The sequence below is a fragment of the Fusobacterium ulcerans genome, from assembly GCF_003019675.1.
Taxonomy (GTDB): Bacteria; Fusobacteriota; Fusobacteriia; order Fusobacteriales; family Fusobacteriaceae; genus Fusobacterium_A; species Fusobacterium_A ulcerans.
In genome coordinates, this window is sequence record NZ_CP028105.1 from 2941248 (window position 1) to 3056590 (window position 115343).

Annotated in this window: 110 protein-coding genes, 2 tRNA genes and 1 pseudogene (2 of these 113 cut by a window edge); 69 read left to right on the forward strand and 44 right to left on the reverse strand. The window is 29.4% G+C overall.

Annotated features, from left to right (window positions below):
* Nucleotides 1-3218: the 3' portion of an autotransporter outer membrane beta-barrel domain-containing protein gene (locus C4N20_RS13545; protein ID WP_005977714.1), read on the forward strand. 379 nt of this gene lie to the left of the window's left edge; the window shows 3218 of its 3597 coding nt (coding positions 380-3597); its start codon lies off the left edge, out of view; the stop codon is at nucleotides 3216-3218.
* A gap of 406 nt (nucleotides 3219-3624) precedes the next feature.
* Entirely contained in the window at nucleotides 3625-4086 is a 462-nt protein-coding gene (gene tnpA, locus C4N20_RS13550; RefSeq protein ID WP_005981031.1) for an IS200/IS605 family transposase, read from the forward strand.
* Between the two features lie 132 nt (nucleotides 4087-4218).
* Here tnpA and C4N20_RS13555 read toward each other — a convergent pair whose 3' ends face one another.
* The 5 genes from C4N20_RS13555 to C4N20_RS13575 all read right to left on the reverse strand — a co-directional run bounded on the left by C4N20_RS13555 (nucleotide 4219) and on the right by C4N20_RS13575 (nucleotide 10017).
* Complete coding sequence (locus C4N20_RS13555; protein WP_005977705.1) at nucleotides 4219-4989, reverse strand: MipA/OmpV family protein; 771 nt, start codon at nucleotides 4987-4989, stop codon at nucleotides 4219-4221.
* 22 nt (nucleotides 4990-5011) lie between these two features.
* Nucleotides 5012-6814 carry a bifunctional glycosyltransferase family 4 protein/polysaccharide deacetylase gene (locus C4N20_RS13560; RefSeq protein ID WP_005977701.1) on the reverse strand — a complete coding sequence of 601 codons (1803 nt, stop codon included), beginning with the start codon at nucleotides 6812-6814 and terminating at the stop codon, nucleotides 5012-5014.
* A gap of 16 nt (nucleotides 6815-6830) precedes the next feature.
* Nucleotides 6831-7946: an aminopeptidase gene (locus tag C4N20_RS13565; protein WP_005977699.1), complete on the reverse strand. Its 1116-nt coding sequence runs from the start codon at nucleotides 7944-7946 to the stop codon at nucleotides 6831-6833.
* A 256-nt stretch (nucleotides 7947-8202) separates the two neighbouring features.
* Entirely contained in the window at nucleotides 8203-9147 is a 945-nt protein-coding gene (locus tag C4N20_RS13570; protein WP_005977698.1) for a TDT family transporter, read from the reverse strand.
* Nucleotides 9148-9303: 156 nt separating this feature from the next.
* The gene (locus C4N20_RS13575; protein WP_005977696.1) at nucleotides 9304-10017 is read right to left on the reverse strand and encodes a complement resistance protein TraT; all 714 of its coding nucleotides are present in this window, start codon (nucleotides 10015-10017) and stop codon (nucleotides 9304-9306) included.
* Nucleotides 10018-10331: 314 nt separating this feature from the next.
* On the opposite strand from C4N20_RS13575, the gene C4N20_RS13580 reads away from it, so the two are divergent.
* Nucleotides 10332-11696, forward strand: coding sequence for a GGDEF domain-containing protein (locus C4N20_RS13580; protein ID WP_005977693.1), 1365 nt, complete (start codon nucleotides 10332-10334; stop codon nucleotides 11694-11696).
* A 264-nt stretch (nucleotides 11697-11960) separates the two neighbouring features.
* Here the strand turns inward: C4N20_RS13580 and C4N20_RS13585 are convergent.
* Together C4N20_RS13585 and C4N20_RS13590 are read right to left on the reverse strand one after the other, a co-directional pair.
* Nucleotides 11961-12035 (reverse strand) — tRNA-Gln (locus C4N20_RS13585).
* 5 nt (nucleotides 12036-12040) lie between these two features.
* Nucleotides 12041-12117: transfer RNA gene (locus C4N20_RS13590), tRNA-Pro, on the reverse strand.
* A gap of 176 nt (nucleotides 12118-12293) precedes the next feature.
* On the opposite strand from C4N20_RS13590, the gene C4N20_RS13595 reads away from it, so the two are divergent.
* The 4 genes from C4N20_RS13595 (at nucleotide 12294) to C4N20_RS13610 (ending at nucleotide 15002) form a co-directional block, all read left to right on the forward strand.
* On the forward strand, nucleotides 12294-13094 hold the full coding sequence (locus C4N20_RS13595; protein ID WP_005977690.1) for a Cof-type HAD-IIB family hydrolase: 801 nt from the start codon (nucleotides 12294-12296) through the stop codon (nucleotides 13092-13094).
* A gap of 53 nt (nucleotides 13095-13147) precedes the next feature.
* Nucleotides 13148-13858, forward strand: a complete 711-nt coding sequence (locus C4N20_RS13600; protein ID WP_005977687.1) for an AzlC family ABC transporter permease — start codon at nucleotides 13148-13150, stop codon at nucleotides 13856-13858.
* A gap of 1 nt (nucleotide 13859) precedes the next feature.
* Entirely contained in the window at nucleotides 13860-14195 is a 336-nt protein-coding gene (locus tag C4N20_RS13605; protein ID WP_005977684.1) for a branched-chain amino acid transporter permease, read from the forward strand.
* Nucleotides 14196-14279: 84 nt separating this feature from the next.
* The gene (locus C4N20_RS13610) at nucleotides 14280-15002 is read left to right on the forward strand and encodes an ATP-binding protein (RefSeq protein ID WP_005977681.1); all 723 of its coding nucleotides are present in this window, start codon (nucleotides 14280-14282) and stop codon (nucleotides 15000-15002) included.
* A gap of 129 nt (nucleotides 15003-15131) precedes the next feature.
* On the opposite strand, the gene C4N20_RS13615 is transcribed toward C4N20_RS13610, so the two are convergent.
* Together C4N20_RS13615 and C4N20_RS13620 are read right to left on the reverse strand one after the other, a co-directional pair.
* Nucleotides 15132-16496 carry an MATE family efflux transporter gene (locus C4N20_RS13615; protein WP_005977677.1) on the reverse strand — a complete coding sequence of 455 codons (1365 nt, stop codon included), beginning with the start codon at nucleotides 16494-16496 and terminating at the stop codon, nucleotides 15132-15134.
* Entirely contained in the window at nucleotides 16493-16939 is a 447-nt protein-coding gene (locus C4N20_RS13620) for a YaiI/YqxD family protein (protein ID WP_005977675.1), read from the reverse strand. The genes C4N20_RS13615 and C4N20_RS13620 overlap by 4 nt, the downstream gene beginning before the upstream one ends.
* 140 nt (nucleotides 16940-17079) lie before the next feature.
* Here C4N20_RS13620 and C4N20_RS13625 point away from each other — a divergent pair, with 140 nt between their 5' ends.
* Nucleotides 17080-17739 carry a YbjQ family protein gene (locus tag C4N20_RS13625; RefSeq protein ID WP_005977672.1) on the forward strand — a complete coding sequence of 220 codons (660 nt, stop codon included), beginning with the start codon at nucleotides 17080-17082 and terminating at the stop codon, nucleotides 17737-17739.
* Between the two features lie 357 nt (nucleotides 17740-18096).
* On the opposite strand, the gene C4N20_RS13630 is transcribed toward C4N20_RS13625, so the two are convergent.
* Nucleotides 18097-18378 (reverse strand): hypothetical protein, encoded by a 282-nt coding sequence (locus C4N20_RS13630; RefSeq protein ID WP_005977669.1) that lies wholly within the window; start codon nucleotides 18376-18378, stop codon nucleotides 18097-18099.
* A 630-nt stretch (nucleotides 18379-19008) separates the two neighbouring features.
* Between C4N20_RS13630 and C4N20_RS13635 the strand changes: the two genes are divergently transcribed.
* A complete protein-coding gene (locus C4N20_RS13635; protein WP_005977666.1) occupies nucleotides 19009-19353 on the forward strand; it encodes a hypothetical protein in 345 nt (114 codons plus the stop codon).
* A gap of 160 nt (nucleotides 19354-19513) precedes the next feature.
* Here C4N20_RS13635 and C4N20_RS13640 read toward each other — a convergent pair whose 3' ends face one another.
* Genes C4N20_RS13640 through C4N20_RS13655 form a run of 4 tightly spaced genes read right to left on the reverse strand, consistent with a single transcriptional unit; the run spans nucleotide 19514 to nucleotide 23183 of the window.
* Nucleotides 19514-19915, reverse strand: a complete 402-nt coding sequence (locus tag C4N20_RS13640; protein ID WP_005977663.1) for a MaoC family dehydratase — start codon at nucleotides 19913-19915, stop codon at nucleotides 19514-19516.
* 12 nt (nucleotides 19916-19927) lie between these two features.
* Nucleotides 19928-20776, reverse strand: a complete 849-nt coding sequence (locus tag C4N20_RS13645) for a beta-keto acid cleavage family enzyme (protein ID WP_005977660.1) — start codon at nucleotides 20774-20776, stop codon at nucleotides 19928-19930.
* 20 nt (nucleotides 20777-20796) lie between these two features.
* Nucleotides 20797-22119, reverse strand: a complete 1323-nt coding sequence (locus C4N20_RS13650) for a GntP family permease (RefSeq protein ID WP_005977658.1) — start codon at nucleotides 22117-22119, stop codon at nucleotides 20797-20799.
* A 14-nt stretch (nucleotides 22120-22133) separates the two neighbouring features.
* Entirely contained in the window at nucleotides 22134-23183 is a 1050-nt protein-coding gene (locus tag C4N20_RS13655; protein WP_005977655.1) for a ketopantoate reductase family protein, read from the reverse strand.
* Nucleotides 23184-23305: 122 nt separating this feature from the next.
* On the opposite strand from C4N20_RS13655, the gene C4N20_RS13660 reads away from it, so the two are divergent.
* The 29 genes from C4N20_RS13660 (at nucleotide 23306) to C4N20_RS13790 (ending at nucleotide 57176) form a co-directional block, all read left to right on the forward strand.
* Complete coding sequence (locus C4N20_RS13660; RefSeq protein WP_005977652.1) at nucleotides 23306-24706, forward strand: sigma-54 interaction domain-containing protein; 1401 nt, start codon at nucleotides 23306-23308, stop codon at nucleotides 24704-24706.
* A 90-nt stretch (nucleotides 24707-24796) separates the two neighbouring features.
* A complete protein-coding gene (locus C4N20_RS13665) occupies nucleotides 24797-25249 on the forward strand; it encodes a GNAT family N-acetyltransferase (RefSeq protein ID WP_005977649.1) in 453 nt (150 codons plus the stop codon).
* Nucleotides 25250-25385: 136 nt separating this feature from the next.
* Nucleotides 25386-26270: a radical SAM protein gene (locus C4N20_RS13670; protein WP_106878597.1), complete on the forward strand. Its 885-nt coding sequence runs from the start codon at nucleotides 25386-25388 to the stop codon at nucleotides 26268-26270.
* 315 nt (nucleotides 26271-26585) lie between these two features.
* Nucleotides 26586-28832, forward strand: a complete 2247-nt coding sequence (nrdD, locus tag C4N20_RS13675; RefSeq protein WP_005977646.1) for an anaerobic ribonucleoside-triphosphate reductase — start codon at nucleotides 26586-26588, stop codon at nucleotides 28830-28832.
* Nucleotide 28833: 1 nt separating this feature from the next.
* Nucleotides 28834-29292, forward strand: a complete 459-nt coding sequence (gene nrdG / locus C4N20_RS13680) for an anaerobic ribonucleoside-triphosphate reductase activating protein (RefSeq protein WP_005977644.1) — start codon at nucleotides 28834-28836, stop codon at nucleotides 29290-29292.
* Nucleotides 29293-29780: 488 nt separating this feature from the next.
* The gene (locus tag C4N20_RS13685) at nucleotides 29781-31931 is read left to right on the forward strand and encodes a hypothetical protein (protein ID WP_005977641.1); all 2151 of its coding nucleotides are present in this window, start codon (nucleotides 29781-29783) and stop codon (nucleotides 31929-31931) included.
* A gap of 37 nt (nucleotides 31932-31968) precedes the next feature.
* A complete protein-coding gene (locus C4N20_RS13690; RefSeq protein WP_005977638.1) occupies nucleotides 31969-32403 on the forward strand; it encodes a hypothetical protein in 435 nt (144 codons plus the stop codon).
* Between the two features lie 111 nt (nucleotides 32404-32514).
* The gene (locus C4N20_RS13695; RefSeq protein ID WP_005977634.1) at nucleotides 32515-33294 is read left to right on the forward strand and encodes a hypothetical protein; all 780 of its coding nucleotides are present in this window, start codon (nucleotides 32515-32517) and stop codon (nucleotides 33292-33294) included.
* Nucleotides 33295-33298: 4 nt separating this feature from the next.
* A complete protein-coding gene (locus tag C4N20_RS13700; RefSeq protein WP_005977631.1) occupies nucleotides 33299-33745 on the forward strand; it encodes a J domain-containing protein in 447 nt (148 codons plus the stop codon).
* Complete coding sequence (locus C4N20_RS13705) at nucleotides 33742-34404, forward strand: FHA domain-containing protein (RefSeq protein WP_005977628.1); 663 nt, start codon at nucleotides 33742-33744, stop codon at nucleotides 34402-34404. Before C4N20_RS13700 ends, C4N20_RS13705 begins: the two co-directional genes overlap by 4 nt.
* Before the next feature lie 73 nt (nucleotides 34405-34477).
* Nucleotides 34478-35008, forward strand: a complete 531-nt coding sequence (locus C4N20_RS13710) for an FHA domain-containing protein (protein WP_005977625.1) — start codon at nucleotides 34478-34480, stop codon at nucleotides 35006-35008.
* Between the two features lie 9 nt (nucleotides 35009-35017).
* A complete protein-coding gene (locus C4N20_RS13715; RefSeq protein WP_005977622.1) occupies nucleotides 35018-37282 on the forward strand; it encodes a hypothetical protein in 2265 nt (754 codons plus the stop codon).
* Nucleotides 37249-37956, forward strand: a complete 708-nt coding sequence (locus C4N20_RS13720; protein WP_005977619.1) for a protein kinase domain-containing protein — start codon at nucleotides 37249-37251, stop codon at nucleotides 37954-37956. Before C4N20_RS13715 ends, C4N20_RS13720 begins: the two co-directional genes overlap by 34 nt.
* A complete protein-coding gene (locus tag C4N20_RS13725) occupies nucleotides 37956-40541 on the forward strand; it encodes a hypothetical protein (RefSeq protein WP_005977616.1) in 2586 nt (861 codons plus the stop codon). The genes C4N20_RS13720 and C4N20_RS13725 overlap by 1 nt, the downstream gene beginning before the upstream one ends.
* 24 nt (nucleotides 40542-40565) lie before the next feature.
* Nucleotides 40566-41447: a hypothetical protein gene (locus tag C4N20_RS13730; protein WP_005977613.1), complete on the forward strand. Its 882-nt coding sequence runs from the start codon at nucleotides 40566-40568 to the stop codon at nucleotides 41445-41447.
* Between the two features lie 11 nt (nucleotides 41448-41458).
* A complete protein-coding gene (locus tag C4N20_RS13735) occupies nucleotides 41459-42451 on the forward strand; it encodes a hypothetical protein (RefSeq protein ID WP_005977610.1) in 993 nt (330 codons plus the stop codon).
* Between the two features lie 126 nt (nucleotides 42452-42577).
* The gene (locus C4N20_RS13740) at nucleotides 42578-43846 is read left to right on the forward strand and encodes a hypothetical protein (RefSeq protein ID WP_005977608.1); all 1269 of its coding nucleotides are present in this window, start codon (nucleotides 42578-42580) and stop codon (nucleotides 43844-43846) included.
* Nucleotides 43846-44559, forward strand: a complete 714-nt coding sequence (locus tag C4N20_RS13745) for a hypothetical protein (protein ID WP_005977605.1) — start codon at nucleotides 43846-43848, stop codon at nucleotides 44557-44559. Before C4N20_RS13740 ends, C4N20_RS13745 begins: the two co-directional genes overlap by 1 nt.
* Before the next feature lie 18 nt (nucleotides 44560-44577).
* Nucleotides 44578-44901, forward strand: a complete 324-nt coding sequence (locus tag C4N20_RS13750) for a hypothetical protein (protein ID WP_005977602.1) — start codon at nucleotides 44578-44580, stop codon at nucleotides 44899-44901.
* A 2-nt stretch (nucleotides 44902-44903) separates the two neighbouring features.
* Nucleotides 44904-45890: a hypothetical protein gene (locus C4N20_RS13755; protein ID WP_005977599.1), complete on the forward strand. Its 987-nt coding sequence runs from the start codon at nucleotides 44904-44906 to the stop codon at nucleotides 45888-45890.
* 14 nt (nucleotides 45891-45904) lie between these two features.
* Nucleotides 45905-46045: a hypothetical protein gene (locus tag C4N20_RS16535; protein ID WP_005977596.1), complete on the forward strand. Its 141-nt coding sequence runs from the start codon at nucleotides 45905-45907 to the stop codon at nucleotides 46043-46045.
* A 93-nt stretch (nucleotides 46046-46138) separates the two neighbouring features.
* Nucleotides 46139-47110, forward strand: coding sequence for a hypothetical protein (locus tag C4N20_RS13760; RefSeq protein ID WP_005977593.1), 972 nt, complete (start codon nucleotides 46139-46141; stop codon nucleotides 47108-47110).
* A 1-nt stretch (nucleotide 47111) separates the two neighbouring features.
* The gene (locus tag C4N20_RS16540; protein ID WP_005977591.1) at nucleotides 47112-47282 is read left to right on the forward strand and encodes a hypothetical protein; all 171 of its coding nucleotides are present in this window, start codon (nucleotides 47112-47114) and stop codon (nucleotides 47280-47282) included.
* A 93-nt stretch (nucleotides 47283-47375) separates the two neighbouring features.
* The gene (locus C4N20_RS13765) at nucleotides 47376-48335 is read left to right on the forward strand and encodes a hypothetical protein (RefSeq protein ID WP_005977589.1); all 960 of its coding nucleotides are present in this window, start codon (nucleotides 47376-47378) and stop codon (nucleotides 48333-48335) included.
* A gap of 8 nt (nucleotides 48336-48343) precedes the next feature.
* Entirely contained in the window at nucleotides 48344-52510 is a 4167-nt protein-coding gene (locus C4N20_RS13770; protein WP_005977586.1) for a DUF4280 domain-containing protein, read from the forward strand.
* A gap of 12 nt (nucleotides 52511-52522) precedes the next feature.
* On the forward strand, nucleotides 52523-54109 hold the full coding sequence (locus C4N20_RS13775; RefSeq protein ID WP_005977583.1) for a hypothetical protein: 1587 nt from the start codon (nucleotides 52523-52525) through the stop codon (nucleotides 54107-54109).
* A 19-nt stretch (nucleotides 54110-54128) separates the two neighbouring features.
* Nucleotides 54129-54935 (forward strand): hypothetical protein, encoded by an 807-nt coding sequence (locus C4N20_RS13780; RefSeq protein ID WP_005977580.1) that lies wholly within the window; start codon nucleotides 54129-54131, stop codon nucleotides 54933-54935.
* Between the two features lie 7 nt (nucleotides 54936-54942).
* The gene (locus C4N20_RS13785) at nucleotides 54943-55257 is read left to right on the forward strand and encodes a hypothetical protein (protein ID WP_005977577.1); all 315 of its coding nucleotides are present in this window, start codon (nucleotides 54943-54945) and stop codon (nucleotides 55255-55257) included.
* A gap of 26 nt (nucleotides 55258-55283) precedes the next feature.
* A complete protein-coding gene (locus C4N20_RS13790) occupies nucleotides 55284-57176 on the forward strand; it encodes a PP2C family protein-serine/threonine phosphatase (RefSeq protein ID WP_005977574.1) in 1893 nt (630 codons plus the stop codon).
* Between the two features lie 56 nt (nucleotides 57177-57232).
* Here the strand turns inward: C4N20_RS13790 and eutH are convergent, their stop codons facing one another.
* On the reverse strand, nucleotides 57233-58330 hold the full coding sequence (gene eutH / locus C4N20_RS13795; protein ID WP_005977571.1) for an ethanolamine utilization protein EutH: 1098 nt from the start codon (nucleotides 58328-58330) through the stop codon (nucleotides 57233-57235).
* A gap of 185 nt (nucleotides 58331-58515) precedes the next feature.
* On the opposite strand from eutH, the gene C4N20_RS13800 reads away from it, so the two are divergent.
* Nucleotides 58516-59508, forward strand: coding sequence for an outer membrane beta-barrel protein (locus C4N20_RS13800; protein WP_005977568.1), 993 nt, complete (start codon nucleotides 58516-58518; stop codon nucleotides 59506-59508).
* A 123-nt stretch (nucleotides 59509-59631) separates the two neighbouring features.
* On the opposite strand, the gene C4N20_RS13805 is transcribed toward C4N20_RS13800, so the two are convergent.
* On the reverse strand, nucleotides 59632-60045 hold the full coding sequence (locus tag C4N20_RS13805; RefSeq protein WP_005977565.1) for a septal ring lytic transglycosylase RlpA family protein: 414 nt from the start codon (nucleotides 60043-60045) through the stop codon (nucleotides 59632-59634).
* 176 nt (nucleotides 60046-60221) lie between these two features.
* Complete coding sequence (locus C4N20_RS13810) at nucleotides 60222-60980, reverse strand: transporter substrate-binding domain-containing protein (RefSeq protein ID WP_005977563.1); 759 nt, start codon at nucleotides 60978-60980, stop codon at nucleotides 60222-60224.
* Between the two features lie 384 nt (nucleotides 60981-61364).
* Here C4N20_RS13810 and C4N20_RS13815 point away from each other — a divergent pair, with 384 nt between their 5' ends.
* Complete coding sequence (locus C4N20_RS13815) at nucleotides 61365-62315, forward strand: NAD-dependent epimerase/dehydratase family protein (protein WP_005977560.1); 951 nt, start codon at nucleotides 61365-61367, stop codon at nucleotides 62313-62315.
* 102 nt (nucleotides 62316-62417) lie between these two features.
* Here C4N20_RS13815 and C4N20_RS13820 read toward each other — a convergent pair whose 3' ends face one another.
* Together C4N20_RS13820 and C4N20_RS13825 are read right to left on the reverse strand one after the other, a co-directional pair.
* Nucleotides 62418-63560 carry a M20 metallopeptidase family protein gene (locus C4N20_RS13820; RefSeq protein WP_005977558.1) on the reverse strand — a complete coding sequence of 381 codons (1143 nt, stop codon included), beginning with the start codon at nucleotides 63558-63560 and terminating at the stop codon, nucleotides 62418-62420.
* Nucleotides 63560-64729, reverse strand: a complete 1170-nt coding sequence (locus C4N20_RS13825) for an amidohydrolase (RefSeq protein WP_005977554.1) — start codon at nucleotides 64727-64729, stop codon at nucleotides 63560-63562. The genes C4N20_RS13820 and C4N20_RS13825 overlap by 1 nt, the downstream gene beginning before the upstream one ends.
* A gap of 160 nt (nucleotides 64730-64889) precedes the next feature.
* On the opposite strand from C4N20_RS13825, the gene C4N20_RS13830 reads away from it, so the two are divergent.
* From C4N20_RS13830 to C4N20_RS13855, 6 genes are all read left to right on the forward strand, one after another.
* Nucleotides 64890-65447: a site-specific integrase gene (locus C4N20_RS13830; protein ID WP_005977551.1), complete on the forward strand. Its 558-nt coding sequence runs from the start codon at nucleotides 64890-64892 to the stop codon at nucleotides 65445-65447.
* A 117-nt stretch (nucleotides 65448-65564) separates the two neighbouring features.
* The gene (locus C4N20_RS13835) at nucleotides 65565-65837 is read left to right on the forward strand and encodes an HU family DNA-binding protein (RefSeq protein WP_005977547.1); all 273 of its coding nucleotides are present in this window, start codon (nucleotides 65565-65567) and stop codon (nucleotides 65835-65837) included.
* Between the two features lie 83 nt (nucleotides 65838-65920).
* Nucleotides 65921-67501 (forward strand): NAD(P)/FAD-dependent oxidoreductase, encoded by a 1581-nt coding sequence (locus tag C4N20_RS13840; protein WP_005977544.1) that lies wholly within the window; start codon nucleotides 65921-65923, stop codon nucleotides 67499-67501.
* 20 nt (nucleotides 67502-67521) lie between these two features.
* Nucleotides 67522-68694 carry an iron-containing alcohol dehydrogenase gene (locus tag C4N20_RS13845; protein ID WP_005977542.1) on the forward strand — a complete coding sequence of 391 codons (1173 nt, stop codon included), beginning with the start codon at nucleotides 67522-67524 and terminating at the stop codon, nucleotides 68692-68694.
* 33 nt (nucleotides 68695-68727) lie between these two features.
* Nucleotides 68728-69444 (forward strand): Bax inhibitor-1/YccA family protein, encoded by a 717-nt coding sequence (locus tag C4N20_RS13850; RefSeq protein ID WP_005977540.1) that lies wholly within the window; start codon nucleotides 68728-68730, stop codon nucleotides 69442-69444.
* A 15-nt stretch (nucleotides 69445-69459) separates the two neighbouring features.
* The gene (locus tag C4N20_RS13855) at nucleotides 69460-70404 is read left to right on the forward strand and encodes an autotransporter outer membrane beta-barrel domain-containing protein (protein ID WP_005977538.1); all 945 of its coding nucleotides are present in this window, start codon (nucleotides 69460-69462) and stop codon (nucleotides 70402-70404) included.
* 52 nt (nucleotides 70405-70456) lie between these two features.
* On the opposite strand, the gene C4N20_RS13860 is transcribed toward C4N20_RS13855, so the two are convergent.
* Both C4N20_RS13860 and C4N20_RS13865 read right to left on the reverse strand, forming a co-directional pair.
* Nucleotides 70457-71116 carry a GNAT family N-acetyltransferase gene (locus tag C4N20_RS13860; protein WP_005977536.1) on the reverse strand — a complete coding sequence of 220 codons (660 nt, stop codon included), beginning with the start codon at nucleotides 71114-71116 and terminating at the stop codon, nucleotides 70457-70459.
* Nucleotides 71117-71301: 185 nt separating this feature from the next.
* On the reverse strand, nucleotides 71302-72468 hold the full coding sequence (locus tag C4N20_RS13865; RefSeq protein ID WP_005977534.1) for an ROK family protein: 1167 nt from the start codon (nucleotides 72466-72468) through the stop codon (nucleotides 71302-71304).
* Between the two features lie 358 nt (nucleotides 72469-72826).
* Between C4N20_RS13865 and C4N20_RS13870 the strand changes: the two genes are divergently transcribed.
* Nucleotides 72827-73114: a hypothetical protein gene (locus C4N20_RS13870; RefSeq protein WP_005977532.1), complete on the forward strand. Its 288-nt coding sequence runs from the start codon at nucleotides 72827-72829 to the stop codon at nucleotides 73112-73114.
* A 96-nt stretch (nucleotides 73115-73210) separates the two neighbouring features.
* Here C4N20_RS13870 and C4N20_RS13875 read toward each other — a convergent pair whose 3' ends face one another.
* Nucleotides 73211-73657 (reverse strand): hypothetical protein, encoded by a 447-nt coding sequence (locus tag C4N20_RS13875; protein WP_005977530.1) that lies wholly within the window; start codon nucleotides 73655-73657, stop codon nucleotides 73211-73213.
* Between the two features lie 179 nt (nucleotides 73658-73836).
* Here C4N20_RS13875 and nfo point away from each other — a divergent pair, with 179 nt between their 5' ends.
* From nfo to C4N20_RS13890, 3 genes are all read left to right on the forward strand, one after another.
* The gene (gene nfo, locus C4N20_RS13880; RefSeq protein ID WP_005977528.1) at nucleotides 73837-74709 is read left to right on the forward strand and encodes a deoxyribonuclease IV; all 873 of its coding nucleotides are present in this window, start codon (nucleotides 73837-73839) and stop codon (nucleotides 74707-74709) included.
* A 19-nt stretch (nucleotides 74710-74728) separates the two neighbouring features.
* Nucleotides 74729-75235, forward strand: coding sequence for a nitroreductase family protein (locus C4N20_RS13885; RefSeq protein ID WP_005977526.1), 507 nt, complete (start codon nucleotides 74729-74731; stop codon nucleotides 75233-75235).
* Between the two features lie 120 nt (nucleotides 75236-75355).
* On the forward strand, nucleotides 75356-76039 hold the full coding sequence (locus C4N20_RS13890) for a DinB family protein (protein WP_005977524.1): 684 nt from the start codon (nucleotides 75356-75358) through the stop codon (nucleotides 76037-76039).
* A gap of 86 nt (nucleotides 76040-76125) precedes the next feature.
* Here the strand turns inward: C4N20_RS13890 and C4N20_RS13895 are convergent, their stop codons facing one another.
* Nucleotides 76126-76668 (reverse strand): hypothetical protein, encoded by a 543-nt coding sequence (locus C4N20_RS13895; protein ID WP_005977522.1) that lies wholly within the window; start codon nucleotides 76666-76668, stop codon nucleotides 76126-76128.
* 135 nt (nucleotides 76669-76803) lie between these two features.
* Between C4N20_RS13895 and C4N20_RS13900 the strand changes: the two genes are divergently transcribed.
* Nucleotides 76804-77484 (forward strand): pseudouridine synthase, encoded by a 681-nt coding sequence (locus tag C4N20_RS13900; protein ID WP_005977520.1) that lies wholly within the window; start codon nucleotides 76804-76806, stop codon nucleotides 77482-77484.
* 42 nt (nucleotides 77485-77526) lie between these two features.
* Nucleotides 77527-78528, forward strand: a complete 1002-nt coding sequence (locus C4N20_RS13905) for a tyrosine-type recombinase/integrase (RefSeq protein ID WP_005977518.1) — start codon at nucleotides 77527-77529, stop codon at nucleotides 78526-78528.
* A 634-nt stretch (nucleotides 78529-79162) separates the two neighbouring features.
* Here the strand turns inward: C4N20_RS13905 and C4N20_RS13910 are convergent.
* The 6 genes and pseudogenes from C4N20_RS13910 to mnmL form a co-directional block, all read right to left on the reverse strand.
* On the reverse strand, nucleotides 79163-80071 hold the full coding sequence (locus C4N20_RS13910; RefSeq protein WP_005977516.1) for a PhzF family isomerase: 909 nt from the start codon (nucleotides 80069-80071) through the stop codon (nucleotides 79163-79165).
* A 99-nt stretch (nucleotides 80072-80170) separates the two neighbouring features.
* Complete coding sequence (locus tag C4N20_RS13915) at nucleotides 80171-80956, reverse strand: family 1 encapsulin nanocompartment shell protein (protein ID WP_005977514.1); 786 nt, start codon at nucleotides 80954-80956, stop codon at nucleotides 80171-80173.
* Nucleotides 80957-80972: 16 nt separating this feature from the next.
* Nucleotides 80973-81332, reverse strand: coding sequence for a ferritin-like domain-containing protein (locus C4N20_RS13920; protein ID WP_005977512.1), 360 nt, complete (start codon nucleotides 81330-81332; stop codon nucleotides 80973-80975).
* Nucleotides 81333-81518: 186 nt separating this feature from the next.
* A complete protein-coding gene (nagB, locus tag C4N20_RS13925; protein WP_005977510.1) occupies nucleotides 81519-82343 on the reverse strand; it encodes a glucosamine-6-phosphate deaminase in 825 nt (274 codons plus the stop codon).
* 39 nt (nucleotides 82344-82382) lie between these two features.
* Nucleotides 82383-83084: a MurR/RpiR family transcriptional regulator gene (locus tag C4N20_RS16750; protein WP_425319928.1), complete on the reverse strand. Its 702-nt coding sequence runs from the start codon at nucleotides 83082-83084 to the stop codon at nucleotides 82383-82385.
* 6 nt (nucleotides 83085-83090) lie between these two features.
* A pseudogene (gene mnmL, locus C4N20_RS16755) lies at nucleotides 83091-83999 on the reverse strand (tRNA modification radical SAM protein MnmL/YtqA); the annotation flags it as partial.
* Between the two features lie 308 nt (nucleotides 84000-84307).
* On the opposite strand from mnmL, the gene C4N20_RS13935 reads away from it, so the two are divergent.
* Nucleotides 84308-85153: a DMT family transporter gene (locus C4N20_RS13935; protein WP_005977506.1), complete on the forward strand. Its 846-nt coding sequence runs from the start codon at nucleotides 84308-84310 to the stop codon at nucleotides 85151-85153.
* On the opposite strand, the gene C4N20_RS13940 is transcribed toward C4N20_RS13935, so the two are convergent.
* From C4N20_RS13940 to C4N20_RS13955, 4 genes are all read right to left on the reverse strand, one after another.
* Nucleotides 85146-85856: a 2-phosphosulfolactate phosphatase gene (locus tag C4N20_RS13940; protein WP_005977504.1), complete on the reverse strand. Its 711-nt coding sequence runs from the start codon at nucleotides 85854-85856 to the stop codon at nucleotides 85146-85148. The genes C4N20_RS13935 and C4N20_RS13940 overlap by 8 nt on opposite strands.
* Before the next feature lie 219 nt (nucleotides 85857-86075).
* Nucleotides 86076-86801, reverse strand: a complete 726-nt coding sequence (locus C4N20_RS13945; protein WP_005977502.1) for a basic amino acid ABC transporter substrate-binding protein — start codon at nucleotides 86799-86801, stop codon at nucleotides 86076-86078.
* 42 nt (nucleotides 86802-86843) lie between these two features.
* A complete protein-coding gene (locus C4N20_RS13950; RefSeq protein ID WP_005977500.1) occupies nucleotides 86844-87572 on the reverse strand; it encodes an amino acid ABC transporter ATP-binding protein in 729 nt (242 codons plus the stop codon).
* Entirely contained in the window at nucleotides 87565-88275 is a 711-nt protein-coding gene (locus C4N20_RS13955; RefSeq protein ID WP_005977498.1) for an amino acid ABC transporter permease, read from the reverse strand. The genes C4N20_RS13950 and C4N20_RS13955 overlap by 8 nt, the downstream gene beginning before the upstream one ends.
* Before the next feature lie 494 nt (nucleotides 88276-88769).
* Between C4N20_RS13955 and asnA the strand changes: the two genes are divergently transcribed.
* Nucleotides 88770-89753, forward strand: coding sequence for an aspartate--ammonia ligase (asnA, locus tag C4N20_RS13960; protein WP_005977496.1), 984 nt, complete (start codon nucleotides 88770-88772; stop codon nucleotides 89751-89753).
* A 264-nt stretch (nucleotides 89754-90017) separates the two neighbouring features.
* A complete protein-coding gene (locus C4N20_RS13965) occupies nucleotides 90018-90932 on the forward strand; it encodes an AEC family transporter (protein WP_005977495.1) in 915 nt (304 codons plus the stop codon).
* 214 nt (nucleotides 90933-91146) lie between these two features.
* On the opposite strand, the gene C4N20_RS13970 is transcribed toward C4N20_RS13965, so the two are convergent.
* Entirely contained in the window at nucleotides 91147-92475 is a 1329-nt protein-coding gene (locus tag C4N20_RS13970; protein WP_005977493.1) for an MATE family efflux transporter, read from the reverse strand.
* A 97-nt stretch (nucleotides 92476-92572) separates the two neighbouring features.
* Between C4N20_RS13970 and C4N20_RS13975 the strand changes: the two genes are divergently transcribed.
* The 4 genes from C4N20_RS13975 to C4N20_RS13990 all read left to right on the forward strand — a co-directional run bounded on the left by C4N20_RS13975 (nucleotide 92573) and on the right by C4N20_RS13990 (nucleotide 95721).
* Entirely contained in the window at nucleotides 92573-93409 is an 837-nt protein-coding gene (locus tag C4N20_RS13975) for a MerR family transcriptional regulator (protein ID WP_005977491.1), read from the forward strand.
* Nucleotides 93410-93482: 73 nt separating this feature from the next.
* Entirely contained in the window at nucleotides 93483-94637 is a 1155-nt protein-coding gene (gene iadA / locus C4N20_RS13980) for a beta-aspartyl-peptidase (protein ID WP_005977489.1), read from the forward strand.
* Nucleotides 94638-94655: 18 nt separating this feature from the next.
* Nucleotides 94656-95060, forward strand: a complete 405-nt coding sequence (locus tag C4N20_RS13985; RefSeq protein WP_005977487.1) for a YkvA family protein — start codon at nucleotides 94656-94658, stop codon at nucleotides 95058-95060.
* Nucleotides 95061-95148: 88 nt separating this feature from the next.
* Nucleotides 95149-95721 carry a GNAT family N-acetyltransferase gene (locus C4N20_RS13990; protein ID WP_005977485.1) on the forward strand — a complete coding sequence of 191 codons (573 nt, stop codon included), beginning with the start codon at nucleotides 95149-95151 and terminating at the stop codon, nucleotides 95719-95721.
* Between the two features lie 204 nt (nucleotides 95722-95925).
* On the opposite strand, the gene C4N20_RS13995 is transcribed toward C4N20_RS13990, so the two are convergent.
* The 8 genes from C4N20_RS13995 to C4N20_RS14030 all read right to left on the reverse strand — a co-directional run bounded on the left by C4N20_RS13995 (nucleotide 95926) and on the right by C4N20_RS14030 (nucleotide 102637).
* Nucleotides 95926-96681 carry a class I SAM-dependent methyltransferase gene (locus C4N20_RS13995; RefSeq protein ID WP_005977483.1) on the reverse strand — a complete coding sequence of 252 codons (756 nt, stop codon included), beginning with the start codon at nucleotides 96679-96681 and terminating at the stop codon, nucleotides 95926-95928.
* 24 nt (nucleotides 96682-96705) lie between these two features.
* Nucleotides 96706-97422, reverse strand: a complete 717-nt coding sequence (locus C4N20_RS14000; protein ID WP_005977481.1) for an ABC transporter ATP-binding protein — start codon at nucleotides 97420-97422, stop codon at nucleotides 96706-96708.
* Between the two features lie 6 nt (nucleotides 97423-97428).
* Nucleotides 97429-98223, reverse strand: coding sequence for an ABC transporter ATP-binding protein (locus C4N20_RS14005; RefSeq protein WP_005977479.1), 795 nt, complete (start codon nucleotides 98221-98223; stop codon nucleotides 97429-97431).
* Complete coding sequence (locus tag C4N20_RS14010) at nucleotides 98216-99187, reverse strand: branched-chain amino acid ABC transporter permease (protein WP_005977477.1); 972 nt, start codon at nucleotides 99185-99187, stop codon at nucleotides 98216-98218. Before C4N20_RS14010 ends, C4N20_RS14005 begins: the two co-directional genes overlap by 8 nt.
* A gap of 9 nt (nucleotides 99188-99196) precedes the next feature.
* Nucleotides 99197-100081, reverse strand: a complete 885-nt coding sequence (locus C4N20_RS14015; protein WP_005977475.1) for a branched-chain amino acid ABC transporter permease — start codon at nucleotides 100079-100081, stop codon at nucleotides 99197-99199.
* A 70-nt stretch (nucleotides 100082-100151) separates the two neighbouring features.
* Nucleotides 100152-101312, reverse strand: a complete 1161-nt coding sequence (locus C4N20_RS14020; protein ID WP_005977473.1) for an ABC transporter substrate-binding protein — start codon at nucleotides 101310-101312, stop codon at nucleotides 100152-100154.
* Nucleotides 101313-101854: 542 nt separating this feature from the next.
* On the reverse strand, nucleotides 101855-102139 hold the full coding sequence (locus tag C4N20_RS14025) for a GNAT family N-acetyltransferase (protein WP_005977469.1): 285 nt from the start codon (nucleotides 102137-102139) through the stop codon (nucleotides 101855-101857).
* Nucleotides 102140-102151: 12 nt separating this feature from the next.
* Nucleotides 102152-102637 carry a toxin-antitoxin system YwqK family antitoxin gene (locus tag C4N20_RS14030; protein ID WP_005977467.1) on the reverse strand — a complete coding sequence of 162 codons (486 nt, stop codon included), beginning with the start codon at nucleotides 102635-102637 and terminating at the stop codon, nucleotides 102152-102154.
* Nucleotides 102638-102879: 242 nt separating this feature from the next.
* Between C4N20_RS14030 and C4N20_RS14035 the strand changes: the two genes are divergently transcribed.
* The 10 genes from C4N20_RS14035 (at nucleotide 102880) to C4N20_RS14080 (ending at nucleotide 113344) form a co-directional block, all read left to right on the forward strand.
* Nucleotides 102880-103122 (forward strand): TIGR03905 family TSCPD domain-containing protein, encoded by a 243-nt coding sequence (locus C4N20_RS14035; RefSeq protein ID WP_005977465.1) that lies wholly within the window; start codon nucleotides 102880-102882, stop codon nucleotides 103120-103122.
* A 120-nt stretch (nucleotides 103123-103242) separates the two neighbouring features.
* Nucleotides 103243-103986 carry a putative ABC transporter permease gene (locus tag C4N20_RS14040; protein WP_005977463.1) on the forward strand — a complete coding sequence of 248 codons (744 nt, stop codon included), beginning with the start codon at nucleotides 103243-103245 and terminating at the stop codon, nucleotides 103984-103986.
* Nucleotides 103987-104347: 361 nt separating this feature from the next.
* Nucleotides 104348-105874, forward strand: a complete 1527-nt coding sequence (locus C4N20_RS14045; protein ID WP_005977461.1) for an ABC transporter substrate-binding protein — start codon at nucleotides 104348-104350, stop codon at nucleotides 105872-105874.
* Between the two features lie 36 nt (nucleotides 105875-105910).
* On the forward strand, nucleotides 105911-106939 hold the full coding sequence (locus C4N20_RS14050) for a M42 family metallopeptidase (RefSeq protein WP_005977459.1): 1029 nt from the start codon (nucleotides 105911-105913) through the stop codon (nucleotides 106937-106939).
* A gap of 206 nt (nucleotides 106940-107145) precedes the next feature.
* Entirely contained in the window at nucleotides 107146-107676 is a 531-nt protein-coding gene (locus C4N20_RS14055; RefSeq protein WP_005977457.1) for a GNAT family N-acetyltransferase, read from the forward strand.
* Nucleotides 107677-107776: 100 nt separating this feature from the next.
* Entirely contained in the window at nucleotides 107777-108016 is a 240-nt protein-coding gene (locus tag C4N20_RS14060; protein WP_005977455.1) for a hypothetical protein, read from the forward strand.
* 38 nt (nucleotides 108017-108054) lie between these two features.
* A complete protein-coding gene (locus C4N20_RS14065; protein ID WP_005977453.1) occupies nucleotides 108055-108810 on the forward strand; it encodes a toxin-antitoxin system YwqK family antitoxin in 756 nt (251 codons plus the stop codon).
* A 189-nt stretch (nucleotides 108811-108999) separates the two neighbouring features.
* Nucleotides 109000-110121, forward strand: a complete 1122-nt coding sequence (locus C4N20_RS14070; RefSeq protein ID WP_005977451.1) for a TolC family protein — start codon at nucleotides 109000-109002, stop codon at nucleotides 110119-110121.
* Nucleotides 110093-110278: a hypothetical protein gene (locus tag C4N20_RS14075; protein ID WP_040490708.1), complete on the forward strand. Its 186-nt coding sequence runs from the start codon at nucleotides 110093-110095 to the stop codon at nucleotides 110276-110278. Before C4N20_RS14070 ends, C4N20_RS14075 begins: the two co-directional genes overlap by 29 nt.
* A gap of 12 nt (nucleotides 110279-110290) precedes the next feature.
* Entirely contained in the window at nucleotides 110291-113344 is a 3054-nt protein-coding gene (locus C4N20_RS14080) for an efflux RND transporter permease subunit (protein ID WP_005977449.1), read from the forward strand.
* Between the two features lie 139 nt (nucleotides 113345-113483).
* Here the strand turns inward: C4N20_RS14080 and C4N20_RS14085 are convergent, their stop codons facing one another.
* Both C4N20_RS14085 and C4N20_RS14090 read right to left on the reverse strand, forming a co-directional pair.
* Nucleotides 113484-114566 carry a GDSL-type esterase/lipase family protein gene (locus tag C4N20_RS14085; protein WP_106878598.1) on the reverse strand — a complete coding sequence of 361 codons (1083 nt, stop codon included), beginning with the start codon at nucleotides 114564-114566 and terminating at the stop codon, nucleotides 113484-113486.
* Nucleotides 114567-114781: 215 nt separating this feature from the next.
* Nucleotides 114782-115343, reverse strand: the 3' portion of a protein-coding gene (locus C4N20_RS14090; protein ID WP_005977447.1) for an aspartate-semialdehyde dehydrogenase. 458 nt of this gene lie beyond the right edge of the window; the window shows 562 of its 1020 coding nt (coding positions 459-1020); its start codon lies beyond the right edge, outside the window; the stop codon is at nucleotides 114782-114784.

The following is a 115343-nucleotide window of genomic DNA, read 5'->3' on the forward strand; positions in this document are numbered from 1 at the left end:
GAATGGGAACATTTAAAGTTAATAATATTATAATGAATTTAACAGATACTGGAACAGGAGAACTTTATGGTATTTTAAATGCTAATGGGAGCAATTTTGGTGCTAAAAATATAAAAATAATAGGAAATATAGATGGAAATTTTATTGGAATTACTAATAAATGGGGGAATTCAAAACTTTCTGCTAATGATATTTTTATTGATGGAACGGGAAAATATTATATGGTAGGAATTGAAAATTTGACAGCAAATGAAATAAAAAATTTGAATAATGTTACTATTAATTTAAATAAAAAACAAAATGGTGGCTCAACTATGACTGGATTAGAAAATAGTAATAGTAATTTTAATGCTGATAATATAAATATCATTCTAAATAATTCTAATGGAACATCAAAAACTACAGGAATTAATTTAGGTGGACAACATACGGTTAGTACTATTGGTAATTTAAATTTAGATATCAAAGGCAGTGGAGTTGGAGATTATGCAGTAGGAGTAAATGGCCATACATCAGTAAATGGAAACTTAAACTTAATAATAAAAAATGAAAATAACACACAAAGTGATAAAGTAACAGGAATTACAGGAAAAACTGTAGTAAATGGAGATGTATTTTTAAAACTTGTAAGTGGAGGTCAACATGGATATGGTTTTATGCAAAGAGCAGAGTTAAAAGGTAGAAATAATCTTATTGAAGTTAGTTCTCATAAAGATGAAAGAGTAATTAATGGGTGGCTACATTTATCTACTTTCTATGATGATTCTCTATTTGCAGATGATTCTGTTACAAATATAGTTATGGATGCTAAAACAGTAGGAAATAATAAATTAGTTTATGCTATAAGTAATTATGGAAAAGTTGAATTAGGAAAAAATGCTGTTTTAAATATTAATATTGATGGACAAAATTCTAGTATTGCGAACACTGGAACTACAAAATACCAAGGAGGAATTTTTGCTATTTTATCTAATTCAGGTGTAAGTGATCTTAAAGAAGGTTCTCAAACTAATATAATAGTTAAAGGAGCTGAAGTTAATAATAATGGATATTTAGGTACAGTTGGTATAGGTGGAAGTATTAATGCAGTTGGAGATATTAATGTAAATATATTAAGCAAAAATGGAATTGGACTTAGAGTTGCAGCAAGAAATGAAAAACAAATTTATACTGGAAATACTATTGTTAATAGTAACAATGGTTATGCTCTTGGTTTGGTAGATCTTTTTGAAGGAAAATCAGCTGAAATAAGAATTAATCCTGCTGATGGAAAAAAAGTCCAGTTAGCAGGGGACTTAAAACATTTCACTACTGATGATACTCTTTTGTCTCTTATTGATGTTAATTTTAAAACAGCTGATTCTTTTTTGACTGGAGCTAGTTTAGGTGTTAATAGTATAAATAATAGGAAGACAAAACTTAATTTTGAAAATAATTCTTATTGGAATGTAACATCTGATAGTATTGTAAGTGATTTATCACTTAATAAAGGAATAATTAACATGTCACATAAAAATGATAGACAGAAAATAGATATAGAAAATATATTAGGTAACAGTGGAACTTTCATAATGGATATTTCAACTAATGATATTAATCAGCAAGGTGGTGAAACAGATTTTTTAAGTATTAAAAATGCTGATTACTCCCAAAAACATTTTATAAAAATTGGAAGCAGCTCTATAAATGCATTGAATAATTATGATTTTGATAACAAAAATTCTGATAATGCAATTTGGATATCTGATACAAATACAAATGTTATTTTTGAAGGAGAAGAATTTGAAAGTATAGGAAATATATATAATTATGCTCTAGAACTTGATAAAAATCTAAGGACTGATACAAATAATTCAAGTAATGGAGACAATTGGTATATTACAGGTCTAAAGAAGAAAGAAAATGAAGTTACAGAAACCATTGAAGATGATATGACACTTTACTATATGAATGCAGCTATGGCAAGAATAGAAATGGATACTCTTCATAAACGTTTAGGTGATATTCGTAACTATGATACTGAAGAGGGAGTATGGGCAAGAGTTCTTTCTGGACAAATGGAATACGATAAGTCAGGTTATTTAAAAAACAACTATACTATGGTTCAAGCTGGATACGATAAGAGCAAAGCTTCTGAAAATGGAATATGGTTTACTGGATTTGGCATTCATCACAGAAAAGGAAAAATAGATTTTAGAAATGGTGATGGAGAAAATAGAAGTCTTGGTTTATCTCTATATAAATCATGGGCAGGATATAATGGGCAATATTTTGATATTATAGGAAAATATAGTCATATAGACAATGAGTATAAAAGTTTTAATAAAATAAATGAGAAAATGGAAGCTGATTATAATACTTGGAGTGGAAGTTTAAGTATTGAATATGGAAAGAAAAAATGGAGTGATAATAAAAAATGGTATATTCAGCCTAATACACAATTAAACTATACTTATGTAAATGGACAAAATTATAAAACAAGTTCTGGAGTAAGAGCAGAACAAAAAAATATTAATAGTCTAATAGGAAAAGCTGGAATTTATGCAGGCCATGAATTTGAAAAAAGTAATCACTTTATAAAAGTTGCTATTCTTCATGAATTTATGGGAGATTATGGAGTTGATATAAAAGGAAAGGATGCTGAATTAAGAAAAAGAGCTGATGGCAAAGATAGTTGGTTTGAAATTGGAATAGGTGGAGATTTCAAGGTTGGAAAAACTGATTCTATGAATGTATATTATGAAATTGAAAGAACATATGGAAGCGATTTTGAAACTAATTGGCAGGCAAGCATAGGTATAAGATATAGATTTAATAAATTAAGTGATCTGCTTCCTGCTTCAAGCCCAAAACCAGTTGAAAATCCTGTTATTAAATATACAATGACTGGAAAAAATCATTTTTCATTTGATGAATCATCTTTAACAGAAGATGGAAAAAAAGTAATAAGAAAAATATCTGAAGAAATAGATAAAAATAGTAAAAGAGGAATATTAACAATAGAAGGCCATACAGATTCTATTGGAACAACAGAATATAATCAAAAGCTTTCAGAAAAAAGAGCAGAATCTGTAGAAAAAGAATTTAAAGAAAATTTAAAAACAGAAATAAAATATGAAACAAAAGGATATGGAAAAAGCAGACCAGTAGCAGATAATAAGATAGCAGAGGGTAGAGCTAAAAATAGAAGAGTTGACATTAAATTTAATGAAAATTAAAAAAGTAGTTTTTGTAATTATAAACAAATAAACAAGCAAACATATTTTCTAAAAATTAAATTTATAGAATATAAATATTTTTAAAAAGAAAAAATAATTATAAAAATATGTACAGAAGGAAAGGGGTTAGAAACTAGAGTGGAAAGATTATTTATAGATACTGAAAAAGGATATTTAATGACACATAAATAAACATAATTGTTATTTAAGAAGATGAAAATTTTGAAAAAAGGAAGAGGAAAACAAAAAAGCTGCCAATTAGCAGCTTTTTTTTAATTGTATAAAAAAACCACTTGCTAAGCGAGTGGTACAAAAAAGCCGGAAGGCTATGCTTAGAAAATAAAAGCTCCTTTGATATAATTAATTAGGTTTGCCGGCCGATTAACTAATCAAAGGAGGTCATAAAATGTATGACAATAATAGTCTATCACATACAACATGGAATTGTAAATATCATATCATATTCGCACCAAAATATAGAAGGCAGGTAATATATGGAAAAATCAAAGGAGATATAGGGCAGATATTAAGAAAACTCTGCGAATTTAAAGGAGTAGAAATAATAGAGGCTAATGCCTGTAAAGACCATATACATATGTTGGTAAGTATACCTCCGAAAATAAGCATATCAAGTTTTATGGGATATTTGAAAGGGAAAAGTTCATTGATGATATTTGATAAACATGCAAATTTAAAATATAAATATGGGAATAGACATTTTTGGTGTAGAGGATATTATGTTGATACAGTAGGAAGAAATAAAGAAAGGATCGCAAAATATATAAGAGAACAGTTGCAAGAAGATATAGCGAATGATCAATTGACATTGAAAGAGTATATAGATCCTTTCGGAGAAAAAACAAACTAAAGCACACCAGCTACTTAAGTAGCTGAATGAAGAATTACGCGGTTGGCAAACCATTCAGTAAGGCTTAAGCCTAAGCTAGTACCATACCCTTATAGGGTGGAGCAAACCACCACTTGAAGTGGTGGTTTGTGATTAAAATGAGTATTTCACTCCAGCTCCAACCATGATAAGTTTGTTGCTGTCAATGATAGGTGAATCTCCAATATCTGAAGAGAATCTATCAGCAGACAAGAAAGCTAAAAGCGTAATCTTGTCATTTAGATAATATTCAGCAGCTAAGCTAAGCCCAAGAGAATAAGCTGTATCTGGTGAATAAGTATCAGTAATCTTATCTTTTACCTCGTTGCTATCTATTCCGAAGTAATAATCAACATAATTAGATGAATAAATAGTTGCTCCGAAAGATGGAATTAAAGTAAAGTTGTCAGTAACTCTATAAGGTTTAATTATACGAGTAGTTCCTTTAATACCTCTTTCACCACCAGAAAATGCAACTACAGCAGTCATATCATAAAAATTTAAATTATATGATAACAACATTCCAACTGCTACTTGTGGTTTTCTGTCATCAATAGATCTGTATCCACGATCCAGCTTACTTCCTTTTATAGGAAAACCATCAAAAGGATTTACAAATAATGACAGAGTAAAATCGTCTTCACTATACATATCATATCCCATAGTTACTCCAGCTATATAGAAATCATCATATCTGACATCAAAAACAGGAATAGGATAAGTAAGAGAATCTCCTTTAAAAAAGTGGTTGGTAACACCTACAGCACCACCAATTTGAAACTTATTTTTATTCTGTACCAAAGCTTTAACTTGAAGCTCACTTTGAGCTAAGCTTAGAGACGAACATAAAATAAAAGTCGACAGTAATGTAATCATTTTCTTCATTAAAAAAACCTCCCCAGTAAAATTACGACTTAGATGATTTTTGTTCTCTTCTAAGTTTAATAAAATTATAATTTCCGTGTACCTTTCTCTTGAAACTAAGCATATTGTTTGTTGGGAATATACCAATTCTTCTAATTTGAAATAAATCTTCCGAAAAAGATAAATCTCCTGAATCAGTTGCTACAGCAAAAGAATAACCAGTTTCTTTAACAAACTCTTTTACTTCTTCATTAAGATCGCCGTAAGGATAAGCAAAACATACAAGTTTTTCTCCCAGTTTTCCTTCTAAAAATTCAGTAGATTTAGTTATTTCTTCTTTTGCCTGCTCAAAGGGCATATGAGCAAGTTTTTGGTGAGTCATAGTATGCCCGCCAAATTCTATTCCATACTCCTGCATTTCCTTTATCATATCCCATGTCATAAGCGGGAACTCTTTTTCAGGATTTTCAGGAACTTCAACATCCCATTTATTGTAATTCAAGTGCGATACTAAATATATAATACAATTAAATTGATATTTTTTCAAGATGGGAAATGCAATTTTATAATTATCTTCATAACCATCATCAAAAGTAAGTATTATATATTTTTTACCATTATTAAATCTATTTCTATAATTCAGCTTTAAAAGCTCTTTAAAAGTTATAGGCTCATAATTCTTTTCTTTAAGATATTTCATATGCTCATCAAATTTTTTAGCAGTGATATAAGTTCCATGAACACCGCCTTCACTTTCATCATTAACTACTCTGTGGTACATTATCACAGGAATATCATATTTTCTTTTAAGTACATATGATCTGGCATATATCTTTTCGATTTTATCTGTAATTATATTAAGATCAAATTCATTTTCTACATTCTTTCTTAATTCAATCAATTCTTTTTCATTAAGATTAAAAGCAGAATGAATATCTTTTTTTATTTGGTCCCAGTTAAAGTTTTCAGAATTATTAAATTCTATATCACCGAAATTTGAAGCAAGGGCTTCAGTCAGATTTTTTTCATCAATAAGTCCAATATATTTTGCTTCTCCAATAGCGATAACTGGTTTACCAGAAAGAATTCCTTCAACAGCAACTCTTCCAGCTCCAATGACAATATCAGATTCTTTTATTTTTTCAGGAACATCATTTACATATCCTATAAACTTTATATTTTCATTATTAAAGAATTTTTGGAATTTTTCAGGGATATCTTTTCCGCCAATTAATCTTATTTCCAGATTATCAATATCAGAAAGTATTTCCAATAATTTGTAAGCTACTTCTCCCTTTGGACCAGAAAGCCTTCCAATTATAGAAAGAATTTTTTTTCCTTCATCTTTTTTTTGAGGAATAAAAGGATAGTCCTCAGTGTTGATAGGATTTCTTAATACTACAGCTTTTTGTGGAGAAACTCCAAGTTCATTAATTAAATGAGTCTCAATATTTTCACATACAGGAATAGTCAAATCTCCAAATGCTTTAAATATTTTTCTGCTCAAATGTACTGGCTGTCTTCCATGTGTAGATGTAATAAGAGGTATTCCAGCAATTTTACATGCTATTTCCGAACTCCATGAAGAAGCTCTCGAGTGAGCATGAACTACATGTATATCATTTTCTTTTATTATTTTTAAAAGAGTCTTAACTTGATTTATACGTTCTCCAAGTCCTCTTTTATTAAATTCTAATTTTATGTATTTAGCTTTACTTTCTTTTGTAAGAGTATCTGAAACTATAATTACATTGTTTCCTCTTCTGATAAGCTCATCACTAAGAGTAACACCGTAAACCTCTGCTCCAGTTACTTCTAGTTGAGAAAGTGCCATAAGAATATTCATTATCCCTCCTAGCAGATTATTTTAAGTTTTCTGGGTTTAATACTTTTAACTCATCAATAACGAAGATACCATCCTTTCTGATAAGTACATCATCAAACCAGATTTCTCCTCCACCCCATTCTTCTCTCTGAATTAAAACAAGATCCCAGTGAATACTTGATTTATTACCATTATCAGCAGCCTTGTATGCCTGTCCCGGTGTGAAATGAATACTACCAGCTATTTTTTCATCAAAAAGAGTATCCTTCATAGGTTTTAAAACATATGGATTTACTCCAATAGCAAACTCTCCAATATATCTTGCACCTTCATCAGTATCTAAAATCTGATTGATCTTTTCATTATCGTTGCTTGTAGCTTTTATGATTTTACCATCTTTAAATTCAAAAGTTACATTTTCAAATGTAAATCCTTGGTAATTAGATGGAGTGTTATATGAAATAACTCCATTTACACTGTCTTTGATAGGAGCAGTATATACTTCACCATCAGGAATATTTCTAAGTCCATAACATTTTACATTTGGAATATTTTTGATAGAAAAAGATATATCAGTACCATTTCCTTTTATTCTTACTTTATCAGTCTTATTTAAGAGTACTGATAAAGATTCCATTGCTCTTTCCATTTTAGAATAATCAAGACAGCAAACATCAAAATAAAAATCTTCAAATGCTTCAAGTGATGTGCTGGCAAGCTGAGCCATAGAATTATTTGGATATCTAAGCACTACCCATTTAGTATTATTAACTCTTTCTTTTAAATGAACAGGATTAGTAAAATACTCTGAATAAATTTTCATTTTGTCAGCAGCGACATCTGATAATTCAGTAGAGTTATCAGTTCCTCTGATAGCAATATAAGCGTCCATATCTTTCATTCTTTCAAGTTCATATTTAGCCATCATTTCTATTTGCTCTTTGCTGCATCCTTTTAATAATTCTCTTAGTATAGTTTGATCTTTATTTGTTACAAATGGATATCCTCCAGCTGCATATGTTTCTTTTATTAAAGCTTTCACTAGATTTTTAGAAGCCTCTCCAAAAGATTCTATTAAAACTTTTTCGCCCTTCTGTACTCTGCAAGAATGGCTGATAAGATTTTTTGCTAATTTTTCAATTCTTTGATCCACAATATTCACCTCATAAGTATTTTTGAAATCTTTTTTAAATTATACTATATATATTTAAAGAATACAATATTCACTCTTTCTAAATAATGAAAAAAATATGAAATTCATCACATAATATCATAAAAATAAAAAAAGAGTGATATCAGAGCTTGCAACACTTCAAATGCTGCATCTCAGTAAGTACAGCACTAACTGCTTAATTACTGAAAATTTGCTCTAGCTTTTAATCACTCATTTTCAAAGAAACTATATAAAATTATACTGCATAAATTATAAACTTTTTAACATAATGAATCATTTTAATAAATACAGCAGCAATAATTATAAAGGCAGAAAAAGATAAAAATAATCCAATATTATGCCATAAAATATAATTTTTACTGTTTAAAGAGTAAAGATAATTTGAATATTTTAATACAGCAGTTGCTCCTATTGCCAGTGGAAATGTAAATGAAGCATATGTTGGATTAAATGCTATTCTTAATATTCTGAAAAAAGATACATATACAAGGATAGTCATAAATACAGCAAGGGGTAAAAGTATATATATTATAATTTCAGAAGGATTGCTAAATACTGTAAGATATCCTGCAAGGCATAAACTAGGTGGAGCTGCCATGATTGCAAAAGTTGGAAGTCTTCCTTCATCTATAGGTTCAATAAAAATTATTCTGTACATCATTATTGGAAGCATCACCAGATATAGAATGAAGCCTATATAGAAAATAGTATGAGTAAGTCCGGGAAAATTCATACTGGCACCAGAGACACAAGCTACAACTATTCCAACTGGAGGAATAAACCAGCTGGGAATAACATGATTTAAATCAAAATCTTTTGCTCTGTGGTAAAAAAAGATAAAACAGAATATGACATGGACTGCTATTGCAATTAACCATAAGATTCTTCCAAGAGTTAAATAATAATTAGCAATAAATCCTGCCAAAACCATTAAAGTCATATCCAAGGTAGGAATAAAACTTCCTAGTGTAGGGTGGCTTAATTCTTTTTTTAATTGATCAAAGTGAAGACAGTCTTTAATAAAGATTACAATAACAAGAAAAAACGATATAAGATCTCCTACATAAACCGGGATATCTCCAAGAAACGTGCCAAATGCACCAGATATACCTGATATTCCCAATGCAAGACCTGTAAGAGCTACCGGCATATCTCTGAATTTATGAATCACTTTTTTCATTATAACCTCCATAAAAAATTTCGTTATTTTCAATTTATATTATCATAAAATTTCAATAAAATAAAATTATAAAAAATTATATTTTGATAAGTTAAATTTATAAAATAAAATATGGAGATATTAAAAAAGGGAGATGCAATTATCTCCCTTTAGTTTTTAAAATATATTGCTTATAGTTTTTATAAGCTCATTTTTTAATTGAGGTTCAGCCTCTGGTAATTCAAGATTCATTTTATTAGCAGTACTTACAACTCTAGTTTGATACTTATTCATATTTCCATCATCTTCAGTAGCATATATATTTCTTCCCTGAGTACCTTGTGTAGTTGCATTTACAGAAAGTTTATTAACTTTAGTATTTGATTTTTCACTAACTAGGATATCTGTTATCATAGTATAGTAGCTGTCTTCAACAAGAGCATCTGAAAGAACTCCGATAGCTCCTCCGACTAATCCCCATCCTACAGCAGTATTAACTGATCCAGTATTATATCCTCCAATAGCAGCACCTATTCCAGCACCAGCTATACCACTCAAAGCAGCTTGAGATTCTTTTAAATCCATTTTGCCTAGTTGCAGGATATTAACTTGAAGCCAGTAATTAGCATTTTTAGGAGCAGAAACTATTTTATACCCTTTTGCAATTAAAGTATTTTTAATTTCGCTTTCCATATCCAAGTTACTTGTTGAAGTATTTTTTACCTGTACAAAAACTGTTTTGTCCATTATGTTTTCTGGACTTAACCATATAGTTTCAGAAAGTTTAGTCTCTGTGGCTAAATTTCTTTTTTTAATGGCTGTTTCCAAAGAACTGCACCCTGACAAAAGTAATAACATAAGAGTCATTACAAGTAGAAAATATTTTTTCATTATTTTTCCTCCCTAAAATAAAAATGTCATATAATAAATATTATCATAAAATAATTTCTAAGTAAACTGAAAATATTTAGGTTTTTAAATTTAAAAGAGATTATTACAATAATGAGAAAATAATTTCAGCAGGAAGAAATACATTGTTTAAAAAGTATATATTATTCCTCTTTCAAATATATTCTTTATTTCGAATTTTTTACCATATTTTCATTGATTTATAGTGGATAAAATGGTATCATGATTTAAAGGTAGAGATAATTAGAAATGTTATATACAATAGACAATAAAGTTAAATTGTTAGGGAGAGGTATATGGAAGAATTGTTAAATGAGTTAAATGAAGTAGTTTATGTTGTAGATTTAGAAAACTATGAACTGCTTTATTTAAATAAATATGGATTGAAACTATTTGGTTATGAAAAATTTGATGAAATAAAAGGAATTACTTGTTATGAGGTTTTTTATAAAACAAATTCTCCATGTTCATTTTGTAATGCCAGTCGTCTTACAAATAAAGAGTATCATGAGTGGGAATGTAAAAATATTTTGTTAAATAAATACTTTATTATTAAAGAAAAACTAATAAAATGGAATGGAAAAAATGCTCATATGGCAGTGGCTATGGATATTACTAAAAAAGAAGAAGAAAAAATAACTTTGGAACAGACACTGGAAAACGAAAGAATAGTATTAAACTGTATAAAGATGATGCATTCCTCAGTTAACATAGATGTTTCTATTACTAATACTCTTGAAGTAATGGGAGAATATTTGAATGGTCAACGTACATATATTTTTGAATTAGCTGGAGACACCATTCTTAATAATACATATGAATGGTGCGCTGAGGGAGTAGAAGCAAAAAAAGAAACGCTACAAGATCTATCTATTGAATATGTAATCAGATGGAAATGGATAAGTATTTTTAATAAAGGGTTGCCTATAATAATAGAAAATTTAGAAGATATTAAGGAAGTTAATGAAAATGAATATATGATTCTTCATTCTCAAAATATACATTCTTTAGTAGTCATACCTATAATGGAAAATGGAGTTTTTCATGGATTTTTTGGAGTAGATAATCCTCCTGTTAAGAGAATACAAAATATAATTGATATTTTAAATATTTTATCATATTTCTTTTTAGAGATGCTTCAGCGTAAAAAAATGATAGCAACAATGGAAAAACTTAGTTATTATGATACACTTACTGGAGCTTTGAACAGAAATGCTTATATCAGGGATCTTGAAAGAACATTACATAAAATTAAAAAACTGGGAGTAGTATTTGTAGATGTAAATGGGTTAAAAAGTGTAAATGACCATTTTGGACATACAGCTGGAGATGAACTTATTGTAAGTACTTTTAATGAAATAAAAGATGTGTTTCATGATGCTTTGAAATATAGAACTGGTGGAGATGAGTTTATAATATTTTGTAGGAATGAAACTGAAGAAGTATTTATGGGAAAAATTTCTCAATTGAAGGAAAACTTAAAAAGTTCAAATGGTGGGATGGCAGCAGTAGGAGCTAACTGGACATTTAATGCTAAAGATATAAATCAGTCAATAAAGATAGCTGAAATTAACATGTATAAAGATAAGAAAAAGTTTTATAATTACCAAGAAGAAAATGAAAAAAATATAATTATTAAAAAGCATTATTTTCAAAATTAGATAAAAAGCAATAAGCTGCTTCTAAAATTTCCAATAGAAATATTTTAGATTATAACCTAAAAATTAAAAGTGATATGCTTCTTTTATAATAGAGAGATGAAATAAAAATTTGCCTATTATAAAAGGGGCATTTTTTTTATAGAAAAATTTTAATATTTATTAAAATAGAAATTAAAAAGAGAGAAAAAAGCAAGGAAGTTTTAAAAAAATTTGAAAAATAAAAAACCTCTTAAATTTTCATCTAAGAGGCAATTATTATTAATGTGGCTGGGCTGGCTGGATTCGAACCAGCGCATGACGGAGTCAAAGTCCGTTGCCTTACCGCTTGGCGACAGCCCAATGAATGGTCGGAATAGCAAGATTCGAACTTGCGGCCCTCTGCTCCCAAGGCAGATGCGCTACCGGACTGCGCTATATTCCGACTTTCGTTGACAAAGATTATAATATCATAAAATACACTTTATGTCAATAAAATTCTTAGTAAAATTTCAAAAAATAATAGAACAAAAATTTGATATTTTCTCTTGTTTTTTTTTCGAAAAATGGTATAATTAGAAAGGCTTATACTAAAAAAATAGGAAATAGCAGGAGGAAAGAATGAAATATAAGGCCATTGTGTGTGATTTAGATGGAACATTACTGAACTCTGAACATACAATATCTAAATATACAAGAGATGTAATAAAAGATGTAACCAGTTCAGGGGTAAAATTTTTTATTGCTACAGGAAGACATCATATGGATGCTTTGAAATTTAAAGAAATGCTTGGACTTGATTCTTATTTGATAAGTTCAAACGGGGCCAGAATACATAATGAAAATAATGATATTATATTTAAAGGAGATATTCCTAAAGAATTGAGCAATGAGATATTTGACTTAAATATAAATGAAGAGATCCATAAAAGTATATATAAAGGAGACTTTTGGTATTCTGAAAAACCATTGGATGAGGCTCATGAATATCATAAAGAATCAGGTTTTACTTATAATGTAAGAAAATTTTCTGAATTAAAGAATAGTGAAGTGATAAAGTTTTTTTATATTAATGAAAATGAAAAGCTAATAAGAAATCTTGAAAATGAAATAAAAGAAAAATTTGGAGATAGAATAAATCTTACTCTTTCTCTTCCGATATGTTTAGAGATAATGAATAAAGGAATTTCTAAAGGAAGTGCAATAACAGATATACTTCTTCCAAAATTTGGAATAGAAACTGAAGAAGTTATATCATTTGGTGATGGATTAAATGATTATGAGATGCTTGATGTAGTGGGTGAAGGGCTTCTTATGGGAAATTGTAATCCAAGATTGAAAGAACTTCTTCCTAATAATAAGGTAATTGGAAGAAATGATGAAAATGGAGTGGCCGAATATTTAAAGAAAGTTTTTCTATAGTAATTAACAAAAGGGTAAACAACAGTAATATAATTTAAAAAGTGAGGGAGAATATGAAGAAAGCATTAAAAGCGGCATTCAAAGCAACAATGCCGGTTTTTTTCGGGTACATTTTTGTAGGAATGGCCTTTGGATTACTATGTCAAAGAAATGGATATAATTTTATCTGGGCGTTATTTATAGGGATTGGGGTATATTCTGGGTCTATGCAGTTTGTGCTTTTAAATCTTTTAACAGGTGGAGCAGGGATAGCAGAAGCAGTTATCACCACTTTAATAGTAAATGCAAGATATGCACTTTATGGAATATCATTTACAGATCTCTTTAAGAAAATGAAAAAAGTCAGACCATATATGATACATACCCTTACAGACGAAGTTTATGCAATTATGTGTTCAGTAAAAGTTCCATTGGGAGTGAATAGAAAGCAGCTCTTTTTAGCCATAGCAGGATTGAGTCATTTTTATTGGGTGCTGGGTGGAGTATTGGGAGCAATACTTGGATCTGCTGTACATTTCAACAGTAAAGGAATAGACTTTGCAATGACTGCTTTGTTTATAGTTATATTTGTAGATCAATTCCTTACTTTTCCAACTAGGACTCCTAGTATATTAGGTGTATTAAGCGGACTTGTTTGTTTGATATTTTTAGGATCAAAAAATATGCTGATTCCTTCTATAATGATCATAATTGTTTTCTTAATAGTTTTTAAATCAAGATTAGAAAAAAAGATAGAAATGGCAAAGAAAAGGGGCGTGAGATAATATGAGACCAGGATTTTTATATTCAGTTTCTATAATAGCAGCAGTAGGAGCTACTTCATATTTTCTGAGAGCTTTTCCCTTTCTTGTATTGAATAAAAAAAATAAAGCAGTAGAAAAGTATATGATGTATTTAGGAAAAGTTTTGCCCCCAGCAGTAATTGGAATACTTATTATATTCTGTTTAAAAGATACCAGTATACTTAAAGCTCCTCATGGAATACCTGAAATACTTGCAGTAGCAGTTGTTGTACTGCTTCATGTATGGAGAAGAAATAGTTTGATAAGTATTTTAGGAGGAACAGCCTTCTATATGTATCTTGTCCAGAAAATATTTTAAGTGTAGCATATGTTACCGAATTTATTTTCTCCATATAGTAATATAAGTGTATAAAGATGTAATAAATGGAGAGGTGACATATAAATGATAAGAAAAATAATAAAAATTGATGAAGAAAAATGTAATGGTTGTGGAATATGTGTTTCAGCTTGTCATGAAGGGGCAATTGGAATGGTAAATGGAAAAGCTAAATTGATGAGAGATGACTATTGTGATGGTTTGGGAGATTGTCTTCCAGGTTGTCCAGTAAATGCAATCAGTTTTGAAGAAAGAGAAGCAGCTGAATATGATGAAGCAGCAGTAAAAGCTAATATGGCAGCTAAAAAAAATGGAGCAGCTCCATCTGTTCATTTTGGATGTCCGGGAATGCAGTCTAAAACTATTGAGAGAAAAACTGAAAAACATGAATCAAATGAAATCAAAGAAGCTGGAGAAATGGAATCTCAACTAAACCAATGGCCTGTACAGATAAAGCTTGTTCCAGTAAATGCACCATATTTTAATAATGCCAACTTATTGATAGCAGCAGATTGTACAGCATATTCTTATGGAGATTTTCATAATAAATTTATGAGAAACAAGATAACTCTTATAGGATGTCCTAAACTAGATGAGGGAGATTATGCAGATAAGTTGACTGCAATTCTTGAAAATAATGATATAAAATCTCTTACTGTAGTACGTATGCAGGTGCCATGTTGTGGTGGAATAGTAAATGCAGTGAAGAAAGCATTGCTTCAAAGCGGCAAATTAATTCCTTGGAACATTGTAACAATATCTACAAATGGAGAAATAATAGAAGATTAATAAATAAAAGATAAGCAAATAAGGAATTAATACCAAAAATTAGAATAATATAAAAAAATAATATAAAAAGAGGTTGAATCATATGAGAAATATCATTCTCTGTATCAGCCTCTTTTTTAATATTTTTTATTAACTATAACGTTTTTGTTTTTCAGCTCTTCTAGTAAGGAGCTTAATCTCTTTCCACATAACATAAGCTGCTCCTATACAACAGATAGTATCTGCCACAGGAAAACTTAATAATACTCCATCAGCTCCCCAGAAAACAGGAAGAATATAAGTAAGAGGAATAGACAAGACAGCTAATCTCAATATAATAAATCTTGTAGTTATCATACCTTTTCCTACAGCCTGAAAATAGTTTGTGCAAGAAAGGTAGATTGCAGTACTTATCATCAAGCCAAGATGTATATATGTTCCCCTTATAGTGTAATCTGTAAGTTCAGGGTCATTTTTTACAAAGAAATTAACAACAGTGTGGGCATTTACAATTACTGCAAATAAAAGGAAGAGTGAAATTATAGCAGTCAGAGTTATTGAAGAATAGAATATCTTCTTTACCCTTTCATAATTCTTAGCTCCCCAGTTATATGACAGAAGAGGCTGCCTTCCTTGATTCAATCCCATATATCCAGTATTTATACAAGTTCTCAGGAGTGAAAGTATTCCCATTCCAGCTAGTGCGATATCTCCCCCATATTTTGCAAGCTGTATATTTAACACATAGACATAAGCTCCATTTAGAAACTGATTAAGAAATCCTGAATTTCCTATATAGAAAACTTTTTTCATAAGTTCATGATCATATCTAATATATTTTATTTTCAAAGTAAGAATATCACTTTTTAGAAAATGATATATAAGGATAACTCCGGGAACAACATTGGCAACAGCAGTAGCTATGGCAGCTCCTTTCATTCCCATACCATATCTCATAATAAGAATATAGTCCAAAATTATATTAACTATAGCACTGGCAAGGTTGATAACCATAGATTCCATAGGTCTTCCTTCTAACCTCACAAATGAACAGTAAGTGATATAAATCAGTTGGAAAATAGTAACTGGAAACAGATATTTATTATATTCAACAGCGTAGCCAAAACTATTTTCTGTAGCTCCCATAAAAGAAACTATTTCTTCAAGAAAAAGCATTCCAAATATAGTATATACAGCTCCAATAGCAATTAATGCAAAGAAGCATGTACCAAGAACTTTTCTTGCGTCCTCTATTTTCTCTTCTCCCATTTTTATACCAGCAAGGGCACATCCTCCTATACTAAAAAGGACTCCAGTGGCACTTAAAACAAGTAGTATTGGAAAGGTAACAGCAAGAGCTGAGATTCCATTCCTTCCTACAGCCTGACCTATATAGTATCTGTCTGTAACATTATATATTATTCCTATAAGTATAGCAAAAGTTGCAGGTATAGAAAAACGAATGAGCAGAGATAATATATTTCCATCTCTGAATTCTTTTTCCTGATGCGTCATCTGATCCCCTCCGATTTTTTCAAAAGACTTATGAGACTTTTTTCAAAGTTTTCATCATCGCTTTTTTCTCTTTTTTTAGGACCTTTTGTCCTTCCCCCATTGTTTCTTATTTTCTTTGATATGTGTCTGGTAAAAAGCAGTTGATCAATGTTAAATTGATTGTAGATTAAACCATTTTGATTGAGAGCAGCAGCTTTCTTGGCAAGTATCATTGAGGCCAGTCCAAAATCTTGAGTGACTACTATATCATTTGCCTCTGTACTCCTTAAAAGAACAAAATCCACTGAATCATTTCCTTGAGAAACGTAGATGGTTTCAGCTCCAGCTTTATCTATTTTATGAGCTTCATCACAAAATATAACAGTTTTTATACCAAATTTTTTACCTGTTTCTATAGTTAAATCTACTACAGGACAGGCATCTGCATCTATTAAAATTTTCATTATTTTACTCCTTTGATTGTGTATCAGTCTATATAATATATCATATTTTTCATAATTTTTCTTAGTATTTTTAATTCTTTTTCTTAATAAATTTATGCTATAATAAAGCAAGTGACATTAAATTTTTGCAGGGAGAGAAAATGCTTATAACGACAACAGAAAACTTAATAGGCTATGACATAGAAGAATATATAGGTTATATATCTGAAACTGTAACTTTTGGAATAAATGATTTTAAAGAATTTTTTTTAATTGCAGATTCTATTGGGGGAGAATCAAGTATATATCGGGAAACTTTAGAAAAAGCAAAAGAGATATTAAATAATAGATTAGAAGAAAAAGCAAAATCCTTAGGTGCTAATGCTATAATAGGACTTAGAGTTACTTATTCAGAAATGGCAGGAAGAGGTAAAAGTATGCTTCTTCTTTCTGGAACAGGAACAGCTGTTGCAGTTGAAATAAAAGAAGAATTTATAGAAAAAATGGAAAAAAGAAAAAAACAAATAGAGGAAATAAAAGAAAAAGGAAAAGAATATAAAAAACTTCAAGAAAAAGTCCTTATTAGTAGAGCTTTGTATAAAAAAACTTTTTTTCAATTAAATGTTGAATACTATAATGAAGCATCAGAAGATAAGAAAAGAGAAATTATAGAGGTATTAAATACAAAAGAAGAGGTTATTAGCAAAAGAGAAGAGTATAAAAATAAAGATACCCTTATGCTTATGTTATTAAAAGATGGTAAAGACATTTTTGCAGAAATAGAATTATATAACAGATCCAATAAAACTCTCTATAAATAAAAGTTTATATTAAATTTAAAAAATAAATTTTTAGAAAATTTTACTTTAATATAAGATTTTGATTATTGGTGAATTTTGGAATGAGATGGATAAACAAAATTGGAATGAACTAAGTAAATATTTTTCAGAAGGAGCAGAGATAAATAGTTTCAGATTAAAGTCTATTTTTAGAGTTTTATATATAATAAAAGGAGAATTCAAACTAATGAATTTCTCCTTTTATTATTTTATTAAGATAATTTAAAAATTTTAAATAATATAAAGCAAATAAAAAAGCACTAAGTAAATACAGTGATTTAAGTTTTACTTTTTATTATTGTTTTGAAGTAAAAACCATACGGCTACTAGCTTTCTATACTATAAAGAGAACTCTAAAGTAGTTTTATCTGATGAATGATCATATGTAACAGTATATTTTATATTACAAAGTTCTTCATCATACATTAGGAAAATTTTATCTGCTACTTTATGTTCTGGGATAAGCTGAGGATTAATAACTGTAAATAGTAAATCTTCATTTAATATTTTATATTCATTTTTATTATTTTTTTCAACTTGTAACCCAGCTTTTTTAATATAATTATTTATATTTATACTAGAATAGCCATCATCCATAACAAAACAAGAATATTGCTTCAATAATAATACACCTCCTTTTTATATTTATGTAAAAGTATATTGAGTATACTATTTATAGTGTAGCACAAAAATCAAAAAATCAAAAGAAAGATTATTTTTTATTTAATAAAAAACAAATAATAATGTATTTTTTAAAAAATATTATTTTAATTTTAAAAAACAGAAAAAATATTAAGAAAAATTTCATAGTATCAACTCAATAAATGGAACTATAAAAAAGACAGTAAGATGCTAAGAAAGGACAAATTTATATAAAATAAAAAATCTTTAAGTGTTGTTTTGTTAAAAAATTGCAACTCAATCAATAAATGATATAATAATATTAAAATAATATAGCAACATTAGGAGGGGTATTTTCTATGAAGAAAATAATTGTTGAATTTTGGAATGAAATGGATAAGTAGAAGTGGGGTGAATTAAATAAGTATCTTTAGAAGAAGAAGCGATTTCATTTCATGCAGTTTCATTTTTTGTTTTTGAAAATGGAAAAATAAAAAAATTAGATGAATATTGGGGAGAGTATGGAAAAGTTTCTCGATGGAGAAAAGAAATAAAAATAGGAAGAAAAATAAAATCATAATTTTAAGAAGAATAAATAATTAAGTAAATGAAAATTAAAGGAGGAAAAATGTGAATAAAGATATTCAAAATTATATTATGAAATATACTGATGAGATACAACAACTTTTTTGTGAATTAAGAATACTTATTATTCAAAGTGTTTCCTGTGATATTGAAGAAAAACTATGGGCAAAAATTCCCAGTTATTATGATGGAGATAGATTTATTCGACTAATCCCATTCAAAGATCATATAAATATTGAAGCAGCAGCCATCATAGAGAATAAAGATAAGTTGAAAGAATTTAAAATAACTCCTAAAGGTATGTTACAGATTTATTGTAACCAAACTATACCAGAGAGGGTTTTAAAAATAATATTCAAAGACACACTTTCTGAAGTACCAGATAAATAAAGAGGAGAAAAGAATTAAAGAGGAGAAAAGAATTATGGAGATAAAAAATAAGAATTCTAAATAGGGAAAAAATATAATAGAGAGTCAGCATTCTTATAAGAAATAAACAGCCTCAACTCATTAAATTTAGAGCTTTGGCTGTTTAAAAATAAATTATATGTTATTTCATTACCTTTGCTTCTCCTGTTAAAACGACTTTTCCATCTTGATTAGTACATATTGTTGAAAGAATTATTTTCCTTTGCTCCTCTATAATATCAATGATTTCACACACAGCAGTGATAGTATCTCCTAGATAAACCGGCTGCTTGAATTTCAAAGTTTGTTCCAGATAAATTGTTCCCTCTCCTGGAAGTCTGGTTCCCAGTATAGCAGATATCAATCCAGCTGTAAGCATTCCATGAGCTATTCTTTTTTTAAATCTTGAAGTTTCAGCATATGTTTTATTTAGATGTATTGGATTACAATCTAAACTGATGCCAGAATACAAAATAATATCTGTTTCTGTAATTGTTTTACTAATGCTTTCTTTCATTCCTATTTTTAAGTTTTCAAATTCCATAACAGTCACTCCTTAAAAAACTTTTCTAGTGAGACCATATATCTGACGAGCTTCATCTGGAGTAGCAGCTTCCAGTCCATTCATCTCCAACAATTCTTTAGCTCTTTTTACAAACTGAGCATTTGATTCAGCCAGTACACCCTTCTGCCACATAACATTGTCTTCCATACCTACACGAATATGTCCTCCCATTGCTATTGTAGTCATTAAGATAGGCATGTGACCTGATCCGATTCCACATGCAGCCCATGTTGATCCTGCTGGAATTAAACTTTTAAGAAATACAAGATTTTCAACTGTATTTGTCATTCCCCCTGGACATCCTAAAACTATCTGGAAATGACAAGGAGCTTTTAATATTCCTTTTTTCATGTAGTAGATTGCATTATATATCATACCAGCATCAAAAATTTCTATTTCTGGTTTTATATTACTTTCAATTAAAGCAGTTCCCAGTTTCTCTAAAAAACGAGGATGGTTTTCAAAAATTGTACGATGTTGCCAGTTAAGAGTTCCAGCATCATATGATGCCATCTCTGGAAGTAATTTTTGAAGAGGGTATATTCTCTCCTCATCTCCAAATCCTACACTCCCTGAACTTGTTATATTAATACAGATATCACAATCTTTATAGGCTCTTATTCTTTCAATAGTCTCTTTATATTTTTCAAAATCAGTTGATGGAGTTCCATCATCATTTCTTACATGAATATGAGCTATTGCAGCTCCAGCTTTCCAGCATTCATATACATCTTTTGCTATCTCTTCAGGGGTAATAGATAGATTAGGATTTTGTTCTCTTGTAGGCCATGATCCTGTTATTGCTGCTGTTATTACTCTTTTATTTTTTAAATCTGACATAAATTATTCCTCCTTAATATTTATAAAAACATTACTATTATTATTGTAGAAACTACTGTTACGATAAGTGGAATCATAATGCTGCAAACAAATACATGTTTATAGGCAGTTTTATGATTCAATCCCAGTACTGCAAACATAAGAAACAATCCAGGTGAGTGTGGAAGTGTATCTAATGCTGAAGCTGAAATAGATGACAGCCTATGTAAAACAGGAAGATTTACTGGGACTGCAAGGAAAGTTTTTCCCAATGAATCATACATAATTTTTAAACCACCAGATGAAGATCCTGTAACTGCACAAACTACCATTGTTGCAACGATTGCCTGAACATAAGGATTTAATTGAAGTCCCAGCACCCAGCTCACTATATATTTAAAAGCTATTGAGTTAGATACAACTGTACCAAATCCTACAACTCCTGCCAGTCCTCCTATACTCGCTATTCCTCCTTCCAGACCTGTTGTAAAAATATTCTTCATATTTTTATCTTTAAATCTTGAAATATTTAAAACATATGTAAGAAATGCTCCTACAAGCATTCCTAATACTGCCAGCATAGTTGAGTTTGCTACAAATCTACTTCCTAAAATAATTATAAGTACAAGAGATACAAGGGGAGTGAAAGATACACCCACTGAAGGAAGCTGATTTCTATCTTTTATTTCATAAAGCAGAGGATCTATATTTTCAGGATAAGTCCACTCTTCCCCTTTTTTTCTTGCCAGTCTTTCTGCATATCCCATGTATAAAATCGCCATTGTAAACATTGCTATTGAAGCCAGAATTCCAAATACAGGAGCAGCAGTCAGTGTTGTTCCCAGATATTGAGTTGGAATAACATTTGTTAAAGCTGTAGTTCCCGGAAGAGAAGTCATTGTATATGTTGCAGACCCTGTTATCAAACATGCCATTGTCAAATGTCTTGGAAAATTAGCTTCTTTGAATAGCAAAAACATAATAGGAGCTACAGCATAAACCACAACAAACAGGCTTACACCACCATATGTCAATACACTTATAATCAAAGTAGAAACTAAAAGCACTCTTTTCTTTCCAAACCAATCAATAAACTGATATCCTATGGAAGTTGCACAGCCTGAAATATCCATTAGTTTTGCATATAGTGCAGAACTACAGAACAGTAAGAAATAACTGAAATAAGCACTTGTATATCCATTCATATAGTACTGAGAGAATCCAGTCCAGATAGAAATTCTGCTTGTCAATATAACAACCAGTGAAGCAAGCAGTGTTAATGGCAGAGCTCCAAGTCCCCGATATGCTCCTATTACTAAAACTATAACTGCTAATATTAAACCTATTACAGATAATGTATCCATCTTTCCTCCTAGTTTTATTTTTTCTCTTGATAGTATTTATACTCAAATAATTTATCATTAAAATATTTTAGATTATCCATTGAGAGAGGAAGAAGTTTCTTCTCTATCTTAGTGACTATCTCAACAACAGTGTCATTAAATGGAGTATCAATATTGTATTTATCCCCTGTTGAACTTACATATCCATTTATCATGAGAACCTCTGTTTTCTTTTCTTTTTCTAAATCTTGCAGCATGCTTGCTTTAGCTGTGTACATATCTTTATACATTTCCAAGAACATTCTTTGATTAGTATCAAACATTTCCTGATCTTTTATGTCGCATGAATAAGGCAGCTGCTCATTTAAAAGAATAGGCATTTTATATCCTTCTGCTTCACAACATCTTTTTACTTCTCTTGCCAGATAACTCAGGCAGGCTCTTGATTTTTCATCCTGCAAAATTTCTCCAAAAGTAGCTCCACATGCAGCAGACATTCCACTCATACATGCATTGTTTATCAGTTTACCCCATCTTGATGCCATTAAAGTATCAGTTATTTTTGCTCTTCCCATATATCCAAGTATTTCTGCTGCATTATTTACCCTTTCTCCTATAGTACCATCTATAGCTCCTATTTCAAAAAGATGATCATTTTTTGTTATATCCTGTGTCAGCTCTGATACTCCCGGCTTCACAAAAGTAGCTCCCCACAAAACAGTTCCTCCTAATGTTCTCTCTTCTCCTACATATCCAGCTACAAAATGTTCAGGAACTCCATTTTGTAAAGTACATACAGTACTTTTTTCATTTAAGTGAGGAAGTAGATTTTTTAAAACTGTATCATTTACTGTCTGCTTTGTGAAAAGAAAAATTAAATCATATATCCCTTTCATCTCTTCTGGAGTAACAGCCTTTACTGGAACTATCATATCAACACTTCCAATAATATGAGCTCCATTTTTATTTAATACATCTACATGTTCTTTGTAACTGTCTATCAGCTCTACATCCAGACCATTCTTTGTCATATAAGCTCCCATAACAGTTCCCATTGCTCCACATCCTAAAATTCCTATCTTCATCTTTGACCTCCCTATTAATTTTCTTGCACTGTATAATAAAGCAATATTTATGCCAAATATAATAATTAAGTTTTTAATTTTTTTATGTTATAATTTTAAGTAATTTAGGAGGGGGATGTATAATGATACAAAGAGAACTTTTAGAAAATGCTCTGGATAATCTTCCTTATGGAATCTATATTGTTGATTCCCTTGGAAACTATATTTTTGTTAATACAGTCTATGTCAATATGGTTAAAATACCAAAAGAAAAACTTTTAGCCTACAATGTGTATAATTTGAAAAAGAATAAAGAGATTAATATCTGCATTACAGAAAAAGTCTGTAAATTGAAGAAAAGAATAGTGATGTTCCAAGATGTAGAAATAAAAGGACATGAACATTATAAGCAGATTGTAGCTTCCAGCCCTATTTTAGATATGAATGGGAATATAGCATGTGTAATTGCTCTTTGCATTCCTGTTGAAAATATAAATTATCTATATCAGGAGGCTATTCATAATGAAGTAAGATCCTTTATAAAATTGCCTTCTATTGAGTCTCAGGAGTTGAAGAGTATAATTGCTGAAAGTCCTGTCATGAAAAATATTATTAATCTGGCAGATACTTTAGCTCCTCTTGATACTACTGTAATGATTCTGGGAGAATCTGGAACTGGAAAAGAAGTTTTAGCTAAATATATTCATGAAAAAAGCCAGAGAGCTTCAAAAGAAATGATTATTATAAATTGTGCTTCTCTTCCTGAAAGCCTTCTGGAATCTGAATTGTTTGGTTATGAAAAAGGAGCTTTTACAGGTGCTTCTTCTCAGGGGAAAAAAGGATTGTTTGAGGCAGCTAATGACAGTACACTTTTTTTAGATGAAATTAATTCCTTGCCATTAGCTTTACAGGGAAAAATTTTAAGGGCCATTGAAACAAAAACAATAAGCAGAATTGGTTCTACTGTTACTAGAAAAGTCAATTTTAGATTGATTACTGCTGCCAATGAAGATTTGTTAAAAATGGTTCATGAAAAGAGATTCAGAGAAGATTTATATTATAGATTAAATATTGTTCCAATCTATCTTCCACCTTTATGTGAAAGAAAGGAAGATATTTTACCTTTAGTAGAACATTTTAGAGAATACTACTGCAATAGCTATAATAAAACTAAAATATTTTCTAAAAAAACTCTTAAAGCTATATTAAATTACAACTGGCCTGGAAATATCAGAGAACTTAGAAATTTTGTAGAAAGAAGTTTTATTATGATTACTGGAGAAGTGATTGAACTCTCAAACATAGATCCACTTTTATTTATAGAACAAACACCTCCTTTAGCTTTAAATTCTTCTAATGATCAATTTATATTTCAGGAGGAGACAGAAATTAAAGATCAATCTTTAAATGAATATTTAGAGGAATGTGAGAAGAAGTATATTCAATATGCTTTGGAGAAATATGGAAGTACTTATAAGGCAGCTGAATTTCTAAAAACAAGTCAAACTATGATTGCAAGAAAAAAGAAAAAATACAATCTTTAGAATAAGTTGTTTTTGACTTGTATCTAAGTTGGTTTTAAATTACAAGTTAAAATTGACTTGGTTGAAATTCATAAAGGGGGAAATATAATAGTGAAATATGAACATACAGATGAAAATGATAGAAACTTTCTTTTATTATGTGATGAACTTATACTTTTATTTGATCAAATAATTGGTGATAAAGAAAAAGACATAGATCAAAAAAGATTTACCAAAACTAATAATATTCAAGATGTTATTATTGCCTATGAAGATAATTTGCCGGCAGGGTGTGTAAGCTTTCGTAAATATGATGCTGAGAGTGCAGAAATGAAAAGACTTTATGTTAAAAAAATATATAGAAAAAAAGGAATAGCATATACATTGATAAAGATGATAGAGAAGTCTGCCAAAGATAAAGGATACAAATATATGGTTTTGGAAACTGGAGAAAGTCTGGAAAAAGCAATGTCTCTATATCAGAAAATGGGTTATACAATCATAGATAATTTAGGAACTTATGGTGGAATGGGAAGTTCATTGCTGATGAAAAAGAAACTATGACCTTTTATATTTGCAATTAACAAATTAGAAATGTAATTATTTGATATAGTATCTAAGAATTAAATTTCAACTGAACAGCAATGAAAGAATTATAATAAACTTTATTAAGAATAAAATAAGGGGGATTAAGAAAATAATGATAAATTCAGAAAAAGTATGGATTGGAAATATATATCGTCCGCCCAGTGAAGCCTACAGCATCATACTGCAAGTCACAATTGGGTGTTCTCATAATAAATGTACTTTTTGCAGTATGTATAAAAGTAAAAAGTTTTCTATAAAACCAATAGAAAAAATAAAAAGCGAAATAGAATATTTTAGAAAAAGGGTAAAGTATGCTGAGAGAATCTTTCTTGCTGATGGAGATGCTATGATAATTCCTACAGAAATGCTTTTGGAAATATTAGCATATATAAAGAAAGTATTTCCAGAGTGTAAAAGAATATCTTCTTATGCTACTCCTAAGTCTATAGAATTAAAAACAAATGATGAACTCAGAAAAATAAGAGAGAGTGGAATATCTCTACTATATATAGGACTGGAAAGCGGAGATGATAAAGTTCTGGAAAAGATAAATAAAGGGGTTTCTTCAGATGAACTTACTGCTTTATGTAAAAAAGCAAAAGAAGCAGGATTTTTTCTTTCAGTTACTTTCATAGCTGGAATATTAGGAAAAAAAGACTGGAAAGATCATGCTGTAAACACTGGGAAATTAATAAGCAGGATAGAACCAGATTATGTAGGAATCCTCAGTCTCATGCTGGAAGAAGGAACAGAAATATATACTGAATATCTTAAAGGAGAATTTCAAGAAGCAGAAGGAATTGATATATTAAAAGAAATAGAAAAAATGATAGAAAATATAAATGTAAAAGCCCCTGTTATCTTTAGGGCAAATCATGCTTCTAATTATCTGAACCTTGGAGGTACATTTCCACAGGATAAAGAGAGACTTATTTCTCAAATAAAGGATGCTTTAGATAGATATGATGTAAAAGATAAAAAATATAGAAGGCTTTAAATATTAGAAAATCAGATAATATTTTCTTAAAATTTATTACTTTTCTTTTAAAGAAGAATTATTCATCTAAAATATTTATAAAAAAATATACATATTTGGAATATATGATGAAAGATAAAAAAATATTAAATAAAAACAGAACTTGAAATAAAAAGTCAAGTTCTTTTTTTCGACCTGCTGATAAGCGAGTAAAATCAAGGGTGATAAATGATATACATATTATCAAAGAACAATATATATGGAAAATATTTGAATATAACACAAGATATAGTATAATAGATGAAGAACAATTACAAATATGGGAGGAAAGACACAATGCATAAAATAGAAGTAATTAAGAGGAATGGCTCTATTGTGACTTTTAACAAAGAAAAAATAGAAAAAGTTTTAGAAAAAATAGATAAGGAAGTAAAATTCATTGATAAAGTTACCATTAAACAAATGATGGATGACATTGTAATAAAAATTAATGGACATACAAGAATGTCAGTGGAAGCTATACAAGATATAGTTTTCTATACTTTATGTACTAATGGATTGTTTGAACAGGCTAAAGCTTTCCAAACATATAGGACACAAAGAGCAGAACAAAGATTAAAAGAAGCTAATGGTGTATTTAGACATATGACTGATATAGTAGATGTAGGAGATAGAGAGAACAGCAATAAAAACTCTATGCTTCCTTCAGTACAAAGAGATTTGATTGCTGGAGAATATTTCAGATATATACTTGAAAAGAATATAGATAAGGAATTATGGGCAGCTCATAGAAAAAAAACTATACACTGGCATGATTCAGATGTAGATACTAAGCTTACTAACTGTTGTCTGTTCAATATAGAGGACATGCTTAGAAATGGAACTAGAATAACTAATGCAGATGTTTGCCAGCCAAACTCTGTAGGAACAGCTATGAATATTGCTATGCAGATAATGGCAAGTATTTCAGCCAGTCAATATGGTGGAGTTTCTCTTCCAAACTTCAATGAAGTGTTTGCTGAATATGCAAAGAAAAACTTTAAGAAAAATTTCATGAGAGCTTATAATGATAAATTATCTACTGAAACAAATATCTCAAGGGTAACTGAAGAAGATATAGAGAAAGAGTTTGGAGAAATAAATTCAGGAAATGAAAAACTTGCTGCTGAAAAACATGTTGAATTTCAAATTGCTAAAGAAAGAACAGCAAAGGACATCTATGATGCCTGTCAATTATTTGAATATCAGACTAACAGTATATTAGGAAGTGCAAGTCAGACTCCATTCAGTACAATTACTTTTAATATTCCTACATCTTGGGAATCTGAGCATATAATATTATCTTATCTTAAAGTAAGACAAACAGGACTTGGAGAAAAGCATATACCAGCTATTTTCCCAAAACTTTCTTATATGGTGGTAGATGGCTACAACTTTAAAAAGGGAGATAAATATTTCTATATTACAGAAGAAGTGTCTAAATGTATAGCAAATACTTATTATCCTGATATTTTATTCTACTCTAAAGATGATTATGATGCAGGAAAATATTATGCTAGAATGGGATGTCGTAGCAGAGTAAATCATGAGTATCAAGTTGATGGACAATATCAGCACTATGGAAGATTTAACTATGGAGTGGCAACACTGAATGTACCTCAAATTGCTTTAGATGTATTAAAAGATGAACGTTATGGAGGAGCAGAGGGAAATAGACTGGAAAGATTCCTTGATATTCTTGAAAAAAGAAAAGATCTTATGAAAAAAGCTATACAAACAAGATTTGAAAATGTAAGACACCTTCAGGCTAAAAAAGCTCCTATTTTATTCCAGTATGGAGGAATAGCAAGATTAGAACCAGATGACAGCATTGAGGAATTATTAAAAACTGACAGAGCTTCTGTATCTTATGGATTCCTTGGATTAGATGACGCTGTAAGAATATTATCAGATGATAAGGAAAATATATCTACAGAAAAAGGTCATGAAATGGGTATTGCTATAATGGAAGCTATCAGAAAACAAGCTGATGAAATAAAAGTAGAAACAGGACTACCTGTATCTGTATATGGTACTCCTGCTGAAAGTTCAATAGCAACATTCTTCAGCAAAGATGTTGAGAACTATGGAGATATAATGCCAGAATGGTTGAGAGAAAGAGAGTACTATACAAACTCATTCCATTTCTCATCTGAACTGCCAATAGATTCTTTTGATAAAATAGATGTAGAAGCACCATTTATTAAATACTGCAATGGTGGAAATATTATGTATGTAGAAAATGGTGGAAAAACATATAATAATGAAGCTATAATAGAACTTATTCAATATGCTCATGATGCAGGTATAGAGTACTTTGCAGTAAATACTATTTCAGATGTATGCTATGAATGTGGATATACAGGAGAAATATCATATAATGAAAAAACTGCAAGCTATAAGTGTCCTCATTGTGGAAATGAAGATGGAATGAAAATGAAAATCCAAAGACGTTGCTGCGGATATATTTCAAATTACAATATAACTCATGCTCTGGAAGGAAGAATGAAAGAAATTAAAAACAGAGCTATACACGTGAAGTAATATGAGGATAATATCAATAGTAAATAACGATCCTATAAATAGTATGACTGGATATACAATGACTCTATATTTTGCTGGATGTTCTCATAAATGTCCTGGATGTTTTTCAATGAATACATGGGATTATAACGCAGGAAAAGAATATTCAATGGATGAAATAAAAGATATCATATTAAAATCAAGATGGAAAAATGTAACATTTTTAGGTGGAGATCCCCTATATTATGAAAACAGAGATGAAGTAATAGAGCTTATACACTTTATAAAAGAAAATACTGATAAAAATGTTTATCTATGGACAGGGTATTTAAAAGAAGAAGTAGAAAAATGGATAGATACTTCCCTTATAGACTACCTTATAGATGGAAAATTTGAAATAGACAAAAAAGATTTAAGGCTGAAACTAAGAGGTTCATCAAATCAAAGAGTATTTCACAATGGAAAACTTATAAATATTTAAATAATAATTAAGAGTGGCTTAATAAAAAATAGGTCACTCTTTTTTTGTTGCTGAAATTTTGAAAAAATTTAATGAAATCTAAGTTATATAACTAGGTTCAAAGGAAAGAATACTATTTTTACAAAAAAGAACTTAATAATAAATACTATTGTATTTTTAATGAGTACAGTTTAAAAAATATATGATTTTTATAAAAAAAATATTAGAAGTGGTATGGTTGAAATTAATCTTTTTTTTATTTGAATTGAACGTATTAAATGGAAGTTTTATAAAAATATAAAAAAATTAAAATCATATTAAAAAGACAAATATAAAACAAACAAACTATCTAAAAAGTACCGAGAAAAGAATAGAAATGAAACTAAGAAATTATGAATTGTTTAAATGAAACATGAAATTTGACTGGTATGATATATTATTGCTATAATTAAAACTAAATAGAATTTAAAAATACAAAATATTTAAAATAAAACAAAAAGAGGTGGAATATGTCTAAAAGTATTTTTGAACAAACAAACAGAACGATTCTGTTTGAAGAGATCAACAGTGAAAAACTGGATTTATTGACTCTTGTGGGAAGCAGCAACAACATAACAAGTTTAGATGATGAAAAAATAAGGGAAATCCATGAACATCTTCTAATAAGAAATTTCAGTGAATTTTTAACAAAATTTGAACCTAAGGTATACAGCTTCTTCAATGCTGCTACTCAAAAGGTAAAATACAGTCTGGAAAAACCAAATGGAATTCCAGATAACTGCATAACTGAGATACCAATAAATATGGAAAATACATTTTTTAAAATGTTAATAACATTATTGGACAGTAAAAAAATTAATGGGAGTAAGAATGTAGACTTTAATTTTAAAGAGATTTTAAATATGCTTTCTCCTAAAAAAGTGATGGATGATATCAAGCAGCTGAGAAAAGAGATAGCTTATCTTCATGACAAGTATGAATCTTTAGAAGAAGAAGACCCTACAAAACTTGAATATGCAGATAAACTAAATATAGCCTTTTCAAAAGCAGGGGAAAGTTACAACAATATTCTTGGGATGCTGCCTCTTGCAATAGAAGATATAAAAACAAGAGTATTGATTGGACAAAGTGAAAATGGTGGAAAAGCAGAAGAGATAAAAATAGGAATGCTTACAATGGATGAGCATGGAGAGCTTAAAATCATTGAGGAAAAATCGAAAAAAAGTACAGCTCTTACAGTGGCATCTAATCAACATAATCAACTTTTAGCACAATACTTTGAAGATGATTTCGAAGAGGTAAACGAAGAGCCGAATGATTATGTAAAAAATCTGGTAGTGAGAACTTTTGTTCCTCTTCCAACAGTAATAGAAGAAATAGATGTAGAGAGAGAAGTTAAAAACTACAATCAATATCTAACTTTCTACAAAGAAGCACAGGAAGATTTTATAAAGACTATAAAACCTCTTATGGAAAAACTTTTGGGAGTAAAAGTATTCTTTGAACAGTATGATAAAGATCTTAATGGAATGAAGCCTTCTTTATTAGTAGTAAACAATAAGATTGAAATGCTTTTAAAAGGTGAAAACAAACAGGCATTAGAACTATACTTAAATACTGTAAACCAGAAAAATGATTTTGAAAATACTATTTGGTATGGAATTATTCCAAGTATAAATCTTGATGAAGTGGATAATGCTAAGAATATCAGACAGAGATTTAAAGGAACAACTAAAGTACAGAAAAAGAGCGTCAATACAAATGAAAATCTTCAAGTGCTTATGTCTATCCTTGCTAAATACAAAGTTGCAAGTTTCTTCAGTGTAATAGGAACAGATGAAACTACATTCAATAATCTGGCAACTACTGGAATAGGTAAGTATGTAGAGAAAACTAAAAACCTTCAGTACAGAGACTTCTCTCAATTCCTTATCCCATGTGTACCTAACTTTACTATAATACCAAAAGAAAAATCAAGTGTTATATTGGATTACAAGCTGAAAGCAGAGGAATCTAATCTGGCAGAATTTGATAAAAATGAATTAGTTAAGTTCTGGATAGAGGGAGTATATATAGAAAGTTCTTATGTAGCAGCAGGAATAACAGCAGCTCAGCAATGTCCGGAATATCTAAGAAAAAGATTTAAGAAAACAGATTTGAGAGAACCGGGAGTAAGAATCAATATAGAAGAAAAAGACAATAGCTTTAAAATAGTAACAAGTATGTCTAAAGAGATAACTGGTTATACTATTGCAACTAAAGACAGCATCAACAGAAACAATTTTGGATTTATATTCTCTTCAGACAATGTTCAGCATGGAGGAAAGCTTATAAACAACATAACAGTATATAAAGCAAGAACTTTGGCTACTAATGAAGACGGGGTATTTGAACCTATGTATAAAACAGTGGCAACTACATATATAGAAAGAGTTTTGAGATTTATCACAACAGATTTCAAAGAGGATAAAATTAAAGATTTCTTTAGTAATAAACCAACAAGTCAGAAAAATAAATGGCTTTCTAATCAGGATTGTGTAAACTCTATACTTCAGCCAGGAGATGATATATCTGTAAATATAGAGGGAGACAACTGTCATCTTCATATTAACTTTAACGGAGATGTAAAAAATCTTACACTTGAAATAACTAAAAATTAGGGGAACCTAATCTAAAATAAAAAGGAGATGATTTTATATGGGATTCAATCTAAAAATCAAAGGGAAAAATGAGGAGATTACTTTAGGAATGGACAATATCACTACAGTGAAATACATTTCTGATACTCCAGATGATTCAAACGCAAGAGCTAGTGACTTAGGGGTTATATTAGAAGTAAATGGAAAAATAATAACTCCTGTAAATGGGGAAGAAGCAGATGATACTAAAAAAATGGCTAAATGGTCATTAATACCTGCTGAAAGCTCAGATGCTTACAGAGAACTTACATTAGAAGTTATCTCAGGAAGCGTAGTAGTTAGAAAGATAGATCTTCCTAATGCTTTCATCCTTGATTATACTGAGGACTATAATGACAAAGGTGGAGTAGGAGAATTTAAAGCTGTCTTCAAACAAAAGAAAGAAAAAATCGAAACTGTAACTATTGAAGGTGGTTACGCAGCTGAAGAATAGTATCAGCTATATTGCAGTTGGAGGAAATCTTTTTCTCCAACTCTTTATTCTTCCAATTAATGAGAATTAGTTGGAAGAATAAAGAGAACATGAAATCAAGGGGGAAGAATCTTGGTAACAATAGAAAACAGAATTCCTATATTCAGGCGAGGGAACATACTCGATAAGGAAGTTTTAGACAATATGAAGGAAACTCCATATGAATACTATTCATTGTCATATAATGAGTATTCCAATGGGGTTATTTGTGGTATTGAGACTTATGCAGAAGATGAGTTTCTATATATTACAGCTGGAATTATAAAATATAATAATTTTTACTATAAGATAAAGGAAAAATTAAAAATAGAGATACCAATAGAGGATGGAGACTATATTCTAAAAGTAAAATTTCTTCCTCCTGTGGAAGTGGAGAAAGGAAAATATGAAAAATACTCTATAGAAATATTTTTTTCTATTGATGGAAAATGCCAAAATAATGAAATGGAATTGGTGAGGATAAAACGGAGAGAAGGGGCAGAAATAAGAAATCCTTCTGCTTTCGTAGGAATAGACAAAGAATATAATATTGTGAATGAGATACATAAATTTAAAAGTACAGCCTCTGGGGTATCTTTTCCAAGTAAACTTTTAAAAATATATGCAGGAAGAATATTTGATGAAAAAGAAATGGAAAGCTTAGATGAAGTTTTTTGCAGTACAGCATTGAATGGTTCAGTATCAAGAGAGCTGCTGAATGCATATATCAAAAGAAGAATAAGAGAAGAGTGCCATCAAGCAGACAATCAAAAGATATATGAATATCTTAAACAAATATATAACAGTATGAAAGGGAATAGATTTGTAAGAGGAAGCAATGTTAAAAAGAAAAATCTAATGATGGTGGAGTGATGAAATGAAAAGCTTGTATGAAATACTTGGGGTAAATAGCGATTCTGGAAAAGATGAGATAAAAAAGAAATACAGAGAACTGGCTAAAAAGTATCATCCAGACCGAATGATAAATGCATCAGAAAAAGAAAAAGTAGAAGCTGAAAAAAAGTTCAGAGAAATAAATGATGCATATACTATTCTTAGCGATGATGAAAAAAGAAATGAATATGACAAAATGGCAGAGTCAAAAAATGGATATGGAAAAAATAAGAAAAGCAGGGCAAAAACTGAAAGAGAAGATTATGGAGATATTTATGAAAAATTCACTAAAGAAGGAATGAACAGCATGTTTGGTAAATTTTTCGATCCAGAGAAAAAATCATCAGAAAAAGGGGATAGTAAAATGAAGGAACAAACAAACAATATGTTTGAATCTTTTTTTTCATTTAATGGGAGGAAGAAAAAATGAGATTTTTAAAAAATTGGAAGCTGAGAAGAGAAATCAAAAAATATCAGAAAAAAGAGATGAGAAAAAGCGAAATAAAAGAAAGAAAAGTAAATTATATCTTTTGGGGAATAGTATTGATAGCTTCATTCGCACTGGTTTATTATTTTCATTTCTCAAAGGAGATACTGATAATAATATCAATGATGATAATGGGATTTGTCATAGCTGATCTTTTCTACTACAGCTGGAAATTAAAAAGAGATTTGATTATGTATGAAAAATCACAGTTTGTAAGAGATTCAAGAATAGTAAAAAGTATAGAGGACAAGAGGGAGCAGACAAGAAATAATATAACTCATGTGATACTAAAAAATGAAGAGGGATATGATATAAAAACATGGCCGGTAGGAAAAGCCAACTCTTTAATAATAGGTAAAAGTGCAAGAATGAGAGTGGATATAAATCTTGGTGAGACAGCATATTCTTCATTGATAAGCAAAAGACATGCAATATTGAACAAAAGCGACAGTGGATGGTTTGTGGAAGATTTAGGGTCAGTCAATGGTACAGGAATACAAAGATATGCAGACAACAGAAAGATAAAAATAGGAAATGCACCAGTAAAAATACAGAGTGGGGATATTATATATATTTCAACAGTGGCTTTATTGGTAAAATAACATAAAATTATTCATAGTAAAAAATAAAAATAATATGATAAATAACATAATAAAAAATCGGAGGAAAGAAATTATGATGAAACTGGAAAGATGTGAAAACGGACACGTGTATAATGCGGCGAGATATAAGGAATGCCCATACTGCAACAATACTGACAGACTGGAAGATATAGCAGTAAGAGAAGAGATACCAATGGATCAGGTAGATATTGAAGATGACAAAACAGTAGCTTACTGGGCAAATGAACTGGCAGTAGATCCAGTAGTAGGATGGCTGGTATGTTTTAATGGTTATGAAAAAGGAAAGGATTTTAAACTTAAATCAGAGAAAAACTTTATAGGAAGAGCTCCTGAAATGGATATATGTCTGGAGGGAGACAATAATATATCAAGAAAAAACCATGCAATAATAGCATACAATCCTAAGAATAGAGAATTTGTAATAACTCCCGGAGATGGAAATGGAATCGTTTATGTACAGGGAGAGGCAGTATATGCACCAATGAAACTTTCTTCATTTGATGTAATAGAAATGGGAACTTCTAAATTTGTATTTGTTGCATTATGTGGAGAAGAATTTGATTGGAAAATAGATAAAGAGTAGGGGAAAAATATGAATAATATTCTAAGAGATGCAAAAAGGGTAAAAACCAATGTAAATAGAGCTAAATCTCTTGTCCCAGTAGGAAAAGAAAAAGACGGCGGGGAAAAAAGTCCTGAAATTGCAATCAGTGGAAGAAAAGCTGAAAGTAAATTTATAACTTCTTTTGTTTCAAGAATAGGAAAGCAGCCAGTGAACTGCGACTACTTTGCATATTCAGAACTGAATGATTTCGGCTGCTGGATAGTGGCAGATGGATTCGATGAGGAAAGAGGAGGAGAGGAAGCAGCTAAAATAGTATCAGAAGACATAATAGCTCAGTTTCTTTCTAAACCTAAATTTTCAAGAAGATATTTAAAAAAGCTCATTACAAAGGCCCATAAGAAATTAGAAGAAATAAGAGAGAGAAGCAGGGAAAAGAGAGCTATGAGTGCTTCAATAGTAATTTTTCTTACTGATTACACCTCTATGATATATGGAGCTGTGGGAAATGCAAGGCTGTATCTCATAAGAGATGATATAGTCAGAGAAAAATCAAGAGATGACTCTATAGCTCATTTAGTATATGAAGCAAATCAACTGGACTACAAAGAGATAAGATTTCACAGTCAAAGAAACAAACTGACTCAAAATATGGGAGAACCAGATGGAATCAGTCCAGAAATCTCAAAGAAGATTCAGCTATATGATGGGGATAGAATACTCCTTATGTCACATGGAGCATGGGAAAATTTAGATGAATCTGAAATAGAAGTTGAACTTTCAAAAACTGACAGTGTTGGAAAATGGATAGGTTCTTTAGAGGATAGAATAAAAGAAAACAGCAGCAATAATGTTCCTAACTATACTTTAGCAGGAATATTTATCAATGAGGTTTCTCCATCTGGAAAGAAAAAATTCAAATTTAATTATGTGAAGTATCTCATTATTCTTCTTATCATTCTTGTAATAGGATTCCTGTTATATAGAGGATACAGCTTGAAGAGAACAAGAGATATAACATATGAAAGAGCGTATACTTATGAGGAAGAGGGATTGAAAGCAGTAGCAGAAGGAGATTTTGAACAAGCATTGACTTCTTTTGAGTTGAGTAAAAATGAATATAATGCCCTTGAAATAAGTCCTAAAGATGCAAATATCGTCTATAGAACAATCTTCTCTCCTAAGATAACAAATATAAATCTTGGAAAACAAATACTGCTGGTAGATAAGAAAATCGAGCAGATAGGATTCCTCCAAGGTATACTTGAAGATTTAAATGAGGGAGATAAACTCTATAACAATAACAACTTCCTTGAAGCAGAGGAAAAATATAAGGAAGGAAAAGCAAAGATACCTCAGCTTAAAGATTTGAAATATAACAAAATAGATGACATATCTAAAAAACTTGATGAGTCAATAATGGCCAGCAAGGCTCTAGCTGTAGCATATGATATGAAAACTGAAGCAGATATGATGGTGCAGGATAATGATGTAGAGGGAGCAATCAGAAATTATCTGGAAGCTAAAATCATATTCCTGAAATACAGCAAAATAGATCTTCTGGCAGAGGTAACTGAAAAAGCTGAACGTCTGGCAAAAGTGAGAAACAGAAAATATGATACAGCACTTATGTATGAGAAAAGAGCTTATGAAATGGAAGCGACAGATATAAATGGAGCAATAGTATATCTGGAGATGGCCAAAGGGATATACAGCGAATTAAGAGATGAGGCAAGAAGAATAGAAACAACTGAAAAAATATTGAGATTAGATGAAATGAGAAAAACATTGGTACAGGAAAGCAGAGCATATTTAAATGAAGCAAAAGCTTATGCAGACAGTGGAGAGTATGAGAGAGCATTATCTATAATCAAAAAATCACAGGATATTTCAGTACAGCTGAAGGATAATCAAAAAATGGCAGATGCTATGCAGACAGAAGCTGATCTTTTCTTCAAAAATGAAAAATATCAGTTGTCATACGAGAAGTATCAGGAAGCTTATGGAATAGCTGCTGACACAAATAATGCAGTACAGCAGGAATATTTAAAAGGTAAAATAGATACTATGAAGAATATGCTTGAAACTAAAAAATTAGAAACTAGCGGAGATACACTTTTCAGCAATAAGAAATATAAAGAAGCTAGAAAAGTATATAAAGAAGTTATAGAAAAATATAAACCTCTTGAAGGAAATAAATACTTTGAGAAAGAAAACTATGACAAACTTATGGAAGCAGTAGTTAAAAAGGAGAAAGAGGCTTGGAAAGAAAGCAACTGGATTCCGTTCTTCTAAGAGAGGGAGAACAGTTTATCACTTATCTTATTACAGATGAAAAGGGAGAAAAGGGCATATTAAAACTTATAAATCCTGAATATTTAAAATATGATGAGAGATACGAGAAAGTAAAAGAGCAGTTTCAATTTGAAAAACAGTTATTAAATCTTCTAAAGATAGAAGGGATACCCAAATATATAGATGGTGGAGAAAATTTTCTCCACTTGTCTTATATCTCTGGTGAAAATCTGAAGAAATATGTAAAAATGAAAGAATTAACTTTAGATGAGATAGAAAATATAATATGCAGTATTGGGGAAATAGTAAAAAAACTTCACAGGTATAGAGTAATACATTGTGATATAAAGCCTGAAAATATAATTTATGATGGAGAAAAGATATCTCTCATAGATTTCGGCTCAGGAGCATTTCAAGGAGAAGAGAGCATATACATACAGGGAAGCAAGGGGTTCTCTGCTCCTGAAATATATATAAAGGGAATGAAAAGAGATATTGAAGATGACACTTACAGTATAGCAGCAGTCTATCAGTGGCTGCTCAATGAAAAAGGATGTATTGATAATATAAAAGATAATGAAATATTTAAAATCGGACTAGCTGATAAGAGAGAAAAGAGATTCAAAAGCACAGATGAATTGATAGGTGCTATTAAAAAAATCAGGAGAGAATGATGAAACAGTACTATATATATGACGAATTGAAAAGAAAGACATATTATGATCTGCATAAAATATGTGTAGATGAAAAACTAATAGAAGGATTCAGAGAGAATCTAAACAGAAGCGAACTTATAAACATAATTCTAAAATATAGGAGCAGAGAAAAAGTCTATGGAATAGACTCGTATAAAGAAAATGGAATAGAAAGACTTCAGGAGCTTTTTGATACAAGGCTGGGATTTAAGCTGAATGATTCAAACAGTATTAAGATACCTCACAAAGTAGTGATATATAAGGATATGCCTCTTACTGATGAGGATGACTATAAAATCACTATTCCAGAACATATTTCAGATAATAATATTTTTTTGATGAATGGGAACAGTTATTTATGCGGAATTTTTCAGCTTTCAAGAAACAAGAGTGAAAGAAACTCTTTCTTTATAAGAAGTGATGAAAAACTATTGAGATTAGAAAACTTAAAGAATCAAAACTACTCTCTGATTTTTTTCAATAGAAGTGACGAGAAATTTTTATTCAACGCTTACTATAAAGAAAAAAACGAGGGCAGTATGCCTATGTCTTTAAATTACTATCAGATACCGCTGGATAGTTTCCATTTTTTAGATTTAGAAGTTACAGACACGCCATTGTGTATAGACTTTGGAACTGCTAATACAACAGCTGGAGTATATCTTGATAAGTACTACATTAAAAATCTTCCTCAGCATAAAATACTCAGCGGGCATATGTTCCTGGATAAAATAAACTATGTAAAATTTCCTAAGAATGAGGAAGAATATGCAAATGTCATTCCAACAGTAGTGTATGTGAAGAACTGCTTTGATGAAGAGAATATAAGATATGCTTTTGGATATGAAGTTGAAGAGAAGCTGAAAAACAGCAACTACAATCTTAAAGGGAGTGTATTCTATGGAATAAAAAACTGGGTAAAGTCCATAGATGAAAAAGAAAGAATAGTTGATGAAAATGGAGATGTAAGATATATAGAGAGAAAGAAAATCATCAAGGCATATATAGACTATGTTGTAGACAGAGCAGAATCTCTTTTTAAATGCAGATTTAGAAATATTCATATAACTACACCAGTAAAATTGAAAAGTGAGTTTCTGAATATGTTTAAGGAGATACTTCCTGATTACAAGATAATAGAAAAGAATGCTCTGGATGAGGGAGTAGCTGTACTCTACAATTCAATCGAAAGAATAATAGGAAAGGGAAGATTTGAGAATAATGAGGAATATAAAGCCCTTATCATAGACTGTGGTGGAGGAACTACCGACCTTGCTTCATGTGTATTTAAAATAAATTCTGAAGAGATAAACTATGATATAGATATTAAAACAACCTTTGAAAACAGTGAAGAGAGTTTTGGTGGAAATAATATAACTTACAGAATAATGCAGTATCTGAAAATACTTCTTTCTCAATACTACACTAACAAGAAGAGTACTGTAGGAATAAATGACCTTATCACTAATATCAGTGAGCTTATATATAGAGATGTAGATGAAAAGGGTGTCAAAAGAATATATGAAGTTTTAGAAGAGGAATATGAAAAAGCTGAGAAGATTATTCCTACAAAATTTGGTGAATTTGAAAATAAAGCCAGTGATGTATACTCAAAAGTAAAAAATAACTTTTTCTTTATGTGGGAAATAGCAGAACTTCTCAAGAGGGAGCTTTTTAAAAAGAGTACCATAATAAGAACAAAATTCGACAGTGTAAGATATGAAAATAGTGATCTGGCATCTACATATCTTCCAAGCTGGAATCTAAATGTATATGATGGAGAGTATATCAGAAATATAACTACATTTCCTAATATCATAATTAATAAAAGTGAGATAGTTAAATTGATAAAAGGGGATATATATGAAATATTCAGAAGATTTCTTACATCATATTATGAAACTGGAATAATATTTGATTATTCACTGATTAAATTGAGCGGACAGACTTGTAAGGTAAATCTATTCAATGACATATTGAAAGAGTTCGTTCCTGGAAAGATGATAGACTTCAGAAGAAATATGGAGGAAGATGAACAGCAGCTGAAAATAAGCTGTCTAGATGGAGCTATAAGATATCTTAATTCAAGTAAGATCGGAAATATAAAAGTATCTGTAAAGAATGATATTCCAATAGTGCCATATTCACTTCATGGAACAAAATATACAGGTGAAGAGATAGAAATATTGAGAACAGGGGAACAGGCAGGATCAAGTTCTGGATATATCAAAAAGATATCTTCTACTGAGATACTTCCTCTGCATCTGAAGAATAAGGAACAAGAGATAAAAAAATATTTCACATATATAAATAAACCAGAAGATTATAAAGAGATAGATGAACAGGAAGTTCTTGAAATGCTGGATGACCACTTTGAGCAAGGGGAGCTGGACAGCATATTGAATGGAGAAACTAAGTTTTTTGCCTATACAGATGCTAATTTCTGGGGATTTTATGTAACAGGAGTAAAAAGGGAGAACAACCAGACATACATAGGGAAAAGAAAATATTTTTCTTTTGAAGAGGATATAACTACTATAAGTTTCTTTGATGGAAGACATTAATATTAATATAAGGGAGGAGATTTTATGAGAGCTTCAATAAAGATAGGAGAAAAGATAAAAGGCAAACATAATTTTCAAGGTGAAGATGGGAAAATTGAAACTGTAATAGATGCAGGAGATTTAATAGAGTTATCAGAAAAAGAAATAATAAGTATTCAGCTTAATAGTATAAAAATTGGAAAAGATTCAAAAAATAATAGTTTTGATAATTCAATAGTGAATATTGGAAAAGAATTTGTGCAAAGTGGAGGTTATGCTACTCCAATGACATTAGTAAAAGAAGAAATGGGATTTGCTATTACAGTCAAAGGAAGAATAATACCAGCAGCTGATGAAATGACTTTGTTAGGAATATTTAGTAATACTGGAAATGTAACTGGAATAATTCCTTCAAGTACTTCAGAGTACAAAAGTTATGAAGATGGTTTGAAAGCTAAATGGAAGTTTAAAGATGTTTTTCAGGGAATAGAAATGATGGGAGCAATCAAAAAAGATGCACAAAACTGGAAAAAACTTGATTTAGGAAAAAGTGCTGAAAATTGTAATAAATTAAAAGAATGGGCTCTTACATATAAAAAGACAGAGAATTTAGATCCGCCAAATTATGTGGGAGAAGAGGAGGAATTCAAAGATTATAAAGATGTAAAAGTAGAAATAGTGCTTTCTGAAGTTCAAAATCTTACATATGAAATTCCAAGTATGTATATTGACAGCTATAGTGAAAGTTTTGATATAGAAAGAGGAGAGGGAACATATACCTTTACTTTAAAAGAAAAATATAATAGAGGAATAAACGATGTAACAATGTCAGTAAAAAAAGAATACTTTGGAGATAAGGTGACTAATGGCATAGGAAATTTAATAGGAAAAATAAAAAATAAAAATATAGAAAATGAAGATAATTAAAGGAGGCTTTAGTGAAAAAGACAATAACTATAATTCTATTGCTAATAATTCAAACAGCAACATATTCATTTGAAGATAACTATATATTTAATGCAGAAAGAATAAAAAAAGTATTTTCTGAATGGGAAATTGAAAGAGAGAGAAATGATAAAAATTATTTTATGAGATTATATAATAAAGAAGATGATATTTTTATAGATATATCAAATTATGAAAAAGGAGATAATCCAGAAATTGCTGAAAAGAGATTTCATAAATCTTCATTAAATGGAGATTTTAAATTTGATGGAAACAATCATTTAAGTATTAAATATTTAGGAGTCGCTTCAAAAGAATTTACAAAGTATACTGAGACTGAAATTAAGAAAAAAGAAAGCTTTTTCTTTGAAAAAGTGAAATTTTCAATAGTTTATACTGGAACAGAAGAAGAGTATGAAAAAACATTAGAATTAGTAAAAGAGGCAATAGACCCTTCAACGAAAGTAAAGGAAAGACCAAAAAAAGTTTTTAAAAAACCAACAGAAATAGATCAAATATTTAATGTGAAAAAATTAAAAAGAGAATTTGATAATACTCATAAGTTTGTACAAATAGAAAGTGGAAAAAATAATGATAAAACAGCTTCATATGTAATGATATTTTTGGATGAAGAGAAAGCTGGATTAAGAAGACAGATAATAATAGAAGATAATGATAATTTTAGTAAGAAAGTAATAACAAGAAGAAGAGACTACAATTTAAGACACACTAAAGATATACAAGGATATAAATATATAGGTGAAGATAAAAAATCAGAAAAATATTTTGGAGTATCTTCAAGAGAATATCAAAATACATATTTTAAAGATGAAAAACTATTTGATGTAGTAGTGATGGCAAATGTTATAGTAACAAATCAATATGAATTGCTAATAATAAACTATATACCAGAAGGGCAGAAAGAATTTGCAGATAAACAGTATGAAGAGTATTTAAAAATATTAAATTCATGTTTAAGAAAATAAAAGAAAGCTGCATAGAAGAAAATAAAAATTTTCTATGCAGCAAACTTTTAAAATTATAAAAGTTTTTTAGTTAGTTATAGAAAATTTTTATAATTTTGAAAATGAGAACAAAATAGAGGTGGAAAGATGAAACACATAAAAAAGATTATAGAAAATGAACTTAAAAATTTGATTGAAGATGACAGAATGCTTTTCAGAAAAACATCTTTAAAAACTTTTGAATTTCTAGTTAGTGATTTAGAAAAAAGAATAGAAGATTTTGAAAGTAAAATATTGGATTCAGCTATATCTCAAGAAAGTACCATAAGCATTATAAATATGATAGTTCCAAAAAATGATTTTTATCTATATGAAGAAAATTTTTCACCTATTATACTTTCAGATGTAATAGAAAGGCCATTGATAGAAATTTTAAATAGTGAAGATAAAGTCTATAAAAAAATAATATTAGATATAGACCGAGAAAATATTGAGACAATTTCTAATTTAACTTTTGATGGTGTTGGGAAATTAAATGGGATAGAGTACACTTTTACTTTCAAATTGGAGAAAGATGACAGCTATAATAGAAAAATAAAAGAAATATATGATGTATTTGGATTAAATGGCTTGAAATGGAGAACTTTAAATACTCCATATCTATATAAAGCTTTTAAAGTCATAATAGTTGAATTTAAAGAAGAGTTATTGGAAGAATTAAAAAAGACAGATGAAGTTTTAAATATAGATATCGATAAAAAAGGTTTTGAAAAAAATTGGGTAGAAGATTATCTTATATTATGGAATGTTATCCATATAAACATGCTTGGGAATGGGGAAATAAATCCAACTAAAGATAGAATACATTATGAACATACTCTATTTTTTAATAATAATAACAATGTATATTTATGTCCTGATAAAGAAATTTATATTTATTACATACAAAGAATATTGAATGGTTTTAGGATAATAACAGATGAAAATAGAGAAATGAAATGGGAGTTTATAAAGATTGCTGAAGCAGATGAAAAAGTCTATGAAAAGAAACTAAACTATCCTGTGTTTTCCAATAGAATAAATCCTTCTTTTATCAATAAAATAAAAATGGAAAATGATATAAGATTAAGAAATTTAGGAGAGATAAAAAGAATTGTAAATAGTTTTGATGATATTACTAAAAGGATGGAGCTGGTAAGGGTTGAAATAACAGATGAAGAAAAAAGATATATATCAACTAATGATTCTAACCCATTTGTAATAGATGAATTTAAATTAAAAGGAAAAAATTCAAATATGTATTTCTATTTTAAAATTATAAAGAAAGATTTCTATATCAAAGAAATACTTGATTTTATAATCTCGGAATTACAGTTATATTTTCCTGAATATGATTGTAAAGGAGTATTGGTATAATGGAGAATCAATATAATTTTTTATGGTATCCTTTAACAAGTTTTATTGAAAAAAATAATGAAAATATAAATTTTGAAATATCAGAGATAATCTCGCCTTATATAGAAGTAAATATGACTAATATAAATAATATTCAAAATGAAATAGAAACCAGTGATGTGAAAGTTGAAATAAATCCTTTTATAAGATTTAATGATATTTTTCAAATAATAACCTATCCTGATTTTGAAGAAATGGAAATAGAGTTAAAAAAATCATTGGTTAATATATTATTTCATTTATTAGGAGAAATGGACTTATATTTAGGGCAAAATAAAAAAGATATTATAGTAAAAGAAATACGTAAAGATATAGAAAAAGGATGCTTTGGGAAAGATAGTACAAAACTTTTCAAATTATTTAAAGAGTATGAAAAACATATAGTTGTAGATATTCTTTATGATATGTATTGCCATCTTAATATGATAGAAGCTTTTAAAAAATCTATAAAGAAAATATTTAAAGATTCTATAATATATGACAATCTTTCTTCAGATACCAATCTTGTGATTTACTTAAACTATATAAAGACAGATGAAAATATAAAGAAAGTTGAGTTTCTCAAAGAAATATTCTTACCAATAGGATTAGAATTAGATTTATTTTGGGAATATCATTTCGGTGTTATAGGTGTGGAAATAACTATGAAAATAGGAGAAATAGCAGTATTTTAAATTTAGGAGGAGATGTAAATGGGAGCAGGCCTTGTATTGATAGCAGTAGGTGTATGGCTGATGATGAAAAAATCAAAAATAGAAGCAGAAATATATAAAGGAACTATTGTTGGATTAACAAAGTTTAATAAATATTATATAGTGAGATTTGAATGTGATGGAGAAATGGTAGAGGCTAAAACAATAGAAGGAGGATTATTAAATTCTGAAGATAAAGTAGGGGAAGAAATAGAGATAGAATACAATAAGGAACAGCCAGAAGTCTGTTCTATAAAAGGAGCAAATAGAGGATATATCCTTATTATTGCAGGAATTATTTTTATTCTTATTAGGGCGATGTAGCTATGAAAAAAGAGATAAAATATTTTCTAGTGGCACTAACATTATTATTCATATCATGTGGACAGAAAGCAACAACATACGAAGCAAAAGAAGTATTATCAAAACATTTGATAGAAAGATATGGAGAAGAATTTGAAATAGGATATATGGGAAGAAGATCAGATGAAAAAGAAATGTGGTATGAAGCAGAAATATATCCAAGTAAATATGTGGGAACAATAAAAGAAAGAGATAAATACTATAGAGAATCAGGAACAGTAAATGTAGAAAAAGGAATATTTGGAGAAAAATTAGGAAAAGCAGGGGATACTTATGGAATAGTAAAAGTAAATGAATCAGCAGAAGAATTTTATGGAAAGAAACTGAAAGAATTATTTGGGAATAATGTATTACAAGTATATGATATATGGTTTAATAGAATATTAGAGGACTACAGCTTTGAAAATATAATTAAAGTAAGTGATGAAGAAAGAACAGCCTTAATTATAAAGGGAGGAATCTACATATTTGGAAGAGTAGAAAATGATGAAGAGAGGGAATGGTATAGGAAACAAATTTACGAATTTATTCAGTTTATGAAGGAGACAGGAACTTTTGAATATGTAGCTTTATGGATAGTGGTTGCTGATGAAAGAGTATTAAGTAATGAATTTATAGCAAATAATAAAGATAAAGAAAAATTAGTTGAAATGTATAGTAAGAAAGATAAAGAATTTAGAGAACAAAGAGCAAAAATTATGAAAAAATATACTAAAAGTTATTATGAAACATCAGAAGAAAATATAAAAAAAAGAGTAAATGGAATATTAAAAAGTCAACTATATGACACTAATGGAAATGCTATAGGATTTGCAAGATTAACTTATTATAATGAATTGTTAGTTACACCAATTTATTCTCCAAAACAAATTAGAACTAATAATTGGAATGATAAAATAAAAGAATATAACATAGGAAAAGATGTTGAATTTACAGAAGAATTTTATTAAAAAAGGAGACAAATATGAAAATAACAGATAAAGAGTTATTAGCAATATGTAATCTAAGTAATCTAAGAATGGAATTTGCAGATATAGCTTCAAAAAGAGATAGAGAAGGAAAAATCCTTTCAAATCATACAATTTATTTAAACTTAAAAAATTAAATATAAAATAAAAATTTTAATATTATGGGAAACTTTTTGATAGAAAATTATGAAAAAGTTTTCTATAAAGTTAAGGTTTAAGAGGGAGGAAAGATGAAAAAACTATTTAGAATATTTATTATTTTATCAATAACAGTGTTATTCACATCATGTGGACAGGAAGCAACAACATATGAAGCAAAAGAAGCATTATCAAAGCATTTGATAGAAAGATATGGGGAAGAATTTGAAATAGGATATATGGGAAGAAGATCAGATGGAAAAGAAGTGTGGTATGAAGCAGAAATATATCCAAGTAAATATGTAGGAACACCAAAAGAAAGAGATAAATACTATAGAGAATCAGGGACAGTAAATATAAAAAAAGGAATATTTGGAGAAAAATTAGGAAAAGCAGGGGATACTTATGGAATAGTAAAAGTAAATGAATCAGCAGAAGAATTTTATGGAAAGAAACTGAAAGAATTATTTGGGAATAATGTATTACAAGTATATGATATATGGTTTAATAGAATATTAGAGGACTACAGCTTTGAAAATATAATTAAAGTAAGTGATGAAGAAAGAACAGCCTTAATTATAAAGGGAGGAATCTACATATTTGGAAGAGTAGAAAATGATGAAGAGAGGGAATGGTATAGGAAACAAATTTACGAATTTATTCAGTTTATGAAGGAGACAGGAACTTTTGAGTATGTGGATTTAGGTATCACTGTGATAGATGAAAGAGAACTAATAGATGTTACAAATCCAAGAAAGTATATAAAAGATTTATCAAATAATTTAGATAAAGAAACTTGGAGAAAGGAAAGGAGAAGATTGATGAAAAAAGCTAATGATGAATTTCAAGAATTAAGTAAAGAAAAAATAAAAGAAAGGATAAATTCATTAAATAAAGGAAAATATGATGATTCAGATTATGTTAATTTATTGTTTATTCACATATATTCTCCCAAATATATAGAATCAAAAGGTTGGAATAAAAGTAATAGAACAGAATTATATGAAGAAGTAAAAAAATATAATGTTATAGAAGATATAAGCTTTAAACTAGAGTGGTGGTAAAATGAATAAGATAACTGATAGAGAATTATTAGCAATATGTAATTTATCAAATTTAAAAATGGAATTTGCAAATATAATAGATAAAGAAACTGAAATAGATGATATTGATAATACAGGTAAAAAGAAAAAAATCCTGTCAAATCATACAATTTATTTAAACTTAAAAAACTAAATATAAAATAAAGATTTTAATATTATAGGAAACTTTTTGATAGAAAATTATGAAAAAGTTTTCTATAAAGTTAAGGTTTAAGAGGGAGGAAAGATGAAAAAACTATTTAGAATATTTATTATTTTATCAATAACAGCATTATTTCTATCATGTGGACAGGAAGCAACAACATATGAAGCAAAAAAAGTATTATCAAAGCACTTGATAGAAAGATATGGAGAAGAGTTTGAAATAGGATATATGGGAAGAAGATCAGATGGAAAAGAAGTGTGGTATGAAGCAGAAATATATCCAAGCAAATATGTAGGAACACCAAAAGAAAGAGATAAATACTATAGAGAATCAGGAACAGTAAATATAAAAAAAGGAATATTTGGAGAAAAATTAGGAAAAGCAGGAGATACTTATGGAATAGTAGAAGTAAATGAATCAGCAGAAGAATTTTATGGAAAGAGGCTGAAAGAATTATTTGGGGATAATGTATTACAAGTATATGATATATGGTTTAATAGAATATTAGAGAACTATAGCTTTGAAAATATAATAAAAGTAAGCGATGAAGAAAGAACAGCCCTAATTATAAAGGGAGGAATTTACATATTTGGAAGAGTAGAAAATGATGAAGACAGAGAATGGTATAGGAAACAAATTTACGAATTTATTCAGTTTATGAAAGAGACAGGAACTTTTGAATATGTGGATTTAAATTTTACAATTAGTGATGAAAGAATTTTTAGCGATAAGTTTTTTAATAATTCAAAATTACAATTGGATATGAAAAAATATGGAAATTATATAGAACCAAAAGGTCGGAACCAGATTTTAAATCAAACAAATAAAAGTTATAAAAATACAAATAGAAAAATCATTTTAGATAGAATTAACAATTTGAATAAAAGCAATATTGATAATGAATTTTATGGAATATACTGGCTTTATACTAAAGTATATTCACCTAAATATATTGAAAGTCAAAAGCTAAAAAATAAAATAAAAAAAGAATATAACAATATTTTTGATATTGAATTTTCAGTTGAAGGGTATAAAGATTAGGAGGAATTATGAATGAGATAACAGATAAAGAATTGCTAGCAATATGTAATTTATCAAATTTACGAATGGAATTTGCAAATATAATAGAAAGTGAAACAACAGAAACAGTAGAAATAAATGGGAAAAAAGAAGTAAAGAAAATCCTGTCAAATCATACAGTTTATTCACTCTTAGAAAAAGAAATAGAAAGTATAAAATTGGATGAGTTGGGAAAAAATATAGAAAACCCAGATGGAAGTAAAGCACTTCCAAGAGTATTTATGAGAAAAAGAGAAGATGAAAATAAACCATATTCAACAGTATACAACAGTTTAGATGAATTAAAATATACAGCAGGAATAGTGTATGAATACTATGAACATTTTAAAGCAAGTAATAAAAAGGATAATTTTTTAGAAGACTGGGAGATAATATATAGTGGAGATGGATATAATCTTACTACAGAATTTATTGACTATTTAACTGATGTAGAAAAAAATGAAAAGTTGACAAAGGTTCTCCATTTAAAAGATGAAACAGATGAATATAGATTTGAGGTAAGGAAAAATTCTGATGGAGAATATGATATAAAAAAAATAGATTCAAATAATATCTTAGTTGAACCTAGTACAGTAGATAAAGAAAAACTTAAAGAAATATATGAATTAACTGAGCAGGAAGTAGATAATACATTATCAGGGATAAAGTTCTATTCACCAAGAGAATATTATGAAAGTGCCCAAGAAAGAATAAGAATGATAAAAATAGGGTTAAATGTATTTAGAGTTCTCTCTTTCATAGCTCCCCCTATATTTAATGGTATTAAGAAAAGCAGAGAAATAGCAAAAGCAGCTTCAAGTATACCAGAGTTAACTAAGAAAATAAGTGGAGATGTAAGTGAAGAAGTAGTAAAAGCAGCTTCAAAAATGGGGAACAATAAAATTAAATTTGATAACAAAAACTTTGAAAAATATGTATCACAAAAGTATCCTGAAATAATAGAATCATTAAACAATGGTAAAATAAGTAAAGAAGCAGCAGAAATGCAAATAAATAAAGTATTTAAAGAAGGAATTAAAATTTCAATAAAAGGCAGTTCAAAAAGCTTGACAAAGGAGATTAGATCTAAACTCCTGTCAGATATGTATACAACAAATAAAATACCAAGAAAAGTTTTTGAATTTCCAAAGGCAAATATGTACAATTTCTTAGGAATGGATTTAGAGTTGCCAAATAAGCAAGCAAAAAAAATTATGGAAACAAAATTGTTTGAGGGAATGAGCAAATACTTAAAAGGAAAGGGAATAGAACAAGAGGTTTCAGAAAATATAAGTAAATATTTAGAAGAAACAATAGTAATAGGAGGCCGTGATTATTTAAAAAATATAGTTAGCATGATTGAAAATATAAGAGTAGATAATTTAGGAAATTTATTTAACGGTCTAGCAAAAGAACTGAAAATACTGACATTGCTTAATGAAAATGCAGCATATACTTTTTTTGCTGCTAGCTACTCATTAGAATATTTAAAAGAAAAAACAAAAAAACAAGAGTTTATTCCAATAGAAAAAGAAAAAATTAATAAAATGATATTTGAATTAGAAGAGATAAAAAAGGGGATATTAGAAATACCATTCCAAAAAAATATAAAAATAGATTGTTTTGATTTTGGAGTAAATATATTTGCTAAAACAGAAAAATCAGAAGATAAAAAAGCTATAAAAAAAATTGTGGTATGTTTCAAAAATTCCAGTCATGATTCACAAATAAATGAAAGATTGAGAAATGGAGAATTATATAACGAATTGATTCTTTTAGATTTAGTACGAGGATATCTTCTTCCAAAAATATTAGAAGAGAAGATGGAATTAGATGTAAATAAATTGGAAATAGTCGTAACAGGTTTTAATACAGGAGCAGAATTGGCAGGTGTATTTAGAATGCTGAGTGGCTATGAAGCAAGAGTATTTAAAACACGAAGTTTAAACATAGATGCAGAGCTTCTTTCCTTTAATACAAAAGATTTAAGCAACCTTTTTTATGGAAATATATTATCAGTTCTTGAAGAAACAAAAGAGCAGATAAAGAATATTACTATAGATCACACAATAGCACTAATATTGGGATATGTAGTATCAGGTGGAACTTCAATAGTAGCAAGTATTATTTTTTCTACAACAGTAGCTTTATTTAATCTTTATGGAATATATATAAAAGAAAAAAAGATGGAAGAATTATATGTGGCATTATGTAAGGCAGGCTTTATAGAGTGTCCTAAGAAAAATAACTGTAGAAAGTTATTCGCTGATGAATGTGAATATATTAGAGAAAAAAAGATTTTTCCTCCATTAGTAGACAATATTTCAGAAGTATACAAAGGGAAAGTAGCACTGACTTTATATCTTAAAAAAAATAATTCTATTGGATGGGGTACTAAAGAAATTTTTGTTAAAGTAGAAGACTATCTTTCAATATTAGTAGATAAATGTTATTCAGATTCAAGTGGGGCCTTTTATTTAATAGATGCAGACTCTTTAGAAAATGAAAATTATAGAAGTAAAAGATTTAAATATCAGAATTTTCCTGAATCAAGAGATAAAGAAGAGTTTAAAAGAATATTTAAGAAAGATCTTGGAGAAACAGAAAGCTATAAAATGTATAAAGAAATTTATTATGATTTTAGATTACAGGATGGAGAATATATAGTAAATGGTTATGAAGACCACTATGCTGATATTTATGATGATGACCCTCAATGGATTAATATGCATAGTGAAAGCTCGAAAATGTCAGAAAGAATACAAAAATATACAATAAATACAAAGAAAATTGATGAAAATGATAAAAAAATAGAAATGAGTTCTGGAAATATTTTGAGTTGGTATATTAATATTAACCATAAAATTCAACAAAATTATCAAAATGGAAAAATAAAACCATATAGCTGTTTTTATACAAAGGGATTTGATTATGGAACAACAGCTTATTTAAGAAAAGAAATAGTAAATTCAGAATATGATGAAAATAAAATAAATAATGAAGAGAAAATGTCAAATGTAATTTCCACAGATAATAGTGAATTTGTATTTTTTCCATTGGTAGAAGGTGGAAATATAATAGTGGAGAAGCTTGATAATGAAGAATACATAGTTTCCAATGAAAGCATAAGCAATGACTATATAGGAAGTGTATTTAGAAGTTACATGGAGGATTATTATTTAAAAGGGACAGCTAAGATTAAACCTAAATTAGATAGTTATGAAGATGATAAAAGAAAAAATAAAGACATTATTACAGATAATAAAGAATATCAGAATGAATATATTAATATGAGTCCAGTTCCTATTAATTTGAAACCCAAAACAAAAGAAGATTATTACTGTAATATAATAGGTGGTCATCAAATTGTATTGGAATCAAAAGAAAAAGGAAAAGACCTGAATATGGAATTTATAAAAAAAATGGAAGAAGCAATATTTTTTAAAATAAAGGAAAAAAATATAACTGAACCTTCCTTTCCATTATTCTTTAAAATACTTGAAAAATTAAATAAAGCAGGGAATGATTCTATCCTATCTTCATATTATACAATAAGTAATGAAACTGGGGCAAAAGCTAATCCAAATACTAAAATATTGAGAATAGGCCATATTGAAAACGGAACTGAAAACTATGATGAAAAATCTTTAAAATATATCTATAATTACTATTATGCAGAATATATTAAAGGAGTATTTTTTAATCCAAATGGTGCTAAAAAGAAAGAACTAGATAGAATAAGAAGAGGATTAATTGAATTTAAAGGAGCTGTTTCCAGAAAAGGTGAAAAAAATGAGGAAAGAGAAGCTGATAAAAAAGTAGTAGTTTCTCAAGCGGAAATAATATGTAGCAAGAGTAATGGAACAACTTCTAAATTTATAGCAACAACTTTAAAAAATGCAACTGCTGATAATAAAATAATAGGATGTTCAAAAGATAATGTTCCAATTGTAAATATAGAAAAGTTTCCATTTTGTTCTTCAGATAAAAATGGTATTTGTAAATGTGAAATACTTCATGAAACAGAATGGAATAATTGTTTAGAAACAAGTGAAATTTTTGGAAAAATAGTTACAAATAAAAGTAAATTAGTATGTCAAAGAGGTGGCACAATTTCGATAGTAAAAACTAATACAAAAAATATGGATGGAAAATAGAAGGGAGGAAGAATGGAACTAGAAACTAACTATTCAGTTGCAGATTTAAAAATTTTATTAAGTAATAATGAAATAAGAAGTGAAGGATATTTAGTAGAAGAATTTGAATTAAATTTTCAAGAAAATGCTCATAGCAAAATAAATATAGAGATAAAAGTAAAGAAAGAATATAAAAATGATTGGGGTATCTACACAAGGGAGGATATAGGCAATCAAGCAGAAAATAATGTTTCTTTTGATGTCTTATTGAAAAAGAGAAAGTGTTTTTCTGGAATTGTTCAGAATATAATTGTTATGGAAGAAGACTCAGGAGATATAAAAATAAAATTAGAAGCTCTTTCAAAAAGTGAAAAAATGGATAGAGTTAAAAGATATAGGGTATACCAAAATCCTCAAATAAAATACATTGATATAATAAGAGAAATAGCTGGAAGATACAATGAGGAAATAAATATATTAGGGATAGAGTTAGAAAATAAGGATACAAATATTCTAAGTGAAAAAATAAAAAAAGGATTGATTATTCAATACTATGAAACTGATTGGGAATTTCTAATAAGAATTGCTTCACATTTAAAAATGGCAGTATTTAGCATGGGAGCAGGAGAAATATCAATTGGATTTATGAAAGGAATAGAAAGTATAAGAGAATGGAATAAAAACAACGGAAATATAGGAAGAGGAATAGATAAATTTAACAATATTTCATATTATCTTACTTCTGTTGATTTTTATAATCTAACTGATAATATAATTGAAAATGATAAAAAAAATATGGGGATAGTAACAAATGGATATATAGGTTATAAAAATGGAAAGTTTTATGGAGAATATTCTACAAAGCAGAAAGATTATATTTATGAATATATTCCAAATGAAAATATAAAAGGCTGTATGATAGAAGGAAATGTTATGAGTCTTCCTATTGCTAAAAATGGAAAAATAGCAATAATGACAGTAGATTTTTATTCAGGATTGCAGAAAGCTGCTTCAAATAAATCTCGTAATATAATAGAAATTGAATCAGGAGGAGATTGGTTTTTACTTAACAATAAAGAAGAAAGATTCAATTTTCCATATACTACTCCTTATTCAAAAACAAATACTGGGTATTTTTGCACTCCAGAAATAATGGATACAGTAGCAGTAAACTTTCCTACTACTGAAGAGAGTGAAGGATATGTAGTTTGGGCAGTAAACAATGAAGGAAACATAAGATTCAGTAATCCTTATGTAAGAAATTATACAACAAAATTTGGAAATACTAGTGAAGAGGTCTGCTATGATTTTAGATTAAATGAAAGTAGTTACTTAATTGAGTGTGCAGAAGATGCAAGAGAAATTTTTAATAATAAAATTATTGAATGTAAAAATAATATATTAGTAAATTCAAAAAATAATATAACAATAGAAAATGCTAATGAAGTATTGTTAATTACCAAAACATATGATGTAGAAGTTGGAGAAAACTATGCCGAAAGTGTGAAATCTAAAAAAAGCTGTGAATATGGAGAACTAACAGAAGATATAAGTAAAGCTAGAAAAGTAAGGTGTGAAATTTATGATGTAACTACTGGAGCTTATAAAGTTAAACAATAAACTAAAAGATGGAGTATAAATGAAATTAAATTATTCAAATGAAAATATATTAAAAAAATATGATATAAAATTTAAAGAAAGTATAATTACCTCTGAATATTCTGAAGAGAAGAATGAACTGGAAATTAAAATTGAAATTGAATATAAAGGAGATCAGATATCATTTTTTATAGAAAGTGAACTAAAAGAAGAAGAAGGAAGATTAGAAAGTATTTTAGAACAAATGAATAAAATTTTTAATAAAATAGATTGTAAGTTAGATAAAAATGGTCAAATAGAAACTGTGACAAATGTTGAAGAAATGATGAAAAAATGGGAAAATTTAAGAAAAGAAAATTTCTTTAAACTTAAAGATGAAAATATAAAAGAATTTATATTTAAACTAAACAGAATAATGAATAATAGATATAAATTAATAGAAATGATAAAAAGATTTAATGTTATGCCATTTTTATTTTTAGGAGTTTATAATCAAGAAATAAAAAAATCAAGTCCTTTAAGATTAAAAAGAAAATTTTATAATGTTTTTCCATTAATAAATATTCCTATCCAATATGAAATATATGATGGAAGTACAGAAAAAGAGAAAATGGGTAAATTTATATTAAAAGAAGATGAAGGATTTGATCGAAGAGAATATGTAAAACAAGTATTGGAATGTTATCCAATAAAATCAGAACATAAAATTGGAAGCTTTGATTTAAAGGGAGAAGGATATTGTTCATTTGATAAAAATGATTTATTAAAAGAAATGGAATTAAAATTAGTTATAGAAGTTAAAAATTTAATAAATTATAAATGCACTTATGAAATTAAAGAAAGGTAGTAAAAATATGTTTATAAGATTTGAAATTTTTTGTAAACCTGCATATGAAATAGCATTTTCTCCAATAGATGATATTGAAGAAAATGTAGAGATACCGGTAGTGTATACAGAAAAAGATATTATAACAATTGTAATAGATGAAATAAGAAAAAAAAATATTATAAAAAAATACATGGCATTGGATGGGATAGCTGCAATAAAAGATTATGAAGTTGAAGTGGATAGTGAAGAAGAAACAGATGAAAAAACTGTAATTGATAAAAAACTTGCTATGAATTTGAATCAATTTTCAATATTTAAAGGGATAATAGATTTTATATAATAAAAAATAAAAAATGAGGTTAATACATGAATAGGGAAAAGATTAAAGAAGAAAACGAAGAAAAAAAGGCTATGCAGTTGAATCTTTCAGGAAGAAAGTATCAGAGCATATTTATAACATCTTTTCTTTCTGACAGAGGAGATAAAAGTGTAAATAATGATTATCTTACATATATTGAATTAGAGGAATATGGATGTTGGATAATAGTAGATGGAAATAATGGGGGTGTCTTTGAACATAAGATAGCACCTTTCATTGGAGAAATGCTTATAGAAACATTTATAGAAAATCCTACTATAGACAGAAAGAAAATAGAAAGAATGCTGCTTCATGTACATAGAAGATACAGAGAGATGCAGATAAGCAATAGTGATGCAGTTGAAGAATACAGCAGTTGTTCTATTGCAATGGCAGTAACAGATTATTCCAAAGTCACATTTGCCAATGTAGGAAATGCAAGATTTATGATGCTGAGGGATAACTATATAATAAAGAAAAGCAAGGATAGTACTTTAGCCTTTCTTATGTATGAAGCAGAGAAAATACTATATGATGAGATAAGATTTAGAAAAGATAGAAATATATTTACACATAAGTTTGGCATTGATAAAAATATAGCTGTCAATGTTTCTAAAACTATGACACTTCTTCCAAATGATAAGATATTACTTATGACTCAGGGAGCATGGGAAAACCTTGATGAAGATGATATTGAAAAAGATACTGCTAAATCACAGAGAGTAGGACAATGGATAGGAAATCTTGTAAAATCTATGAATAAAAATTGCTACATGAACTTATCTAACCATACATTGTGTGGAATATTTATAAGCAGACCAGCTCCTCTTTTCCCAGAGCCAGAAACATGGATGAGCAGTATTAGAAAGAGTTTTAATGCAATAGATAAAAAACTGTATAAAATAGGAGCTATAGTATTATTACTATTTTTGATTCTATTTGGAGGAAAGAAATTTTTCCAATATCAAAAATTGGAAAAAATGTATAGTTATGCTGTAGAAAAAGAAAAGTCTGGGGATGCTATGATGGTAGAAAGGAAATATAGGACTGCTTCTGAAGACTATCAAGCAGGTATTGAAAAATATATAGAATTGAGTAAATACAGAGGAAATAGATATGAAGAAAGAATAAAAGACTTGGAATATTTTTCTAATCAGGCTAAAATTTCTGAAAAGATAGCTCAAAGTATAAGTACAGCAGGAATAATGCTCAAAAATCAAGAGTTTCAAAAAGCTGTAGATGAATTAAAATCTGCTGATGTTCTTGCTTTAGAATTGAGAGAAGATAATAGTTTAAAAGATGAAGTAAAATACAAATTGAAATCCGTGGAAGCTTTAAATAAAGCATATGAAGAAAAATTGAAAGCAGATGAACTGTATCTTCAAAAAGCGAATACCAATAAAAAAAGACAACAGATGAAAAAAGAAGCTATGGAAATATATGAAAGAATAGCTCCTGTATTTTTAGAAAGTGATCAGAAAGTTATCTATGATGAAATAATTGAAAAAATAGAAGCTGGCAAAGCACCTGCTACAAAGAAAGCTCCTGTAAAAACAACAACTGCTGAATCGCTTTTAAAAGAAGGAAATAAAATGTTTGAGCAGTTTAGATACTATAAATCATACGAACTTTATAATTCAGCTTTAAAAAAATCAAAAGACCCTAAAATGACAGAAATGATTAAAGGGAAAATAAATATGAATGGGATACTTTTAAGAGGAGTACAAAGTGAATTAGATGGTGACAGGCTGTCAAAGAATAAGAATAACAAAGAAGTAACAAAAAATAAATATAAGGAAGCTATGAATCACTATAAGAAACTTAAATATAATGATTATATGCCTTCACAAAGATATAATGTAATAGTAGAAAGATTAGAGAAAAAGTTAAAAAAATTTTAATATAAAATATAAAAGCCAGTCTTTATTGAGAGAGCTCAATTTGACTGGCTTTTTGATTAATTTAATTTTTTAGAATTTTTAAAATCTTTGTTATATATGAAATTTGCTACAAACATAGCTGAGACTCCTCCTATGAGTTTAGCAGCTATTACAGGAAATACAAGAGCTGTGTCAACTCCAGCTGTAAATCCAAGATGGCTTCCCAAAACAAAAGCACCACTGACAGAAAAAGCTATATTTATTATCTTTCCTCTTTCATCCATATCTTTTAAAATATTATACATAGGTATATTATGAGCAAGACAGGCTATAATTCCAGCGGTAGAATTTTCATTTATTCCAAAAAGCTTCCCTAATTTTACTAAAGGATGTTTAAATACTTTTGTTATAAAATACACCATTGGAAAAGCACCAGCTAAAGTCATTCCTATTTTACATATTATTTTAACAGCTTCCAGTGCAGGAATCATACCCTGTACCAATACCTTTCCAGTAAGAGTTTCTACTATCTGCAATGCAAGTCCAATAGTTATAGCTATAAACATCACTTTAGAAAAAAGTGAAAATGATTTAGATACAGCTTTCGGATATTTAAGAAGTGCTACACATATAAAGAAAGTAAAAATAATTGTAGGTATTAAATTGAGTATAAGCATTTTGAAGCTGAATCCTGCTATCAATCCTCCAAAAAAACATCCTAATGGAATAGTAGAAAGTCCAGCCATAATACCTTTAGATAAATATTTCTCATCCTCTTTATTTATTATTCCCATAGCCACCGGGATAGTAAAAGAAAGAGTAGCTCCCATAGTGGCAGCTAGAAATAATCCACCAAAAAATCCAGCTTCCTGTGAGAGAGCAAGTTCCATGCTGAGAGAATATCCTCCCATATCATTGGCTAAAATAGTCCCAGCAAACATTGCAGGATCAGCACCTATTAACTTATACAGTGGTGTAATAACAGGTTTTAAAGCAGAAGCAATCAATGGAGAAAGGGATATTATTCCCAGCATAGCCAGTGAGAGAGTCCCAATAGCCATTATTCCCTCTTCAAATTTCTTTCCATAGCCAAATCTGTTCCCCAAAAGTCTGTCAACAGCACCAACTAACATAAAAAATATCATTAAATAGATGATAATATTATTGATACTCATTTTTTTCTCCTTAAAAATTTATTAAATTCAATATCAATTATAATATATTTCTAAGAAAAATAGAATAGTTTAAAATCAAATAGTTTCAAAAAAATATAGATATGAGAAAAAATCTTTGAAAAAAAGCTTTATACCTGTTAAAATTATAGTATAAGATTAAAAGGAAATAGAAGAGGTGGTGCTTTATGAAAAATATATTGTTCATACTGTTTTTTTCATTATCTGCTGTAGCCAGCGGATTAAAAGAAGTGCCTATGCTTGAAGAGAAATCAACTGTAAAAAAAACTAAAAAAATAGATGATAAAATAACTGTAAAAGAAAATAAAGTACCCAAGGAAGTAAAAGAAACTATTAAAAAAGATATCACCGACTCTGCTGAAGATGAGCTAAAGAAAGAGAATCTACAGGAAGAAAAAGCAATATTTGTCATGACTGAAAAATTAACTGAAGATAAACTGAGAGAAATAATAAAAAATGCTGAAGAATCTCCCGAACCAGAAGTAACTGTTGATATGACGCAGGGAGAAGAGAATCTTCTTATAAAAAGAGATCTGGAAGAATATACTAATTTAGAAGCAGGACAGTCAGAAAGCAATGTAGTTAAAAAATATTATGATTTTATAGACACTTTAAACGAAAAATTAAAAGAACATGATTTTGAAGACAAAACAGAAGTTATACATGTTGGACATGAAGTAGCTAAAGAGCTGAGAAGTGATAAGCTTATACCTGATGTAGAATTGGGGGTAGGAATGTCTTATCAGGATAGATACAGCTTAAAAAAAGATAGAATTGCTATGTTTGATCAGGAGCAAAGCGGAAGATTTTTTGTAAAGGAAGCAGCAGAGGAAAATGCAGATATGGATTCTATTCCATTATATGTAACTGGAAGGTATAAACTTCCTCAGATGGATGAGTGGCGTCCTTATTTAAAGCTTAATTTAGGATATGCTGTAAATAATATAGGAGGAAAAAGTAATTCCAGATATAAATCAATTAATGATACTGTCAATTCACAAAATGGTTCTTATTATGGAATGGGTGGAGGAATAGAATATAACAATGGTCTTACTTTAGATTTGATGTACCAGGTAAGTGAAGGAAGCAGCAGCTCAGACAGTAGAAAAGATGATGACAGCAGGGTGACTGTATCAGTAGAATATAAGTTGGATATATAATAAAGAGTATTTAAAGATTTTATCCGATAATGAAATAAATAAAAAATATTGTTTTATAAATATCCCAGCTTATATTCTTAAATTAAAAACCAGAAGAAATTATCCTCTGGCTTTAATTATTCCTTATCTTTTAACATATTTTTGATATTCTCTGGCATTAAAAACAGGGCTTCCATGTTTGTACTTAAAGGTATTTTTTTCATTCAGCACTTTTATTTTTACTTTTATAAGCCCCTCATTAGGGTTGGCTATTTTTGCAAAAGATGCCTTACTCAGATCAATTTCACGTCCATATTTTTTACCAAAAGATCCTCTATCTGTCACCACGACTACAACAGATTTTCCATTTTCCTTATTTGTTACCTTTAATACAGTTCCAAAATCATGTGAATTAGATGCACAAGTATATTGTCTAGAGTCGTATATATATCCACTTGCTGTACTTTTCCCCTCAAATCCTTTTGCATACCAGCTTGCTACTTTCCCACAAGCAGTTTGAGACATCAAAAATGCTATAATAAGAAGTCTTTTTAACATTCTCCCCATCACCCTCCTCTTTTATAAGCATTCTTTTAATTATTATACCATATTATTCCTATATATTTAAATAAAAATGACTATTTTTAGAATTAAAGAGTAAAAAACGATGTGAAAAATATCTGTTTTTCAAAAAAAAAGAGAACTTTTAATTTTAAGTTCTCTCTTAAATAATATTATTTTAAGTATTGATTTTTAAGTTCTGCTATTGTTCCTCTTACTTCAAGTTCAGCCAAAATAAAGTTTATAGTATTTAAAAGATGCTGTTGATCTTTAGCTACCATATATCCCATCTGGCTTTTAGTCAGAGTAGCATCTGTCAATGACCCTTCTAATTTAGGATTGATTTTCTCATAAGTAACAGCTTCAGGATTTTCAGTTACCATAATATCAACTTCTCCCTTTTCTACAGCAACTGGCACATCTAAATTATTTTTATAACGAATTATTGTGGCATTAGATAGATGCTCATCAGCAAATATCTCATTAGTTCCTCCAATATTTACTCCTACTTTTACACTCGGCTTATTGACAGCTTCAATCGAATTATATTTTCCCTTTTCTCCCTTTCTTACAAGATAGCATTTACCAAATACTAAATAAGGGTTGCTCATTTGAGCTTCTACCTGTCTTTTCACTGTTCTTGTTATTCCACCCATTGCTACATCATATTTATCTTCATTTAAATCTGATATAAGAGTTTTCCAAGTTGTAGGAACAAATTCGATTTTTACACCTAATTCCTTAGCTATAAGATTAGCTATTTCAATGTCATACCCTTCATATTTATCTCCATTGAGATAAGTAAATGGTTTATAATCTCCTGTTGTTCCGACTCTGATAACACCTTTTTTCATTATTTCCTCTACTTTATCCTTTCCATATGCTGTAATGCAAGATAGCAGAAGAATGATACTGATAAGAATTTTTTTCATGTTTTACTCCCCCTTGTTTATGATAGATAGATTATATCAATAACAAAAGCAAATTAGTAGATAACAATAAAAAAATTTAAAATGTTCGTATATACCTATTCTGAAGCTAAAAGATTCAACTGTTTACTAGGAAAATTATATAAAAAGTTGTTCCTCATTTACAAATGATAATGTAAATAAGATTAAAATACAGCATTTTTAATTTTGAAAAAAATATACTGAAACTGGAATTTATATGGGAAGTTGACTTTTATATGAAGTGCACTTTAGAGAATGGGGAATTTAAATAAGGAAAATGTTAAAATTATATACATAAAAAACTTTGCAATATTTTTTTATATAAACTATCATATAAAATATAATAAAAAATTTGATGGAGGCGATATGAAAAAAATTCTATTAATGGGTGGAAATCAGTTTTTGGGAAAAAGATTATGTGAATTTCTTTTAGATAAGGGATATACAGTTTATATTCTCAACAGAGGAAATAGAATAAATCCTGATGGAGCTGAATTTTTAAAATGTGATAGAAATATAAAAGATGATTTATGTAAATCTTTGAAAGATATCTCTATAGATTATATTGTAGATATATCAGCATATACCAGAGATCAGGCATCTCTTATTCAGGAAGTAATGACAGGAAAATATAGCCAATATATTCTTATAAGCAGTGCCTCAATATACAATGATATGAAACATATTCCAGCAAAAGAAACAGATAATACTGGAGCAAATGAAGTATGGGGTAAATATGCTGAAGATAAATATTTAAGTGAGAAAATTACTATTGAAAATGCTGAAAAACTAAATTTTAAATATACTATATTCAGACCATTCTATATTTATGACCCTGAAAATAATTTAGATAGGGAAAGTTATATGTTTGCAAGGTTTGAAAATAATATGCCTGTTTTTATTCCAGATAAAGGAGAAGAGATAATTCAGTTTGGTTATATTGATGATTTATGTGAAGCTGTGAATTTTTCATTAGGTAATTCTGATTTCTTCAACCAAATATTTAATATTTCTGGTAATGAAAGAATCACCATAAAAGATTATGCTGAACTGTGCAGCAATATCTGTAATAAGAAACCTATGATACAATATATCGATCTTGAAAAAGAAAATTTAAAAGCAAGAGACTGGTTTCCATTTAGAAATGAAAATCTAATAGGAGATATATCTAAAATTACTAAAACAGGATTTAAAAATAAATATTCATTAGAAGAAGGATTAAGAGAAACATATTTACACTTGAAGAAAAATAAAAAATTAGGGATGCCTATACTTAGTGATATTGAAAAAAACTTTCAAAAAAATAAAAAAGGATAAAATAAAGTAAGAATGAAATTTGGAAAGTAGAAAGGTTTGTTATTGATATAAACCTTTCTGCTGAATTATATTCCTATCTATAGATTATCCTCTTAAATATTTTTATAATGCTTTCATAGCGTAAGCTATATTTTGGAAAGTTTCCACACCTTTTAATAAAGCTGCTTCATCAAAATTAAATTTTGGATTATGCAGTGGATAAACATATCCTTTCTCTTCATTTCTTACTCCAAGGAAGAAAAATAATCCCGGAACTTTGTCAAGATAGAATGAAAAATCTTCAGCAATCATTTCTGGTTTTGCTTCAACAAAATTACTCCTCTTCACAGCTTCTCTGAATACATGATAAAGCTTTTCATCATTAATTACAGGAGAATACACAGGGGTGAAATTAAAATCTATTTTGACACCGTAGGAAAGCTCAAATCCCTTATTGATATTTTCCAGTCTTTCTTTGATAAATGCCATCATTGATTTAGAAAATATTCTGATAGTTCCAAGAAGTGAAACTTTTTCTGGAATTATATTTCTTGCACTTCCTCCATGTATAGAACCAATAGTAAGAACCATAGGGTCAATAGGAGTTATATTTCTCGATACAACACTTTGGTATGCTTCTATAAGTTTAGAAGTTATAAGAATAGTGTCGATACAGTTTTGAGGTTCTGCTCCATGCCCTCCTTTACCATAAATCTCTATATCAAGATTTATAGTTTGTGCCATAAGTGGTCCTATCTTTGTAGATACTGTTCCTTCAGGAAGCAATGGAAATAAATGCATTCCAAATATAGCTTCTATATTTTTATTTAGGAATTTTTCATGTACAGAAAGATATCTTGCTCCACCTTTCCCCTCTTCTCCCGGCTGGAATATAAGGACAATAGATTTATTAAATTTTACTCCTTTATCCTGCTGCTCTTTCAGCCATACTGCAAATGTCAGAAGAGTAGCAGCATGTCCATCATGTCCGCATCCGTGTGCTCTTCCATTTGTAGAAGCGAAATCACAGCCAGTATCTTCAGTTATAGGCAGAGCATCTATATCACTTCTAAAAGCAATACATCCCTCTTCTCCTTTGAAGTGTACCATAGTTCCTGTAGTATAATGTTCATTAACTATTTCTTCATATGGTATTCCATATTTTTTGAGCTTCTCTCTTATGTACTCTGCTGTTTTGTGTTCTTCAAAAGCTACCTCAGGTATTTGATGAAGTTCTCTTCTGAATTTTTTAAGAAGTTCTTTCACTATTCTTCCCCCTCACCACTGAAAACTACTTTTCCATCTATGATAGTATATTCAACTTTTGCATCTATTTGAAGAGGATCAGCTGACCAGATAACTATATCTGCATCTTTACCAACTTTGATAGATCCCACTCTGTCTTCTAATCCTAATATTTCAGCAGGGTTTATAGAGATAGCTTTAAGAGCTTCCCATTTATCAAGACCATCTTTTACTGCAAGAGCAGCACAAATCGGAAGATGTTGAAGAGGGATAACAGGACTGTCAGTTGTTATAGATATTTTTATTCCAGCTTTATTAAGAACAGCAGCTGTCTTAAAAGATTTATTTATAAGCTCAACTTTTGTTCTGTGCCCTAAGCTTGGTCCAACAATCATAGGATAATTTTCTTCAGCCAATTCATCAACTATACATCTAGCATCTGTTGAATGATCTAAAGTCATTTTTACATTAAATTCTTTAGCTATTCTGATAGCAGTGAATATATCATTTGCTTTATGTGCATGAGCCTTTAAAGGAATTTCTTTTTTCAAAACAGGGATTAAAGCTTCTAGTCTTGCATCATATTGAGGTTTTTTAGTAATATCATCTCCAGCAGCTTCAGATTTAAGCATATATTCTTTTGCTTTTTGAAGAGTCTCTCTAAGCATACCAGCAGTTCCCATTCTAGTAGTAGGCATTTTTCCTTTTGTTCCATAAAATCTCTTTGGATTTTCTCCAAAAGCACATTTCATAGCAATAGGAGCTTTTATTATCATTTTATCTATTCTTTTTCCAAAAGTTTTTATAGCAGCAAATTGTCCTCCAATTACATTAGCACTTCCCGGTCCAGTAGCTACTGAAGTAATTCCCCCTTGATAAGCTTCAGTAAATACTCTGTCCATAGGGTCAATTCCATCAATTGCTCTTAATTGAGGAGTTATTGGATCAGACTTTTCATTAACATCATCATTTTCAAAACCAACACTGTCTCCCATAAGCCCTAAATGACAGTGGGCATCAATAAATCCTGGAGCTACTATTTTATCTGTAGCATCAATAATTTCATCATCTTTCTTAGGTTTAATACTTTTTTTAATTCCAGTAATTTTACCATCTTCTATTGAAATATCCATTTTTTCAAATTTAGACTTTTCAACATCAAGTAAAGTACCATTCTTTATTATAATCATTCTAAAAACCTCCCAAAATAAATTATACATATATTCTATAACAATAAGAGTAATATTGCTATACTAAAAATAAAAATATTTCTCTCATCTAAAAAATGTGGTATATTTTATATATGTCTATACTACACATATATTACATGCTTAGGAGATGAAAGTAAAAATGAAAACTAGGGCCTTAAAATTTGACGAATTAGAAATAATTTTTTTATTTATAAAAAGCGGAGTAAGAAGAAATGGAATAAAAGTCAGAGCTAACGCACAAGTACATCTGATTTGTCTTATTCAATTAAATACTGGACTTAGAATAGGAGATGTGCTAAGTCTAAAAGTAAGTGACTTTGTTGATGGTAAATTATCCATAAGAGAGCAAAAAACGGGGAAAATACAGAATAGAAAAATTAATTATGAAGTTGTTAAAATAGTTGAAGCTTATTGTAGAAAGCGTTTTCTTAGTAGAAATGACAATATTTTTGATATATCATCTAGATGGGTGCAGAAAATATTAAAAAAAATCGCTATATGTGCTTCTATTGAAGGGCTATCCACACATAGTTTTAGAAAGACCTATGCTCATATTCAATATACAAATAATAAATTTAATATAGAATTAGTTAGGCGTCTATTAAATCATTCTTCAATAGCTGTAACTCAAAAATATCTCGGAATAACAGATAATGATGTGAATGTTGCCTCTGAAGGATTTAAAGTAATTTTCTAAAATATGAAATTTTTAAAACTTTCTATTTACAAAATGAAAAATAAAGGTTATATATATAGTAAGTAAGAATTACAATTTTAAGAGTTACTTTTAATTAAAACCCAAGGAGGAACAAATATGACTAAAAAAGAATTTGTGGAATTATATGCTAAAAATGGTGGATTTACTAAAAAAGAAGCGGAAAGAGCAGTAAATTTATTCTTAGCTTCTGTTGAAGATACACTTGTAAAAGGAGATGACATCACTTTCGTAGGTTGGGGTAAATGGGAAGTAAAAGAGAGAGCTGCTAGAGAAGTTAGAAATCCTCAAACTAATAAAAAAATGAGAATAGAAGCTAAAAAGGCAGTTAAGTTTAAAGTTGGAAAAACTCTAGCTGACAAAGTAAAATAAAAAAGCCAGCCTGTGTTCAATTTCACAGGCTTTTTTATTGTTATTTGATTATTATATATGGTATAATTTACTAGAGGTGGAACATGAGAGTAAATATTAATAATATAATAATTTCAATAGCTAAAAATCAAGATAAGGAAATATTAAAAGAGCTTGAAAAAAGAGGAATAAAAAAAGAGAATATAGAAATGCTCATATGGAATAAAAGATCCATAGACAGCAGAAAAAAGAATGATATAAAATTTATTTATAATATAGAAGTTTTATTAAAAAAAGAATTAGATATATCAGCATTATCTAATGTTCTTCCAGTGAAAGAAAAAGAAAAGATAATAAGAGAGCCTTTATATAAAAATAAAGAAGTAGCAGTAATTGGTGCAGGACCAGCAGGACTGTTCTCAGCATTAAGACTTGCTGAACATGGATATATTCCCCTTGTTTTTGAGAGAGGAGAAGAGGTAGATAAAAGAGATATAACTAACAACAGATTTATAGCTGACTCTATTCTTAATCCAGAATCAAATGTACAATTTGGAGAGGGAGGAGCTGGAACATATTCTGATGGGAAACTTAATACAAGAATAAAAAGCGAATATATAGATAAAGTATTTAGAGAGCTTGTTGATTGTGGAGCTCAAGAGGAAATATTGTGGGATTATAAACCTCATATAGGAACTGATGTATTAAAAGTAGTAGTAAAAAATATCAGAGAAAAAATAAAAAGCATGGGAGGAAAATTCTATTTTAATACTAAAATGGAAAATCTCCTTATAAAAAACAATTGTGTTATTGGAATCGAGACTATAAATAAAGATGGAGTAAAAGAGATTATCAGTACTGACTCTGTAATACTGGCAATAGGACATTCTTCAAGAGATACTTATAGGATGCTTCATAAAAATGGAGTTCATCTGGAAAATAAACCCTTTGCTGTGGGAGCAAGAATAGAACATCTGAGAAGTGATATAGATAAAATGCAGTATGGAAAATATGCTGACCATCCTTTATTAGGTGCAGCCACATACAGTGTAACATATAATAATAAAAAAGAAGACAGAGGAGTATTTTCATTCTGTATGTGTCCAGGTGGAGTTGTAGTCAATGCTGCTTCAGAAGAAGGAAAAACATTAGTAAATGGAATGAGCTACTCTAAAAGAGATGGAAAATTTTCAAACTCCGCCATTGTAGTAGGAATAAAGGAAAATGAATTTGGAGATGAACTTTTCTCTGGAATGAAGTTTCAGGAAAATTTAGAAAGAAAAACCTATGAAATTGGAAATAATTATGGTGCTGTTTACCAAAATGTTATAGATTTTATCGAAGGAAAGAAAACTTCTGGAAGTATTGAAAGCAGTTATGAAATGAAAATGAATTCATATGATTTAAATAATCTATTTCCAAAATTCATGACTGATAACATGAAGGCTGCCTTTCAACAATGGGGGAAAAATAGTTATTTTATATCAAAAAATGTAAATCTTATAGCTCCTGAAACACGAACCTCTGCTCCTGTTAAAATAACAAGAGATATAAAGGGGCAATCCATCAATATAAATGGATTATTTCCTATAGGAGAGGGAGCTGGGTATGCTGGTGGAATAGTAAGTGCAGCAGTGGATGGTCTTAAAATAGTTGACCTTGGTTTTACTAAAACTATTATTTAATTAAAAGGGAGGAAAATCATATGAAAAATTTCAATTATAACGTAAGTACAAAAATCCTTTTTGGAACTGGTAAAGTCGATGAACTTGGAAATGAAGTTAAAAAAATAGGTAGTAGAGTCCTTTTAGTATATGGTAAAGGAAGCATAAAAAGAAACGGACTTTATGATAAAGTTATAGAAGTATTAAAGAGAGAAGAAATATCTATATTTGAACTTCCTAATGTAGATCCAAATCCTAGGATAGAATGTGTATATTATGGAGCTGAAATATGTAAAAGAGAGAATATTAACCTTATCCTTGCTATAGGTGGAGGAAGTACTATAGACTGTGCTAAGGCAATAGCTGCACAAAGCAGATATAATGGAGATATATGGGAAGATTTATATGTAAAAAATAAGATGAAACAGCTTACTTCTGCTTTGCCAGTAGCTTCTGTTCTAACACTTGCTGCCACTGGAAGTGAAATGAATGGAAACAGTGTGATATCAAATATGAATGAAAACAGAAAGCTAGCTATAGGAAGTGACCTGCTAAGACCTGTTTTCTCTATACTTGATCCAATATATACTTACAGTGTAAATAAATATCATACAGCTGCTGGAACTGCTGACATAATGAGTCATATATTTGAGCAGTATTTTTCACCTGATCATGATGGATTTTTACAAAATCGTTTGATGGAAGGACTTTTAAAGACTATAATACACTTTGGTCCTATTGCATATAATGAACCTGAAAATTATGAAGCAAGAGCTAATCTAATGTGGGGAAGTTCTTTAGCATTGAATGGACTGCTTACTTATGGTAAAATATCTACAGACTGGGCAACTCATGGAATGGAACATGAACTAAGTGCTTATCATGATATAACTCATGGTGTTGGACTTGCTATTCTTACTCCTGTATGGATGGAATATGTATTGTCTGAAGAAAATGTTCATAGATTTGTAGAATATGGAAAATATGTATGGGACATTTCAGGGGATGATCCTATGGTTATTGCAAAAGAAGCAATAAATAAAACTAGAGAATTTTTTAAATCTCTGGATATCCCAAGTACTTTAAGAGAAGTAGGAATAGAGGAAGAAAATCTTGAAAGAATGGCTGATGCAGCTGTTGCTTTTGGTCCTCTTGGAACAATGAAAAAGCTTCACAAAGCAGATGTACTTGAGATTTTAAAAAGGGCTTTTTAAAATTTTAAATATAAATTAGGAGGTAACATAATAATGAACGAATACGATTTAAATGAAATGCGTAACGAGCAAGGAGTTTATGTCAATGTAGAAACGACGAACAAATTCCTTAGGAAAGTTTTTTTGAACATGGTAATTGGAGTACTTATTACAACACTAGTACCAATATACTTATTTGGTTTTAATGCAAGACTGCTGTATGCTATAATGCCTTATTTTAAAATAATAATGTTTGCAGAAATAGCATTGGTATTTGGATTAAGTTTAGGAATTAATAAGATGTCTTCTGGAACTGCAAGAATGATGTTCTTTCTTTATTCACTAATGAATGGAATTCTTTTCAGCAGTCTGGGATTTGTATTTCACCCTGTGAGTATATTTTATACTTTAGGAGTGGCTCTGATAATGTTTATAGTCATTGCAGCTTATGGGTATACTACAAGTGAAGATCTTAGCAACTATGGTAAATATTTAATGACAGGACTTATCAGTATAATTATAATGTCAGTAATCAATTTCTTCCTTAAAGCTCCTTTTCTTTACTGGATTGGAACTGTATTAGGAATAGTTATTTTCTCAGCTCTTATAGCTTATGATGTTAACAGAATCAAAAAGATAGCTTTCCAAATGGCAAACGGCGACGAAGAAGCTATGAATAAACTTGGAATAATTGGTGCATTGAATCTCTATCTTGACTTTATAAACCTATTCTTATATCTGTTAAGAATATTTGGAAAAAGAAGAAGGTAGTCTGGAGGAGATTGAATGAAAATAAAAAAATTACTCCCTTTAGTATTTGCAGCTATTTCTGTCAGTTTATTTGGAGGAACACATGACCTTCAAACAAACCTTTCAGAGATAAATGGAAAAATTATAACTGACAGAGGAAGAAGTCAGTTCAGAGAAAGCGTAATGTTTAAAAAAATGGATAGAAGAGGTTACAGTGGCAGTTCTCAATATATTGAAGGAATAGGAAAAATCAAGTCTTCTTATGATAAAGATGATAATAATACTGATTATGATGCAAAGATTAAAGGATTTTTAATGGCCACTAACAGTACTTTCTTATCTAACCCTGACTTCATGACAGGAATGAGCTTTGGTTATATAAGATCAAGGGCTGAATTTGATGATCAAGATGACAGCAGCCAAAAGATAAGAACTTATGGATTAAATACTTATCTTGCATATAACAAAGAAAACTGGCTTTTTATTGGAAGAGCTGGATATGATGAAAGTAAGAATATTTTAAAAACTACAAATATTTCTAATATAGTTTACAGAACTAAAAACTATTCTTTAGGAGCAGAGGGAGGATATTTCTTTGAACTTGGAGAAAAGTCACTCCTTTATCCATACTTAGGAGTTGGCTGGAATCAGTATACTACTAAAGGTCATGATGGAATATCTACTTCTAATGACAGAGTAGGAAGTGGAAATGTCGGACTTATGTATTCGAAAGAAATGGGAGATAAGTTCTTATTTACAGGAAATGCAGAATGGTCTTATGAATTTGCAGATAGAAAAAAATTTATTACAGATTCAGGAAAAATAAAGGCATTGGAAGTATCAAGAGATACAGGAATGTTTAGTTTAGGTTTAGGATATTATATTGATCCAGACTTTTTAGTAAATGTAAAATATCAAGGTTATGTAAATAAAAATTATTACTATGACATGATAATTTTAAGTTTTATACATAATTTCTAATATTAATAATATAAAACAAGAGGTTGACTAAAATCAACCTCTTTTATATTTGTTAAATTTTTATATTTTCTGGATCTTCTAATTTATCAGCCATTTCTGCAAATGTATCTTGTGATGGCTCATGTCTTTTTTCTTTTGGTGGAAATGTTGATTCATACTCAAAAAACTCATCTCCTCCAAATGGAATATCACTTAAAAATTCATGAAGATTTCCAGAAATTCCTTCCAGAGAACCAGGATAAAGCTCCATAGCTAAAAGTGCTTTAACAAAAACGCCATCAGCTCTTGCTATTCCAAACTTAGCTGCACTTTGAAATCCAACTCTTGTATAGTACCCAGGGTAACCATATATAGCTATTCCCTTATATCCCATTTCAGCTGCTGTTTTTTTACTATGTTCTATTAAAGCTTTTCCTATTCCAAGATTATGATATTTTGGATCTACACATAAGGGGCCGAAATTTAAAATCTCATGGGCTTTCCCATTTTTATCTCTTACTTCAGCTTTTGTATAGAAAATATATCCAACTATTTCTCCATCTTTAACTGCTACAAAGTTAAGTTCAGGAATCGTTACTTCAGAATCTCTTAAATAGTAAGGGATAAAATGTTCGCTGGCTCCTAGAACATATAGATTCCAAAAGGCTTCTCTAACCATCTCTTCAACTTTTCTATAATCATTTTTTTCTTCTAATCTTATTTCTAATTTCAATATTATCCTCCATCTAATTATATTTTTGACCGCGAATTTTTATCAAAACCTATAATAGAAAAGGACTTTTACATCCTTCCATTATAGGAAGAATACACTCTCATTATTTATCATCTAAATCACCTCTAATTAAAATTTTATTATATAAATACTCTATTTTAAAAAATAAAGACTATATCATATATTTAAACATCTTCGTTGTATGTTTTATAAAATTCTCCCAAGGGAATAAATGCTGCTCCCAATAAATTAGCATTATCAGAAAGAGAAGAAAATTCAAGAATATCTGTATCTTTACTGAAAATATTATTTGAGAAAATTATCTCTTTAAGTAAAGGTTCAAAATATTCTTTATAATCAGAAATTTTTCCTCCGATTATTATTTTATCAGAATTCAGCATCATCAAGGCTGTTTTTATTCCTAATGCTAAAATCCATGTATATCTCTCTAATATATTCTTACCTTTTTCTGTTTCTATAAATTTTTTCTGGAAGATATCTTCATACTCTTTAATTTCACATTGGAATTCTTTTTCAAATTCTTTCATTAAAGCTAGATTAGAACAATATTGTTCAAGACACCCTTCACTTCCGCAAACACATTTATCTCCATTTGGGATAATTGGAATATGCCCTATTTCCCCAGATTTATTTCCTTTTCCTCTGTACAACTGATCTTCAACTATAATTCCAGAACCTATACCAGTGTCTATTGATATGAAAAGAATATTTTTCTTTGTCTGAAGTCCAGAGTGATTAACTATATACTCACCTATAGCACCAGCATTAGCTTCATTTTCTAAGAATATTGGAAGACCAAATTCTTCTTCTATTTCTTTCATATCCTGATTAAGAAGAGTAAAATTTCCACCTAATTTTATCATATTATTTTCTGGATCTACAACTCCCGGAAGAACTATCCCTATTCCCTTTATAAATTCTTTTTTATCAAATTCCCATAAAAATTTTTTCAATTCGTTTATGACCAGAAAGACAAAATTCTCACTATTAATAAATTCTTCTTTGACAACAGTCTGTTTTAATATTTTTCCATCAAGATTTATCAGAACCATAGATATATGATTCATTTCTACTTTGATTCCTATGGAAAAATAAGCATTAGGATTAAATTGATATTTTACCGCTTTTCTGCCAAGTTTACCACTGTTAGTTCCTGTTTCATATATCAGCTTACTCGTTAAAAATCTTTCTAATATTTTCGTAACTGTTGGTATACTGATATTCAAATATTGAGATATTTCTAACTTGCTGAATTCTCTTACCTCCACCAGAAATCTAAAAGTTCTGTTTTCATTTCTGAGTTTCTCTCTCTTTTGATAAATTATTTCCATCTTTTCTCCTTTTGAATAGTTGGATACTTCTACCTATATTTTTACACGAATTACAATATTAAGTCAATAACTTAATTCAATTTTTTTATCTTTATTTGAATTATTGTGTTCTGATAAAATATTATTTTAAAAATTCCCGAAAAATATTTTTGTTTTTTAAAAGAAAGAATAATCTCCTTTAAAGTAAATTTTTTAACCATTTGTTTTACAAAAAAATGTAACTAAATATTTTGATATTATTTACAAAAATGAAAATAAATGTTATTATACAGTTAACATTTATATATTTGAGAAATTAGTAAACTTTACTGTTTAATACTAGTATAAATATAAAAAATTTCGTAATAGGTGATGTGCCATGGTCGTAAAAATAACAAAAGTGAAAAATCATTTAGAAAGCAATTTTGAATTTACAGTAGAAAATTTTGAAAAAGAATTAAATGATTTAAAAAGAGATTATAAAATAAAAAATGTTACTAACATGGAAGAACTAATAATTGAAAAGATCAAATTTTTTCACTACCTTGAAGAAGGAAAAGCAGAAAATCCTTTAGTTATAAAAGATTCTGATAAAAATGGCGGAATTCTTGTTATGCTTACAGGAAAAGATAAAGAAATTGTTTCTTATATAATAAATACTATATAAAAAGCTCTCATATATACGAGAGCTTTTTATATTACTAATTTTATTCAAGTTAACCATTATGATTTTTAATTGCTGTAAATAAAGGTTTTTTAAGAATTAGTTAGATTGAGCCTGTCCGTCATTAGTTCCTTCTACACTCTCTATTTCTTGAACTTCTACTTGTTCTTCATAAGGATTTGGAGTAGGAGTTTTTATTTTCATTTCAAGAGATGTAAGAGCTTCTTTCATTGTTCCAAATGTTTTTTCAATTTCTTTTGTTAATTTATCCTGTTCAGCTTTATTTTTTATATTAGCTACTTCTTTTTTTGCAGCATCTTCTTTAACCTGAATTTCAGATAATAATTTTTGTATTTTATCCTCTGTTTGAGCTTCAGTCATAGTAGAATCTTTAACTATACTTTCTTGAAAAGCTGCAAAATCTTTTTGAGTTTCTGTCATAAGTTTTTGTACTTCCTGATTAGGTTTATCATTTCCACATCCAGCAAGGACCAAAGCTGATAAAAGAGAACCTGCGATAATATAATTTAATTTTTTCATTTTCATATAAATTTCCTCCTAATTATTAATTAATTCCTTATATTATAAGTATTCGCTAAAAAAAACAATTTCTTTTTATTTATAATAATTTTTTTTAAGGTTATTATAATTTTAATCATCTCTTTTATTTTGCTGTATAAAATAGTATAATATATATGGAAAAGATTTAAAGAGAAAGGAACGATATGAAAAGAACAAGAGAAGAAAAAATTGCGAGAAAATTTATAGGTGCTCATGTCAGCACAGTAGGTGGACCTTTCAACGCTCCTAAAAATGCAAAAGAAATAGGAGCAAGAGCCTTTGGAATGTTTGTTAAAAATCAAAGAAGATGGGAAGCCAAGCCATTAACTGATGAAGACATAGAAAAATTCAAAAAAGCTTTAAAAGAATACAGCTACACTAATGAGTATATACTTCCTCATGACAGTTATCTTATAAATCTAGGTTCAAAAGATGAAGAGAAGAGAGAAAAATCTCTAAACGCTTTTATTGAAGAGATAAAAAGATGTGATCAATTAGGATTGAAATACCTAAACACTCACCCTGGAAGCCACCTAAATGAAATAACTGAAGATGAATGTATAGCTAATATAGCAGAATGTATAAACAAAGCTATTGATGCTACAGAAAATATAGTTATTGTACTGGAGAATACATCTGGTCAAGGTTCGAATATGGGATATAAATTTGAACATTTAGGAAAAATTATTGAAAAAATAAAAAATAAAGAAAGAATAGGAGCTTGTATTGATACTTGCCATACAATAACTGCTGGGTATGAATTAAAAGATGAAGCAGGTTATAAAAAAACTATGGATGAGTTTGAAAAATATGTTGGTTTTAAATATCTTAAAGGAGTACATCTTAATGACTCTAAATTTGATACTGGAAGTAAAAAAGATAGACATGACAGTATAGGAAAAGGAATATTAGGAATGGAATTTTTCGAAAGATTTATGAATGATGAAAGATTTGATAATATCCCTATTATATTGGAAACTATTGATAGTTCTATCTGGAAAGAAGAAATAAACCTTTTATATAGTCTTATCAAATAAATTCTAAGGAGGAATATATATGGATTTTTTAAGCAGAAGAACAATAAGAAAATTTAAAGAAAAAAAAGTAGAAAAAGAAGTGGTAATGGAGCTTATGAAGACTGCATTAGTATCTCCTAGTGGTAGAAATAGAAAGCCGTATGAATTTGTAGTAATAGATGATAAAGAAATAATAAAAAAATTATCTGTAGCTAAAGAAAGTGGAGCAACATTTGCAGCTGATGCACCACTTATGATAGTTATACTAGGGCATGAAAATCCTACTTGGGATGACGATTGTGCTATTGCCAGTACTATAATTCAATTAAAAGCTCATGATTTAGGACTTGGATCTTGCTGGATACAGACTAAAGAAAAAGTAGACAGTGAAGGGAATGCAACTGATGAAAATATCAAAAAGATTCTAGGAGCTCCATCAGAATTAAAAGTTCATAATATGATGGCTTTAGGATATCCTGATGAAGAGAAACCTGCCTATACAGATGCTGATGTTGATATGGCAAAACTTCATTTTAATAAATTCTAATTCTATGATAGTTTCAAGCTGAATTTAATTTAAAATTGAATTCAGCTTTTTTATTTACTTTTATTATTTGAAATAAAATGATAAAATCTATATAACAACTTCAACAATAAGGAGAGATTTATGAGTATAGCATCAGATTGGAATATACAGCAAAAAAATTTAAAAGAACTTATAAGCAAAAAAGAAACTTTTGATAGTGCAAAAGAGCTTTATCTCTCTATGCACAAATACCTTCATTTTTCTGATATTGATGACACCTTAATGAATCAATTATGGAAAAGCCTTGATACAAAAGATTTTTCTATTATGCCAACAATTAAAGATGTAACTATTGCTTGGAATATCTGGCATATAACAAGAATTGAAGATCTTACTATAAATATACTTCTTAATGAAAATAATCAGATATTTAACAAGGAGTGGAAAAAGAAGCTTAATGTAGAATTTACTGATACTGGAAATGCAATGACTGATGATGAAATAATGGAATTAAGCAGGAATATAAATATTGATGTATTAAAAGAATATAGAAAAGCTGTAGGAAATCAAAGTCAAAATATACTTTCAAAACTTGTATTTGAAGATATGAAAAGAAAAGTAGAAAGTAAAAACATTGAAAAAATACTAAAAGAAGGTGGAGTAACCACTCATCCTGATTCAATATGGCTTTTAGATTTCTGGGGAAGAAAAAATGTTGCTGGAATAATACTTATGCCTGGAACCAGACATCAAATAGGTCATTTAAATGATTGTATAAATCTCAAAGAAAAAATTGATAAGAAAAAAGATTATTATAAAAGTTAAAAGAGGATAAACTCAAATTTAGACTTAATTTTAGAGACTAATAAATTACTAAAATTATATTTCTATTTATGAGTTATCCTCTTTTTTTATCTTGATAGTTTCTGCAATGACTTTAAAATCATCTTATTTTTCTGCATTTTTTCAAATTTAGTTAATAACCAGTTAAGCTCCTGGTCGTTAATATTAAGCTCGTCTTTTACATAACTCTCTAGCTTTTCTATTTCCTGCGGCAAAAGAATAGGTCTTGTAGAGCTGTTTATCTCTTCAACAGTTCCTTCCCCTTCAAAGAAAAGAAGCACTTTTTTCCAGTTTGATAATAAGTCGGTTTTTCTTAACAGCATGATAGACTTATAGTCAAGCTGTGGAATTTCTTTATAGCCTTTTCTTTTTAGAAAAGTCTTGATTTCATCGTCTTTTTCACTGGCTAAAATAACCTCTCCAGCTTTCTTACTGTTCATTATTTTAGGAAGTCTTTTTACCTTGTTTTTAGTTCTAAGATATTTAGATAAAGGAATAGTTTTCACTTCATTGTAAAATTCACAGACATATTCATTGAATGTCATACCATCTGGAATTTGATTATTTTCTATAATTTCAATCATTTCATCAATTTTAGTAAAGTTTATCATAGTTTCAGAATCTCCTATCTTTTCAAAATAATCTCGTATCAATTATAACATTTATAGAAAGATTTTAAAAGGAAATTTGAAACTTATCAAATAATATGTTAGTATTTAATTATGAATAAATTAACTGGAGGAATAATGAGATTAGATAAATTTTTAACAGAATGTGGACTTGGCAGCAGAAGAGAAGTAAAAGAACTGCTTAATACAGGAGAAATAACTGTAAATGGGGCAGTGGCTGATAATCCGCAAATGAATATAAAAGAGAATGATGATGAAGTTTTTTATCAAGAAAGAAAGCTTGAATATAAGAAATTCAGATACTATATACTGAATAAAAAAGCTGGGTACATAACTGCTGTAGGAGATGCAAGAGATCAGACAGTTATGGATTTGTTGCCTGACTGGGTAATAAAAAAAGACTTAGCTCCTGTTGGAAGATTAGATAAAGATACTGAAGGGCTTCTTCTGCTGACTAGCGATGGAGCTTTAAATCATAAACTGCTGTCTCCAAAAAATCATGTGGAGAAAACTTATTACGCTGAACTTGAAAAAGAGATTTCTGAAGCAGATTTAGAAAGATTAAGAAATGGAGTAGATATAGGAGGATATATTACAATGCCGGGAAAGGCAGTAAAAATAGATTCTTGTAAAATCCACCTGACTATAAAAGAAGGAAAATTCCATCAAGTAAAAAAAATGTTGGAAGCAGTAGGGAATAAAGTTACATTTTTAAGAAGAGTTTCTTTTGGAAAATTAAAATTGGAAGATTTAGAACTCGGAGCTGTAAAAGAAGTAAGTATAGAAGATATTATATAATTTTCTTAATTTATTTAATAGGACTTTTAAAAAGAGGTAGAAATGGATATAGTTAAAAGAGAAGAAACCGGAGTAGCAGTCAGTCGAAGAAAGAAAAGAAACAAAGAAGAACGTAAAAGTATTTTTGAAATATATCGTTCTCAAAAAACTCTTAAAGATTATATGTTCTATCTTAAAGATTTTCTCAATTTCGTATATGAAGGAGAGGAAGGAATAAGAGCAGAAGAATTAATCGAACTGATGAAAGATGTAGAAAAACAAGATGTGGAAGACTATATCGCTTACTTGGTAGAAGACAGAAAGCTAAAGAAAACATCTATAAACAAGATAATTTCTTCATTAAAATCTTTATATAAGGAAATGGAAAAAAATGGTTATGAAAATCCATTTAAATATGTAGAACTTTTTAAAGTGTCAAGAAATATTGATAATGTACTTAAATTATCTTTCGAGGACATAAAAAAAATTATAGGACAATATCAAATAAATGGAGAAAAGGACTATAGAAATGTAAATATTTTATATACATTATTTTATACTGGAATGAGAAGTCAGGAATTAATCAATCTTAAATTCAAGCATATACTAGAAAGAGAAGGGAACTATTACATAAAATTGGAAGAAACTAAAAGTGGAAGAGAGCAATATAAATCTGTCCATGATATCCTTATTAAAAAATTGAAAGAATATAAAGAATATCTCCAGTCTCTTTACAATATAGATGACAGCGATATAGAGGATCACTATGTCTTTAGCAGCTCAACAGAAAAAAATACTCAACTTTCATACAGAGCACTTTATGATCTAGTTCAAAATATGGGTAAATTAATTGGTAAAGATATCAGTCCACATAATGTACGTCATGCTGTGGCAACAGAACTTTCTATTAATGGAGCAGATATTTTAGAGATAAGAGATTTTCTTGGTCATGCCGATACAAGAGTAACAGAAGTTTATATAAATGCTAAATCAATTTTAGAAAAAAGAGTTTTAGAAAAACTTCCTGTCTTTTCTTCTTTAGAAGATATTGATGAAGAAAAATAGTCTTATAATTTGAATTAAGAAAAATTATAAAATTTTGCTGAAAATTATTCAGAAAAAGAAATTTTCTTAAATAATTTCGATTTTATCACTTGCGAAAGCATCAGCCTATTAAGTCACATTTTTTATAAAATTAGCTCTTATTTCATGCGATTAATTACAAAATAATTTATTATTATCCGAATAAAAATTATTTGAATAATTTTACCACATATAATTAACATTATATGTGGTTTAGTTATTTGAAATAACATTGTAAAAATTATTTTAAATAATTTATAAGGAATTTTATAATAAAAAGAGATATCAGAAAATTATTATTAATTTTGTGGAGAAATTTTATTTTCCAGCGATATCTCTTTTTTATTTTTTCTATTAATTTAATTCTTATAAAAAGTCCTATAGTTTTTCTTAAAAAATAATTGAATTTTTCTTCTTGTCATTTTTTTCTTTAAGAATTTTTAAAGAAAATTTTTAAAATTTAATAATTTTTTCATATTTTTCTTAATAAAAATTATAGGTTGTTTATAAAAGCTACTTTCAAAAAAAAATTTTATCTAAAACATAAATCTCATTTTTATATATTGATAGAATTTTTTAATATAATAAGTAAAAAATAATTTTAGATTGAAACATTTTACAATTCTATTTCAGTTTTAAAAACTACAGTTGCTGTTCCAGATACTTGAACTTTTACTGGCTCGCTATTTTCTATATGAACATTTACATTTATTGTTCCTTCTCTATCTATAGACATTCCCTGCTTAGCAGAAAATTTCAAATTATCATTTTCAATTTTTACCAAATTATATTTTACTATATATGCTCCCACTGGTCCATTGGCATTCCCAGTTACTGGATCTTCTTCTATACCTATGGCTGGAGCAAACATTCTTCCTTTCAAAAGAATATCTTTTTCTTTGCTGTCAAAAGTAAATACGAAATATCCATTACAATTTATAATATCGCTCAGTTTATTGAGTTCTTTCATATCAGGTCTCAAATTATGAAGCTGTTTATAGTCTTTTATTCCTATCATTACTTTAGAATGCCCTGTTGAAACTATCTGTACAGGAGCTGCTGTTATAAGATCATCATTGTCAATTCCTAAAGCAGAAACTAATCTGTCTAAATTCTTTCCATTTATAATATCTCCGAATTCTACTTTTCCCTGTGTCATAATAACATTATAGCTATTATCTATTGGTTCTATTTCCACTGGAAGTATTCCTGCACCTGTTTTCTGTCTGATACAAGTTTTTTCTTTGAAATTATTTTCTAAGGCAATGACATAATGTGCTGCTATAGTAGCATGACCACAAATTGGAACTTCTCTTAAAGGAGTAAAAAATCTTACATGAACATCGTATTCCTTTGAATCAGATGAAAAAATAAAAGCTGTTTCAGAATTGTTTAATTCTCTTGCTATTCTCTGCATATCCACTTCAGTTAATCCATCAGCTTTATAAACTACTCCAGCTGGGTTTCCAAAAAACTTCTTATTAGAAAAAGAATCAATTTGATAAATCTTATAAGTATTTTTCATAGTTCCTCCTGAGTTCTTTTAGTTGATTAGATTATAGCATTTTACTTCAAAAAATAAAAGAACCAGAATATCTCTATCCTGGTCCATAGTTATTGATTTTTATTTAAATAAAACTATCAATGCTGGGTCTAAAACTCTAAATGTAAAGCTTTCAGTTATAAAAAGTTCTACAGCAGTTTCATTATGATTTTGATATCCTAGTGCATAATCTTCACCAATTATTAGTTCAATATTCTCATCATCAAATGGAAGAAGTATTGCTCCATCTATTGATTTGCTTACTATAATTTTATGTCCTAATATTTTTTCTAATTTTTCTGGTAATGAATATTCTTTAACTACAGTGTTTAAATAATACCATTTTTCATTACTTACAACTAGTACATAAGGTTTTTTAGCAAAAGCAGCATCTAATTTTAAAACACCATCAAATATAGCTTTTAATGTCTCATCAGTAGTTTTTCCAAAATCTAAAGTTTCATAACTACTTGATTTGTAAATTCCATCTATTTGTCCATCTTCAAGTCCTTTAAATATAGCGTCTTCTTCAAATTTAGCAGCTTTTTTAACTCCTTCATCCAAAGAACTATAATCTACATCCTTTGCTCCTCTTTCGATATTATCCAATTCCCATCTATTTAAAGGGAAGCAGATTCTTGATTCAGTAAGAGGTTGTACTTTATATACTCCATATTTTACATCATCTTTAGTTTTTACTTCCATTCTTCCAGTAGTTACAGAAGTTACTTCTCTTCCTAGTGGTCCTGTTACTTTTACAAATTTTCTAGCTGATAATTCTTTTGATAGTACTGCTGTTGCTCTTTCTTCTATTTCTTTCCACCCATTAGCTGTAATAGGTGCTAATTCTCTTTTTAAAAAGTCCATATATATTACCTCCCGATTATTTTAAGTTTCCAATTTTTAATGAAGAAGAAGATTGTGCTCCTTCTCCAGCAGTTGCTTGTGCTTCGATATCTTCCAATGATCCTTCTGTAAATAAATAATCTTTTAATTCGTGATCAAATTCAGGAATAGTTCTTCTTAGCCACTCTATAATCATAGCAGCATGTTCAATTTCTTCATTTCTGTTATGTATCATAAGTTTTCTTAATTCATCATCAGTAGCAAGTTCTGCTCTTTGGTTGTATACATCTACTGCGTCTAGTTCCTCTCTAAGACTTTCAATTGCTCTAGTTATATCTTTTGTATTGTTACTCAATGACTTCATGCTCTCTTGCATTGCTTTCATAGCTTCTACCATAATTCTTACCTCCAATTTATATTACATTACTAATAAACTCTTATATATATTATTCTACGGTCTGAATAGAAATCCTTTAAAAAAAATAAAAAAATAGACTTGAAATTTTCATGATTCCAAGTCCATTTATTTTAATTAAAAATTATTTTTATAAATTATTAATTTTTGTTATAACGCTCTATAAAACTATTTGGCGTTATATAAGTCAGCAAGCATTTTATCAGTATCTAAGTTATTTTTTTCGATATCTTTGAAATATCTATAAGTTCCAACTTTTAATTCTGCACAAGCTGCTTCATCTGAAACTATTATTCCGCATCTGTGTAATTGAAGAGCAGAAACAGTCCACATATGATTAACTCCCTCTTCCACTCCATAATGAAGTGCTCTTGCTTTATTATGACCAGTTACCATAATAAGAACTTCTTTAGCATCAAGTATTGTACCAACTCCTACAGTCAATGCTAATTTAGGAACTGCATTTATATCTCCACCAAAGAATCTTGCATTAGCAACTATTGTATCCATAGTCAGTTCTTTATCTCTAGTTCTTGAAGTAAGAGAAGATCCTGGTTCGTTAAAAGCAATATGTCCATCAGGTCCTATTCCTCCTAAGAACAAATGAATACCTCCATATGATTTTATTTTATCTTCGTATCTTTGACATTCAGCATCATGGTCTTCAGCCATTCCATCAAGAATATTTACATTTTCTTTTTTTATATCTATATGATTGAAAAAGTTAGTGAACATATAATGATGATAACTTTGATCATTATCAGGTGTCAATCCTACATATTCATCCATATTGAAAGTAACTACATTTTCAAAAGAAACTATTCCATCTTTATTTAATTGTATAAGTCTTTTATACATTTCTAATGGAGTACCTCCAGTAGGAAGTCCTAATACAAACGGTCTTTCTTTTGTAGGTTTAAATTCATTAATTTTTTTTGCTACATATACAGCAGCCCAATCTCCAACTTTTTTGTCTGTGATGATAACTCTCATAATACCCTCCATATGATTTTATTTTAAAAATCTTATTAATTAGCTTAGTTTAAACCCTTTTACAAGTTCGATGGCATTGAAAATATAATCTTGTAAATCTTCATTTTCTAGCATAAGTTTTATGTAGATCATATCTATTACTGTTAATTGTGATATTCTTGGAGATAAAGCTGTTGCTCTGAAATCACTTTTCATTTCTACAGTGCTTAATTTTATATCTCCCAATTCCCTTATAGGACTTTGTACTACACTTGTTAATGTAATTATTTTTACTTTTCTATTTTTAGCAGCTTTTGCAAGATTAAATACTTCCAAAGTTTTTCCACTATGAGATATTACAAAGAGAACATCATTTTCATTCATTGTAGCTAGATAGCTCAACTGCATATGAGTATCATTTTCAAATAAAGTCTGTTTTCCTAATTCTAAAAGTTTAAAATGAAAATCTTTAGCCACTATTCCTGAAAATCCTACTCCTGCAAGCATTATCTTTCTAGCTTCAGATATCATTTTTACAGCTTTTTCTAATTCTTTGAAATCTGTTATTTCATAAGTATTATTCACAGCCATTGTATTTTCAGTAGCCACTTTTTTTCCAATTATCTCAAAAGTATCTGTAGGCTTAATCTCTTCATGCATAATATTTACATGTGATTCAGCTTTTCTATTTCCGATATCCTGACTAAGTGAAAGCTTAAAATCAGGAAACCCTTTGAATCCTAACTTTTTAGAAAACCTCACAATATTAGTTCCCCCTTGATATATATTCTCTGCTTTCATTTCTTTTTCAATACTATTTAAAACATCTCTTTTATTAAGGCTCCACAATGGTGCAGCTAATGTTTCTTTATTTCCATCACCTGTCAGTCTGTGGATAACTATATTATACGATATATTTTGCAATATTTTAACTACTTTTTTCACATATTCTTCTTTTTTTTGTATTTTTAATTCATTTTCCTTATAAAATTTCTCTAATTCAGTATTTTTTATAATGTGCAATAAATGTATTTTTATTCCCCATGTTCCACATTTTTCAGAATATACAGCAGTATTCAAAGGATCATCTTCCTCTTCTCCTGGAAGTCCTACAATTATATGAGTAACAAATTTTATATTATATTTTTTTAATTTTTCAGCTGCTTCTTCATATGTCTTTAGAGGATACTGCCTATTAATAATTTTTGCAACTTTTTCATTAATAGTTTGCAGTCCTAGTTCTATCCATAAAAAATATTTATTATTTATTTCGTTCAATAATTCTATTATATTATCTCCTAAACAGTCTGGTCTGGTAGCAATAGCCAACCCTATTACCCTTGGATGAGAAAGAGCTTCATAATATATTTTTCTTAAATATTCAACATCCCCATATGTATTAGTAAAATTTTGAAAATACGCTATAACCTTTCCTGAAGGAAATTTATTTTCTATAAGTTTCAGCTGCTCTTCTATCTGTTCAGTGATAGATAATCTTCTGCTTCCTGCAAAATCTCCACTTCCGCTTTCACTACAAAATATACACCCTTTAGTGCTTAAAGTTCCATCTCTATTTGGACAAGTAAAACCTCCATCTAAAGAAACTTTATATATTTTTTCACCGAAAGTATTTTTGAAATAGTTATCCAATGAATTATATCTCTTCTTGCTGCTCATTATTATTCCTTTCTAAAATTGAAAACTTCTTTATTATATTGTAATAAATTTTCAAGAAAAAAGAAACACTATATTTTGTTTTTTATTAAAGTTACACTTTAAATAAGAATATTGTAAAAATAATTAATAAAATGTTTCATATTACTCCAATAGTATATTATAATGTAGTAACAGCAAAAAATTACATAATAAGAAATTTGGAGAAAAGGAAAATAGTCAAACAAAGGATTATATAATAACAAATTTAAAAATACAATAATCATTGATATAATTTTAAATAAAAATGATAGATAGCATAGGAGGAACAAATGAACAGGCAGCTAAGGGCAAATTTCTTTGTAGGGTTAGTAGCTTTATTTTGGGGATCTACTTACTTTCTAACCAAAATAGGAATAGGATTGCTGGAGCCTTTTAATCTCACTTCATTAAGGTTTGGAACAGCTTTTTTAGTAACAGCTTTATTTTTTTATAAAAGAATATTAAAAGCCGATAAAGTAACTTTTAAATATTCCATCATCTTGGGGATACTTGCATTTATCTCAGTATTGAGTATGACCATAGGAGTAAAATATACTAGTGCTTCTAATGCTGGATTTCTTATAAGTCTTTCAGTAGTCATGATTCCAGTGATATCAGTTATTTTTTTAAAGAAGAAAATAAAATTTAAATTGCTTATAAGTGTTATTTTAGCAACTATCGGAATAGTTCTTCTCACTTTAAATGATCAGCTTACTGTCAATAAAGGAGATCTTCTATGTATTATTTGTGCTCTGGCTTTTGCTCTGCAAGTTTTGGTTATGGAAAGGATTCCTAAAGATGCTGATTCAGTAGCAATAGGTGCTTTGCAAATGGGAATAGTAGGAATATTAAATATGATAATTTCATTGGGTACTGAGAGTTTTAAATTTCCTCATGATATAAAAATATGGGGGGTTATAATAATATTAGGAATATTCTGTACAGCGATATGCTATATCATGCAGATATATGCCTTGAAAGATACAAGTGCCATACAGGCAGGAATAATTTTATCCCTTGAACCTGTATTTTCAGCACTATTTGCCTATATATTCCTTGGAGAACTTCTCTCAATGAAAGGTTATCTAGGAGCAATTCTATTATTTATAAGTGTTATTTTAGCTGGAGTTATTTAGTTATAACTCCATTTTTATATTCAGGAACAATATCAAACATATCCATAGTGAAGCAATGATTCATATCTCCATAAAAACCTATTGTTTTTAGATATTCAAAATGCTTGCTTCCTTCAAGCGTCTCCTCTATACCAAGAGATGTTTCAGCTAATCTTTTCATAGCAAGGCTGATATCTGTAAGCTGAATATCTCTGTTTTTTTCTTTTACTCTTCTTATTATTTCTCCAGCACATAATGCATCATCCAAAGAAAAATTATTATCAGTACCAGAACAAATTATTACAGTATCATCATTTTCTTCTAATATTTTTTTAGCTACACTTTCTACATTTAAGAAGGCTGCTATAAAAAGTTTTTTAGAACCATTTGCAGAATTTTCAATAGCTCTAGTTCCATTACTTGTTGTCATAAACATATCTTTTCCTGATACAGCTTCCTTAGTATATTCCAATGGGGAATTTCCAAAATCAAAACCTTCTATCTTTAATCCTTTTCTCTCTCCACCTAAAACAAAAGATTTAGACTTTTTTGAATTTTCCAACACACTTTCAATATCTTTATAAGGATATACTGCCTTTGCTCCATTTGCCAGAGCTGTTATCATTACACTTGTTGCTCTGAGTACATCTATGATTACCACAATTTTATCTTTTATTTTTTCAGGCTGTATATCTGCTGCTGTTAAAATTATATCTATTTTCATCTCTCTTCTCCTTACATATATTTATATAGTAATTATATCACTTTTATCAAAAAAATGAAGAGAATGAGGGAAGAAATAAAAGTATAAAAAATAAACAGCCTCAATCCTAGAGATATAGAACTTCAGCTGTTTAAAATTTTTATATTATTTAAGTTAAACATTTAATAGAATGCACAGTGTCATATTAACTTTTCTCATCCTCTTAAAATTATATGGTTCTTAGTTAAAATATTTTTGAATAAGTTTGTCATAAGTTCCATTTGCTTTAATTTCACTTAAAGCTTTTTCAACTTTTTCTAAAAGTGCTTTATCATTTTTTCTTACAGCAATAGCATATTCTTCCTGCTCTGCATCTGCATCAGCTAAAACTAATCCTTTATTTTGAGCAACATAATTTTTAGCAGGCTCAGAATCCAATACAATAGCTTCAACTTTTCCAGCTTGAAGAGCCATTATTCCTGCATAAGCAGCATTGAATCTTTCAATTTTTACTCCATCAATTTCACTGACTACCATATCTCCAGTAAATCCAAGCATAACCCCTACTTTTTTACCTTTAAGATCAGCAAAAGATTTTATAGAATCATTTCCATCTTTTACTATAATTACTTGACTGGCAGTATAATAAGGTTGTGTAAAAGATACAGTTTTCATTCTTTCTTCATTGGCAGTCATTCCAGCTATTACCAAATCAACCTTTTTCATTTGAAGTGCTGGAAGCAGTCCATCAAATCCCATATCTACTATCTTTATATCTGCATCTACAAGTTTTCCAATTTCGTGAACTAAGTCCATATCAAATCCTGTTATTTCTCCATTTTCAAGGTATTCAAATGGTGGAAATTCTGCATTTGTTCCTACATATATTTTGTCCTTTGCCAGTGCTGTTGCTGATACTGATAATACCATACTTCCTATTAATAATAATTTAAAAAACTTTTTCATAATTTACCCCCTCCTTATATCTATTATTAAACTATATATTTCTTATTTATTCAAGACTTTCTCTAAAAATTCTTTTGTTCTTTCATGTTTTGGATTATCAAACAGCTCAGCAGGGGTAGTATCTTCTAATATATCTCCTCTATCCATGAAGAATAATCTATTTGCAACATTTCTTGCAAATCCCATTTCATGTGTTACTATAAGCATTGTCATTCCCTCTTTTGCCAGTCCTCTCATAACATCCAAAACCTCTTTAATCATTTCTGGGTCAAGAGCAGATGTAGGCTCATCAAAAAGCATTACTTCCGGTTCCATGGCAAGAGCTCTCGCTATAGCAATTCTTTGTTTCTGTCCTCCAGATAATTGATTAGGATAAGATGCTGCTTTCTCTCTCAATCCTACTTTATCTAATAGTGCCATTGCTTTTTTATCTGCCTCATCTTGAGAATAACCTTTCAATTTCATAGGTGAAAGAGTAAGATTTTCTAAAACTGTTTTATGTGGAAAAAGATTAAAATGCTGGAATACCATTCCCACTTTTTCACGTACTTTGTTAATATCAGTTTCTGAAGCCATAAGATCTTTACCTTTAAAATATATATGACCAGCTGTTGGTTCTTCAAGTCTGTTCAGGCATCTAAGGAAAGTAGATTTTCCACTTCCAGAAGGACCTATTATTGCTACAATATCTCCCTTATGTATTTCTGCACTTATATTTTTTAATACTTCTAATTTTCCAAAGTTTTTATATAAATTAGCTACCTTAATCACTTACCTTCAACCCCTTTTCTATTCCTCTCATGAATTTAGTAAATACAGCTGTTAATATTAGATATATCAGACCTACTGCCAGTAAAGGCTCTACTCCTCTGTATGTTTGGCTTGTAATGATATTTGCAGATCTCAATAAGTCTACTCCACCAATAAATCCTACTATAGATGTTTCTTTCAACAAAGTAATAAATTCACTTACTAGTGCTGGAAGTATTTTCTTTATAGCTTGTGGAATAATTATTTCTTTCATTGCAATACCATATGGCATCCCCAGAGCTCTTGCAGCTTCCATCTGTCCTTTGTCCAGTCCTTCTATACCAGCTCTTATTATTTCAGCAACATATGCTCCAGAGTTGATTCCGAAAGAAAGTCCAGCTATAACAAGTATAGGTGTATCTCTCAATGCTCCTACGAATATTAGGTTAGCAAGTATCATAAGCTGTACAACTGCTGGTGTTCCTCTTATAAGGTCTACATATGCAAATGCTAATGATGATAATGGATTAAATTTCTCCCATCCCTTTTTATGTTTTAATGGATAAAAATGCGACAGTTCCATAAGAGCAATAAATATTCCTAATAGTACTCCAATTAATGCTGCCAACATAGTTGTTCCTATAGAGAAAGCCAGACCATTTACAATATACATGTATCTGTTTCCTCCTAAAAAAATATCTTTTAGTAATGCTAAATACTCCATTTGTTCCCCCTTCATTATATTTAAATTTTTATTTTTTTTATAAAAAAAGTACAGCCTTCAAAACAGGTCTGTACTTAAACTCTTAAAAAAACAAAATCAATAGATAAATATCTATTGACCATTCTCATTCTATACTCATGGAAACATATTAAAGAATAAAGATAATTTCCAATCTTTTCAAAGAAAGTTTAATTTTGATCAGCCAATTTTAAAGATAAGGTGATATTCAATTTTCTATTAGTAGATTCCTTATCCTATTATTCCTGAATTTCATTTTACTTTCTCCCTTTAACTTAGTTACTTTATATTTTTTATTATTATACGCCATTACTTTTAAAAAGTCAATTCTTTTATTATGATACTATTTTTTTAATAAAATATTTTTTTGAACTTTTTTTTCATTTTTTATTATTTGGTATTGACATTGAACTAAAGTGGTGATATCATAGTAAATTATATTGAAGTGATAATAATTTAATAAGGAAGTGATTAGAATGAGTTACAAATCAAAATTAGACATCAGGCAGACGGAGGTCGCAATCAAACAAGTAAAAGATTTCTTTGAAAGGGAATTGGCTAAAGAACTAAATTTAACAAGAGTTTCAGCTCCATTATTCGTTAAACCAGAAAGCGGATTAAATGATAATTTGAATGGAATCGAAAGACCAGTAAGTTTTGTTACAAAAGCTGGAGATAAAGCTGAAATTGTTCACTCTTTAGCAAAATGGAAAAGAATGGCACTTCACAATTATAACTTCAATATAGGAGAAGGACTATACACTGACATGAATGCTATTAGAAGAGATGAAGATACAGATTTCATCCACTCATATTATGTTGACCAATGGGATTGGGAAAAAATAATAGCTAAAGAAGACAGAAAAGAAGAAACATTGAAAGAGATAGTTTCTGGAATATATGAGGTATTCAAAAAAACTGAAGATTATGTTAATTCGCTATATCCTGAACTGGACAAAAAGATACCTGAAAAAATAACATTTATTACTGCTCAGGAACTAGAAGATAAATATCCTCTGCTTACTCCAAAAGAAAGAGAACATGCAGCTGCTAAAGAATATGGTGCTGTGTTCCTTATGAAAATAGGAGGAACTCTTAACTCAGGAGAAAAACATGATGGAAGAGCACCTGACTATGATGACTGGGAATTAAATGGAGATATAATTCTTAACTATGAACCTTTAGGAATTGGATTAGAGCTTTCATCTATGGGAATAAGAGTAGATGAGGATTCATTAGTAAAACAGTTGGAAATATCTGGCTGTGAAGACAGAAAAGAATTGGATTATCATAAAAAGCTTATTAACAAAGAGCTTCCATATACAGTTGGTGGAGGAATAGGACAATCTCGTATCTGTATGTTCTTCCTTGACAAACTTCATATAGGAGAAGTTCAAGCTTCTATGTGGCCAAAAGAAGTTCATGAGATCTGTAAAAAATTAAATATTCACCTTTTATAAGAATTTTAATAATTGTTTCATATTCAAAAAAGTTGATTAATTAGGCTTATTTCACTAAAAATCCAAAACTCGTTACACTCAAACAGTTGTATTTTTCAGCGTTCAATTTCGCTGTATTAATCTAACTTTATCTCATAAATTACACAATTATTTAAGTTTTATAATGCTAAGATAAAGATAAATGTCCTCTCATTTAATTGGGAGGATTTTCTTTTGTAAAGAAATATGGTAAAATATTCTGATAAAACTAAGGGGGAGAGAAAATTGATTACGTCTATTTTATTGAAACAAATAATCACAATGTTTATGCTTATGGGGGTAGGTGCTGCACTTTATAAACTAAAATTCATAACGGATCAGGGAGCAAAGGAATTTGGAAATGTTCTGCTTCGTATAATTATACCAAGTGTTATTGTGAAATCATATATAGTGGAATTTACTCCAGAAAAATTCAGAGATATGTGGATGTCTACTGGCCTTGCTCTTTTGGGACTTCTTCTGGCAATGGGTATCTCTGCCTATGTTTATGGAAAAAGAAAGCCAATTGAAAACTTTGCTTCTTCATACTCTAATGCAGGATTCATTGGAATTCCATTGACACAGGCAGTTTTTGGAAGTGAAGCAGTATTTTATGTAGCTGCTTATGTTACTCTTTTAAATCTATTTCAATGGACTTATGGTGTATTTGTAATGACTGGAGAAACTGAGAATATAAAGCCTAAAAATCTGATTGCTAATCCAATGCTGCTAAGTATGATAATAGGACTTATAATATTTCTTTTCTCTATACCTGTACCTGAAACAGTTGTGACTACAATAGGTTTTCTTGCTTCAATGAATACTCCTGTTGCTATGCTGGTATTGGGAATATTTCTTGCTAAAGCTGATATAAAAGATATTTTCTTTGATTACAAGATTTATCCATGTATGGCTATGCGTCTTTTAGTTATTCCATTGATAACTTTAGTAGTATTTTATTTCTTACCAATAAAGAATACTACTATGGTAATGTCGGTTCTTATTGCTGCCTGTACTTCTGTTGGTGGAAATATAGTAATCTTTGCACAGCAATATGATAGAAATTATTTACTTGCTATAAAAACAGTTTGCTTGAGCACTATTCTTTCTATTGTTACAATACCATTATTTTTTATGGTTGTACAAATGTTATATATGTAGAAAATATTTAAAAATGGATGAAAAAAACTAGACTAAATTTTAGAAATTTGGAAATTAGAAAGATTTATGTAATTAATGAAGTGAATAAAATGTAAAAAACAGTATGTTTGAACATAGTGAGTTTACTGTTTTTAGTTTTAAGAACAAAATTAATAATAAATCTTTCTACTGGAAAATTTTAAAATTATATTTCTAGATATGAATCATCCATTTTTTACATATAACCATATTTCCCTTTCTCTCTTCTTATAAAAAACAGAGACACAAGAATAGATAATATCTCTGCAAAAGGAACTGCCAGCCATATTCCATTCACTTGAAATATCATTGGAAGAAAAAATATTCCCAATACTATAAATACCAGTGTTCTCATAAAAGAAATTACTGCTGAAATCTTTCCATTAGATAATGCTGTAAACAGAGAAGAGGAAAATATATTATATCCAGCAAATATATATGCTATTGCAAATAGTGAGAATCCTTTTATTGCAATATTATATACTTCTGTTCCCTCAGAAGCAAAAAATCCAACAATATATTTTGCAAATATCAAAGAAAGTAAAAATACTCCTACTGATGATCCCATAATAAGTTTTGAACAAATTTTAAATATTCTTTTTAACTGCTTCTTATTTTGATTTCCATAGTTGTAACTTATAATTGGGGCTGTCCCCATAGAAAATCCCAGATACACTGCTATAAATACAAACTGTGAGTAAAGTATTATAGTTATAGCTGCTACTCCCTTTTCTCCCATATATTTCATCATTACTATATTAAAAAGAAAAGTAACTACTCCACTGGAAATATCTGTAACCATTTCTGAAGAACCGTTTATACAACTTTCTATTAATGTTTTCCATTCTATTTTCACTTTCACAAAATATAAATTATTTCTCTTCTTTAAAAAATATACTATCCCAAATATTGAAATTATAAGATATCCTGATACTGTTGCTAATGCTGCTCCTATCATTCCCATTGCAAATGTTTTCATAAATAGATAATCTAATACAGCATTACTGATACCAGAGACAATAGTCATTCTCAATCCTAATTCTGGTCTTCCAGCTGTAATAAAAAAAGTTTGAAAAAGTATCTGCAATATGAAAAAAGGAGCAAAGAATATTATTATTTTCAAATAATCATAGGAATATTTTTCTAATGCTGGTGAAGCTCCTAAAAATCTTATAATCTCATTTAAAAATATATTTCCAAAGATAGAAATACAAATTCCTAGAAATATTCCAGTATACACTATGAGAGAAAAAGCATTTCTTGCTTCTTCATTTTTTCCCTCTCCCATTTTTTTTGCTATAATGGCACTTCCCCCAGCTGCAAACATAATAGCCAATGCATGAATAAAGCTGATAAATGGATAGGCTATATTCAGCCCTGAAAGTGCAGTTGTTCCAATGAATCTTGAAATAAATATTCCATCAACAATGGTATATAAAGACATAAACAGCATCATAATTATTGCTGGTACAGTAAATTTAATCAGTGATGATAAAGTAAATTTTTTTGATATTGTGTAACTCATTTTTTCCTCCGTGTTCTATAAAACTATTGAATTTATTTCTTACACTAGATATAATAAAGTATAAGGTAACTGGATAGTCAAGAGGAGAATGAAAATTATGATAAACAAATCTAACTTATATTTTACAACAGGAGAATTTGCAAAACTTTTCAATGTAAGTAAGTCTACACTTTTTTATTATGATGAAGTAGGAGTATTTTCTCCCATTATAAGAGAGGAAAATGACTACAGATTTTATGCAGTAGAACAAATAGAGGTATTTGAAGTTATAGTAACTTTGAAAGAACTTGGAATGTCTTTAAAAGATATAAAAGAATATATGGAAAATAGGACCCCAGAAAATTTTATTACTCTTATGGAGGAAAGAGAAAAAATAATAGATGAGAAAATAAGCTATTTGAAAGAAATCAAACAATTCTTTCGTAAGAAAGCTGATCTAGTAAGAGAAAGTTTATGTGTAGACACTAATAAAGTAGAGATAAAAGAATATCCAGATGAGTATCTTATTCCAATAAAAACTGAAATAAATAATGAAAAAGATATGGCTGTGTATCTGGCAAATCATATAAAATTCTGTGTAGATAAAAATATATACAGCCCACATCCTATAAGCGGTATGCAGGACTATGAAAATATTTCTAATGGGATTTACTATAAGTATTTATCATTTTATACTAAGATTACTCCAGAACAGCTTCCTCTTTTACTAAGCAATAATGTCCCCTACATTTTAAAGAAGAAAGGAAAATATATTGTTGCTTATCACTCTAAAGGATACTATTCATTAGATGAAGTATATGATAAAATATTTAATTTCATAAAAGAAAATAATTTAGAAACTACAGGAAATTTCTATGAAGATGTCTTATTAGATGAGCTTTCTATAAAGGGTTATGAAAACTATATGGTGCAAATATCAATTCAGGTAAAATAATTTAAGACTATGATATTTACAGTTCATAGGTTATAATAATATTGAAGTAAAATATATTAAGAAGAGGTGTTTTATGTTTAGATTAATAAAAAATGTTGAAGTATATTCTCCTAAATTTCTTGGAGCAAAGGATATCCTGTTCTATAACAACAAAATAGTAAAAATAGGAAATGATATAAATATTGATGGATTTGATTGTGAAGTTATAGATGGAACTGGGAAAAAAGCTATTCCAGGATATATTGACCAGCATATCCATATCACTGGTGGTGGTGGAGAAGGAAGTTTTAAAACTAGAGTTCCTGAAGCTCCATTATCTAAAATAGTTGAAGCTGGAGTTACTACTGTAGTTGGAGTACTTGGTACTGACAGTACTACAAGAAATGTAGAAAATCTTCTTGCTAAGGCTAAAAGTTTAAAAGAAGAAGGAATATCTTGCTATATTACAACTGGTGCATATGAATTTCCTTCACCAACTATTACTGGAACAGTAAAAAGAGATGTTACTTTTATTGAGGAAATAATAGGAGTAAAACTTGCTATCTCTGACCACAGAGCTTCTTTCATCAATGAAGACATTCTTGAGGATTTAGGATCACAAGTGAGAACAGCTGGAATGTTTGCCAACAAAGCTGGAATAGTAGTACTTCATATGGGAGATGGAGACAGAATTCTTTCTCAGGTACTAAATGTAATAAAAGATTCTGAAATTCCTATTAAACATTTTATCCCTACACATGTAAACAGAAAAGCTGAAGTATTTGAAGCTGCTTTAGATTTTGCTAAAAGAGGAGGATATATTGATATAACTTCTTCATTTACAGAAGAGGACTACATGACAGCAGCAAGAGGAGTAGTTGCTGCCCAGAAAGCTGGAGTGCCTTTAGACCGTATTACATTCAGTTCTGATGGATATGGAAGTTTTTCAGATTATGACGCAGCAGGAAATCTTATCAGAATAGGAGCTTCTCCTATAGATACTGACCATGAGCAGATAGTAGAGCTTGTTAAAAAACATGGATTCTCTCTTGAAGATGCTCTGCAATTTCTTACAGTAAATCCTGCCAAAGCTCTGAAACTTTATCCTAATAAAGGAATACTGGCTGAAGACAGTGACGCTGATATGATACTGTTAGATGAAAACCTAGATATCAATGATGTTTTTGCACTTGGAAAGCAATTTGTAAAAAATAAAAAGGTTATTGTAAAGGGAACATACGAAAATTAATTTGCAGCAGGAGGGGATATGTCAGAAAAAAATATCAATGAAGAAGATATTAATCTTGAAGATAAAAAATATCAGGAAAAATATGATGAAAAAACTTTTCTTAATAAATTGGGAAGTGTTGTAAAAAAAGTAGGGCTAAAAGGAGTTTACTATATATTGATTCTTTATTTTACTATGAAGAAGAAAGGTATTCCTCCAAAGGAAAAATCAATAATAATAGGAGCCTTAGGATATTTTATTCTCCCTCTGGATATTCTGCCAGATATTACTCCATTAGTTGGATACACTGATGACTTAATAGCATTAGGACTGGCTCTTGCTAAAGTAGCCCCATATATTGATGATGAAGTAAAAGCTAAAGCTAAAAGTGCAGTGCAAAAACTTTTTAAAACTACTGATGAAGAATTAGATAAATTTCTATAACAATGAAATAATAAAAAAGTTAGTTATATTTATACTCATATTAAGTAAATGAGATATGATAGTTAATCAGAATTTAGAAAGGATATGAATGAATATATTAAAACTTGAAACAGATAGATTTATATTAAGAAATTTTGAGAAAAAAGATATTGAAGCCTTATATTTTCTTTTGAAAGACACAGAAGTTAATACTTTTTTGCCATGGTTTCCTGTAAAAACGCTGGAAGAAGCAAAGATATTTTTTGAAAAACGATTAAAAAACCAGAAATATAGTATGGCAATTTGTTTACAAGATAATGACTATCCAATTGGATATGTAAAAGCAGAAATAGATGATAGTTATGATTTTGGTTATGCACTTCGTAAAGAATTTTGGCATAAAGGAATTGTTACTGAAGCAAGTAAGGCACTTGTTGAATTATTAAAAAAAGATGGTATTCCATATATTACTGCTACACATGATAAAAATAATCCTAGAAGTGGCAATATTATGCAACAGTTAGGTATGAAATATTGTTATTCATTTAAGGAACAATGGCAGCCCAAAAATATCCTAGTTACTTTTAGAATGTATCAATTAAATTTTGATGGGCAAGAAAACAGAGTATATAAAAAATATTGGAATCTTTATGATGAACATTTTATAGAAACAGAAATATAAATATTTTTAGCAGTTCCACTTTACTTAACTGATTAATAATATAAGACTCATTTTTCGCAATTAGAAAAGAAGATGTTTTTCTAATATAAATAGTGAGATTTTAAACAATTAGGGCAGTTAAAATTTTAACTGCCCTAATTATTGATATATAATGCTGGAATTTCTAAAAGTAAATATCCATTTAAGGATATCCTATTTTCATAATTAAATCTTCTTTGCTACAATAAATTTAACTTTTGTATTATTTATATGCTCAGGATTTTTAAACAGAGACAACAGCTCTCTCTTTATTTCCTGAGCAATTTTTTCAGGATAATATTGACTTATAGTCAGTCTATCAAGACGACTTTTCCACATCTCATAGACTTCTTTATCTGCAATTCCTGAAGCTGTTAGTTCTCTATCTTCAAGATCTTTTTCCAATATAATTTCCATATCAAATCTTTTAAGAGTATTCTTGATCTTTCTTCCTGCCTGAAAATCATATACTCCATTCTCTTTAATATGTTCTTCATATCTTGCAAGTTTTCCAAAGTTTTCTTCTGATAAAGGCTGGTGTCCTCTTAAAAGATCATCAATTTCTATAAGAGCTATCCAACCTCCAGACTTTAGTTTATTTACCCAATTTCCAATGACTTCTTTCATATCCTTAGGAAAATACGCTATTGAAAAGCTTGAAAAAATTCCATCTAACTCTTCTGTAATATAATCAATTTTTGAAATATCATTTTCTATAATACTTACATTCTTTATATTTTTTTCTTTTAGATTAGTGAGAAGATTCTGATTCCTGTCAACAGCTATTACTTGTCTTACTTTCTCTGAAATTATCTCAGTAAATCCACCAGTCCCACACCCTAAATCAGCAATAACCTGATTATCTTCGATAGGAAGCAGTTCTATTATTTCCAGCCATTTACGATATTCCTGCTGTTTTTCATATTCTTCTCTCAATTCCATTTTGATCTTTGCTCCTTTTATTTCCTAAGCACCAAGGTAAGCTTTCTTGATTTCAGGATTGTTCATAAGTTCTTTAGCATTTCCTTCTAGTGTTATATTTCCAGTTTCAATAACATAAGCACGGTGAGATATAGACAAAGCCATTTTAGCATTTTGTTCTACCAGTAAAATAGTAGTTCCAGCTTCATTTAATTTCTTAATTACTGCAAATATCTCTTTTACAAATAGTGGTGAAAGCCCCATAGAAGGTTCATCAAGTATCAAAAGCTTAGGTCTGCTCATAATAGCTCTTCCCATAGCAAGCATTTGCTGTTCTCCTCCTGAAAGAGTTCCAGCCATTTGATTTTTTCTTTCAGACATTCTAGGGAAAACCTCATAAAATTTTGCACGATCTTTTTCAAGATTTTCTGGAGTATCTTTTATAGTAAAAGCTCCTAACTTCAAGTTGTCTTTAACTAAAAGTCTTGAAAATATTCTTCTTCCCTCTGGAACTTGAGCAATTCCAATTTCACATATTTTATGTGACTTTTCTTTAGTAATATCTTTTCCTTCAAACATTATATTTCCCTGCTTAGATTGAATAAGCCCGGAAATTGTCTGCAAAGTAGTTGTTTTCCCAGCACCATTGGCACCAATCAGAGAAACTATCTCTCCCTGTTTTACATTTAAAGATATTCCTTTTAAAGCATGAATATTATCATAATACACATGCAGATCTTTTATTTCAAGCATATTTTCCATGAGATTTTATTCCTCCTCTTCTCCAATTTCATCATCATCCTGTCCAAGATATGCAGTAACAACTGCTGGCTCATTAACTACTTTTTTAGGATCTCCAGATGCGATTATATTTCCATGATCCAATACAACAAGTCTTTCACAAATTCCTAATACCAGTTTCATATCATGTTCTATCAAAAGAATTGCTATATTAAATTTATCTCTAATCAAACGAATGGTATTCATAAGTTCTTCTGTTTCTGTAGGATTCATTCCTGCTGCTGGCTCATCTAATAGAAGAACCTTTGGGTTAGTAGCCATTGCACGGGCTATTTCCAGTTTTCTTTGTTTTCCATAAGGAAGATTCCCTGCTGCTGTATGTGCATATTCTTCCAAACCAAATATTTTCAGAAGATCCATGGCCTTCTTTTCAGCTTCCTTCTCTTCTCTCCAGTATTTAGGAGTACGGAACATTCCTGCCAGTATTCCATATTTCATATTGAAGTTATTTGCTACAAGTACATTTTGAAGAACAGACAGATATTTAAAAAGTCTTATATTCTGAAATGTTCTTGCCAGTCCTTTTTTAACTAATTTAAATGTAGGCATCTTATTGATAACCTCTCCATTAAATTTATATTGGCCAGAAGTTGGTGAGTATACTCCAGTTAAAATATTAAAAACTGTTGTTTTTCCTGCACCATTTGGACCAATAAGTCCCACAAGTTCATTTTCTTTTATTTCAAGATTAAAATCTGTAACAGCTTTAAGAGCACCAAAAGTAATAGATATATCCTTGGCACTTAAAATAGGATTACTCATTTGAATCACCTTTTTTCTTCATAAATCTTTCAATTATTTTAGTTATCTGGAATTCTTTACGCCCTAATAATCCAGTAGGACGGAAAATCATTGTCATAATAAGGAGCAAAGAATAAACTATCATACGATAATCAGAGAATCCACGAAGAACCTCTGGAAGAATAGTCAATGCTATTGCTGAAAGAATAGAACCTGTAAAGCTTCCCATTCCTCCAAGTACTACCATTACCAATATATTGATTGAGTAGTTATAGTCAAATTGTCTTGCACCTAAAATACCAAGATAGTGTGCATAAACTCCCCCAGCTACTCCTGCAAATACTGCTGAAATAGTAAAGGCAAATGTCTTATAATATGTAGTGTTGATTCCTGAAGCTCCACTTGCTATTTCATCTTCACGAATAGATAAAACAGCCCGTCCATGCCTGCTGGTCATGACTGAAAACATCATCATAACAGATACAACCATGATTATATAGATTACGCCAAATTTGTTAAAACGAGGAATCCCACGAAGTCCTTGTGCTCCTCCAGTAAAACTGAAATATTCAATAAGAACTCTGATAATCTCTCCAAATGCCAGAGTGATGATAGCAAGATAATCTCCATTCAGTCTAAGAGCTGGAATACCAATGATGATACCGATAATTCCTGCAACTATACCTCCAATGATAAGTGCAAGAATATATCCGGGAATCCCTTCTACTATTCCACTCTTTGCAAATAGAGCAGCTGCATATGCTCCAACTGACATGAATCCAGCATGACCAATAGTAATCTGTCCAAGACAACCCACAGTAACATTAAGACTTACAGCAAGTATAATATTTATACAGATAAGCGTAAGAATATTTGTCTGATATCTTGAAATAAATCCAGCTCCAATCATACCTGTAAGTATGAAGTAAAGAACTGCTAATAAAATAAACGTTGAAATATAACTAAGCATTTTTGTTTTTGACATCTATATCACCTATACCTTTTCTCTCATATTTTTACCCAATATACCTGTTGGTTTGACTAACAGAACCACTATAAGGATAGCAAACACGAAAGCATCTGCTAATTGAGAAGAAAGATAAGCTCTTGTCAGACTTTCTACAATTCCAAGGATAAATCCTCCAATAACTGCTCCCGGAAGGATTCCAATTCCTCCTAAAACTGCTGCAATAAAAGCTTTTATTCCAAGCATAGCTCCCATAAGAGGCTGAACCTGAGGGTAAGCTGCAACATAAAGAACTGAAGCTACTGCTGCCAGTCCGCTTCCAATTGCAAATGTCAACTGAATAGTATGATCAACATTGATTCCTACAAGCTTGGCTGCTCCATAATCTTCACTTGTAGCCATCATTGCTTTTCCATATTTAGTTTTTTTCATAAAGTATTGAAGTCCAACTGATAAAATTATAGTAAGAACAATAGTTACTACTGTTCCAAAATTTAAATGCATTCTTCCTATAACGATAGGAGGATTTGTAAATACTTTCGGAAATGCTCTTGTATTTGGAGTAAAAAGTTTCATAAAAGTATTTTCTAATAATAAGCTTACTCCTATGGCTGTAATCAGGTTAGAAATTCTCGGAGAATTTCTAAGAGGTCTGTATGCTATCCTCTCTGTTAAAGTACCTAAAATTACACACACTATTATAGCTGGAAATACAGTAAGCCATACGGGCAACCCTATTCTTGTAAAGACTGGAATACTAAATAATGAAACATACGCTCCCACCATGATAATATCTCCATGAGCAAAGTTTATGAGCTGTGCTATTCCGTAAACCATCGTATATCCTAAGGATACCAAGGCATATATACTTCCTATTTGTAATCCATTTATTATCTGAAGTAAAAATTCCATTTATTAATCTCCTTTCACGTATTTTTTTAAAGAGAACCATCCCTCACAGAGAGATGGTTCATATCTTTAACTATTTAGGCTGAATAACTGAATCAAATGTATAATTTCCATTTACAACTTTGATAATAGTTACAGCTTTTACTGGGTTATTTTTAGCATCAAAAGTAAGTTGTCCAGTTACACCATCATAATTTATATTTTTCATTGCTTCAACAACAGCTTTTTTATCTGTAGAACCAGCTTTTTCAATAGAAGCTTTTACGATATAAGCAGCGTCATATCCTAAAGCAGAGAAAGCAGATGGATCTTCATTATATTTAGCTTTGTATGCTTTAATAAAGTTTTGTACTTTATCAGAAGTGTCTTGTGTTGAGTAGTGATTTGTAAAGTAACTGTTTTCAATAGCAGCATAAGCTGATTTATCTAAAGCTTTAGCAATTCCATCCCATCCGTCTGGACCGATGAAAGTAGATTTGATTCCAACTTCTCTTGCTTGAGTTGCAATTAAAGCTGCCTGCTCATAATACTCAGGTACAACTAGAACATCAGGATTAGTTGGAGCAATTTTTGTTAATTGAGCTTTAAAATCTTTGTCCCCATCTGCATATCCTTCTTTACCTACAATAGTAATTCCAAGTTTTCCAGCTTCTTCAGCAAATGATTTTGCAATTCCATCAGAATAGTCACTAGAGTTATTTACTAATATAGCAGCAGTTTTTGCATTAAGTTTTTGCTGTGCAAAGTTAGCTAAAACTACTCCTTGATATGGATCTGTAAAACATACACGGAATACATTCGGTCCTGCTTCTGTGATATTATATTGAGTTCCAGTAGGTGTAATCATAGGCATATTGTCTTGTGCTGCAATTTCTGCAACTGCCAGAGTTGGTTTAGATGTAATGTCTCCAATAAGAGCTACAACTCCATCATCAACTAGTCTATTATAAGCAGTAACTGCTTCAGTAGAATCTCCTTTTTCATCATAGACGATAAACTCTACTTTCTTTCCTAGTATTCCTCCGTTAGCATTGATCTCTTCAAAAGCTAGTTTACTTGCATTTGATGCAGTGATTCCATAAATAGCAAGCCCTCCAGTAAGAGGTGCAAGTCCTCCTATTTTGATAACTTCTGGTTCTTTTTTGTCAGCAGTTGCTGCTGGTTTGTCGCTGTTACCTCCACATGATGTTAATAATAACGAAAGTCCTAATAAAGCTGTGGTAAATTTTTTCATAATTGTTTCCCCCTTAATTTCTTTATTTTTAATTTAATTATAAACTATATTGTATACACTGACCAATAAAATAGATACTTTGTTTGCTGTAGACGTACAATTTAATTGGTTAAAAAAAAGCAGCCTGTTAGGCTGCAAAGTGTCTATTCTGTTCTTTGATAGTTTTCTATCAAAGAAAGTAGTTAATCATCAGAACTAATTTTTATTTAACATAAACATAGTTCAAAGATTCAGAATATTGTTTGTTAACCCTAACATAATCATTTGCATATAAAATTTTACTCACTATGTATATGAGTAGTATCACATATATGACTAATGATATTATGCTAAGTGTGAACATATTCTTCCTCCTTTTTCATAAAACTTATTGTTATGACGAGTATAAACCTAAATTAAAAAAAAATCAAGTAAAATTTTCAAAATATTTTTTATTTTTTCAAATTTATTGAATTTTAATTTCTTAATCAAATAAAATACCAAAAAAATAGTATTTAAATTATTTATATTTATACACGAACTTTTTTAAAAAATTTACTTTTTTATTTAATGACATCCAATAATTCTTCTTTATGTTTTTTCAATTCATGAAGAACATAGGGACAAGTTGCAAGTATTTTAATAGAGTGTTCTCTTGCATAATTTACAAGCTGATCAAATAATTGTTTTCCAAGTCCTAATCCTTTTTGACTGTCATCCACCCATGTGTGATCTGCTATCAACAGATCTTTGCCAGCAAAAACAAAAGTCATTTCTGCCACTCTTTCACCATCTTTTTCAATATAAAATTCACCGCTTTTATCTGATATTTTTCTTAGAATTTCCATTTAAATGCCTCCTTAATTAAAGAAATCTTTTATTTTATCTTTTAATTTATCTGTATCTACTAAATATTGTTTTACATCAATAAGCTCTCCATCTTTATATACCTCTGTAAGAATAAGTTCCTTCTCACTTGTATATCTATTCCAGTCACCATCCCTTTTTCCATTTAGAAAATTCCCTGTATAAGCAACTTCACCATTTTTATAATACTCATAAAAAGTTCCAACAGCCACTCCGTTTTCAAAAGAAGCTTTTGATTGAATCTGTCCATTCTCATAGTATGTGAACTGCTCTCCATTATATTTTCCATCTTTAAAAGTTTCTTTTATCTTTATCTGTCCGTTGTCATATTTTCCAGTAATAACTCCAGAATAAGGTTTCTCTTGATTTACTATATATACAATTCCGCTTCTTTTTTGTTTTTTTGAAATATCTACTTCACTTAGAGTACACCCTACTATTGAAAGAGCAGCAAGAACTAGTAAAAATTTTTTAAACATATTTTTTAACCTCCGATAAATTACTTTAATTAATATTAGAACAAAAGGCATAGTTTTCCTTTTATTTTTTTAATATTATTTTGTCTTATTTGAATTATACCCCATTTACTTTTCAAATAAAATAAAAAAGAAAAATTATATAATTTATATATACTATACTTAAAGCGCCGCTATTTACAAATTTTCAATTATTTTGTATAATAATGTATAAAATTATTCGTAGAAAGATTTAAGGAGGAAAAATGCATTACTATTCAACGGAAAAAACTTGTGCAAAACAGATAGGTGTTACTGTAGATGGAGATGGAATCATTACTGAAATAGAATTTGTAGGAGGATGTGACGGAAACACTCATGGACTTCAAAATCTTATCTTGGGAATGACTAAAGATGAAGTTATTCAAAAATTAGATGGAATAGACTGTAGAGGAAGAGGAACTTCTTGTCCTGACCAACTTGCAAAGATATTAAAAAACCTTAAATAAAATATATGAAACTCAGGGCAAAATATCCTGAGTTTTTATTTTTCCATATTAATTTAAAAAGGAATACATAATTTTTTTAGTAGAACCTTTATATATAAGTTTGAAGAGGAGGAAAAATTCATGTACAAATATCTTTACTATTTTTTTATCTATTCTTTTTTGGGGTGGTGCCTCGAGGTATGCTATGCAGCACTAAACACAGGGACCTTTGTGAATAGAGGTTTTTTAAATGGTCCCTACTGTCCTATATATGGGGTAGGAGTTGTCATTGTCATTTTACTGGTATTTCCTTTGAGAAAAAATATGCTGCTGCTTTATGTAGCTTCTGTTGTTCTTACTTCTGTATTAGAATTAGTTACTGGGTTTGCACTTGAGAAAATATTTCACTATAGATGGTGGAATTATTCAGATGTTCCTTTTAATATTGATGGATATGTATGCCTGAAATTTTCTCTTATGTGGGGAATAGCATGTATTATAGTCGTTGATGTTATTCATCCATTAGTTGATGACTTTGTAAGATGGATACCACATTTTATTGGCAAAATATTATTAGGTATAATGATAGTGATGATGGCTATAGATTTAGTTGCTACTGTAGAAACTGTTTTAAAATTAAATTCAAGATTAGAAAAAATTGATAAAATAGCTGTAGATATACATGATTTTTCAAATGATATAGGAAGTAAATTGACTACTGATTTCTTAGCTACTGATAAAAAATTAAAAGATTTGGATCAGAAAAAAGAAGACTTACTGAAAAAATTAGATTGGGGACAAAGACGTATGCTGAAGGCTTTCCCTACTATGAAATCATCTCATCATAATGAATCATTTAAAGATATGCAGAATAATTTAAATTAATACAACTACTGAAATAATATAAAATTTTTAAACAGCTGAAGCTCTATATTCACAGAACTGAAGCTGTTTATTTTTTTGAACTTTCTTTATTTTAAAATTTCCTGCAACTTTTAATTCTATTTTTTATTCTCTAAATTTTTTTAAAAGATTTTTCATTTGAAGTTGTCATTAAATATGTCTTTAAAGTAAAATGTTTTGTTTTTAAGTATACTCTATCACTATATTATTTGAAATTTTAAGTAGATATATTTTCACTTCTAAACATATATTCTATATATTTTTAAAACATTGGCTAAAGGAGTAATATATACTAACAAATTTACATTGAAATACCTATATATTAATGCGGAGGAGGAAAAAGATGAAGAAAAAATTAATTACAATTTTAAGCTTGGCTCTCTTTATTTTTGGATGTTCATCTAAAGATGGAGAAAAGAAATCTAATGCACCAAAAGAAAAAGTGGTAATAGTATCACAAGGATCTAAACCAAAGAGTTTGGACCCTAATATGTACAACGAAATCCCTGCTCTAGCTGTTACAGAGCAAATATTCAACACTCTTTTAAGAATTGATGACAAAGGGAATGTAGTTCCTGAACTAGCTGAATCTTATGAATATGCTTCACCTACTGAACTTATCATCAAAATTAAGAAAAATGTAAAATTCCACAATGGTGATACTATGACTGTAAATGATGTGGTTTTCAGTCTTAACAGAATGCTTGAAAAACCTGCCAGCAGAATCATGGTTGAAATTATTGATAAAATAGAAATTTTAGATGATTCAACTATTAAACTTACATTAAAAAACAGTTCTGCTCCTTTACTATTTAGTTTAGCTCATCCATTAACTGCTATCCTAAATGAAAAAGATACAAAAGCTAAAAACGATATGATTGCAACTGAACCTATGGGAACTGGTCCTTACAAATTTGTAAGCTGGGGAGATGGAGAAAAAATCGAATTTGTAGCTTTTGATGATTATTTTGAAGGAAGACCTAAAATAGATAAACTTATAATAAGAGCTATTACTGAAAACAGCAGCAGACTTGCAGCTCTTGAGACTGGAGAAATTGATATTGCCTACTCAGTAGCACCTGTAGATACTGGAGTTATTGAAAACAATAAAAACCTTGAGCTTATCTCTGCTCCAACTACTTCAACTGAGTATATGACTTTGAACACTACTAAAGCTCCTTTCAATAATAAAGACTTTAGAGTTGCTCTTAACTATGCTCTTGATAAACAAAGTATGGCTGACTCAGTATTTATGGGAAAAGCTAAACCAGCTACTACTATAGTAAACCCAAATGTTTTTGGTTACTCAAGTGAAGTCCCTGGATTTGAATACAACCCTGAAAAAGCTAAAGAGCTTATAAAAAAATCTGGTGTTACTAATCCAAACTTTAAACTATATGTAAATGATAATGCTGTAAGATTACAGCTTGCTCAAATAGTTCAGGCTAACTTCAAAGAAGTTGGAATTGATATGGAAATAGAAACTCTTGAATGGGGAGCTTATCTTCAAAGAACTGCTCAAGGTGAACATACTGCTTTCATAGGTGGATGGGTATCTGGAACTTCTGATGCTGATATCGTTCTTTATCCATTACTTCACAGCAGTTCACATGGTGGAGCTGGAAACAGAGCTTTCTATACTAACAAAGATTTTGACAAAGAAGTAGAAATAGCTCGTACAACTTCTGATCCAGAAATAAGAAAAGCTCATTACAAAAATGCTCAAATGATATTACAGGAAGAATCTCCATTAATCGTTCTTCTATATAAAAATGAAAATATTGGAATCAACAAAAGAATAAAAGGATTCAAATATGATCCAACTACAATGCACAATTTATATAATTTAGATATAGTAGAAGTAAAATAATAAAATTTCAACAATATATTTAAGGAGTGATTTTAGATGAATATTGATTTAGATTACATCTTAGATACAACAGTGGAACTTCTTGGAATACCAAGCCCTGTTGGATTCACAGATGCTGTTATGAACAGAGTAGGAGAAGAACTTAATGCTCTTAATGTTCCTTTCAAAATGACAAAAAAAAGAGCCATCATTGCTTTTATTGAAGGAGAAGACAGAAACTACAAAAAAATGATTTCTGCCCATCTTGATACTTTAGGAGCAGTAGTTAAAAAAATCAAATCTAATGGTAGACTTGAACTTATCAATGTAGGAGGATGTCCTTGGGCTGGTGTAGAAGGTGAAAATCTTACTGTTCACACATTAGATGGAAGAGAATATGAAGGAACTCTTCTGCCAACAAAGTGTTCTGTACACATTTATGGAGATGTAGCTAGAGAAATGCCTAGAACTGCTGAGACTATGGAAGTTAGATTAGATGAAAATGTACATACAGCAGAAGATACTGAAAAATTAGGAATTAGAGTAGGAGATTTTGTTTCTTATGAAACTCGTACTAGAATTACTGAAAATGGGTATATCAAATCTAGATATCTTGATGATAAGCTATGTGTAGCTCAAATATTAGGATATATCAAATTTCTTAATGATTACAATTTAAAACCAAAATCTGATCTTTATATCTATTTCTCTAACTATGAGGAAATTGGTCATGGAGTATCTGTTATTCCAGAGGATCTTGATGAATTTATAGCTTTAGATATTGGACTGGTAGGAGCAGATGCTCTTGGTGATGAAAGAAAAGTAAGTATTGCAGCTAAAGATAATAAGACTCCTTATGATATTGAAGTGAGAAAAGGATTGATGAAGGCTGCTGAAGAAATGGATATCAATTATACAGTAGATGTATATAACAGATATGGTTCTGATGCAAGTGCAGCTGTTCTTCAAGGATTCGATTTCAAATGTGGATGTATCGGACCAAGTGTTGATGCATCTCATCACTATGAAAGAACTCATATTGATGGAGTTATTGAAACTGTAAGACTTATGATTGCTTATTTATAATATAATCTGAAATGGATGGGTAATAGTGGAATTAAATTTCTGCTTATGCTCATCCATTTTTTAATTCATAATAATATTTTTAATTCCTAGCAGTAAATGATTTTTAAATTATATTTCTTTCTCATATCTTAGTTAATATTTTTATTTGCAGATAAATTGATTTTGCTGTAAAATTATGATTAGTTATTTATTCAAAGGGGGAAGGGATGGAGAAATATATCATAAGAAAAGGAAATACAGAAGATATTGATGAGCTGGAAAAACTATATGATTCTTTAAATGATTATCTTGAAGAAAATATTAATTACCCTGGATGGAGAAAAGGATTGTATCCAATAAGAAAAGATGCTGCTTATGGTATTGAAAATGAAACGCTATATGTAATGGAAATAAATGGAAGAATTGCAGGTACTATCATATTAAGTCATGAACCTGAAGAAGCTTATAGCAATGTTGTCTGGAAAACTGAAAATAATTATGATGATATATTAGTCATAAGAACTTTTGCTGTACATCCAGATTTTATGAAAGGCAGTGTCGGCTCTAGTCTTATGAAGTTTGCAGAAAAGTTTGGAAGAGAAAATGGAATTAAATCTATTCGTTTAGATGTTGCTATTCAAAATATTCCAGCTATATCTCTATATGAAAAATTAGGATATAAATACATCGATATCGTAGATTTGGGTCTTAATATACCTTGGCTGAAATGGTTTAAATTATATGAGCTTGTTTTGTAATAACCGCACTTTACAAGTTTTTTCTTTTCACAATAGTGTTAAAAGCATTTTTATGATATAATAAAATATAAAATGGATATTTTGAGGAGCATTATATATTATGGAAGAAAGAAAAAACTTTTGGAAAATCTGGGGAAAATTTGTTGGTTTGCTTTTAGCAGTTCTGGCATTATGGATACTTTTGATATTTATATGTGATAAAGTATTAGGAAAAACTTTTGAAGAGTTAAAATATATCCATTACTTTATTTTACTGGTTGTTATAATCAAAGTAAAAAAATGGTTTTTGAAAAAATTAGATGAGCAGGATGAAGAAGAAAAAGAAATGATTGAAAAATAAAAAATTGATGAAATATAGTTTTGGGCAGGAGGATTCAAATGGAAACTAGGGAAGTGGAATTTTACCAGAAGCAATTAATAGATGGGTTAGCTTATGTTTTAGGCGAAAATGATCCTTTCTCTGGAAATTTTATTTACAGATATCGTGATGGGGCAATTAAAACAATTGAACCATATGTAAATGGTTTAAAAGAAGGAACTGAAACAAAATTTTATGAGAATGGTCAGATAAAAGAATCAATAGATTTTAAAGAGGGGCATATTTCTGGAGATTCTATTCAATATTACGAAAATGGACAGATGAAAGAGTACATGGGATTTCAAAATGACAGAATGGATGGAGAATGGGTAAAATACTATGAAGATGGCTCTATTAAAACAAGAGGTTTCTTTAAAAATGGTAAACTCAACGGAAACAAAATCACTTATTATCCCAATGGTGCAATAAAAGAATTAGCTTCATTTAAAGATAATCTTCTTCATGGAAGATATGAGACATACTTTGAAAGCGGAGAAATAGAAGTCAGTGAAAATTTTTCCAATGGACTTCTTGACGGAGAAGCTGTCTATTATTATGAAAATGGAGAAGTAAAAATAAAAGAGGAATATAAGCTTCATGTAAAAAATGGTAAATATGTAAGGTACTATGAAAATGGAATCATCAATGCTGTTGGAAACTTTAAAGAGGGGCAGCTAAATGGTGACTGGAGCATGTTTTATGAAAATGGTAAGCTTCTAGGTACAGCTTCTTTCAAAGAGGGAGAAATAACTAAAGAAGATGAAGATAAAAAATAAAATTATAATAGAGATGACAGAAAGTTGAATGCTTAGTCATCTCTTTTTTTATTCTGTCAAATTAAAGGAAATAGAGCAATTCTAGTGGTATATTATTATAAGCATTGTTAATTAAAAATAATAGTAGTAAAAAATCTATTGTTGTAATAGAATATAAAAAAACGGTTAAATAACATAAAGGAGGTTAAATTGAAAAAATTAGTCTTAATAATTTACTCAATTTTAATAGCAGGTTGTTCTTCTCTCAATACCTCTGATAAAAACACTAAATTATTTGATGACCTTTCATTAAAAGAAAATGAAAGCAAAGAATATATAAAACAATATAATAACACTCTCACTTTGGATACAGCATTAAAAATAAGTGTAGAGAGAAATCTTGATTTGAAAACAAAAGCTATTGAAGAAGAAATAGCAAAGCTTGATAAAAGAATAGCCTTTGGAAATTTTCTTCCTAAAATATCTCTGGGATACAGCTATACTATGCTGAACAATAAAGTTATGGGGGAAGCTCTGGATACAGGTATTCCTGCTTCACCTATTTTCCCGACTACTTTAGAGGGAAGACTTCTGGATAAAAGTTTTTCTTTTTTCAATGTCAATGCACAAATGCCTATCTTTGTCCCAGCTACATGGTTTTTGTATAATGCTAGGCAGAAAGGGGAAAATATATCTGCTCTAACTAGAGATCTTACAGAGAAAATGATTAAATTGCAAACTATAGGGGAATATTATTATATTCTTGCTTTAGAATCTGAAAGAGAATATCTCTCTAAGGAATTGGCTTCTGCTCAGGAATTAAATAAGAATGCCAAAGTTGCATTGGAGACTCAAAGTATTTTAAAATGGGAATATGAAGGAACTGAACAGATGGTAAAAATGAAAGAACATGCTTTGAATCAAAATGAACGTGATCTTCAAAGCGCTAAAATGTCTCTGATGAATAATCTTGATCTTTATCCATTCTTAGATGTTCAACTGGAAAAACCATCTCCTTTCTCTGATAGTAATATCTCTATGGAGGAAGCTGTATATGAATCTCTAAAGAATAGTGACCTTGTAAAAATAAGAGATACTGCTGCTGATATGAGTGGAGATGCTGTAAAAATAGCAATTACAAATTTTCTTCCTAAGATAGTTTTAACTGGGGGATATATAAATACAAGTAATGCAGCTCTTGCTGATCCTGACTTTTTTATGGGGACTCTTGGAGGATTCTTTTCTATATTCAATGGTTTTCAAAATGTAAACGAATATAAAAAAGCTAGAAAAAATCAAGAGATTGCCTTCATTAAAAACAAGAGAAGTTAAAATTGGAAATCTTTATCCTGATGGAAATATAATAATTCTTGAAGGGCTGAATAAAAATGATAAAGTTATTACTGCTGGGGTAAATACTATTTCAGATGGAGAAAAGGTAAAGCTTATTCCTGAGGAAAGTGAAACCAATGTGGGAAATGTCTTATAAGAGGTGGAGCATATGAATATAATTGATTATTCCATAAAAAATAGAATAGTTACACTTTTTCTGACATTTGTCATTATAGCAGGAGGAATCTTTTCCTATACAAAACTTGGAAAACTAGAGGATCCTGAATTTAGAGTAAAAGAAGCTATTGTAGTAACTTTATACCCTGGAGCTGATCCACATCAGGTTGAGTTACAGGTAACTGATGAAATAGAAAGTGCTCTTCAGCAGATTGCAAATGTAGAATATATTGAAAGTGTTTCTAAAGCTGGTTATTCAGAAGTTAAAATAAAATTGAATGAATCATTAAAGGCAGAAGTAATAGATCAGTATTGGGATAACGTGAGAAAAAAAATAAATGATGCACAGAAAAATCTTCCCACTGGTGTTATTCCTTCAATCGTCTTAGATGATTATGGAGATGTATATGGAATGTTCTTTGCTGTTACCAGTGATGGATATTCTAAAGAAGAATTGAATAGATATGTAAATTATATAAAAAGAGAGCTTCATTCTATTCCCGGAGTATCAAAAACTACAACATATGGAAAAGTTGATTCAGCTGTAGAAGTAGTTATTGACAGAGAAAAAATAGATGCTCTTGGAATAAATGAAAAACTTATTCTTGCTTCATTTATTTCACAGAATCTTCCTGCTTATACTAATTCCATAGAACATGGAGATATGAAAATAAGGGTAGATATAAATGAAGGTTTTACAAGTTTAAAAGATATAGAAAATCTGGTTGTCTTTTCCAAGGATAATTTAAGAGGTGGAGAGGAAACAGTTTTTTTAAAGGATATTGCAACTGTAAAAAAATCTGTCTCTACCCCTGTAAAAAGTAAAATGAGATATAATATGAAAGAAGCTATGGGATTAATGCTTTCTCCAGAAGTTGGAACCAGTGTTATAGATACTGGTAAAGCTATTGATAAAAAGCTTGAAGAAATAAAGAAAAATCTCCCTGTAGGGATAGAAGTTGAAAAAGTATATTATCAGCCTGATCTTGTTACAAATGCTATTGGACAGTTTGTTAATAACCTGATTGCTTCTGTAGTTGTAGTTGTTGGAGTTCTTTTATTTACAATGGGAATGAGAAGCGGTCTTATAATAGGAAGTGGACTTATTCTTTCCATACTTGGAACTTTGATATATATGCTTGCTGTTAAAATGGATATGCAGAGAGTTTCTCTAGGTTCATTCATAATAGCTATGGGAATGCTTGTGGATAATGCCATTGTAGTTGTAGATGGAACACTTACCAGTCTGGAAAAAGGAGAAAATAAATATGATGCTTTGACTAAGCCTGCCAAGAAGACAGCTATTCCTCTTTTAGGAGCAACAGCTATTGCAGTAATTGCTTTTCTTCCTATGTACCTTATGCCGACAGATGCGGGAGAATATATTTCCACTCTTTTCTGGATAATGGCAGTTTCACTGGGACTTAGCTGGGTGCTGGCACTTACTCAAATTCCTGTATTTTGCGACATCTTTTTAAAAATAGATAAAACAAAGGAAAGTAATGGAAGAAAAGAAAAATTCTATGCTCTATGCCATACATTCTTAGAAAAAGTTTTGGCACATAGATTTCTTTCACTGGGAATAGTAATTGGAGCATTTTTGTTTTCCATGCTTCTATTTACAAGGCTGCCTATTACATTTTTCCCTGATTCTGATAAAAAAGGTTTTGTTGTAAATTTATGGCTTCCTGAAGGAACTTCCTTAGAGAAAACTGACAGAGTAAGTCAGATAGTGGAAAAAGAACTGCTGAAAGATAAAGATACAATAAATGTAACAGCAGCTGTAGGAGCTTCTCCTTCGAGATATTATGTAGCAACTATTCCAGAATTACAAAACAATAGTTTTTCTCAGCTCATTATTTCAGTAGACAAATTGGATAGTGTAAATAGAATAGGAGAAAATATAAAAAGATTTGTTGAGGAAAATATACCTGATACTAAAGTAGAAGTAAGAAAATATGTAAATGGTATTCCTACTAAATATCCTGTGGAAGTGAGAATACTTGGTCCTGACCCACATGTTTTGAGAGAACTCTCTAAAGAAGTTATGGATATTATGAAAGCTGTTCCAAAGGCTGAAAATATTCAGACAGATTGGAAGAATAAAGTTTTGACATGGTCTCCAGTGCTGTCTCAGAATATTGAAAGAAAAAATCTTATCTCTCCTCTTGATGTTGCTAACTCTTTAAACAGAGCTACTGAAGGTATGACTCTTGGAAAATATAAAGAGGGAACTGAAATAATGCCAATTGTTATGAGAGAAAAATCAGGTGGACAGCAGCTTGAAATAAACAATATCGGACAGACTCCTGTATGGGGATTAGGTATAAAAAGTCTTCCACTAAATAGAATTATCGAAAAAGAAAGTTTGAAATGGGAAGACCCAGAAATCTGGAGAAGAAACAGAGTGAGAGCTATAAAAGTTCAGTGTGATATTTCTGGAAGTGTTACTGCTGAAAGTATCAGAAAAGCAGTAGAAAAAGAAGTAAATAAATTAACTCTTCCAGAAAATTATAAAATTGAATGGGGAGGAGAATACTATGAGCAGAATAAAAATGTCTCTGCTGTATTTTCAAGCCTTCCATTACAAGGAACTATCATGTTTTCAATTTGCGTGATTCTCTTTGCAAGTTTGAAAGATCCATTTATAATTTTTGCTATACTTCCACTTTCATTTATTGGTATAGCACCAGGATTATTCCTCACTGGAAAATCTTTTGGATTTATGTCTATAATAGGGGCTATCAGCCTTAGTGGTATGATGATAAAAAATTCTATTGTCCTCATAGACGAAATAAAATATGAAATAAATGTAGATAAAAAAGATCCTTACACAGCTGTTATTGATTCAGCAGTAAGCAGAATAAGACCTGTATCTATGGCATCAGTCACTACTATCTTCGGTATGCTTCCTCTGGTTTTCGATCCATTGTATGGAGATATGGCTATAACTATAGTTTTTGGTCTGACAGCATCAACTATGCTGACACTGTTTGTAGTGCCTCTTCTATATTCTTTACTGTATAAAATCGAAAAGAAACAATAAAATAAAAAGATCAAGGGAGCAGAGAAATTTCTTTCCTTTGATCTTTTTTATATTTCTACAAAAGAGATGACTATAATATTATTGTAACTAAAAATTAAATATACATTTCAAAATTTTATTCAATAAATTTCACTCTATTTTATGAAATTTCCAATATTTCCTCTATAGATTTACCCGCTATCTTTTCAAAATATTTTTTGATATCATAAATAGCTCCCCATCTTTTAGTGGTATATTCATTTACCCCATATCTCATAGCCACATCTACAAATCTTTTTTCAAGAAAACAGAATCCATCTGGAAGAGCCAAACTGTCACACATTTGAGCTAATTTATCATAATCATCATAGACAACATCTTCTATAAATTTTTTCATAAACTCATAGTCCTCTTTAGAAATATCCCACTTTCCAATAGAAGTAGTTATATCTTTCAGCATAAAAGAGTGGGTTATACAAATTTGAGCTGCATTTTTCCAACCCTTAGACATACAGTAATTATACCCTTCCAGCATATGTCTTTCTTGAACTATTCCTACTCTTCTTCCTATATCATGAAGCAGTCCTATTACATATGCTTTTTCACTGTCCATATGAGGACAATGTTCAGCAATTCTTTCACATGCAAGAGCTGCATATTTTGAATGAGTTATCCACTGTCCCGGATTGAGTTTTCCTGCTTCTTCCAATTCTCTTTCAGCAGTTTCTCTATCTGGATAACCTCTCTCATCTTTTTTTATTTTATCTACAATTTCAATTAAAGCTTTATTAAAAACATCATATCCATCATTATTCAAATGAATTCCATCTACTGTATATTTATCTGCCAGCAGTTCTTTATCATTTAAAAGAAGATTATAGATATCAAAGAAATTTTCAGGATACAATTCTTTCAATTTTTCATTTAACATTTTTGATTTTATATTTATTCTTGGAGTATCACTTGGAAGCATACTTAACAATACCAGCTTTTTAAATCTCTTCCTAAGAATATCTACAGTTTTGCTGTAATAATTTAAAGTATATTCTTCCTTAAAGCTGCATAAAATATCATTTACCCCTACCAAAAGAATCCCGATATCTCCTTCTATTTCAGGCTTTTCTTCCAGAAGCCACAAGACATCTCTTGTCTTAAATCCAGCGTGTCCATAATTTATATACTTACTATTATAATTCCAATCTATGATGCTGTCACCCAGCATAACTATTTTTTCCAATGCCATATTATTTTCAGCCTCCTTACCTAACAATTAAATTATATTATAGATAAATTATAAAAACAATAAAATCTTATTGAAATTTCAGAAAGAAAATGTTAGTTTTTTATTATAAAATTTATTTTATATTTAATTGATTATCGGACTTTTAAATATAGCTAAAAATAAAATATCTGTAGTGAGTATTATTTCAACTTTTCTACAGATATTCTAAATTTATTCTATATCATTCCTTTTTTTATAAGTAGTTCACCTATTTGTACAGCATTAGTTGCTGCCCCTTTACGAACTTGATCTCCACAGCACCAGAGAGTCAATCCTTTTCCCTCATCATTAGTTATATCTTCTCTTATTCTTCCAACATACACAAGATCCTGATCGCTTGTATCTAAAGGCATTGGATATTTTTTATTATAAGGATCATCTACCAGCTTCACTCCATCTGCTTTGCTCAATATCTCTCTCGCTTTTGCAGCATCTATTTTATCTTTAAATTCAATAGTTATAGATTCTGAATGGCTTCTATATACTGGTACTCTGATACATGTACAATTTACTTTCAGCTTAGGATTTCCTAATATTTTTCTTCCTTCCTTCTGAAATTTCATCTCTTCTGAACTATATCCCTTTTCATCAAAGCCGCCTATTTGAGGTATCAGATTATATGCTATTTGATAAGGAAATGTTTCCATAACAAAGTCTTTACCTTCAGCTATAGCTTTTATCTCAGCATCTAATTCAGTTATTCCTCCGCTACCAGCTCCTGATACAGCCTGATAAGTA

Coding starts and splice junctions, on each gene's coding strand:
- C4N20_RS13745 (WP_005977605.1), top strand. CDS start 43,846: ATGGAGAATCAATATAATTTTTTATGGTATCCTTTAACAAGTTTTATT.
- C4N20_RS13920 (WP_005977512.1), bottom strand. CDS start 81,332: ATGGTAGAAGCTATGAAAGCAATGCAAGAGAGCATGAAGTCATTGAGT.
- nrdG (WP_005977644.1), top strand. CDS start 28,834: ATGAGGATAATATCAATAGTAAATAACGATCCTATAAATAGTATGACT.
- C4N20_RS13715 (WP_005977622.1), top strand. CDS start 35,018: ATGAATAATATTCTAAGAGATGCAAAAAGGGTAAAAACCAATGTAAAT.
- C4N20_RS13615 (WP_005977677.1), bottom strand. CDS start 16,496: ATGACGCATCAGGAAAAAGAATTCAGAGATGGAAATATATTATCTCTG.
- C4N20_RS13650 (WP_005977658.1), bottom strand. CDS start 22,119: ATGGATACATTATCTGTAATAGGTTTAATATTAGCAGTTATAGTTTTA.
- C4N20_RS13600 (WP_005977687.1), top strand. CDS start 13,148: ATGAAGAAAGCATTAAAAGCGGCATTCAAAGCAACAATGCCGGTTTTT.
- C4N20_RS13740 (WP_005977608.1), top strand. CDS start 42,578: ATGAAACACATAAAAAAGATTATAGAAAATGAACTTAAAAATTTGATT.
- C4N20_RS14020 (WP_005977473.1), bottom strand. CDS start 101,312: ATGAAAAAATTTACCACAGCTTTATTAGGACTTTCGTTATTATTAACA.
- C4N20_RS14085 (WP_106878598.1), bottom strand. CDS start 114,566: ATGGCATTGGAAAAAATAGTTATGCTGGGTGACAGCATCATAGATTGG.
- C4N20_RS14045 (WP_005977461.1), top strand. CDS start 104,348: ATGAAGAAAAAATTAATTACAATTTTAAGCTTGGCTCTCTTTATTTTT.
- C4N20_RS13785 (WP_005977577.1), top strand. CDS start 54,943: ATGTTTATAAGATTTGAAATTTTTTGTAAACCTGCATATGAAATAGCA.
- C4N20_RS13660 (WP_005977652.1), top strand. CDS start 23,306: ATGATACAAAGAGAACTTTTAGAAAATGCTCTGGATAATCTTCCTTAT.
- C4N20_RS13610 (WP_005977681.1), top strand. CDS start 14,280: ATGATAAGAAAAATAATAAAAATTGATGAAGAAAAATGTAATGGTTGT.
- C4N20_RS13655 (WP_005977655.1), bottom strand. CDS start 23,183: ATGAAGATAGGAATTTTAGGATGTGGAGCAATGGGAACTGTTATGGGA.
- C4N20_RS13840 (WP_005977544.1), top strand. CDS start 65,921: ATGAGAGTAAATATTAATAATATAATAATTTCAATAGCTAAAAATCAA.
- C4N20_RS14015 (WP_005977475.1), bottom strand. CDS start 100,081: ATGGAATTTTTACTTCAGATAATAAATGGATTACAAATAGGAAGTATA.
- C4N20_RS13560 (WP_005977701.1), bottom strand. CDS start 6,814: ATGAATATTCTTATGGCACTTTCTCAACTAGAAGTAACTGGAGCAGAG.
- C4N20_RS13855 (WP_005977538.1), top strand. CDS start 69,460: ATGAAAATAAAAAAATTACTCCCTTTAGTATTTGCAGCTATTTCTGTC.
- asnA (WP_005977496.1), top strand. CDS start 88,770: ATGAGTTACAAATCAAAATTAGACATCAGGCAGACGGAGGTCGCAATC.
- C4N20_RS13555 (WP_005977705.1), bottom strand. CDS start 4,989: ATGAAGAAAATGATTACATTACTGTCGACTTTTATTTTATGTTCGTCT.
- C4N20_RS13605 (WP_005977684.1), top strand. CDS start 13,860: ATGAGACCAGGATTTTTATATTCAGTTTCTATAATAGCAGCAGTAGGA.
- C4N20_RS13985 (WP_005977487.1), top strand. CDS start 94,656: ATGTCAGAAAAAAATATCAATGAAGAAGATATTAATCTTGAAGATAAA.
- C4N20_RS13770 (WP_005977586.1), top strand. CDS start 48,344: ATGAATGAGATAACAGATAAAGAATTGCTAGCAATATGTAATTTATCA.
- C4N20_RS13575 (WP_005977696.1), bottom strand. CDS start 10,017: ATGAAAAAATATTTTCTACTTGTAATGACTCTTATGTTATTACTTTTG.
- C4N20_RS13595 (WP_005977690.1), top strand. CDS start 12,294: ATGAAATATAAGGCCATTGTGTGTGATTTAGATGGAACATTACTGAAC.
- C4N20_RS13700 (WP_005977631.1), top strand. CDS start 33,299: ATGAAAAGCTTGTATGAAATACTTGGGGTAAATAGCGATTCTGGAAAA.
- C4N20_RS13915 (WP_005977514.1), bottom strand. CDS start 80,956: ATGGACTTTTTAAAAAGAGAATTAGCACCTATTACAGCTAATGGGTGG.
- C4N20_RS13685 (WP_005977641.1), top strand. CDS start 29,781: ATGTCTAAAAGTATTTTTGAACAAACAAACAGAACGATTCTGTTTGAA.
- nrdD (WP_005977646.1), top strand. CDS start 26,586: ATGCATAAAATAGAAGTAATTAAGAGGAATGGCTCTATTGTGACTTTT.
- C4N20_RS14035 (WP_005977465.1), top strand. CDS start 102,880: ATGCATTACTATTCAACGGAAAAAACTTGTGCAAAACAGATAGGTGTT.
- C4N20_RS13845 (WP_005977542.1), top strand. CDS start 67,522: ATGAAAAATTTCAATTATAACGTAAGTACAAAAATCCTTTTTGGAACT.
- C4N20_RS13910 (WP_005977516.1), bottom strand. CDS start 80,071: ATGAAAAATACTTATAAGATTTATCAAATTGATTCTTTTTCTAATAAG.
- C4N20_RS13970 (WP_005977493.1), bottom strand. CDS start 92,475: ATGAGTTACACAATATCAAAAAAATTTACTTTATCATCACTGATTAAA.
- C4N20_RS13710 (WP_005977625.1), top strand. CDS start 34,478: ATGATGAAACTGGAAAGATGTGAAAACGGACACGTGTATAATGCGGCG.
- C4N20_RS14080 (WP_005977449.1), top strand. CDS start 110,291: ATGAATATAATTGATTATTCCATAAAAAATAGAATAGTTACACTTTTT.
- C4N20_RS13775 (WP_005977583.1), top strand. CDS start 52,523: ATGGAACTAGAAACTAACTATTCAGTTGCAGATTTAAAAATTTTATTA.
- C4N20_RS13990 (WP_005977485.1), top strand. CDS start 95,149: ATGAATATATTAAAACTTGAAACAGATAGATTTATATTAAGAAATTTT.
- C4N20_RS13875 (WP_005977530.1), bottom strand. CDS start 73,657: ATGAAAATGAAAAAATTAAATTATATTATCGCAGGTTCTCTTTTATCA.
- C4N20_RS13790 (WP_005977574.1), top strand. CDS start 55,284: ATGAATAGGGAAAAGATTAAAGAAGAAAACGAAGAAAAAAAGGCTATG.
- C4N20_RS13640 (WP_005977663.1), bottom strand. CDS start 19,915: ATGGAATTTGAAAACTTAAAAATAGGAATGAAAGAAAGCATTAGTAAA.
- C4N20_RS13780 (WP_005977580.1), top strand. CDS start 54,129: ATGAAATTAAATTATTCAAATGAAAATATATTAAAAAAATATGATATA.
- C4N20_RS13570 (WP_005977698.1), bottom strand. CDS start 9,147: ATGAAAAAAGTGATTCATAAATTCAGAGATATGCCGGTAGCTCTTACA.
- nagB (WP_005977510.1), bottom strand. CDS start 82,343: ATGAGAGTTATCATCACAGACAAAAAAGTTGGAGATTGGGCTGCTGTA.
- tnpA (WP_005981031.1), top strand. CDS start 3,625: ATGTATGACAATAATAGTCTATCACATACAACATGGAATTGTAAATAT.
- C4N20_RS14030 (WP_005977467.1), bottom strand. CDS start 102,637: ATGTTTAAAAAATTTTTACTAGTTCTTGCTGCTCTTTCAATAGTAGGG.
- C4N20_RS13905 (WP_005977518.1), top strand. CDS start 77,527: ATGGATATAGTTAAAAGAGAAGAAACCGGAGTAGCAGTCAGTCGAAGA.
- C4N20_RS13690 (WP_005977638.1), top strand. CDS start 31,969: ATGGGATTCAATCTAAAAATCAAAGGGAAAAATGAGGAGATTACTTTA.
- C4N20_RS13765 (WP_005977589.1), top strand. CDS start 47,376: ATGAAAAAACTATTTAGAATATTTATTATTTTATCAATAACAGCATTA.
- C4N20_RS13805 (WP_005977565.1), bottom strand. CDS start 60,045: ATGTTAAAAAGACTTCTTATTATAGCATTTTTGATGTCTCAAACTGCT.
- C4N20_RS16540 (WP_005977591.1), top strand. CDS start 47,112: ATGAATAAGATAACTGATAGAGAATTATTAGCAATATGTAATTTATCA.
- C4N20_RS14010 (WP_005977477.1), bottom strand. CDS start 99,187: ATGTCAAAAACAAAAATGCTTAGTTATATTTCAACGTTTATTTTATTA.
- C4N20_RS13755 (WP_005977599.1), top strand. CDS start 44,904: ATGAAAAAAGAGATAAAATATTTTCTAGTGGCACTAACATTATTATTC.
- iadA (WP_005977489.1), top strand. CDS start 93,483: ATGTTTAGATTAATAAAAAATGTTGAAGTATATTCTCCTAAATTTCTT.
- C4N20_RS13955 (WP_005977498.1), bottom strand. CDS start 88,275: ATGGAGTATTTAGCATTACTAAAAGATATTTTTTTAGGAGGAAACAGA.
- C4N20_RS13800 (WP_005977568.1), top strand. CDS start 58,516: ATGAAAAATATATTGTTCATACTGTTTTTTTCATTATCTGCTGTAGCC.
- C4N20_RS13850 (WP_005977540.1), top strand. CDS start 68,728: ATGAACGAATACGATTTAAATGAAATGCGTAACGAGCAAGGAGTTTAT.
- C4N20_RS13620 (WP_005977675.1), bottom strand. CDS start 16,939: ATGAAAATTTTAATAGATGCAGATGCCTGTCCTGTAGTAGATTTAACT.
- C4N20_RS13900 (WP_005977520.1), top strand. CDS start 76,804: ATGAGATTAGATAAATTTTTAACAGAATGTGGACTTGGCAGCAGAAGA.
- C4N20_RS14055 (WP_005977457.1), top strand. CDS start 107,146: ATGGAGAAATATATCATAAGAAAAGGAAATACAGAAGATATTGATGAG.
- C4N20_RS13760 (WP_005977593.1), top strand. CDS start 46,139: ATGAAAAAACTATTTAGAATATTTATTATTTTATCAATAACAGTGTTA.
- C4N20_RS14025 (WP_005977469.1), bottom strand. CDS start 102,139: ATGGAAATTCTAAGAAAAATATCAGATAAAAGCGGTGAATTTTATATT.
- C4N20_RS13865 (WP_005977534.1), bottom strand. CDS start 72,468: ATGGAAATAATTTATCAAAAGAGAGAGAAACTCAGAAATGAAAACAGA.
- C4N20_RS13935 (WP_005977506.1), top strand. CDS start 84,308: ATGAACAGGCAGCTAAGGGCAAATTTCTTTGTAGGGTTAGTAGCTTTA.
- C4N20_RS13890 (WP_005977524.1), top strand. CDS start 75,356: ATGAGTATAGCATCAGATTGGAATATACAGCAAAAAAATTTAAAAGAA.
- C4N20_RS13645 (WP_005977660.1), bottom strand. CDS start 20,776: ATGTCAGATTTAAAAAATAAAAGAGTAATAACAGCAGCAATAACAGGA.
- C4N20_RS14040 (WP_005977463.1), top strand. CDS start 103,243: ATGTACAAATATCTTTACTATTTTTTTATCTATTCTTTTTTGGGGTGG.
- C4N20_RS13810 (WP_005977563.1), bottom strand. CDS start 60,980: ATGAAAAAAATTCTTATCAGTATCATTCTTCTGCTATCTTGCATTACA.
- C4N20_RS13885 (WP_005977526.1), top strand. CDS start 74,729: ATGGATTTTTTAAGCAGAAGAACAATAAGAAAATTTAAAGAAAAAAAA.
- eutH (WP_005977571.1), bottom strand. CDS start 58,330: ATGAGTATCAATAATATTATCATCTATTTAATGATATTTTTTATGTTA.
- C4N20_RS13835 (WP_005977547.1), top strand. CDS start 65,565: ATGACTAAAAAAGAATTTGTGGAATTATATGCTAAAAATGGTGGATTT.
- C4N20_RS14060 (WP_005977455.1), top strand. CDS start 107,777: ATGGAAGAAAGAAAAAACTTTTGGAAAATCTGGGGAAAATTTGTTGGT.
- C4N20_RS13815 (WP_005977560.1), top strand. CDS start 61,365: ATGAAAAAAATTCTATTAATGGGTGGAAATCAGTTTTTGGGAAAAAGA.
- C4N20_RS13895 (WP_005977522.1), bottom strand. CDS start 76,668: ATGATAAACTTTACTAAAATTGATGAAATGATTGAAATTATAGAAAAT.
- C4N20_RS13945 (WP_005977502.1), bottom strand. CDS start 86,801: ATGAAAAAGTTTTTTAAATTATTATTAATAGGAAGTATGGTATTATCA.
- C4N20_RS13995 (WP_005977483.1), bottom strand. CDS start 96,681: ATGGAATTGAGAGAAGAATATGAAAAACAGCAGGAATATCGTAAATGG.
- C4N20_RS13670 (WP_106878597.1), top strand. CDS start 25,386: ATGATAAATTCAGAAAAAGTATGGATTGGAAATATATATCGTCCGCCC.
- C4N20_RS13940 (WP_005977504.1), bottom strand. CDS start 85,856: ATGAAAATAGATATAATTTTAACAGCAGCAGATATACAGCCTGAAAAA.
- C4N20_RS13705 (WP_005977628.1), top strand. CDS start 33,742: ATGAGATTTTTAAAAAATTGGAAGCTGAGAAGAGAAATCAAAAAATAT.
- C4N20_RS16535 (WP_005977596.1), top strand. CDS start 45,905: ATGAAAATAACAGATAAAGAGTTATTAGCAATATGTAATCTAAGTAAT.
- C4N20_RS13730 (WP_005977613.1), top strand. CDS start 40,566: ATGAGAGCTTCAATAAAGATAGGAGAAAAGATAAAAGGCAAACATAAT.
- C4N20_RS14065 (WP_005977453.1), top strand. CDS start 108,055: ATGGAAACTAGGGAAGTGGAATTTTACCAGAAGCAATTAATAGATGGG.
- C4N20_RS14000 (WP_005977481.1), bottom strand. CDS start 97,422: ATGGAAAATATGCTTGAAATAAAAGATCTGCATGTGTATTATGATAAT.
- C4N20_RS13750 (WP_005977602.1), top strand. CDS start 44,578: ATGGGAGCAGGCCTTGTATTGATAGCAGTAGGTGTATGGCTGATGATG.
- C4N20_RS13725 (WP_005977616.1), top strand. CDS start 37,956: ATGAAACAGTACTATATATATGACGAATTGAAAAGAAAGACATATTAT.
- C4N20_RS13975 (WP_005977491.1), top strand. CDS start 92,573: ATGATAAACAAATCTAACTTATATTTTACAACAGGAGAATTTGCAAAA.
- nfo (WP_005977528.1), top strand. CDS start 73,837: ATGAAAAGAACAAGAGAAGAAAAAATTGCGAGAAAATTTATAGGTGCT.
- C4N20_RS14050 (WP_005977459.1), top strand. CDS start 105,911: ATGAATATTGATTTAGATTACATCTTAGATACAACAGTGGAACTTCTT.
- C4N20_RS13830 (WP_005977551.1), top strand. CDS start 64,890: ATGAAAACTAGGGCCTTAAAATTTGACGAATTAGAAATAATTTTTTTA.
- C4N20_RS14005 (WP_005977479.1), bottom strand. CDS start 98,223: ATGAGTAATCCTATTTTAAGTGCCAAGGATATATCTATTACTTTTGGT.
- C4N20_RS13580 (WP_005977693.1), top strand. CDS start 10,332: ATGGAAGAATTGTTAAATGAGTTAAATGAAGTAGTTTATGTTGTAGAT.
- C4N20_RS13825 (WP_005977554.1), bottom strand. CDS start 64,729: ATGATTATAATAAAGAATGGTACTTTACTTGATGTTGAAAAGTCTAAA.
- C4N20_RS13870 (WP_005977532.1), top strand. CDS start 72,827: ATGGTCGTAAAAATAACAAAAGTGAAAAATCATTTAGAAAGCAATTTT.
- C4N20_RS13625 (WP_005977672.1), top strand. CDS start 17,080: ATGCTTATAACGACAACAGAAAACTTAATAGGCTATGACATAGAAGAA.